This is a genomic window from Tardiphaga sp. 862_B3_N4_1 (assembly GCF_051811085.1).
GTDB classification, from domain to species: Bacteria; Pseudomonadota; Alphaproteobacteria; order Rhizobiales; family Xanthobacteraceae; genus Tardiphaga; species Tardiphaga robiniae.
In genome coordinates this window covers 943,445-1,056,908 of the sequence record NZ_JBPWQB010000002.1, presented here as the reverse complement: position 1 = coordinate 1,056,908, position 113,464 = coordinate 943,445, and the positions used below count along the sequence as shown (strand labels likewise).

Annotated in this window: 105 protein-coding genes, 1 tRNA gene and 1 pseudogene (2 of these 107 cut by a window edge); 57 read left to right on the top strand and 50 right to left on the bottom strand. The window is 62.1% G+C overall.

Annotation, left to right across the window (positions count from 1 at the left end; all coding sequences use genetic code 11):
• The 6 genes from AB8B02_RS22240 to AB8B02_RS22215 form a co-directional block, all read left to right on the top strand.
• Nucleotides 1-316 carry the 3' portion of a TadE/TadG family type IV pilus assembly protein gene (locus AB8B02_RS22240; protein ID WP_089267729.1) on the top strand. Its footprint begins 119 nt before the window's first position, so only the last 316 of its 435 coding nucleotides appear in the window; the start codon falls outside the window, past its left edge; it ends in the stop codon at nt 314-316.
• 12 nt (nt 317-328) lie between these two features.
• Nucleotides 329-1,987 (top strand): TadG family pilus assembly protein, encoded by a 1,659-nt coding sequence (locus AB8B02_RS22235; RefSeq protein ID WP_439065183.1) that lies wholly within the window; start codon nt 329-331, stop codon nt 1,985-1,987.
• A 52-nt stretch (nt 1,988-2,039) separates the two neighbouring features.
• A complete protein-coding gene (locus AB8B02_RS22230; protein WP_439065182.1) occupies nt 2,040-2,423 on the top strand; it encodes a ribbon-helix-helix domain-containing protein in 384 nt (127 codons plus the stop codon).
• Between the two features lie 114 nt (nt 2,424-2,537).
• A complete protein-coding gene (locus AB8B02_RS22225; protein ID WP_439059976.1) occupies nt 2,538-4,205 on the top strand; it encodes a methyl-accepting chemotaxis protein in 1,668 nt (555 codons plus the stop codon).
• 55 nt (nt 4,206-4,260) lie between these two features.
• Nucleotides 4,261-4,890, top strand: a complete 630-nt coding sequence (locus AB8B02_RS22220) for an NUDIX hydrolase (protein WP_175368070.1) — start codon at nt 4,261-4,263, stop codon at nt 4,888-4,890.
• A 185-nt stretch (nt 4,891-5,075) separates the two neighbouring features.
• A complete protein-coding gene (locus AB8B02_RS22215) occupies nt 5,076-6,269 on the top strand; it encodes a hypothetical protein (RefSeq protein ID WP_439065916.1) in 1,194 nt (397 codons plus the stop codon).
• Nucleotides 6,270-6,325: 56 nt separating this feature from the next.
• Here the strand turns inward: AB8B02_RS22215 and AB8B02_RS22210 are convergent, their stop codons facing one another.
• The 5 genes from AB8B02_RS22210 to AB8B02_RS22190 form a co-directional block, all read right to left on the bottom strand.
• A complete protein-coding gene (locus AB8B02_RS22210; protein WP_309942441.1) occupies nt 6,326-7,114 on the bottom strand; it encodes a DUF4167 domain-containing protein in 789 nt (262 codons plus the stop codon).
• A gap of 478 nt (nt 7,115-7,592) precedes the next feature.
• The gene (gene prmC / locus AB8B02_RS22205; protein WP_439065915.1) at nt 7,593-8,468 is read right to left on the bottom strand and encodes a peptide chain release factor N(5)-glutamine methyltransferase; all 876 of its coding nucleotides are present in this window, start codon (nt 8,466-8,468) and stop codon (nt 7,593-7,595) included.
• A gap of 11 nt (nt 8,469-8,479) precedes the next feature.
• Complete coding sequence (gene prfA, locus AB8B02_RS22200; RefSeq protein ID WP_089267722.1) at nt 8,480-9,565, bottom strand: peptide chain release factor 1; 1,086 nt, start codon at nt 9,563-9,565, stop codon at nt 8,480-8,482.
• 55 nt (nt 9,566-9,620) lie between these two features.
• Nucleotides 9,621-11,888 carry a phosphoenolpyruvate--protein phosphotransferase gene (ptsP, locus tag AB8B02_RS22195; protein ID WP_089267721.1) on the bottom strand — a complete coding sequence of 756 codons (2,268 nt, stop codon included), beginning with the start codon at nt 11,886-11,888 and terminating at the stop codon, nt 9,621-9,623.
• A gap of 266 nt (nt 11,889-12,154) precedes the next feature.
• Complete coding sequence (locus AB8B02_RS22190) at nt 12,155-13,408, bottom strand: aspartate kinase (RefSeq protein WP_089267720.1); 1,254 nt, start codon at nt 13,406-13,408, stop codon at nt 12,155-12,157.
• Nucleotides 13,409-13,563: 155 nt separating this feature from the next.
• Here AB8B02_RS22190 and AB8B02_RS22185 point away from each other — a divergent pair, with 155 nt between their 5' ends.
• Together AB8B02_RS22185 and ubiG are read left to right on the top strand one after the other, a co-directional pair.
• Nucleotides 13,564-14,031: a PH domain-containing protein gene (locus AB8B02_RS22185; protein WP_120287359.1), complete on the top strand. Its 468-nt coding sequence runs from the start codon at nt 13,564-13,566 to the stop codon at nt 14,029-14,031.
• Nucleotides 14,032-14,046: 15 nt separating this feature from the next.
• Nucleotides 14,047-14,805, top strand: a complete 759-nt coding sequence (gene ubiG / locus AB8B02_RS22180; RefSeq protein WP_439065181.1) for a bifunctional 2-polyprenyl-6-hydroxyphenol methylase/3-demethylubiquinol 3-O-methyltransferase UbiG — start codon at nt 14,047-14,049, stop codon at nt 14,803-14,805.
• A 37-nt stretch (nt 14,806-14,842) separates the two neighbouring features.
• Here ubiG and AB8B02_RS22175 read toward each other — a convergent pair whose 3' ends face one another.
• On the bottom strand, nt 14,843-15,676 hold the full coding sequence (locus AB8B02_RS22175; protein ID WP_439065180.1) for an MBL fold metallo-hydrolase: 834 nt from the start codon (nt 15,674-15,676) through the stop codon (nt 14,843-14,845).
• 219 nt (nt 15,677-15,895) lie between these two features.
• On the opposite strand from AB8B02_RS22175, the gene AB8B02_RS22170 reads away from it, so the two are divergent.
• Nucleotides 15,896-16,819 carry a GAF domain-containing DNA-binding protein gene (locus AB8B02_RS22170; protein WP_320445733.1) on the top strand — a complete coding sequence of 308 codons (924 nt, stop codon included), beginning with the start codon at nt 15,896-15,898 and terminating at the stop codon, nt 16,817-16,819.
• Nucleotides 16,820-17,036: 217 nt separating this feature from the next.
• Here AB8B02_RS22170 and AB8B02_RS22165 read toward each other — a convergent pair whose 3' ends face one another.
• The gene (locus AB8B02_RS22165) at nt 17,037-17,207 is read right to left on the bottom strand and encodes a hypothetical protein (RefSeq protein ID WP_320445732.1); all 171 of its coding nucleotides are present in this window, start codon (nt 17,205-17,207) and stop codon (nt 17,037-17,039) included.
• Here AB8B02_RS22165 and AB8B02_RS22160 point away from each other — a divergent pair.
• From AB8B02_RS22160 to AB8B02_RS22140, 5 genes are all read left to right on the top strand, one after another.
• Nucleotides 17,191-23,247 (top strand): autotransporter-associated beta strand repeat-containing protein, encoded by a 6,057-nt coding sequence (locus tag AB8B02_RS22160; RefSeq protein ID WP_439065179.1) that lies wholly within the window; start codon nt 17,191-17,193, stop codon nt 23,245-23,247. The two genes, AB8B02_RS22165 and AB8B02_RS22160, sit on opposite strands and share 17 nt — an antisense overlap.
• 111 nt (nt 23,248-23,358) lie before the next feature.
• Nucleotides 23,359-24,258: an EamA family transporter gene (locus AB8B02_RS22155; protein WP_175368062.1), complete on the top strand. Its 900-nt coding sequence runs from the start codon at nt 23,359-23,361 to the stop codon at nt 24,256-24,258.
• A 92-nt stretch (nt 24,259-24,350) separates the two neighbouring features.
• Nucleotides 24,351-25,112 (top strand): thermonuclease family protein, encoded by a 762-nt coding sequence (locus AB8B02_RS22150; RefSeq protein WP_175368061.1) that lies wholly within the window; start codon nt 24,351-24,353, stop codon nt 25,110-25,112.
• A 133-nt stretch (nt 25,113-25,245) separates the two neighbouring features.
• A complete protein-coding gene (locus tag AB8B02_RS22145; protein WP_439065178.1) occupies nt 25,246-26,196 on the top strand; it encodes an AAA family ATPase in 951 nt (316 codons plus the stop codon).
• Nucleotides 26,197-26,199: 3 nt separating this feature from the next.
• On the top strand, nt 26,200-27,573 hold the full coding sequence (locus AB8B02_RS22140) for a VWA domain-containing protein (RefSeq protein WP_439065177.1): 1,374 nt from the start codon (nt 26,200-26,202) through the stop codon (nt 27,571-27,573).
• Nucleotides 27,574-27,582: 9 nt separating this feature from the next.
• Here the strand turns inward: AB8B02_RS22140 and AB8B02_RS22135 are convergent, their stop codons facing one another.
• Together AB8B02_RS22135 and AB8B02_RS22130 are read right to left on the bottom strand one after the other, a co-directional pair.
• Entirely contained in the window at nt 27,583-29,325 is a 1,743-nt protein-coding gene (locus AB8B02_RS22135; RefSeq protein ID WP_439065176.1) for a cytochrome c biogenesis protein DipZ, read from the bottom strand.
• A 95-nt stretch (nt 29,326-29,420) separates the two neighbouring features.
• Complete coding sequence (locus tag AB8B02_RS22130) at nt 29,421-29,843, bottom strand: organic hydroperoxide resistance protein (RefSeq protein WP_439065175.1); 423 nt, start codon at nt 29,841-29,843, stop codon at nt 29,421-29,423.
• Between the two features lie 149 nt (nt 29,844-29,992).
• Here AB8B02_RS22130 and AB8B02_RS22125 point away from each other — a divergent pair, with 149 nt between their 5' ends.
• The 3 genes from AB8B02_RS22125 to AB8B02_RS22115 all read left to right on the top strand — a co-directional run bounded on the left by AB8B02_RS22125 (nt 29,993) and on the right by AB8B02_RS22115 (nt 33,441).
• On the top strand, nt 29,993-30,478 hold the full coding sequence (locus AB8B02_RS22125; protein ID WP_439065174.1) for a MarR family winged helix-turn-helix transcriptional regulator: 486 nt from the start codon (nt 29,993-29,995) through the stop codon (nt 30,476-30,478).
• A gap of 93 nt (nt 30,479-30,571) precedes the next feature.
• Nucleotides 30,572-31,783, top strand: coding sequence for an amidohydrolase family protein (locus tag AB8B02_RS22120; RefSeq protein WP_439065173.1), 1,212 nt, complete (start codon nt 30,572-30,574; stop codon nt 31,781-31,783).
• Between the two features lie 68 nt (nt 31,784-31,851).
• Nucleotides 31,852-33,441 (top strand): gamma-glutamyltransferase family protein, encoded by a 1,590-nt coding sequence (locus tag AB8B02_RS22115; protein WP_439065172.1) that lies wholly within the window; start codon nt 31,852-31,854, stop codon nt 33,439-33,441.
• On the opposite strand, the gene AB8B02_RS22110 is transcribed toward AB8B02_RS22115, so the two are convergent.
• The 10 genes from AB8B02_RS22110 to AB8B02_RS22065 all read right to left on the bottom strand — a co-directional run bounded on the left by AB8B02_RS22110 (nt 33,442) and on the right by AB8B02_RS22065 (nt 44,063).
• On the bottom strand, nt 33,442-35,034 hold the full coding sequence (locus tag AB8B02_RS22110; RefSeq protein ID WP_439065171.1) for a class I adenylate-forming enzyme family protein: 1,593 nt from the start codon (nt 35,032-35,034) through the stop codon (nt 33,442-33,444).
• Nucleotides 35,035-35,178: 144 nt separating this feature from the next.
• Complete coding sequence (dmeF, locus tag AB8B02_RS22105) at nt 35,179-36,087, bottom strand: CDF family Co(II)/Ni(II) efflux transporter DmeF (protein ID WP_439065170.1); 909 nt, start codon at nt 36,085-36,087, stop codon at nt 35,179-35,181.
• A gap of 11 nt (nt 36,088-36,098) precedes the next feature.
• Nucleotides 36,099-36,374: a metal/formaldehyde-sensitive transcriptional repressor gene (locus tag AB8B02_RS22100; RefSeq protein WP_231078968.1), complete on the bottom strand. Its 276-nt coding sequence runs from the start codon at nt 36,372-36,374 to the stop codon at nt 36,099-36,101.
• Between the two features lie 97 nt (nt 36,375-36,471).
• Nucleotides 36,472-38,007: a SpoVR family protein gene (locus AB8B02_RS22095; protein WP_439065169.1), complete on the bottom strand. Its 1,536-nt coding sequence runs from the start codon at nt 38,005-38,007 to the stop codon at nt 36,472-36,474.
• Entirely contained in the window at nt 38,004-39,275 is a 1,272-nt protein-coding gene (locus AB8B02_RS22090) for a YeaH/YhbH family protein (RefSeq protein WP_439065914.1), read from the bottom strand. Before AB8B02_RS22090 ends, AB8B02_RS22095 begins: the two co-directional genes overlap by 4 nt.
• 25 nt (nt 39,276-39,300) lie before the next feature.
• On the bottom strand, nt 39,301-41,244 hold the full coding sequence (locus tag AB8B02_RS22085) for a PrkA family serine protein kinase (RefSeq protein WP_089267701.1): 1,944 nt from the start codon (nt 41,242-41,244) through the stop codon (nt 39,301-39,303).
• Between the two features lie 352 nt (nt 41,245-41,596).
• Complete coding sequence (locus tag AB8B02_RS22080) at nt 41,597-42,055, bottom strand: DUF1178 family protein (RefSeq protein WP_116660084.1); 459 nt, start codon at nt 42,053-42,055, stop codon at nt 41,597-41,599.
• Nucleotides 42,052-42,951, bottom strand: a complete 900-nt coding sequence (locus tag AB8B02_RS22075) for a carbon-nitrogen hydrolase family protein (RefSeq protein WP_320445719.1) — start codon at nt 42,949-42,951, stop codon at nt 42,052-42,054. The genes AB8B02_RS22080 and AB8B02_RS22075 overlap by 4 nt, the downstream gene beginning before the upstream one ends.
• Nucleotides 42,948-43,223 carry a glutaredoxin 3 gene (gene grxC, locus AB8B02_RS22070; protein ID WP_439065168.1) on the bottom strand — a complete coding sequence of 92 codons (276 nt, stop codon included), beginning with the start codon at nt 43,221-43,223 and terminating at the stop codon, nt 42,948-42,950. Before grxC ends, AB8B02_RS22075 begins: the two co-directional genes overlap by 4 nt.
• 30 nt (nt 43,224-43,253) lie before the next feature.
• Nucleotides 43,254-44,063, bottom strand: coding sequence for a ComF family protein (locus tag AB8B02_RS22065; protein ID WP_439065167.1), 810 nt, complete (start codon nt 44,061-44,063; stop codon nt 43,254-43,256).
• A gap of 77 nt (nt 44,064-44,140) precedes the next feature.
• Between AB8B02_RS22065 and AB8B02_RS22060 the strand changes: the two genes are divergently transcribed.
• Entirely contained in the window at nt 44,141-44,989 is an 849-nt protein-coding gene (locus tag AB8B02_RS22060) for a methyltransferase domain-containing protein (RefSeq protein ID WP_439065166.1), read from the top strand.
• Here AB8B02_RS22060 and AB8B02_RS22055 read toward each other — a convergent pair.
• From AB8B02_RS22055 to AB8B02_RS22040, 4 genes are all read right to left on the bottom strand, one after another.
• A complete protein-coding gene (locus AB8B02_RS22055; protein ID WP_439065165.1) occupies nt 44,986-45,384 on the bottom strand; it encodes a (deoxy)nucleoside triphosphate pyrophosphohydrolase in 399 nt (132 codons plus the stop codon). The two genes, AB8B02_RS22060 and AB8B02_RS22055, sit on opposite strands and share 4 nt — an antisense overlap.
• On the bottom strand, nt 45,381-45,923 hold the full coding sequence (locus tag AB8B02_RS22050; protein ID WP_439065164.1) for a hypothetical protein: 543 nt from the start codon (nt 45,921-45,923) through the stop codon (nt 45,381-45,383). The genes AB8B02_RS22055 and AB8B02_RS22050 overlap by 4 nt, the downstream gene beginning before the upstream one ends.
• A gap of 44 nt (nt 45,924-45,967) precedes the next feature.
• The gene (argJ, locus tag AB8B02_RS22045) at nt 45,968-47,215 is read right to left on the bottom strand and encodes a bifunctional glutamate N-acetyltransferase/amino-acid acetyltransferase ArgJ (protein ID WP_439065163.1); all 1,248 of its coding nucleotides are present in this window, start codon (nt 47,213-47,215) and stop codon (nt 45,968-45,970) included.
• A gap of 149 nt (nt 47,216-47,364) precedes the next feature.
• Nucleotides 47,365-47,667 carry a hypothetical protein gene (locus AB8B02_RS22040; protein WP_176454733.1) on the bottom strand — a complete coding sequence of 101 codons (303 nt, stop codon included), beginning with the start codon at nt 47,665-47,667 and terminating at the stop codon, nt 47,365-47,367.
• A gap of 199 nt (nt 47,668-47,866) precedes the next feature.
• On the opposite strand from AB8B02_RS22040, the gene AB8B02_RS22035 reads away from it, so the two are divergent.
• Nucleotides 47,867-48,343, top strand: a complete 477-nt coding sequence (locus tag AB8B02_RS22035; protein ID WP_439065162.1) for a hypothetical protein — start codon at nt 47,867-47,869, stop codon at nt 48,341-48,343.
• A 1,109-nt stretch (nt 48,344-49,452) separates the two neighbouring features.
• Here AB8B02_RS22035 and AB8B02_RS22030 read toward each other — a convergent pair.
• The 5 genes from AB8B02_RS22030 to AB8B02_RS22010 all read right to left on the bottom strand — a co-directional run bounded on the left by AB8B02_RS22030 (nt 49,453) and on the right by AB8B02_RS22010 (nt 56,389).
• On the bottom strand, nt 49,453-50,454 hold the full coding sequence (locus AB8B02_RS22030; RefSeq protein WP_439065161.1) for a Bug family tripartite tricarboxylate transporter substrate binding protein: 1,002 nt from the start codon (nt 50,452-50,454) through the stop codon (nt 49,453-49,455).
• A 277-nt stretch (nt 50,455-50,731) separates the two neighbouring features.
• Nucleotides 50,732-51,979, bottom strand: coding sequence for an MFS transporter (locus tag AB8B02_RS22025; RefSeq protein WP_439065160.1), 1,248 nt, complete (start codon nt 51,977-51,979; stop codon nt 50,732-50,734).
• Between the two features lie 323 nt (nt 51,980-52,302).
• On the bottom strand, nt 52,303-53,274 hold the full coding sequence (locus tag AB8B02_RS22020; protein ID WP_068729346.1) for a TAXI family TRAP transporter solute-binding subunit: 972 nt from the start codon (nt 53,272-53,274) through the stop codon (nt 52,303-52,305).
• Nucleotides 53,275-53,314: 40 nt separating this feature from the next.
• A complete protein-coding gene (locus tag AB8B02_RS22015; RefSeq protein ID WP_439065159.1) occupies nt 53,315-54,286 on the bottom strand; it encodes a TAXI family TRAP transporter solute-binding subunit in 972 nt (323 codons plus the stop codon).
• Between the two features lie 87 nt (nt 54,287-54,373).
• Nucleotides 54,374-56,389 carry a TRAP transporter permease gene (locus AB8B02_RS22010; protein ID WP_093757458.1) on the bottom strand — a complete coding sequence of 672 codons (2,016 nt, stop codon included), beginning with the start codon at nt 56,387-56,389 and terminating at the stop codon, nt 54,374-54,376.
• A 206-nt stretch (nt 56,390-56,595) separates the two neighbouring features.
• Between AB8B02_RS22010 and AB8B02_RS22005 the strand changes: the two genes are divergently transcribed.
• The 7 genes from AB8B02_RS22005 to AB8B02_RS21975 all read left to right on the top strand — a co-directional run bounded on the left by AB8B02_RS22005 (nt 56,596) and on the right by AB8B02_RS21975 (nt 62,727).
• The gene (locus tag AB8B02_RS22005) at nt 56,596-57,537 is read left to right on the top strand and encodes a TAXI family TRAP transporter solute-binding subunit (RefSeq protein ID WP_439065158.1); all 942 of its coding nucleotides are present in this window, start codon (nt 56,596-56,598) and stop codon (nt 57,535-57,537) included.
• 29 nt (nt 57,538-57,566) lie between these two features.
• Nucleotides 57,567-58,568 carry a tetratricopeptide repeat protein gene (locus AB8B02_RS22000; protein ID WP_439065157.1) on the top strand — a complete coding sequence of 334 codons (1,002 nt, stop codon included), beginning with the start codon at nt 57,567-57,569 and terminating at the stop codon, nt 58,566-58,568.
• A gap of 3 nt (nt 58,569-58,571) precedes the next feature.
• Entirely contained in the window at nt 58,572-59,105 is a 534-nt protein-coding gene (locus AB8B02_RS21995; protein WP_439065156.1) for a tetratricopeptide repeat protein, read from the top strand.
• A gap of 66 nt (nt 59,106-59,171) precedes the next feature.
• Nucleotides 59,172-61,082, top strand: a complete 1,911-nt coding sequence (locus AB8B02_RS21990) for a propionyl-CoA synthetase (protein ID WP_439065155.1) — start codon at nt 59,172-59,174, stop codon at nt 61,080-61,082.
• Nucleotides 61,083-61,146: 64 nt separating this feature from the next.
• Nucleotides 61,147-61,413, top strand: coding sequence for a hypothetical protein (locus AB8B02_RS21985; protein WP_439065154.1), 267 nt, complete (start codon nt 61,147-61,149; stop codon nt 61,411-61,413).
• Between the two features lie 180 nt (nt 61,414-61,593).
• Nucleotides 61,594-62,286, top strand: a complete 693-nt coding sequence (locus tag AB8B02_RS21980; RefSeq protein ID WP_439065153.1) for an OmpW/AlkL family protein — start codon at nt 61,594-61,596, stop codon at nt 62,284-62,286.
• Between the two features lie 222 nt (nt 62,287-62,508).
• A complete protein-coding gene (locus AB8B02_RS21975; protein WP_011665834.1) occupies nt 62,509-62,727 on the top strand; it encodes an alkylphosphonate utilization protein in 219 nt (72 codons plus the stop codon).
• A 3-nt stretch (nt 62,728-62,730) separates the two neighbouring features.
• On the opposite strand, the gene AB8B02_RS21970 is transcribed toward AB8B02_RS21975, so the two are convergent.
• A complete protein-coding gene (locus AB8B02_RS21970) occupies nt 62,731-63,069 on the bottom strand; it encodes a potassium channel family protein (RefSeq protein ID WP_184512154.1) in 339 nt (112 codons plus the stop codon).
• A gap of 166 nt (nt 63,070-63,235) precedes the next feature.
• Here AB8B02_RS21970 and AB8B02_RS21965 point away from each other — a divergent pair, with 166 nt between their 5' ends.
• Nucleotides 63,236-63,826 (top strand): SMI1/KNR4 family protein, encoded by a 591-nt coding sequence (locus AB8B02_RS21965; protein ID WP_439065152.1) that lies wholly within the window; start codon nt 63,236-63,238, stop codon nt 63,824-63,826.
• A gap of 101 nt (nt 63,827-63,927) precedes the next feature.
• Here AB8B02_RS21965 and AB8B02_RS21960 read toward each other — a convergent pair whose 3' ends face one another.
• On the bottom strand, nt 63,928-64,623 hold the full coding sequence (locus AB8B02_RS21960) for a DUF1013 domain-containing protein (RefSeq protein ID WP_089267677.1): 696 nt from the start codon (nt 64,621-64,623) through the stop codon (nt 63,928-63,930).
• A gap of 245 nt (nt 64,624-64,868) precedes the next feature.
• On the opposite strand from AB8B02_RS21960, the gene ispH reads away from it, so the two are divergent.
• From ispH to rnhA, 3 genes are read left to right on the top strand one after another with little or no spacing between them, the layout of a single operon-like run.
• On the top strand, nt 64,869-65,834 hold the full coding sequence (gene ispH, locus AB8B02_RS21955; protein WP_089267676.1) for a 4-hydroxy-3-methylbut-2-enyl diphosphate reductase: 966 nt from the start codon (nt 64,869-64,871) through the stop codon (nt 65,832-65,834).
• A gap of 5 nt (nt 65,835-65,839) precedes the next feature.
• Nucleotides 65,840-66,820, top strand: a complete 981-nt coding sequence (locus tag AB8B02_RS21950) for a homoserine kinase (RefSeq protein ID WP_439065151.1) — start codon at nt 65,840-65,842, stop codon at nt 66,818-66,820.
• The gene (rnhA, locus tag AB8B02_RS21945) at nt 66,817-67,266 is read left to right on the top strand and encodes a ribonuclease HI (RefSeq protein WP_089267674.1); all 450 of its coding nucleotides are present in this window, start codon (nt 66,817-66,819) and stop codon (nt 67,264-67,266) included. The genes AB8B02_RS21950 and rnhA overlap by 4 nt, the downstream gene beginning before the upstream one ends.
• Nucleotides 67,267-67,457: 191 nt before the next feature.
• Here rnhA and AB8B02_RS21940 read toward each other — a convergent pair whose 3' ends face one another.
• The 6 genes from AB8B02_RS21940 to AB8B02_RS21915 all read right to left on the bottom strand — a co-directional run bounded on the left by AB8B02_RS21940 (nt 67,458) and on the right by AB8B02_RS21915 (nt 75,252).
• Nucleotides 67,458-67,943, bottom strand: coding sequence for a peroxiredoxin (locus AB8B02_RS21940; protein ID WP_439065150.1), 486 nt, complete (start codon nt 67,941-67,943; stop codon nt 67,458-67,460).
• Between the two features lie 205 nt (nt 67,944-68,148).
• The gene (locus tag AB8B02_RS21935) at nt 68,149-68,694 is read right to left on the bottom strand and encodes a DUF924 family protein (RefSeq protein WP_439065149.1); all 546 of its coding nucleotides are present in this window, start codon (nt 68,692-68,694) and stop codon (nt 68,149-68,151) included.
• 54 nt (nt 68,695-68,748) lie between these two features.
• Nucleotides 68,749-70,437 carry a long-chain fatty acid--CoA ligase gene (locus AB8B02_RS21930; RefSeq protein ID WP_315844052.1) on the bottom strand — a complete coding sequence of 563 codons (1,689 nt, stop codon included), beginning with the start codon at nt 70,435-70,437 and terminating at the stop codon, nt 68,749-68,751.
• A gap of 135 nt (nt 70,438-70,572) precedes the next feature.
• Nucleotides 70,573-72,069 carry a D-alanyl-D-alanine carboxypeptidase family protein gene (locus tag AB8B02_RS21925; RefSeq protein WP_439065148.1) on the bottom strand — a complete coding sequence of 499 codons (1,497 nt, stop codon included), beginning with the start codon at nt 72,067-72,069 and terminating at the stop codon, nt 70,573-70,575.
• A gap of 207 nt (nt 72,070-72,276) precedes the next feature.
• Nucleotides 72,277-74,073 (bottom strand): glucan ABC transporter ATP-binding protein/ permease, encoded by a 1,797-nt coding sequence (locus AB8B02_RS21920; protein ID WP_093757446.1) that lies wholly within the window; start codon nt 74,071-74,073, stop codon nt 72,277-72,279.
• Between the two features lie 105 nt (nt 74,074-74,178).
• The gene (locus AB8B02_RS21915) at nt 74,179-75,252 is read right to left on the bottom strand and encodes an ABC transporter substrate-binding protein (RefSeq protein WP_439065147.1); all 1,074 of its coding nucleotides are present in this window, start codon (nt 75,250-75,252) and stop codon (nt 74,179-74,181) included.
• Between the two features lie 253 nt (nt 75,253-75,505).
• On the opposite strand from AB8B02_RS21915, the gene AB8B02_RS21910 reads away from it, so the two are divergent.
• The 4 genes from AB8B02_RS21910 to AB8B02_RS21895 all read left to right on the top strand — a co-directional run bounded on the left by AB8B02_RS21910 (nt 75,506) and on the right by AB8B02_RS21895 (nt 77,751).
• Complete coding sequence (locus tag AB8B02_RS21910) at nt 75,506-75,919, top strand: hypothetical protein (RefSeq protein ID WP_439065146.1); 414 nt, start codon at nt 75,506-75,508, stop codon at nt 75,917-75,919.
• 150 nt (nt 75,920-76,069) lie between these two features.
• The gene (gene hisE, locus AB8B02_RS21905; protein ID WP_089267666.1) at nt 76,070-76,468 is read left to right on the top strand and encodes a phosphoribosyl-ATP diphosphatase; all 399 of its coding nucleotides are present in this window, start codon (nt 76,070-76,072) and stop codon (nt 76,466-76,468) included.
• Nucleotides 76,469-76,535: 67 nt separating this feature from the next.
• Complete coding sequence (locus tag AB8B02_RS21900; RefSeq protein ID WP_089267665.1) at nt 76,536-77,117, top strand: YqaA family protein; 582 nt, start codon at nt 76,536-76,538, stop codon at nt 77,115-77,117.
• A 46-nt stretch (nt 77,118-77,163) separates the two neighbouring features.
• Nucleotides 77,164-77,751, top strand: coding sequence for a hypothetical protein (locus tag AB8B02_RS21895; RefSeq protein ID WP_244558551.1), 588 nt, complete (start codon nt 77,164-77,166; stop codon nt 77,749-77,751).
• A 2-nt stretch (nt 77,752-77,753) separates the two neighbouring features.
• Here AB8B02_RS21895 and AB8B02_RS21890 read toward each other — a convergent pair whose 3' ends face one another.
• On the bottom strand, nt 77,754-78,317 hold the full coding sequence (locus AB8B02_RS21890) for a TetR/AcrR family transcriptional regulator (protein ID WP_439065145.1): 564 nt from the start codon (nt 78,315-78,317) through the stop codon (nt 77,754-77,756).
• Nucleotides 78,318-78,472: 155 nt separating this feature from the next.
• Here AB8B02_RS21890 and AB8B02_RS21885 point away from each other — a divergent pair, with 155 nt between their 5' ends.
• Nucleotides 78,473-79,117 carry a glutathione S-transferase gene (locus tag AB8B02_RS21885; protein WP_439065913.1) on the top strand — a complete coding sequence of 215 codons (645 nt, stop codon included), beginning with the start codon at nt 78,473-78,475 and terminating at the stop codon, nt 79,115-79,117.
• Nucleotides 79,118-79,139: 22 nt separating this feature from the next.
• On the opposite strand, the gene AB8B02_RS21880 is transcribed toward AB8B02_RS21885, so the two are convergent.
• Entirely contained in the window at nt 79,140-79,373 is a 234-nt protein-coding gene (locus tag AB8B02_RS21880) for a hypothetical protein (protein WP_184512146.1), read from the bottom strand.
• Between AB8B02_RS21880 and AB8B02_RS21875 the strand changes: the two genes are divergently transcribed.
• The 7 genes and pseudogenes from AB8B02_RS21875 to AB8B02_RS21845 all read left to right on the top strand — a co-directional run bounded on the left by AB8B02_RS21875 (nt 79,351) and on the right by AB8B02_RS21845 (nt 87,657).
• A complete protein-coding gene (locus AB8B02_RS21875) occupies nt 79,351-80,319 on the top strand; it encodes an NAD(P)H-dependent flavin oxidoreductase (RefSeq protein WP_068729293.1) in 969 nt (322 codons plus the stop codon). The genes AB8B02_RS21880 and AB8B02_RS21875 overlap by 23 nt on opposite strands.
• A 24-nt stretch (nt 80,320-80,343) precedes the next feature.
• A pseudogene (locus tag AB8B02_RS21870) lies at nt 80,344-81,116 on the top strand (thioesterase family protein).
• A 79-nt stretch (nt 81,117-81,195) separates the two neighbouring features.
• Nucleotides 81,196-82,692 carry an ATPase domain-containing protein gene (locus tag AB8B02_RS21865; RefSeq protein WP_089267662.1) on the top strand — a complete coding sequence of 499 codons (1,497 nt, stop codon included), beginning with the start codon at nt 81,196-81,198 and terminating at the stop codon, nt 82,690-82,692.
• Nucleotides 82,693-82,751: 59 nt separating this feature from the next.
• Entirely contained in the window at nt 82,752-84,746 is a 1,995-nt protein-coding gene (locus tag AB8B02_RS21860) for an ATP-binding protein (protein WP_439065144.1), read from the top strand.
• A 116-nt stretch (nt 84,747-84,862) separates the two neighbouring features.
• Entirely contained in the window at nt 84,863-85,111 is a 249-nt protein-coding gene (locus tag AB8B02_RS21855) for a hypothetical protein (RefSeq protein ID WP_068729285.1), read from the top strand.
• A gap of 103 nt (nt 85,112-85,214) precedes the next feature.
• On the top strand, nt 85,215-85,892 hold the full coding sequence (locus AB8B02_RS21850) for a hypothetical protein (protein ID WP_439065143.1): 678 nt from the start codon (nt 85,215-85,217) through the stop codon (nt 85,890-85,892).
• A 136-nt stretch (nt 85,893-86,028) separates the two neighbouring features.
• A complete protein-coding gene (locus tag AB8B02_RS21845) occupies nt 86,029-87,657 on the top strand; it encodes an inorganic phosphate transporter (protein ID WP_439065142.1) in 1,629 nt (542 codons plus the stop codon).
• A 238-nt stretch (nt 87,658-87,895) separates the two neighbouring features.
• On the opposite strand, the gene AB8B02_RS21840 is transcribed toward AB8B02_RS21845, so the two are convergent.
• On the bottom strand, nt 87,896-89,056 hold the full coding sequence (locus tag AB8B02_RS21840) for a patatin-like phospholipase family protein (protein WP_439065141.1): 1,161 nt from the start codon (nt 89,054-89,056) through the stop codon (nt 87,896-87,898).
• A 205-nt stretch (nt 89,057-89,261) separates the two neighbouring features.
• Between AB8B02_RS21840 and AB8B02_RS21835 the strand changes: the two genes are divergently transcribed.
• The 4 genes from AB8B02_RS21835 to AB8B02_RS21820 all read left to right on the top strand — a co-directional run bounded on the left by AB8B02_RS21835 (nt 89,262) and on the right by AB8B02_RS21820 (nt 93,493).
• Nucleotides 89,262-90,044 carry a 3-hydroxybutyrate dehydrogenase gene (locus AB8B02_RS21835; RefSeq protein WP_439065140.1) on the top strand — a complete coding sequence of 261 codons (783 nt, stop codon included), beginning with the start codon at nt 89,262-89,264 and terminating at the stop codon, nt 90,042-90,044.
• Between the two features lie 36 nt (nt 90,045-90,080).
• The gene (locus tag AB8B02_RS21830; RefSeq protein WP_439065139.1) at nt 90,081-90,854 is read left to right on the top strand and encodes an acetoacetate decarboxylase; all 774 of its coding nucleotides are present in this window, start codon (nt 90,081-90,083) and stop codon (nt 90,852-90,854) included.
• Between the two features lie 240 nt (nt 90,855-91,094).
• Nucleotides 91,095-92,126 (top strand): transporter, encoded by a 1,032-nt coding sequence (locus tag AB8B02_RS21825; protein WP_439065138.1) that lies wholly within the window; start codon nt 91,095-91,097, stop codon nt 92,124-92,126.
• 5 nt (nt 92,127-92,131) lie between these two features.
• Nucleotides 92,132-93,493 carry a carbohydrate porin gene (locus AB8B02_RS21820; RefSeq protein ID WP_439065137.1) on the top strand — a complete coding sequence of 454 codons (1,362 nt, stop codon included), beginning with the start codon at nt 92,132-92,134 and terminating at the stop codon, nt 93,491-93,493.
• Between the two features lie 141 nt (nt 93,494-93,634).
• On the opposite strand, the gene AB8B02_RS21815 is transcribed toward AB8B02_RS21820, so the two are convergent.
• From AB8B02_RS21815 to AB8B02_RS21805, 3 genes are all read right to left on the bottom strand, one after another.
• Complete coding sequence (locus tag AB8B02_RS21815; RefSeq protein WP_439065136.1) at nt 93,635-94,651, bottom strand: LLM class flavin-dependent oxidoreductase; 1,017 nt, start codon at nt 94,649-94,651, stop codon at nt 93,635-93,637.
• A 98-nt stretch (nt 94,652-94,749) separates the two neighbouring features.
• A complete protein-coding gene (locus AB8B02_RS21810; RefSeq protein WP_439065135.1) occupies nt 94,750-95,664 on the bottom strand; it encodes an alpha/beta fold hydrolase in 915 nt (304 codons plus the stop codon).
• 175 nt (nt 95,665-95,839) lie between these two features.
• A complete protein-coding gene (locus AB8B02_RS21805) occupies nt 95,840-97,066 on the bottom strand; it encodes a hypothetical protein (RefSeq protein WP_439065134.1) in 1,227 nt (408 codons plus the stop codon).
• 307 nt (nt 97,067-97,373) lie between these two features.
• On the opposite strand from AB8B02_RS21805, the gene AB8B02_RS21800 reads away from it, so the two are divergent.
• The gene (locus AB8B02_RS21800) at nt 97,374-98,591 is read left to right on the top strand and encodes an MFS transporter (protein WP_175366019.1); all 1,218 of its coding nucleotides are present in this window, start codon (nt 97,374-97,376) and stop codon (nt 98,589-98,591) included.
• Nucleotides 98,592-98,676: 85 nt separating this feature from the next.
• Here AB8B02_RS21800 and AB8B02_RS21795 read toward each other — a convergent pair.
• Nucleotides 98,677-98,761 (bottom strand) — tRNA-Leu (locus AB8B02_RS21795).
• Nucleotides 98,762-98,938: 177 nt separating this feature from the next.
• On the opposite strand from AB8B02_RS21795, the gene AB8B02_RS21790 reads away from it, so the two are divergent.
• On the top strand, nt 98,939-99,472 hold the full coding sequence (locus AB8B02_RS21790) for a disulfide bond formation protein B (protein WP_439065133.1): 534 nt from the start codon (nt 98,939-98,941) through the stop codon (nt 99,470-99,472).
• 31 nt (nt 99,473-99,503) lie between these two features.
• Here AB8B02_RS21790 and AB8B02_RS21785 read toward each other — a convergent pair whose 3' ends face one another.
• The 3 genes from AB8B02_RS21785 to AB8B02_RS21775 all read right to left on the bottom strand — a co-directional run bounded on the left by AB8B02_RS21785 (nt 99,504) and on the right by AB8B02_RS21775 (nt 103,418).
• Nucleotides 99,504-101,774 (bottom strand): TonB-dependent siderophore receptor, encoded by a 2,271-nt coding sequence (locus AB8B02_RS21785; RefSeq protein WP_439065132.1) that lies wholly within the window; start codon nt 101,772-101,774, stop codon nt 99,504-99,506.
• A gap of 188 nt (nt 101,775-101,962) precedes the next feature.
• Complete coding sequence (locus AB8B02_RS21780; protein WP_093757429.1) at nt 101,963-103,027, bottom strand: AbrB family transcriptional regulator; 1,065 nt, start codon at nt 103,025-103,027, stop codon at nt 101,963-101,965.
• Between the two features lie 115 nt (nt 103,028-103,142).
• Nucleotides 103,143-103,418, bottom strand: coding sequence for a PsiF family protein (locus tag AB8B02_RS21775; RefSeq protein WP_439065131.1), 276 nt, complete (start codon nt 103,416-103,418; stop codon nt 103,143-103,145).
• Nucleotides 103,419-103,613: 195 nt separating this feature from the next.
• Here AB8B02_RS21775 and AB8B02_RS21770 point away from each other — a divergent pair, with 195 nt between their 5' ends.
• The 5 genes from AB8B02_RS21770 (at nt 103,614) to AB8B02_RS21750 (ending at nt 106,975) form a co-directional block, all read left to right on the top strand.
• Nucleotides 103,614-104,135 carry a hypothetical protein gene (locus AB8B02_RS21770; RefSeq protein ID WP_231079026.1) on the top strand — a complete coding sequence of 174 codons (522 nt, stop codon included), beginning with the start codon at nt 103,614-103,616 and terminating at the stop codon, nt 104,133-104,135.
• A 78-nt stretch (nt 104,136-104,213) separates the two neighbouring features.
• On the top strand, nt 104,214-104,597 hold the full coding sequence (locus AB8B02_RS21765) for a CidA/LrgA family protein (protein WP_231079028.1): 384 nt from the start codon (nt 104,214-104,216) through the stop codon (nt 104,595-104,597).
• Nucleotides 104,597-105,319 carry an LrgB family protein gene (locus tag AB8B02_RS21760; protein WP_231079029.1) on the top strand — a complete coding sequence of 241 codons (723 nt, stop codon included), beginning with the start codon at nt 104,597-104,599 and terminating at the stop codon, nt 105,317-105,319. Before AB8B02_RS21765 ends, AB8B02_RS21760 begins: the two co-directional genes overlap by 1 nt.
• Nucleotides 105,320-105,484: 165 nt before the next feature.
• A complete protein-coding gene (locus tag AB8B02_RS21755; protein ID WP_068729255.1) occupies nt 105,485-106,264 on the top strand; it encodes a sulfite exporter TauE/SafE family protein in 780 nt (259 codons plus the stop codon).
• Between the two features lie 33 nt (nt 106,265-106,297).
• Nucleotides 106,298-106,975 (top strand): DsbA family protein, encoded by a 678-nt coding sequence (locus AB8B02_RS21750; RefSeq protein ID WP_093757425.1) that lies wholly within the window; start codon nt 106,298-106,300, stop codon nt 106,973-106,975.
• A gap of 89 nt (nt 106,976-107,064) precedes the next feature.
• Here the strand turns inward: AB8B02_RS21750 and AB8B02_RS21745 are convergent, their stop codons facing one another.
• Entirely contained in the window at nt 107,065-107,280 is a 216-nt protein-coding gene (locus tag AB8B02_RS21745; protein ID WP_068730379.1) for a hypothetical protein, read from the bottom strand.
• 134 nt (nt 107,281-107,414) lie between these two features.
• Between AB8B02_RS21745 and AB8B02_RS21740 the strand changes: the two genes are divergently transcribed.
• A complete protein-coding gene (locus AB8B02_RS21740; RefSeq protein ID WP_231079030.1) occupies nt 107,415-108,071 on the top strand; it encodes a DNA-3-methyladenine glycosylase family protein in 657 nt (218 codons plus the stop codon).
• Nucleotides 108,072-108,109: 38 nt separating this feature from the next.
• On the opposite strand, the gene AB8B02_RS21735 is transcribed toward AB8B02_RS21740, so the two are convergent.
• Nucleotides 108,110-108,529: a winged helix-turn-helix transcriptional regulator gene (locus AB8B02_RS21735; protein ID WP_231079031.1), complete on the bottom strand. Its 420-nt coding sequence runs from the start codon at nt 108,527-108,529 to the stop codon at nt 108,110-108,112.
• 74 nt (nt 108,530-108,603) lie between these two features.
• Between AB8B02_RS21735 and AB8B02_RS21730 the strand changes: the two genes are divergently transcribed.
• Complete coding sequence (locus AB8B02_RS21730; RefSeq protein WP_231079032.1) at nt 108,604-109,395, top strand: SDR family oxidoreductase; 792 nt, start codon at nt 108,604-108,606, stop codon at nt 109,393-109,395.
• 109 nt (nt 109,396-109,504) lie between these two features.
• Nucleotides 109,505-110,599, top strand: coding sequence for a DUF2855 family protein (locus AB8B02_RS21725; RefSeq protein WP_439065130.1), 1,095 nt, complete (start codon nt 109,505-109,507; stop codon nt 110,597-110,599).
• A 10-nt stretch (nt 110,600-110,609) separates the two neighbouring features.
• Here the strand turns inward: AB8B02_RS21725 and AB8B02_RS21720 are convergent, their stop codons facing one another.
• Nucleotides 110,610-112,364 (bottom strand): chloride channel protein, encoded by a 1,755-nt coding sequence (locus AB8B02_RS21720; RefSeq protein WP_439065129.1) that lies wholly within the window; start codon nt 112,362-112,364, stop codon nt 110,610-110,612.
• Nucleotides 112,365-112,585: 221 nt separating this feature from the next.
• Here AB8B02_RS21720 and AB8B02_RS21715 point away from each other — a divergent pair, with 221 nt between their 5' ends.
• Complete coding sequence (locus tag AB8B02_RS21715; protein WP_089267641.1) at nt 112,586-113,143, top strand: HNH endonuclease; 558 nt, start codon at nt 112,586-112,588, stop codon at nt 113,141-113,143.
• 26 nt (nt 113,144-113,169) lie between these two features.
• Here the strand turns inward: AB8B02_RS21715 and AB8B02_RS21710 are convergent, their stop codons facing one another.
• Nucleotides 113,170-113,464, bottom strand: the 3' end of a protein-coding gene (locus AB8B02_RS21710; RefSeq protein ID WP_439065128.1) for a tripartite tricarboxylate transporter substrate-binding protein. 683 nt of this gene lie beyond the right edge of the window; 295 of the gene's 978 nt are visible here — the last part of the coding sequence; the start codon falls outside the window, past its right edge; its stop codon occupies nt 113,170-113,172.

Genomic DNA, 113,464 nt, shown 5'->3' with positions numbered 1-113,464 from the left:
CGGGTCATATTTTGCAGTCGTTCACGGTGTTCAGCAGCTTGCTGCCGAGGCAGCACGTTCCTCTGTCGCCGGGCTGACCGAGACCGAACGTGGCTCGATCGCATCGACCTATGTCACGTCGAATGCCGCGACTTATCCGCTGATCAATGCGTCAAAGCTGAGCGTCAATGCGGCGACATCGTCGTCGAACGCAAACGTCTTCGTAGTCACGGTCAACTACGACGCGTCGACCATGTTCATCTATTCACTTCCTTTCGTGCCGATGCCTCCATCGCAAGTCTCGCGATCTGCCGCCATTCCCTACGGAGGGTTTTGAGCGATGGAATCGATGCGCGCACTTCTCAAGAGGTTTCGCAACGACCAGCGCGGAAATATTGCCATCATGTCTGCGGGCGGCATGATCCTGGCCGTTTGTTGTGCTGCACTGGGTGTCGATATCGGGACCATTGCCGCCGATCGTCGCAAGACGCAGGCTGCCACGGATCTCGCCGCGATCGTTGCGGCCAGCAACTTAAGCAATGCGACAAACGCAGCAAAGGCGGCGGTCACCAGCAATAACTATCCAGCCAGCGCTCTGGTCGGTGTAGAACTCGGAACTTACACAACCAATTCCGCCGTCGCTGCGCAAAGCCGCTTTGTCACGCCAGCGACTGGAACAGCCAATGCGGCGCGGGTCAGTCTTCAGACGGCGACGCCCCTCTACTTCAGCCATTTCTTTACCGGCAGCAACAATTTCACCATCAAGACAACGGCGACCGCAACAACGACGGCCATCGCGTCGTTCTCGATCGGTTCGCGATTGGCATCGTTAAATGGCGGCTTGTTGAATAGTGTTCTCGGATCAATGCTGGGCACGACCCTGTCGCTGTCAGTCATGGACTACAATGCGCTTCTTGGCGCGCGCATCGATGCTTTCACCTTCCTCTCGGCGCTGGCGACGCGCGTCGGTCTGACCGGTGTCACTTATGACACGCTGCTGAATTCGAACATCAAGATCGGGGACGTTCTTGCCGCAGCGCTGAGCGCGCAGCAGGCTACCAATGGTAGCGGCACCGCGACCACCGCACTCTCGACGATATCGCAGGCTTCGGCACCCGTGACGACCAAGATTGCGCCTGGCAAGCTGATCGATGCGGGCCCCTACGCGAACCTGATCGTGGGCGTCAAGCCGAAAGACGGTGTGAGCATCTCGCTTTACGATTTGCTACAGGCAACAGCTGGAATCGCTAACGGCACCAACCAGATCGCCACATCCGTCAATTTAGGCCTGCCGGGCATTGCCAGCGCGTCGCTGACGGCGACCATTGGCGCACGGCCACAGGGATCCGGCTGGATTGCCGTGGGCACGCAGGGCGTCAGTGTTCATACAGCTCAGACACGTGTGCTGCTATCCATCCAGTTGATCGGAAGTGGTTCGGCGTCATTGGTCAATCTACCGGTTTATGTAGAGGTCGCGTCGGGCACAGCGACGCTGAACAAGGTCAGTTGCGGCTATCCCAACGTCAATACATCGAGCGTCACGCTTGGCGTTACGCCGGGCATTGTCGATGCATGGATAGGTAACGTCACTGTAGCCGACCTCAACAATGTTGCGACCAAGCCGAATCCAGGGCCGGCACCGCTTGTGAATCTCCTGGGTATTCCAATTGTGACGGCAAAGGCCCATGCGGGCATGGGCAACACCACGCCGGTCAGCGTCAATTTCAGCTATTCGGATATCACGTTGCAGACGAAGAAGACCGTAAACACGACAAACTTCACGTCGTCCCTGACGGGCAGTCTGCTTGGCGACCTCAACATCAGTGTTCTTGGACTGGGTTTGGCGATCCCGGGTCTTGGTGGACTCGTCACCAGCATCATCAGCGGGGCAACCAGTTCAATCGATCAATTGCTGGCGGCAACGTTGGCAAGTCTCGGCGTCGGAATTGGACAGGCCGATGTGTGGGTATCCGGCATTCGCTGTGACGGCGCAGTGTTGGTGAACTGAATCAGTAACGCGTGAACTTCAATGCCAGCTTTAACAGAAGAGGACTGATAAAATGGGATACGAAGCCGCAATGAACCGCCCCAACGTTAACCGCAAGCGCTCGGTTGTCGTCTCGAAAAAACGCACTAGCGTCAGCCTGGAAGACAGCTTCTGGGCCAGCCTGCAAGCGATCGTTCGCATGGAGAATACCACTATCGAGCACTATATCGAGAAGATTGAGCGCAAGCGCGAAACACCAAATTTATCATCCAACCTGCGTATCGCTGTGCTCGAGTATTTTCAGCAGATTGCTGCACGCAGCTTGACGGCCGGTACGGCCGATCAACCGGCTGCGAGCAGCAATGCCAAGCTGCATGACAACCACAACCAGCTGGCTGAAAAGGTAGCGGCCTATTGGGGGCGTGAGGGATCACACAATCAGCAGCTGGTCGACTAGGTCAGCTGCTCGAACCTTCCAGTTTATTTGATTTGAGGAAACGACGCGCCGCGCCGCGCGACGTCGTTCGTCGACTATTTTACGACAACGGCCGTTTTGGCCACGGAGCGACAGATGTTTAACCGACAGAGCAAGACCGATTTGCAGAATGCGTTGGCGCAAGCGACCGCCATCAGTCGCTCCCAGGCCATCATAGAATTCAATCTCGATGGCACGATCATCAAAGCGAATGAGAATTTTCTCAAGGCGCTCGGCTACACGCTCGATGAGATCAAGGGCAAGCACCACAGTATATTTGTGGAGCCTGCCGTACACGAGAGTGTCGCTTATCGGGAGTTCTGGGGTAACCTTAACAGGGGTGAATTTCAGGCAGGGCAGTTCAAGCGGGTCGCCAAAGGCGGCAGGGAGATCTGGATCGAGGCCTCCTATAACCCGATCATGGACAAGAGTGGTAAGCCGTTCAAAGTCATCAAATTCGCTACAGATATCACGGCGCAGAAACTCGAAAGCCTCGAAGCCTCCGGAAAAGTGATCGCGATCAGCCGTGCGCAGGCGGTCATCGAATTCAATCTTGACGGAACTATCATTACCGCAAACGAGAATTTCCTGAACACGCTTGGTTACGCGCTGTCCGAAATACAGGGGCGGCATCACAGCATGTTCGTGGAAGCCGGTGAACGCGATGGCGCAGCCTACCGGGACTTCTGGGCGCGGCTCGGCCGGGGTGAGTATCAGGCGGCCGAATACAAGCGCGTCGGCAAGGGTGGCAAGGAAATCTGGATTCTCGCGACCTATAATCCGATTCTCAATGATGCCGGCAAGCCGTTCAAGGTTGTGAAATTCGCGACCGACGTGACCCAACAAAAGTTGCTGGCCGCTGATAGCAACGGCCAGATGGCGGCTATTCGCAAGTCGCAGGCGGTCATCGAGTTTCGCATGGATGGCACCATCCTGACGGCAAACCAGAATTTCCTCGATACGGTCGGTTACACGATCGACGAAATCCGGGACCGGCATCACAGCATGTTTGTCGATCCGATAGAGCGATCTGGCGCGGCCTATGTGGAATTCTGGGCGAGCCTCAATCGCGGGACCTATCAGGCCGCGGAATACAGACGCATCGGAAAGGGGGGCCGGGAGATCTGGATCCAGGCATCCTACAATCCGATTTTCGATCTCAACGGCAGGCCGTTCAAAGTGGTCAAATACGCTGCCGATATTACGGCGCAGGCCATGGCCCGCCTGAAAGCTGAGCGCGCTCGTTCCTTGATCGAGTCGGTCGCTGCCGGCAGCGAAGAGATGAATGCATCGATCCGCGAAATCTCCGAGACGATGGTGAAGTCCCGGCAGACGGCAGAATCCGCGGTGCAACAGGTGGAGACGGCGGACATCCAGGCGCAGCGGCTCACCTCGGCTGCACATGCCATGGGAGGCATCGTTGGGCTCATCGGCGACATCACCGGCCAGATCAATCTGCTCGCCCTCAATGCGACCATCGAATCGGCTCGCGCCGGTGAGGCGGGGCGGGGCTTTGCGGTGGTGGCCGCGGAGGTCAAGAATTTGGCCAACCAGGCCAAGCAGGCGACCGACAAGATAAGCAGCGAAATCGAGGCCCTGAACGGTATCTCCGGTGACGTGGTTGGCGCACTGGTCTCGATCAAGCAGGCGATCGAACATGTTAACGAGTTCGTGACCTCGACGGCAGCGGCCGTCGAAGAGCAGAGCACTGTGACCAGTGATATGTCTGACAACATGCAGCGCGCGGCATCTGAACTGGCCTGATGCGCTGAATTTACCGGCTTTGTTGGATCGTCCGTGACTGTGCTATCAATCGCGGATGATCCTGCCGTTCAATGCCGCCACCCGAACAATGATCGAGAATCGCCTAGCCGCATTCACGCGGATCGACGAGGGCCAGTACGCTTCGGGGCTGAAGCGTGCGGCGGTGGCCCTGGTGATGGTTGAAGCGGCGACCGAATTGGAGACCTCGCTGTTGCTGACGTTACGCGCGTCCGGTCTGCGCGCTCACAGTAATCAATGGGCACCTCCTGGCGGTCGCTGCGATCCCGGCGAGACGCCCGTGCAGGCGGCAATCCGCGAGTTGCATGAGGAGCTCGGTCTGCAGCTTACGCCGGACGATGTCGTCGGTGTCCTCGACGATTACCCGACCCGCTCCGGCTATCTGATCACGCCTGTCGTCATGTGGGCGCACGACAGCGTTCAATTGATGCCGAACCCCGATGAGGTCGCCTCGGTTCATCGCATTGCGCTGTCGCAGATCGCGCGGCCGCAGGCGTTCGATTTCGTTGCCATTCCCGAGAGCGACCGGCGCCTGATCCGCTACAGCCATTTCGGCCACTTTATTCACGCGCCGACCGCCGCGCTGATCTATCAGTTCAGCGAAGTTCTTGCGGGTCGCATCACCCGTGTGGCTGAGCTGGAGCAGCCGGTCTTCGCCTGGAAGTGATTCTGCTCCCCGGCGCGACGTGTCAGCGCAGGCAGCGTCCGGCCTTGGAAAGACATTGTTCACCAAACTCATCCAACGTCATTTTAAGCGGGGTATGTTTGACCCGCCTGGGACGGGCGCGGGGCGGCGTCCCGCCTCATTCCTCTGCATGGCCGGCTATGCCGGCTGACATCTCGACAGGTCCCATGTCTCATTTGATTCGCACCTTTACTGCCACTGTCCCGCTCGCGTTATTTTTGTTCATGCCGGTCGGTTATGCGCTGGATTCCGCCCAATTACCGGCAGGCGTTGCCAATGCGATGGCGCAGGGCGCCTCGCCGCAGGCCGTCGCAGAATACCGACGCAAGCTTGCGGAATATCAGGAAGCGCGCGCGGCCTTCGATCAGGAGGCCGGTGCCTATTGGGATGCAATCTCTGAGAAGCGAAAAATCCGCAACGCCAAGCGCCGCGACCGCCAGCAGATCACGCTTAATGACTATGTGCTGGAACAGGCGCCGCTTTATGAAGGACCAAAACGTCCGGTGAATCCGGAGCCCGAGGATAGCGATCCGCGCGTCCGCAAGGATCTTCCGGTGGTGGCGGATTTCCTCGCGGCGGCGAGGGAGCAATTTCAGTTCGTGCCGCAGCGGCCTGCCAATGAGATGGAGTTCAAGCGCGCTTATGCTCGTGCCGCCCTGCAGGCCGGGCTGACACGCGACATTGCGGTACGCGTCTATTCCTTCGAGACCGGTGGCAATGGCGGCCATGACATGCAGTCGGGCCTGAACCCGTCACGTCCGGGGTCTCGCGCGATCTCCACCGCTATCGGCTACAATCAGCTGCTCACAGCCAATACGACGACGCTCGTTGCCGAACAGGGGCCTCAGATTTTGAAAGTTCTGACCGAGAAGGCATCGACGCTCTCGGGCCCGCAGCGTAAGGCGATGGATCACAAGATTGCGGTCTTCAAGCGCATGCAGGCGACTGTGCGCACTGTTCCGCAAAACTGGAGCGCTCTTGAGAAGCTTGGCACGACCCCGCAGGGCTGGGCCATGCACGCGCTGGTGCTAGACATGGATATCGGCCCGCAATTGCAGGTCCACAAACTACTGACGTCAGTGAATTTTGCCCGCGCCCGTGGGTTTGATCGCCCGCTCAGCGCAGCCGAGCTTGAGATGATGAATCTCACTGGCGATGGCAACGGCTTCGATATGGTGACCATGCCGCTGGCGATGCGCGAACAGGTGCCGACGGCGAACTTCTTCCAGCGTGGCGGGTATGAGCGCAATCCGGTGGCGATCCGCCACAACACTGTGGCCAAGCTACTTGCAGTCACCAACGCGCGAATGGACAGCAATAGCAATCTGCCAGGCGCAAAAGAATTGGCCGCGGCTTTTTGAGCCACGGCCAATCTAAGCCTCGTGATGTGCGCTCTCTCGCCGGAGAGCGGCTGGGCTTATGAGTTGCCCGGATTGAAATCGTCGCTTGGTGCTTCTGCCGGCGCGCCAGCTGCAGCAACGTCGGGGCGAGGACCGTGCGGACGGCGGCGACGACGCGGCGGGAAGCGCTCTCCACCAGCATTCTGTTCGAAGCCGCCTGGAGCAGCACCCGGCTGAGGCTGCGCACCACCCGTGATGAAAGAAGGCAGACGATCGACACCATCGCCGACCGGCATCATCGGCTGCGGTTGCGGCTGATATTGCGGCTGGCCCTGCGGCTGATTCTGCTGACGGTGTTCGCGATTATTGTTCTCGCGGGGCTGATAGGGCTGTTCGCCACGCTGCTGATAGGGCTGACCACCCTCACGCTGCGGAGGCTGCTCGCGCTGCGCAAAGGGCTGCTGTTGTACCGGCACGAAACCGGGCTCGGCACCGAAGTTCGAGTAGCTCTCGCTCTCGTCATCGTTGTCCTCAGGCGGCATCTCGTTTTCGGTGCGCGGTTGCGGCTGATTCTGCCGGAACTGCTCCTGCGCGGCGGCGATCAGGCGGAAATAGTGCTCGGCGTGCTGATAGTAGTTCTCGGCAGCAACGGGATCGCCGGAGCTGCGTGCATCGCGGGCGAGCTGGACGTATTTCTCTGCGACGTGGGAGGCGGTACCGCGGATCTTGATGTCGGGGCCATTCGATTCGAAGACCCGGGTCATCGGGTTCTGGCCGCGCCGATTGTTATTGTTGTTATTATTATTGTTGTTGCGGTTGTTGTTGTTCCGCATCCGCTTGTTGTTGTTGTTCTGACCGTTTCGCATGTGTCGCCTTCAGTTATCGATCCAGAGTGTCACAGAGCTATGTTTCAAAGAGATGATTGCCGCAGTACATTGCGGGATGCGGACGCGTGAAGCCCCCGAATCGTCGTGCAGACCTTTGCTGCATCGATCTTGCCGTCATTCGCGTTCAACAAAGACGCGTTCCCCAACCGCCCGCTGACCATGCCAGCCGGACCAAATCACCCACCTGCCGAAACAAGGTCAGGCTTCTGTGCGTGAAGTTTAAAGCGCAATATCAGGCTTTCGTTCGCTTTGCGGTCGCGAGCAGCGCAGCTCTCTCAGCCATCGCGCTCAACCAAACCTGCCTGTTGGAACCTTTCACCCGGACGGGCTCTCTAGCGAGAATTCTGGCTTCCTGCCGTAAATCTACGGGGCGAGCCAACCCTGAACCGATGTTGTGACAGGAAGGTAGTCGCTCCCCGGGGATATTCCAAGTGGTTTTTTCTGTCGTAAGAAGGCTTTATCGGGGCTTTTTTTGTCCCGATACCGCCCTGCGAATGCCGCCCAGATCGGCTTTGGCCGGCCCCGGCAGGGTCAACCCGGACACCGTCATCAGACCGGCGACATCGTCGCTTTGGTCGTGGCCCACCTCGACCACCAGGAGGCCGCCGGGCACCAGCAACCGGGCGGCTTCGGGGGCGATGGTTCGATAGGCATTTAGTCCGTCTTTTCCACCATCCAAGGCGCGGAGCGGGTCGTGGTCGCGCACCTCGATGTCGAGGTCGGCAATGTCGGCCGAGGGAATATAGGGCGGATTGGAGACGATCAGGTCGAAGCCGCCGGCCAGGGCTGAGGCATAGTCGCAGACAGCGAAATGGGCGCGCTCGATCAAGCCGAGTTGCGCAGCGTTGGAGCGAGCCGTTTGCAGGGCGTCGAGATTGATGTCGGTCGCAATGCCGGTGGCGTTGGTTAACTCCGAAAGCAGCGCCAGCAGGATTGCGCCGGAGCCTGTGCCGAGATCGGCGATCACAAGCGGACGGTCGCGCGGACCAGCCGCATCGAGAAGTTCGAGCGCCGCCTCGACGAGGGTTTCCGTATCGGGACGGGGCACCAGCGTGTCGGGCGATAGCTGCAGCGGCAGGCCCCAGAATTCTTTCGTGCCTAGGACACGGGCCACGGGTTCGCCATCGATGCGGCGCTGTGCGAAGCGGGCAAGTTGGGCCGCTTCATTGGACGTCAAGATGCGATTCGCAGCCGAGATCAACCCGGTCAGATCGAGTCCGAGCGCGTCGCCTGTCAGCAAGCGCGCGTCGAGTTCAGCGGAATCGATGCTGTGGGTGCGGAGCAGATTGGTCAATGAGCGTCGTGCGTTCTCGACGCTCTGTCCGGCGAACATGTCGCCGGCGCTCACGCCGCGTCGCCCTGGGCGGCGAGTTGTGCAGCCTGATGCTCTGTCGTCAGCGCATCGACCAGTTCGCCCAATGCTTCGCCGGCAATCACCTGCGGCAGCTTGTAGAGCGTGAGATTGATGCGGTGGTCGGTGACGCGGCCCTGCGGGAAATTATAGGTGCGGATGCGCTCCGAGCGGTCACCGGAGCCGACCTTCTCCTTGCGCTCGGCCGAGCGGGCGGAATCGATACGCTGCTGCTCGGCGTCATAGATACGCGAGCGCAGGATGTTCATCGCCGAAGCGCGGTTCTTATGTTGCGAGCGGCTGTCCTGCATCATCACCACGATGCCGGTCGGGATATGCGTGATGCGGATCGCTGATTCGGTCTTGTTGACGTGCTGGCCGCCGGCGCCCTGGGCGCGCATCGTGTCGATGCGCAGGTCGTCCTGCTTGATGTCGATATCTACTTCTTCGACTTCGGGCATGACAGCGACCGTTGCCGCCGACGTGTGAATGCGCCCCTGAGTTTCCGTATCGGGCACGCGCTGCACGCGGTGTACACCGGATTCGAATTTCAACTTGGCGAAAGCACCGCGGCCCTTCACCTCGGCGATGATTTCCTTGTAGCCACCCATGGTGCCTTCGGACGCCGAAATCACCTCGACCTTCCAGCCGGCCAGTGCCGCAAAACGCTCATACATCCGGTACAGGTCGCCGGCGAAGAGTGAAGCCTCGTCGCCGCCGGTGCCGGCACGGATTTCCAGCACCACGTTGCGCTCGTCCATCGCATCCTTCGGCAACAGCGCCACGCGGATTTCCTGCGCCAGCGCCTCGATGCGTTCTTCCAGCGCCGGGCGCTCGGCCTGCGCCATCTCGCGCATCTCCGCATCGGTCGAAGTATCGGCGATCATCGCATCGATATCTTTGAGCTCTGCAAGCGCACCGCGATAGGTCTTCACCGCGTCGATCAGCGGATTGAGCTCGGACAGCTCGCGCGTCATCTTCACATAATTCTCGGCGCTGACCTGACCCATCAGTTGTGCCTCGAGCGAGGCGTGATGTGCGAGGAGTACGTCGAGTTTGGTTTCGGGCAGCAGGGACATCGTGGAATCTCGGAGATCGCGGAAAGGGGAAGCGCGTCGTACGGGCAGAGCCTCGCTACAACGACAGTCCCTCGGCCTCAGCGAATTCGGTGAGCTTTTGCCGAATCGAGACGCTGCCCGAGGGGGCGTCGAGCAGTTGTGTCATCAGCGCCTCGGCCTTTTTGGCATCGAGGTCGAGAATCATTGCCTTCACGGGACCGTGTGCGGTGGCCGACAGCGACAGCGAGCGATAGCCCATGCCAATCAGCGCCAGAGCGCCGATCGGTTGCGAGGCCATCTCGCCGCACAGCGAGACGTGACGTTTGGCGGCGTCGCCCTTTTGCACGATCTCGCGCAGTACGCGCAGGATCGGCGCCGACAGCGTATCGAAGCGTTCCGACACCTTGGCATTGCCGCGGTCGACAGCGAACAGGAACTGGAACAGGTCGTTGGAGCCGACCGAGACGAAGTCGACCTTCTTCAGGAGTTCGTCGAGCTGATAGACCAGCGCAGGCACCTCGATCATGGTGCCGACATCGATTCGCTCGGGTAGGGCATGACCGTGCTGGCGCAAATAAGTCAGCTCGCGTTCGATGATCGCCTTGGCCTGATCGAATTCGGCCACTTCCGAAATCATCGGGAACATGATGCGCAGCGCGCGGCCGCCGCCGGCGCGCAGCAATGCGCGGATCTGGCCGCGCAGCAGGCCAGGCCGATCGAGGCCAAGACGGATCGCGCGCCAGCCCAGCGCCGGGTTCTCCTCGACGATGGTCTCCATGTAAGGGAGCGCCTTGTCGCCGCCGATATCGAGGGTACGGAACGTCACCGGCTTGGGGCCGGCAGCATCGAGCACCGCACGATACAGCGCCAGCTGATCGCTGGAGCGGGGCAGGCTTTCCCCGACCATGAATTGCAGTTCGGTGCGGAACAGGCCGATGCCCGCCGAGCCGGTATCGTCGATATGCGGCAGGTCGATGATCAGGCCGGCATTGATCAGCAGGTCGACCTTCTGGCCGTCCTTGGTGACGCAGGGAAGGTCGCGCAACGCTGAATACTGCGCCTGTCTCCGCGCGCGGAAACGCACGCGTTCGGCATAAGCGGATTCGATCTCGGCGGAGGGCCGAATATAGATCGAGCCCGAGGTGCCATCGACGATGACGGCGTCGCCTGGATCAGCAATGCCCGGCGCATTTGCGACTTCGCCGATCGCGGGAATGCCGAGCGCGCGCGCCACGATCGAGACATGCGAATTGGCCGTACCTTCCTCCAGCACCAGGCCACGCAGCTTCTTGCGATCGTAGTCGAGGAGGGCGGCTGGGCCCATCGCGCGTGCGATCAGGATCGCATTGTCCGGCATCTGTTCGCGCGACGGCGCGTGATCCTGGCCGACCAGCTGCCGCATCAGGCGGTGGCCGAGATCTTCAAGATCGTGCAACCGGTCGCGCAGATAGGGATCGGTGGAACGCAGCATGCGCGCACGTGTATCAGACTGCACGCGTTCGACGGCGGCTTCCGCAGTGAGGCCGGTGGCGACCGCTTCGTGCAGCTTGTGCGACCAGCCGTGGTCATTGGCGAACATGCGATAGGCTTCAAGCACATCGCGGTGCTCGCCGCCGTCGGCGACGTCGCCGCGTTCCAGCATGCGGTCGAGGTCCGACCGCAGCTTGGTCAGCGCGGTGTCCAGCCGTTTGATTTCCTTCGGCAGGTCTTCGGCGATGTAATTGGTGATGACGACGCGCGGCTCGTGCAGCACTACATGTCCGAGCGCGATACCATCGGAAAGGATAGCGCCGGTCTTGTGCAGGGAATGCCGCGCAGCGGGCTCGGCGCCCGGCTGCGCCAGCGCCGAAAGTTCGCCGGAGGCGATCATCTCGGCGAGCACCATCGCCGTTGTCTGCAGCGCCTCGACTTCTTCCTCGACATAAGTGCGCTTGGCGCGGTTCTGCACTACCAGCACGCCGAGCGTATTGCCGGCGCGCAGGATCGGCACGCCGAGGAACGAGTGATAGATTTCTTCGCCGGTCTCCGGGCGGAACGAGAACGCCGGATGGCTCTGCGCGTCGTTGAGATTGAGCGGTGTGGCTTCGGAGGCGACCAGACCGACCAGGCCCTCATGGGAGCTCAGCACGGTCTGGTGGACGGCGTCGCGGTTGAGGCCTTCGGTGGCGTAGAGCTCGAGTGTATTGTCGACGCGCAGCACGTATGTCGAGCAGACTTCCGCCACCATATTGGCGGCGATCAGCACCACGATCTTGTCGAGGCGTTCCTGAGCGCTGACCTGCTCCGCCATCACTTCGCGGAGCCGTCTCAGCAAGACTCGGGGGCCACCCGACGCGCTCCGCATGTGCCGACACCCTCCCCACGAGGCCGACACCTGACAAAAGCCGTGCGCCGACGCTAAGCCTCAGAAAACAATAGAATTTGCACCGCCGCGCAACAAGAGGCGCAGCGACAGAACCGTATCAGATTGTCCGAAACGGCGCCCTCAGCCGCAACGGCTGCCCATGCAGGCCGTATAGCGAATTGAGGCTTGTTTTGCCAAGCAAAACACCTGCCAGACAAGAAACACACCGTTCACATCAAAATAACGGATGTTTCAGGAAAAATTTTCTACGCTTTGTCGAGACCATACAGCGTGTGCAGGGTGCGAACCGCCAGTTCCGTATAGGCTGTATCGATCAGGACCGAGAACTTGATCTCGGACGTGGTGATTGCCCGAATATTGATCTGGCGCTCGGAAAGGGCGGCAAAGGCTTGCGCGGCGACGCCGGCATGGCTGCGCATGCCAGATCCAATAACCGAGACCTTGGCGACATCGGTCGCGCTGTCGATGCGGGCATAGCCGATTTTGGCCTTGGCCGCCGTGATGGTCTCTTTGGCACGGGCATAGTCGGTGGCCGGGACGGTGAAGGTCAGGTCCGTGGTCTTGCCGTCTTCGGAGACGTTCTGGACGATCATGTCCACATTGATGTTGGCTTCGGCCAATGGCACGAAGATCGAGGCGGCGACGCCCGGCTTGTCCTCGATCTGGCGGACGGAAATCTGGGCCTCGTCCTTGGAAAAGGCGATTCCGGTAACGACGTGGCTTTCCATGATTTCCTCCTCGCTGCAGATCAGCGTGCCCGGCGGGGTGCCGTGCGGGTCGATGTCTTCGGGTTTGTCGAAACTTGAGCGCACGAAAATCGGCATATTGTGGGTCATGCCGAGTTCCACGGAGCGGACCTGCAGGACCTTGGCGCCCTGCGACGCTAGTTCCAGCATTTCCTCAAACGCCACCTTGTTCATGCGTTGTGCCTTTGGCACGACGCGCGGATCGGTGGTGTAGACGCCGTCCACGTCGGTATAGATGTCGCAGCGGTCAGCCTTGACGGCGGCGGCAATTGCCACTGCCGAGGTATCGGACCCGCCGCGGCCGAGTGTGGTGACGCGGCCGGTTTCGGCATGGATGCCCTGGAATCCGGCGATGACGGCCACTTCCTTGCGCTCCTTGAAGCGCTTGATGAGCTTGTCGCCGTCGATCTCGTCGATTCGGGCCGAGGCATGGGCGTCCGACGTCTTGATCGGGATCTGCCAGCCCTGCCAGGAGCGCGCCTGGATGCCGATGGTCTGCAGCGCGATCGCCAGCAGGCCGGCGGTCACGAGCTCACCGGACGCGACGATGGCGTCGTATTCTCGGGCGTCATGCATCGGCGACACTTCGGTGCACCAGGCCACCAGTTCGTTGGTTTTGCCCGACATCGCCGACACCACGACTGCGACCTCATGACCGGCATCGACCTCGCGTTTGACATGCTGCGCGACGTTGCGGATGCGGTCGATGTTGGCGACGGACGTACCGCCGAATTTCATTACGAGCCGGCCCATGACGAGTGGTGCATTCCCTGACGACAGTGGGTAAAGATACCGCGCACTACGCACGCGGGCGAAAACGCGCGTATACATAGCGGCGAGGGTGGGGGCAAGCAACCCGGGCTTCTGGTCCCTTAGAACGCACCGAGACAGGGCATTTTGGACGGTTTATGGGGCGCTATATCGACGATATCCTGCAGCCGGGCGAGAAGGTGCTGTATTCCAGCAACTTGCACTGGGTGGTCTATGTCCCGGCCATCGCGGCCTGGATTGTCTCCGCGGCTTTGCTGGTCCTGACGCGTTACGCGATCAACGAAACCCTTGTTCTGCTCTGCCTGGCATCTTCGGCCGTAGTGGCCTTCGCGGCGCTGTACTGGTCGATGAAGGGCTGGTTCCAGCGCTGGACGACCGAGACGGATGTCACCACGCTGCGGGTCGTGCACAAGGAAGGCTTCATCACGCGCAAGACTTTCGAGATCAGTATCGACAAGGTTGCGAGCGTCAGCGTCAATCAGAGCATTCTGGGACGCATCTTGAATTATGGTGACATCGCCATCGAGAACATGGGTGACGATGAAGAGGTCATCAAGATGATCGCGTCACCACTCGCATTTCGCAGCCACATCACAGCGCGATAGGACAACGGCTCCACAATGGCCATCCAAGCAAACTTCTCCGACGCTTCCGCATCCTCCGTCGATGCCAGCGAAGTCGCGAAATTCTCGAAGCTGTCGGAGGAGTGGTGGGATCCGCGCGGCAAGATGGCGCCGCTGCACAAGATCAACCCGCTGCGCCTGACCTATATTCGCGACGCCGCCTGCCGCAAGTTCGATCGTAATGTTCGTAGTCTCAATTGCCTGAGTGGCTTGCGCATGCTCGATATCGGTTGCGGGGCTGGTTTGCTGTGTGAGCCGTTCACGCGGCTCGGCGCACAGGTGATCGGTATCGATCCCTCCGCCACCAATATCGCCGCCGCTAAGTTGCACGCAGACAAAGGGCATCTGTCGATCGATTATCGTTGCACCACCGTCGAGGAGATGGACGTGCGTGAGCGCTTCGACATCGTGCTGGCGATGGAAGTGATCGAACACGTGGTCGATGTCGGCGCATTCCTCGATCGCTGCGCGTCGATGCTGAAGCCCGGTGGCCTGATGGTGGTCTCGACGCTAAACCGAAACTGGAAGAGCTTTGCACTCGGCATCGTCGCCGCCGAATATGTGCTGCGCTGGCTGCCACGTGGGACCCATCAGTGGGACAAGTTCGTCACGCCGGACGAACTCGCGCATCATCTGTCGCGCAACAAGTTGGAAATCACCGAACAATCTGGCGTGGTCTACAATCCGCTCGGTGACCGCTGGACGCTGTCGTCCGATATGGACGTGAACTATATGGTGGTCGCGGAAGAGGTGTAGCGTTTCAGCTTCTGCCTGCTTCAGCCTCGCCGGCGCGTCAAACCCCGTTGAGAATAATCACCGTCGGTGCCTTGGGCAGCGCATTGAGTGATATTGTCAGCGTTTGGGCGCTGCGCTGGTCGATTTCGAAATCTTTTCCGATCTTTGTCATGAAGTCGCTGAGCGGTGTCATGAAGCGATGCATGGGCAGCACCACCGAGGCGCGCAGCCGCTTGGTGATCTCGGATACGCCGTCGAGGGACATTGTGTAGCTGCCATCGATCGGCACCATCACGATGTCGAGCCGGCCGATCGCGGCGAAGTGGCTCTCGTCGAGCTTGTGATGCAGATGGCCGAGATGGCCGATGCACAGGCCGGCAACCTCGAAGATGAAGATCGAATTGCCGTCCTTCACCATCTCGCCGCCGGCGTCATCGCCATAGTAGCGGCGGATGTCCGTCGTGACGTTGCGGATCAGCACGTCGCCGATGCGCTCATGGATCTGCGCCGGCTGTCCACTCTCGCCCCACCCATGCAATACCGTCTTGATGCGCGGGTCGGGATACAGCGTGTAATGGGTGCTGTGGGCCCGGTTCATCGTCACCACATCCGGGATGCGATCGAGCTTGTAGATGCCGTTATAGTCGGTGGCGATGGTCACGCCGCCGGGTGTGTCGATGTAATAGGTGGAGTGCCCGGCATAGGTGATGGAGACTTCATCGGCCTTCGCATCAGTCCGACGCAAACTGACTGGAATTGCGAGTGGTGGCCGTGTGGCCATTGCCAGACACTCACTGCCGCGCGGGGCATTTTGCGCGAGTGCTGGGGTAACAACCCAACTCATTGCCCAACAAGTCAGGGTACCGAGGACAACAGGCAGAAATCGCAGCATGATCCGGCAGTCTCCGAATGCGCTTTGCTTCAATGTATCGCCAAAAGCGGACGCTGCAATGCTGGTTGTGGCGCCGGAGACTGCCCAAGATCGCGGCGCATCGCACAGTGTGGATGCCCGGGTGCCGCGATGGAATAGTCGCCATTCTGCAGGGATTGACACGCTGCCGAAGGTAAGATGGTTGGGTAGGTCTTGTGATCACTACCGCGAGCATTGCAGTTGTCATCCGATTCAGCCCAGCCTTGGGAATTCGTTAGCCGCGATGATTGTGTTGCGGCGTCGCAATCCGACTGGGTGTTCGACACGGCGATGTTGCTGCTGACGCGGCCGCTTGATGCGGCGATTGCCGAGTTACTCCAAGTCATAGGCGCGGACGCCGAAGCAGATCGCGCATGGATGTTCGAATACGACGCCGACCATCTGCGCTTTCGCAACACCCATGAGTGGAGTCGCGGTGGGGTCGGATCCTTTGTGCAGGATCTGCAGCATGTGCCGGTCACCATGATCGGCTGGCTGCATCAACGGCTGGTCTTGGGGCAGGCTGTGATGGTCAATGACATCGAGGCACTGCCACGCAGCGCCGGTGCGTTGCGCGCTGAGTTTATCCGGCAGAACAACAAAAGCGTACTCAGCGTGCCGGTATTTCATGACGGTAGGCTCGTCGCCTGCATCGGTTTCGATGCGGTCGCAGCGCCGCGCCGGTGGTCAGATGAAATTGCTGATCTGTTTCGTTGTGCCGACCTCATCGCGGCGGCGCGCTATGGCCGGTCGCCGATCACCTCTGGTGGGGAAGATTCTCAGGCTGCGTATCCCGCACTGATCTACCTACGCCGCGCGCATGGCATTCTCGGCACGCCATTGACCGAAATCGTCGGCCTGCGCTCGTCGAAAGACTATACTGAGGTGTGGCTGGTGGATGGCGCGATGGTGCTCGATCCAAGGCCGCTGACACAGTGGCTGGGCCTGATCCCGCCGGGCTGGTTTGTGCGCATTCATCGTACGGCCGTCGTCAATCATCAGTTCGTGCGCGAGGTCGTGCGCCGGTCGAGCGGGGCATGGCAATTGCGCTTGCATGATTATGAAGACCATTGGCCGGTGTCGCGGGCTGGCCGAGCTGAGTTACGCGCGCATCTTGGCGTTTGAACGACACCAAGCGAGGTGAATGTGAGCACGTTAGCGACTCACATTCCGCGTGCCGATTGCTATCAATCGCGTGCTGATCACGACTTAACAAATCGTTAGCGACGTCAGTGTGTTGAGTATTTTTCGCGTTGTGTGTTGCTACGTTTCAACACGCGAAAAACCTGCAGGGCGTTCGTCGAACCTATAGGTCGATTCGGCGATCTTTGATTGCGACTCGTCATGCGATCGCGTGTCTCATGGAACTTCGCTCGCGTGGATCTGCGAGCTGGAGTTCGATCGTGAAGCTCCCGGTATTTTCAGTCGTCAGCGCTGCGTGCTGCAGCGGCTCGAGTACGAGCAGCGGCACCGGCGCGCGCCGTGCTAACACATTGATGTCGTCGACAGCCATGATGCTGTCGCTGTTGTCGCTTGCGGGTCCGGTGCTGATGGTCGCGGCGATTGCCTCGTCGCAAGCGGTTCATGCGCAGGCTTCGGGCGTCGGCGGAAATGGCGGAGCGCATGCATCCAGCAATCCCAAAGCGGGCGGAATAGGCGGTGTGATCGACCCCGCCAATGGAGGCGGCGGCGGCGGCGGTGGCGGCAGGAATGCCAAGAACGAGTCGCTGAAGAACGCTTATATCGGCAATGGCGGCAAGGGTGGCAGTGGTGCACATGCCAGTGGAGGGGGAGACGGCGGCCAGGGTGGAAACCTGGGCTTCAACGGCTCGCAACTCCTGGGCGGTCAAATCCAGGGAGGCGCGGGATCGCCCGGGAAGCGTCCCCAGCGGCTCAAGGGTGGAGATGGCAGCAACTGGTTTCACGGAATGGGCCATGACGGCGGCAGCGGCGGCGGTGGCGGCGGTGGCGGCACCGGCGCGATATTCAGCGGGTCGTTCGTTCCGGGCAACCAGTTCATTGCGGGCGGCGCAGGTGGCAGTGGCGGAGCCGCCGCCGATGGTGGCGATGGTGTTGTGGCGTATTACGGGACCTTCATGGCCCCCGGCTACGGCGGCGGCGGTGGAGGTGGGGGTGGGGGCGGCGGCGGCGGAATAGGCCTCTACGCATCCGGACAAACCCTGGAAACGCTCGCTCCCGCTATCAAAGGTGGTTCGGGCGGTTGGGGTGGCGCCGGCGGCAATGGAGGCACGGGCGCGCCGGATAGTATCGGTAACTATTGCCCGGGCGGACAGCCGCCCTGCATCACCACCGCGACCGACGGCGGCGTCGGCGGCGATGGCGGCAGTGGGGGCAATGGCGGCAATGGCGGCGCCGGCATTGTCGTCGAGAAGGCGCGCGTGACCGTCATTGGAAGCGGCGCCTCGGTGTTCGGCGGGACCGGCGGGACCGGCGGGGCGGGTGGATCGGGCGGCCAAGGCGTTTCCGGTGGCAATGGTGGCAATGGCGGCACTGGTGGTGCTGGCGGCACCGGCGTCGTGGTGGTGAGCCCGGGGACGGTGCGCGTCGACAATGGTGGACTGGTGCAGGGCGGCGATGCCGGGGCCGCTGGGCCCGCCGGCCCGGGCGGCGGCGGCTGGGAGCTCGGCAGTGGAAGCAGTGGTCACGCCGGTGCGAATGGAGCGGCGGGAGTCGCCATCCTTGGGCAGAGCGCCGGCATAACGGTCGTTGCGGCTGGGACGATCGAGGGCGGGCGAAACGTCGACGGATCGCGCGCTGCGGCGATTCTGTTCTCCGGCGGCGGCAACAGGCTGGAGTTATGGTCCGGCGCGAACATTACAGGCGATGTCGTCGTCGGCTCGGATGCGAGCAATCCCAATATCTTTGCGTTGGGTGGCAATCAGGACGCGACGTTCGATCTCTCCGGATTGGGCACGAAGTATCGGGGCTTTTCGGTGCTGGAAAAAAATGGCGACGCCGTCTGGACGCTTTCGGGGATATCGGCATCCTTCGCCGGCGATTTGCGCGCCAATGCCGGCAGCCTGGCCTTTGCTGGTGGCGCCAGACTGACGACGGCCAATGGCTATGTCGGCTATGACAGCGGCACCGATGCCAATGTCACCATCTCTGGCCCAGGCGCATCGTGGCTCAATACCAATCTGTTCGTCGGCTATCGCGGCACCGGCTCGTTGCTGATTGCTGATGGCATGCATGTGACTGCAGCCACCGCTTCAATTGGCAACGATGCGTCTTATGTCGCGCATGGCACGGTGAAGGTCGATGGCATCCGGTCGACGCTCGATGCCCAGACCCTGAAGATCGGCGCAGCGTCCGTCGGCGCGTTGACGGTGAGCAATGGGGGTGCTGCGAAGGCGCGCACGATTCGGGTGGGCGCCTCTGGTGTCAGCGGTGCGTTGAGTATCGGATCCGAGCCCGGGGCAGCGGCTCTGGCGCCTGGTGTTGTGACAGGCCCGGTTGAACTCGCACAAAGCGGCACGCTCAATTTCAACCATACGAGCGGCGACTATCTCTTCAATAATCTCATCACCGGCAATGGCGCGATCAATGTGCTGTCAGGCACCACGATCCTGTCCGGCCGCAGTGTTGCTTTCACGGGCACCACGGAAATCCTGAGCGCAACGCTTGGCGTGACCGGACAACTCGGCGGCACGGTTAATGTCGATGCGGGCGGACGCCTCACCGGCAATGGCTACGTCGGAGCCACCACGGTGCTCAATGGTGGCACTCTCGCGCCTGATGGCACGGGTCGTCTGACGGTGAACGGCAACCTGTCGATGCTCACCGGCAGCGCCTTTGATTTCAATCTCAGCCATTTTTCGAACGGCGCAGCCTCGACGACGTCAGCGAGCGTCTTTGCAAATGGCGATGTTTCGCTCCACGACGTGACGTTCAATATCAGTGGTACGGGCGAGCCTGCGGTCGGTTACTATCGTATGATCAACTACACCGGCGGTTCGTCAATCTCCGGACTGACCATCGGCACGACGCCCCCGATCTCGGGACTGTTTCCGGTCACCTATTCGATCGACAGCTCGCGGCTCCATGTGGTCGATCTCATTGCTTCGCCCAACGGCACCGATATCCTTCAACGTTGGGATGATGCGTCGAGCGGCACCGCGGGCGGCAGCGGAACCTGGAATGCGCTCAACAACAATTGGTTTGATTTGGCCGGCGTTGCCAATACCCAGTGGGGATCCATTTATGGCGTCTTCAACGGCCCGGGCGGCACGGTCACGATAGATGGATCGCAGAAATTCTATGGGCTGCAATTCGTCGGCGGTCTCTATAACCTTGTTCAAGGCACTGGCGAACTGCGGCCAACCGCGCTGGGCGGTTCGGACGGTATTGGTGAGCTGCGTGTTCTGTCCGGCGAGACGGCGACGATTTCGGCTCCGATTGTAGGCGCCGGTGGTGTGAACAAGACGGGTGGCGGCACGCTCGTACTCGCTGGCGCCAGCACCTATGCTGGCGGCACGACCATCAGCAGCGGCACGCTGCAGATTTCGTCGAATGCAAATCTCGGCGCTGCAACCGGCGGTCTCACCTTCGACAACGGCATCTTGCATACGACTGCAACCATCGCCTCGGCGCGGAACGTCTCGCTGCTCGGGATCGGCGAGATCGATGCCGACGCCGCAACGGCGCTGGTGCTCACCGGTACGGTGTCCGGCACCGGTAGCTTGATCAAGGCCGGCGACGGCACTCTGATGTTGGCCAATACCAACAGCTGGACCGGCGGCATGCTGCTCGAAGCCGGTACGCTGCAGCTTGGCGCTTCCGGTGCACTGCCCAACGGCAGTGATGTGATCGTCTATGGCGGCAAGCTCGATCTCAACGGCTACAATACCTCGACGAATTCGTTGGTCGGCTTCGGCGGCGAGATCGCGCTCGCCAGTGCGCAACTGACGCTCGATCAGGCGAGCGATACGGTCATCGCAAGTACAATCACGGGCGTGGGCGGCAGCCTCGTGAAATCCGGCAACGGCACGTTGCTGCTATCCGGCACGAATACATATACGGGCGGCACGACAGTTTCCGGCGGCGCCGTTGCAGTTCTCGCGGACGCCAATCTCGGCACGGGCACGCTGAGGCTCTCGGGTGGCACGCTGCTGACGCTGGCCGATGTCACGTCCGTGCGAAGTATTGTGCTTTCCGGCAGCGGCACAATCGAGACGCTGTTCGGAACGACATTCTCGGCTATGGGAGATGTCTCGGGCGCCGGCGCATTGACCAAGGATGGCTGGGGCACGCTCGTTCTGGGAGGCACCAACTCTTTTAACGGCGGCACGACGATCAATGCCGGTACGCTGCAGATCGGCAATGGCGGCACCACCGGCACACTGTCCGGCAACGTCACGAACAATGGTATTCTGGCATTCAACCGATCCGATAATTTCTCCTATAATGACGTCATCTCCGGTCCCGGCGCTTTCATCCAGGTCGGGGCGGGCCTTACAGTGTTTAGCAATGATAACACCTACCGCGGTGGCACGTTGATCTCTGCCGGTATGCTGCAGCTCGGCACTGGCAGCACAGCGGGCTCTATCATTGGCGATGTCATCAATAATGGCACGTTCCAGATTTTCCGTTCCGATGTCTACACATTCGGTGGCACGATCACGGGAATCGGCATGTTCCGGCATGTCGGCACCGGCACGACGGTCCTGACGGCAGACAATACTTACAGCGGTGGTACGGAGATCACGCAGGGCATTCTGCAGATCGGTGATGGTGGTTTCACAGGATCGATCATCGGCAATGTCATAAACAATGGCGAACTTGTCGCGAAGCGCGACGGTCTGCTGACATTGGCGGGTGCCATCTCCGGCAGCGGTTCATTCACGCAGAGCGGCTTGGGCATTACGCGCCTCGACGGACTCAATAGCTATACGGGCGCCACCGACGTCAAGGCCGGAACGCTCAGCGTCAACGGCTCGATCGCCGCGTCGTCGATGGTGAGTGTCGAACGCGGCGCGACGCTCGGCGGCAACGGCATCGTCAGCACCACGCAGATCCAGGATGGCGGCATGCTGTCGCCGGGCAATTCGGTCGGGCTGCTGTCAGTACAAGGCAATCTGACATTTGCCGCGGCTTCGAGCTATATGGTCGAAGTATCTGGCTCGGCGGCGGATCGGACCAATGTCACAGGCACCGCGTCGCTCAACAATGCAGGCGTTCGCGTCAGCTTCGATCCCGCGGCCTATGTGCGTGAACGCTATACCATTTTGAACGCCGCAGGCGGCATGACGGGCACGTTCAGCCCGAATATCGTCAGCGACGAACCACCCTCGTTCATCACGACGCTGAGCTACGATGCTCAAAACGTCTATCTCAATGTAGATCTGAAGCTGACTGGTCTCAACATCAATCAGAACAACATCGCCTCGTCGCTGAATGCCTATTTTGGCAGCCATGGCGGCATCCCCTATGCGCTCGGCGCGATGGCGCCGGAAGATCTGACGCAATCGTCGGGCGAACTCTCGACCGGCGTGCAACAGAACACCGTGCAGGCCATGACGCAGTTCGTGGGCGTGCTGACCGATCCCTTCGCTGCCAATCGCGGCCTCGCAACCGTGAACACAGCTTCGAATGCCTTCGCGACGGCCGATCGTTCACCGACGCACTGGCGCGACGCCTACGGTGCGATCACCAAAGCGCCACCTGTGGCGGTGAGCTTCGAAGCGCGCTGGAACGTCTGGGCTGCGGGCTTCGGTGGTGGTCAGGCGACCGACGGCAATACGGTCGTTGGTTCGCACAATAGCAGTAGCCGGATCGGCGGCATTGCCGTCGGTGCCGATACCTGGCTGTCGCCGCAGACGCTTGCCGGCTTCGCCGTGGCTGGCGGCGGCACCAGCTTCGGCTTGTCGGATAATCTCGGTTCAGGTCATTCGGACCTGTTCCAGATCGGTGGCTTCATCCGCCATCACCAAGGCTCCGCTTATATCACAACTGCGCTCGCCTACGGATGGCAGAACATCACTACGGAACGGCTGGTGACCATCGTCGATGCCGACCGGCTGCGCGCGAACTTCACCGCGCACGCTTTCTCGGCGCGCGCCGAAGCTGGCCATCGGAGCGTGCTGCCGTGGCTTGGCGGCGTGGGGTTGACGCCCTATGCCGCGGGGCAGGTCACGAATATCGACCTGCCGGCCTATGCAGAGGCGCTTGTCTCCGGCGGCAATGATTTCGCGCTCAGTTACACTGGACGCAACGTCACTGCCATGCGTAGCGAACTTGGTCTCCGCACCGACAAGTCCTTTGCGCTGGATGGCACGCTGCTCACGCTGCGTGGTCGCGCCGCATGGGCGCGTGACTTCAATCGCGATCGCGTCGCGCAGGCCTCGTTCCAGTCGCTGCCTGGCGCGAGCTTCGTCGTCAACGGCGCGGCGATGGCGCCCGATACGGCACTGACCAGCGCGAGTGCGGAGGTCATGCTCGGCAGCGGGCTGTCGGTCGCAGCGACGTATGAGGGCGAGTTTTCCAACCTCACCCGCAGCCATGCTGGCAAGGGCGTCGTGCGCTTCGTCTGGTAAGCCACGTCCGAGGCGGTCGCGATCGCATCGCAGGCATGGGCGCAGGCCGCTTGACCCTGCGGCGTGACGCAGTCAGGTTCCGCGCCATCGCTCGCGGACCCATCCTGCCTCATGTTCACCATCGCCTCGCTCTGGATCCCCTTCACTATCATCGCCTCGCTGGGGCAGGTGGCGCGCAATGCCATGCAGCGCTCGCTCACCGGGCCGCTCGGGACCTGGGGCGCGACCAACATCCGTTTCCTGTTCGGCTTCCCGTTTTCGATCGTCTTTTTCGTGGTGATCATCCTGGCGACGGGCGACAAGGTGCCGTGGCCATCAGCCGAATTCTGGCCATGGCTGCTACTCGGCGCGCTGAGCCAGATCTTTGCCACAGGGCTCATGCTGGCAGCGATGAATGATCGCTCCTTTGTGGTGACCACGGCCTATCTCAAGACCGAGGCGATCCAGACCGCGATTTTCGGTTTCGTCTTTCTCGGCGATCATCTGACGGTGCTGAAGGTCGCGGCGATCCTGATTGCGACCATCGGAGTCGTCGTCACGGCGCTGCAGCCCGGTGCTACGCGCAACATCGCCAGCATCCGGCCGACCGTCCTCGGGCTGGTCGCGGCGGCGGCTTTTGCGCTGTCGGCCGTCGGCTTTCGCGGCGCCATCATCACGGTGCCCGGTGTCAGTTTCGTCACGGCGGCGTCCTATGCGCTGGTCTGGGCACTATTCGTGCAGACCTTGATCCTGACCATCTATCTGCTGGCCCGTGCACCCAAGGTTCTGAGCGACATCCTCGGCTTGTGGAAGCCATCGATGCTGGCCGGCTTCATGGGTGCGGTAGCCTCGCAATTCTGGTTCCTGGCCTTTGCACTTACAGCCGCCGCCAACGTGCGGACGCTGGCGCTGGTCGAGGTGCTGTTCGCGCAGGCTGTCGCCTATTATTCGTTCAAGCAGCCCCTTTCGGCACGCGAATTGTCGGGGATCGCGCTGATTGTCGTCGGCGTGGCGATGCTGGTTGCGGTGTGACGGCGCATTGCGCGTGATGTCTCTTTCGTGGGCGCGTCTGCTGCGATAGGACTGATCGCAGCCCTCCCCGTGCCGATCCCGAGACCAGATTGATGCGCATCCTGTCCCTGTTCTTCCTGCTGCTTGTCGCCAACCCGGCCTCGGCGGTCGAAGCCATCGTCAAGGACGGCGACACCATCCAGATCGGCAATGTCGCCTACAAGCTTGCCGGCCTGGACGCGCCGGAGGTGGATCAGCCCTGTGTCGACGAACATGCCGACAACTGGGGCTGCGGCGTCGAAGCAAGGGACCAACTGGTGAAGCTGATCGGCAAGCGCGAGGTTCGCTGTGAGGACCTTGGCGAGGACAAGATCTACAAGAACCGTCGCGCCGGTATCTGCAGTGTCGTTGGCGAGACGGGTAGCCTCAATCAGGCGGTGATCCAATCGGGCTATGCGGTGAGTATCGAACCGTCGGACAAGGCAAGCGCCAAGACCAGCTTCAAACCCGATGAGACGGCTGCCAAGGACAAGCGCCGAGGGCTGTGGCGCGGGTGCTTCGTGACGCCCGCGGAGTTCCGCCGCAAGGCGAGCGACAGCCCATTGCTCGGCTCGGCCTGTCGGAGCGACAAGGACAAGGAGCTGCGCGCGGCGCTGTTTCCCACCGATCTCGCGATGCCGGTGGGCTGCAATATCCGGGCGAAACAGGTCCGGCGGGCCAAGTTTACCGGCCATGTTGGCGTCTATCTCATTCCCCAATGCCAGAATTACGCGACCCAGCCGAAGCCGGATCGCTGGTTTTGCAGCGAGGACGACGCCCGCGCCGCGGGGTACCGCAAGGCGCTCAACTGTCAGGCCCCCAGCCGCCGCAACTGAGCGATGAGCCGGAGGCGCTGGACGCCGCCGGCTGAACCACGTAGCAAATCAGGACGCGGGAATGAGCCGGGCGCGCGCGCCCAAAACCTGTTTAAGGGGCTTATTCCAGTATGCGAAATCCGGAGTGAAGCGCGTGGCCGAGAACACCAGTTCGTCAGCATCGATCGAAGCCGTTGAGCGCAGCCTGGCCTCCGCCGGCTATATCGCCAGCCGGCAGATCGCCACCGCCGTCTATCTCGCCGAGAAGATCGAGAAGCCGATCCTCGTCGAAGGTCCGGCCGGCGTCGGCAAGACCGAACTCGCCAAGGCGATCGCTGCGTCGCGCGGCCTCGAGATGATCCGCATGCAGTGCTATGAGGGCCTCGACGAGGCCAAGGCGCTGTACGAGTGGAAATATGCCAAACAGCTACTCTACACCCAGATCCTGAAGGACAAGCTCGGCGAAGTGCTGGGCGGGGCCGATACGCTCGCCAAGGCGCTCGACCAGTTGCACGATTTCGGCGACGTGTTCTTCTCCAAGGAGTTCGTCGAGCCGCGTCCGTTGCTGCGCGCTCTGGAACAGCCGATGGGCTGCGTGCTTCTGATCGACGAGATCGACAAGTCCGACGCCGAATTCGAATCGCTATTGCTCGAAATCCTGTCCGACTTCCAGGTCACGATCCCCGAGCTTGGCACTGTCGTAGCCATCGTACCACCGACCGTGATCCTGACCTCGAACGGCGAGCGCGATCTTGGCGACGCGCTGAAGCGCCGCTGTCTGCATCTGCATATCGGCTTTCCCGAGCCCAAGCTCGAAGAGCGCATCGTCGAAACCCGCGTACCCGGCGTGTCCGCCACTTTGCGCAAGCAACTCGTCGGCTTCGTTAATCAGGTCCGCACGCTAGACCTGAAGAAACTGCCGTCGGTTAGCGAGACGATCGACTGGGCCAAGGTGCTGGTGCTGCTCGGCGCGTCCGAACTCGGCCACGAGATGGTCAAGGATACGCTCAACGTGCTGCTGAAATATGAAGGCGATATCGAAGCGACACTGCCGCAGGTCTCGGGTTTTGTCGCCAAGTCCGGCCGGCAAGGCGTGTTCGGTTAGCCGATGCGTGACACCCTGTATCGTTTCTTTCGGGCGGCGCGCGGCGCCGGGGTGAGAATCTCGCCCGCCGAAAGTATCGATGCGATGCGCGCGGTCGCCGAGGTCGGTCCCTCCGATCGCGGCATCCTGCGCGATGCGCTGCTGCTGACGCTGGCGAAATCCGGCGACGAGAAGGCGGCGCTTGCTGCCTGTTTCGATGCGTTCTTCACCCATCCTGATTTCGACGCACCGTCCGCGGCAAATGACGACGACGAGACTGGCGGGGGGGCAAGCGAGAGCGGAACCGACGCTGTGGCAGGCACCGCGTCGGCACAGGCTTCGACCGAACTCGGTTCGCTCGCGCAGATGCTGTTGGCGCAGGACCGCGCCGCCATTGCCGCAGCGCTTTCAAACGCATCGAATGCCGCCGGCCTGACCGACATCCGTGTCTTCACCCAGCGGGGGCTGTTTGCCAGCCGGGTGCTCGAGCAGCTCGGGATCGCGCAATTGCGCGACGACATCGACGCGCTCACGACCCGCAATCCGGCAGATGCAGAACGGCTTGCAACAGCGCTCGGCAGCCTGCGCGAGACCGTCAGCGAAATGGTCGCGCAGGCGCTGCTGCTCTATGGCCGCGAGGAGAAAGAGGCGTTGCGCAATGAGATCCTGCGCAATGCGCCGATGGCGCGGCTGGAACAGCGACAGATCGCGCAGATGCGCGTTCTGATCCGGCAGATCGCGCGGCGGCTGCGCGAGCGCTTCAGCAAGCCGCGCAAACGGCAGCGCCGTGGCCATCTCGACGTCCGCCGCACCATCCGCCGCAATGCTGCTTGGGGCGGCGTGCCGTTCATGACGGCATGGAAGCGCCGTCATCGTGACAAACCGAAGATCGTCGCTATCTGCGATGTCTCGGGCTCGGTTGCGCAGGTCTCCGACTTCTTCCTGCTGCTGATCCACAGCCTGCATGAAGTGGTGTCCGATGTGCGCTCCTTCGCTTTTTCCGGCAACCTGATCGAAGTCAGTGAAGTCCTGGAGAAGAACAAACCTGAAGAGGCGATGAAGCAGATCATGTCGTCGGTTGGCTACGGCTCGTCCGACTATGGTCGCTCCTTCGTCGATTTCGAGAAGGGGTTCATGAGCGCGATCACGGCGCAGACCACGGTCATAGTGCTCGGCGATGCCCGCAGCAACAATCTCGATCCGCGCGCCGACATCCTGCGCCGCATCGGCGAGCGCTCGAAGCGGTTGGTCTGGCTCAATCCCGAGGGCCGCATGGGCTGGGGCTTCGGCGATTCCGAAATGCCGCGCTATGCGACCTTCTGCAATGTCGTGCGCCAATGCGCGACGGCGCAGCAACTCGAGCGCGCCGTCGCCGATATCGTGGCGACCTATCAATAGTCGTCGCGATCAGCCAAAGGTGAAGGCATAGGCCCGCACGCCCGGATCGAGGAATTCGATTCCGAATGTACGGTCGGTGACGTCGCCAGCCTGTCGCACCAGCTGATACAGCTTCGCATCCGTCACGGTGCCATATCCCTCCGCATCGGTATCGGTGCCATGGCTGGCGCCGGGTGCTGCGCCATTGATGGTGACGCGGAAGCGCACCGACTTGCCGTCCGGCGATGGCCCAAGAACCAGATGCAGGTCGCGGGCGTGGAAACGATAGGCGATACGGCCGGACGCCTCATCGAGCTGCGCATATTCGCGGCCGATGGTCCACGTGCCGCCCAGCGTCCAGCGGTTCAGCGGCAGCATGTCGATGCCGCGATAGAGGTTCGGCACGTCTTCGCGTGCGCCGCCGGGCGAGGTGAAGCCGGTGGCCTGCGCATAGCCGAGATAGGTTTCCGACGACCGGAGTTGGACTTCGTCCGCCGCAACCTGCGTGCCTTCGGCTGTCACGGTTGCGGCGTTGTTGGTTGGCTCGTGGCCGGCCTCGGCGAGCAATTGCTGGATCAGCTTTTCTGACAGCGCATAATTGCCTTCGCCGATCGCCTGATGACGGATACGACCATCGGCGCCGACGAAGTAGAGCGCCGGCCATGCATTGTTGCTGAAGGCACGCCAGATCCGGAAGTCGTTGTCGATCGCGACGGGATAGCCGACGCCAAGCTTCGTTGTTGCAGCGCTGACATTGCCAACGTTCTTCTCGAAGGCGAATTCTGGCGTGTGCACGCCGATCACGACGAGGCCCTGATCGCGATACTTCTCGGCCCAGGCGCGGACATGCGGCAGCACGCGCAGGCAGTTGATGCAGGAATAGGTCCAGAAATTCACCAGCACGACCTTGCCCTGCAGGTCTTCAGCCTTCAGCGGCGACGTGTTGAGCCATTGCCTGCTGCCCACGATCGATGCGAGCGGACCAGACAGTGACGCATGGGGTGTGGCATTGCCGATGGACGTTCCGGCCTGCGCGGATGGTGCGGGCTGGAGCGTGTCGATCAGCTTGCTTTCAAACGCCGTCGTTGACGGCAGTGATAGTTGCGTCAGCAGGCGCGTATCCAGCCCGGCCCAGATCGCGATGGCGCCGAGCACCACTGCGCCACCCAGCGCGCGACGCACGCCGTCGCTCCATGGCATCAGCTCGCGCGCTTTGGCGAGCAAACGTCCGCCCAACAGCATGCCGGCGGCGAATGACGTTGCCGCACCAAGACCATAGGCGAGCAATAGCAACACGGTATCGATTCTCGGCCCGTGCAGTGCCGCGCCGGTGAGGATCAGGCCCAGCACCGGTCCGGCACAGGGTGTCCAGACGAGGCCCGTCGCTATGCCGAGCAGCAGCGAAGCGACCGGTGTGCGGTTTGCGTTTGCATCATTCTGGCCGGCCCAGCCGGACAGCTTCACGCCGAGTAGCACCAGCGGCGCCATCAGTCGCGTGGCGAGAGTCGGCAACAGCAGTGCCAGGCCGAACAGCGTCATCGCGATGAGGGCGATGGTTCTGCCATAACGATTTGCCTCGATCGCCCAGTTGCCGGCGACAGAGGCGAGGCTGGCGGCCACCGCGAAAGTCAGTGTGAGGCCAATCAGCAAGGGCAATCCGCTGCGGCGAAACGGTTCGTCCGCGCGGGCGAGAATGATCGGCAGGATCGGGAAGATGCAGGGCGATGCGATGGTGAGCAGGCCGGCCGCATAAGCGAGGATGAAGAGCGTCACGGTGATCTCCAAAAATACACGAGTGAAGCCGGCGACCATTCGGGGGAGCGCCGCGATCCGCGGACCGGTTGACGGTCCGCGGAAGAAGGTGAGGGTCAGAGCAGGTTGATCGCGACATTGATGTTGCCGCGCGTTGCCTTCGAGTAAGGGCAGATCTGATGCGCGGCATCGACCACCTGGCGCGCGATGTCCGGCGCGAGGCCGGGCAGGCTGACATTGAGGCGAGCCTGCAGGAAGAAGTCGCCGCCGGTGGTGCCAAGGTCGACTTCGGTGTCGACGGCAACGTCGGCCGGCAGCTTGACCTTCAGATTGCCGGCGGCGCGCCCCATGGCGCCGATGAAACAGGCCGACCAGCCGGCCGCGAACATCTGCTCGGGATTGGTGCCGGCACCGGCCGAGCCGGGAGGCGACAGCTTGACGTCGAGCCGGCCGTCGGAGCTTCGCGAGGCGCCATCGCGGCCGCCGGTGGTGTGGGTCTGGGCGGTGTAGAGAACCTTTTCGATGGTGGTCGAGGTCATGATCATTTCTCTTTTTATATCGTATGCGATGTAATCGAGTGCGATATAAATAGCGCCGTGGGTGCTCTTGTCAACTCTTCCGATTTAATCGCATCCGATATATATGGGTCCGATAGGTCACGTTCTCGTGTCCCTGACGGAGTGCAAGCATGCCATCCAGCAAGCCCAAATCGATTGAACAAGCCTCCGCCGATTCCGCGCAGGCGGGCCCGAAACTGTCTGATTTCCTCTGTTTTTCGATCTATTCAGCCAATCTGGCCTATGGCCGGGCCTACAAGCCGATCCTCGAAAAGCTCGGTCTGACTTACACCCAGTACATCGCCATCGTGGCCCTGTGGGAGGAGGACGGGCAGACCGTGGGCAGCCTCGGCGAAAAGCTGTTTCTGGAGTCCAACACGCTGACGCCGATCCTGAAGAAGCTCGAAGTGATGGGCTATCTGCGCCGGCAGCGCGATCCCGGGGACGAGCGGCAGGTGGTGATCAGCCTGACCGACGAAGGCCGGCGGCTGCGCGAGAAGGGGCTGACCATGAATCTCGTGAAGGCATCCGGTCTTGAGCCCGACGAATTCAAGAAAATGCAGCAGGGCGTTGCCACGCTGCGCGATAACCTGATCAAGGCTGCGCGCGAGAGCTGACCCGCGTATCGGCCATGCAGTGGCCGGCGTGCGGGTGCATGCTGTGTCGTCCTCCTGTAACCTCGCGGCAGCAGATCAGTCCGAGAGGTTGGCGTGAGCGACATCGACACGATTTTTACGCAGGCGAAATTCGCCGACGGTAGCTTCAACACGATTGCCGTCAGCGGTGGCCATATCACCTCGGTCACATCCGGTAGTAATCCCGCACCGACAACCGCAGAGACCGTCGATCTCGGCGGCACGCTTGTGATCCCCTCCTTCGTCGAAGGTCACATCCATCTCGACACCAGTTTCTACGGCGATATCTGGCGGCCGCACGTGCGGTATTCGAACGGCTTCAACGTGCAGGAACGTGTCGCCATCCAGGCAGACAACATGGCCAAGGCCGCGCCGATGGCTGAGCGAGCGCGGAGCCAGCTTGAGCTTTGCCTCGGTCACGGCAGCACGCGCATGCGCAGCCATGTGATGGTCGACGGTTCGGTCGGTCTCAAATCGTTGGAGACCATCCTCGCCGTGCGAGAGGCGCATCGCGACCTCATCGACATCCAGCTCGTCGCCTTCCCGCAAAGCGGCATCCTGCGCAGCCCGGGCACGCCGGGTCTGCTCGATGCTGCTTTCGATCTCGGCGCGAACGTGATCGGCGGTCTCGATCCCGGCGGATTCGATCGCGATGTCGAGAAGCATCTCGACGTCGTGTTCGGTATCGCCGAGCGCCGCAGGGTCGATGTCGACATCCATCTGCACGATCCCTCGATGCTCGGCATTTTCGAGATAGAACAGATTTGCGCGCGCACGCAGGCGCTGGGCATGCAGGGCCACGTCGCCGTCAGCCACGCTTATTCGCTCGGCGATGTCGCTCCTGATGTCGTGCAGCGAACAGCCGAGTTGCTGGCAGCGAGCGGCGTCGCCATCATGACCAATGCGCCGGGAGCGCGGCCGTTTCCGCCGGTGAAGCTGTTGCGCGCTGCCGGCGTCACGGTGTTCGGCGGCTGCGACAATATTCGAGACTCGTGGTGGCCCTATGGCGACGGCGACATGCTCGGCCGGGCCATGATGATCGGCTATCGCTCTGGCTTCAACACCGACGAAGATCTGATGCTGGCCTTCGACATCGTCACGGCCGGTGGTGCGAAAGCGCTGCGGCTGGAAGATCACGGCCTCCGCGTCGGCGCCAAGGCTGACTTCGTCGCCATCGATGCACCGCACGTGCCGCAGGCCGTGGTCGATCTGCCAAGGCGCCGCGCGGTCTACAAGAACGGCCGGCTGGTTGCGCGGGACGGCGAGATTGTCGCCCGAAAAGCTTGAATCATCGGCTGGACGCGTTACGACTGCGCCAAACAAAGCTGGCATGCCACGAGTTCTGGAGACGACGAATGCTTGAAACACCGCGCGCGCGACGGGGCATGGTTACCTCGCCGCATCACTTGGCGTCGCAGGCCGGTCTCGATGTGCTCAAGGACGGCGGGACCGCTGTGGAAGCGGCGATCGCCGTAGCGGCGGCGCTCGCAGTGGTCTATCCGCACATGACCGGCATCGGCGGCGACGGCTTCTGGCTGATCGCCGAGCCCGGTAAGGCGCCGATCACGGTGGATGCCTGCGGTCGCGCCGGCGCAGCGGTGGACCTTGCTTACTATGCGTCGAAGGGCGCTTCGGCGATTCCGTTCCGCGGACCGCTCGCTGCCAACACCGTCGCCGGCACGGTGTCCGGTTGGCAGAAGGCGTTGGATGTCTCCAAGCATTGGCAGAAGCCGCTGTTGCGCGAACGCCTGCTCGACAGCGCAATCTATTATGCCGAGAACGGCATCGTCGTCACGCGCAGCCAATCCGAACTCACGTCTGAGAAATTCGCGGAGCTGAAGGACCAGCCGAATTTCGCCGGGACTTTCATGCCGAACGGGCAGGCGCCGGCCGAAGGCGATATCATGAAACTGCCGGCGCTCGGCGCGACGCTGAGGCGTCTGGCCGTCGAGGGCTTCGAGAGTTTCTACAACGGCAAGCTGGCCGACACGATCGCCGCTGACCTCGCCAGGGTCGCATCGCCCGTCACCGCGGCCGATCTGCAGAACCATCAAGCCACCGAGCGCCCGCCGCTATCGACCACCGTACGCGGCGCGCAGCTGTTCAACATGGCGCCGCCGACGCAGGGCCTGTCGTCGCTGATGATCCTCGCGATGTTCGATCGCCTTGGTGTCACCCAGGCCGAAGGTTTCGATCACATCCACGGTCTGATCGAGGCCACCAAGCAGGCGTTCATCGTGCGCGACGAGCATGTCGGCGATCCCGATCACATGACGGTGGATCCTGCGGCTTTCCTCGACGACGCCAAGCTGGACGAGTTGGCGCGCCATATCGATCGCAAGATTGCGCTGCCGTGGCCGCATGTGCGCAAGCCCGGCGATACCATCTGGCTCGGCGTCATCGACGAACAGGGCCGTTCGGTGTCGTTCATCCAGTCGGTCTATTTCGAGTTCGGCTCCGGCGTCGTGCTGCCGGAAACCGGCATCTGCTGGCAAAATCGCGGCGCCTCGTTCCGTCTGCAGGAGAGCGGCTGGAATGCGCTGAAGCCGGGCCGCAAGCCATTCCACACGCTCAATCCGGCGATGGCGATCTTCGATGACGGCCGTCGTATGGTCTATGGCAATATGGGCGGTGAGGGGCAGCCGCAGACGCAGTCGGCGGTGTTCTCGCGCTACGGTATGTTCGGCATGCCGCTGCAGCAGGCGGTGACCGCGCCGCGCTGGCTGCTCGGCAAGACCTGGGGCGACGAGAGCATCACGCTGAAGGTCGAGGATCGCTTCGATCCCGCATTGATCCAGCAGCTTCGGGATGCCGGTCACGTGGTCGAGGTGCTCGGCAGCTATACCGGCACCATGGGCCATGCCGGCGCCATCGTGCTGCACGCCAACGGCGTGCTCGAAGGGGCGACGGACCCGCGCTCGGATGGCGCTGTCGCCGCTTGGTGATCAGCTCGTCATCATCTTGCGTAGCTCGGTCTTGAGGATCTTGCCGTTAGCGTTGCGCGGCAGCGGCTCCTTCAGGAAGGTGATGGTGTCCGGCACCTTGTAATCGGACAGCCGCTCCGCACAGTATTTGCGGATGTCGGCCTCGTCACCGCCGTCGGGGCTGTAGGCGAAAGCATGTACGCGTTCGCCGAGCACCGGATCCGGTTTGCCCACCACTGCGCTTTCGACGATGGCGGGATGATGTGACATCACGTTTTCGACCTCGGTACAGTAGATCTTGAAGCCGGCGCGATTGATCATGTCCTTCTTGCGGTCGACAACATAGACATAGCCGTCCGCATCCATGCGGCCGATATCGCCGGAGCGCCAATAGCCACCCACGAAGCCGGTGCGCGTCGCATCCGGGTTGTCCCAATAGCCCGGCACGACCATAGCGCCGGCAATCAGCAATTCGCCGTCCTGACCGACCGGCACCTCGCGGCCGTCGTCATCGGCGACCACGATATGCGCGCCGGTTACGGGGCGCCCGACCGAATTGATCTTGCTGACGGGCGAGCCGGGCGGAAACATCGTCGCGGGTGAGGTGGTTTCGGTCGAGCCATAGGCATTGCAGAGATTAAGCTTAGGCAGCACCTGCGCGAGGCGCGTGATGGTCGCTTCCGGCATCGGCGCCCCGCCGAAGCCGGCGATGCGCCAGGCCGTGAGGTCGTGGGTCTCGAAGTCCGGCTGCAGCAGGCAGAGATTGTACATCGCGGGCACCATTAGTGTGTAGGTCATGCGCTCGCGTGCCGCGACAGCGAGAAACTCCGGTGCCTTGAAGGTCGGCAGGATGACCGTCGTTCCGGCGACATTGATGGTCGCAAGGATCAATGCCACAAGCCCGGTGACATGCGATGCTGGCACCGCCAGCATGGTGACGTCACCGTCGTGCAGGCCATAGCCGTGCTGGAAGTTGAGCAGCGAATGGATGATGCTCGCATGGGTGAGCATCGCGCCTTTCGGGTTGCCTGTGGTGCCTGACGTATAGAGCAGAAAAGCGGTGTCTTCCTGATGGAGTTCGGGAAGCGCAGCGGCAGGCGCATCTTTCGTCAGCTCCGCAAACGATGGCGCACGGCCGCTGCCGACCACCCACTGATTGCGCAAGTCCGCGCGCGGTGCGGGCAGGTTGGCCTCGCAGTCGGCGTCATAGACGAGCGCTGAAGCCCCGCACTGCTGCAGCACATAGTCGATCTCGGGGGCGCGCTGCCGCGTATTGAGCGGGACGATAATCATGCCGGCGCGGACGGCGCCGAGCGCGCAGAAGATGAATTCCAGGCAGTTGCCGAGCAGCATCGCGATGCGTTCGCCCCTTTTGAAGCTGGAGGCGATCAGATTGCGAGCGATATTCTCCGCGACGCGGTCGAGCTCCGCATAGGTGACGCGTTTTTCGCCGAGCACCAGCGCAACGCCATCAGGCTTCCGCGCGACTGCGGCGCGCAGCATGGCGTCGAGGGTCGACGGGCGATCGGAGAAACAGGTGACGACGCGTTCGCCGTAGAGAACTTCATGGCGGGTGGCCGGCGTTGAGGTGTCCGGCGCGATCTGTCCTTGCATGTCCGTCCCAGACGTTTTTTGCGCGCCGCAATTGGCACGCCCCGCCATTTGGCTGGCGATGATGACGTCAGGTTAATCAGCCATGCTGCGAATGCCAACCCGCTTCGCTGCATGGCTCGTAACGCGGGAGATGTGCGTCCGACGCTAGCGCGCTTCCACAGTCACGTGCTGCAATTCATGCACGGCCGCGAGGCGCTGCCGCACCGTCTCTGTGCTGGCTCCGCCGGCAAAGCCGACGATCGCGGCATGCGCACTGGGGCCGACGCGCCACACGTGGAGGTCGAATATGCGGGCGTCGCCGGGGCGCTCGACCTCATCGCGGATTTCCTGTTCCAGATGCGGATCTGACGTGTCGAGCAACACGGCCGCCGTGTCGCGCAGCAGATTCCACGCCCAGGCGGCGATGACGATGCCGCCGACGATGCCCATCACAGGATCGAGCCAAACCCAGTTCAGATAGCGGCCGGCTAGCAGCGCGGCGATGGCGAGCACCGAGGTCAGCGCATCGGCCAGCACATGCATGAAGGCGGAGCGCATGTTGTTGTCGTGATGATGCGCGTCGTGGTGATGGTCGTGGTCATGACCGTCGTGATGATGCCCGCCGCTCAGCAGAAACGCACTGGCGATATTCACGATCAAGCCGATGACGGCGATCACCGTGGCTTCGCCGAAGGCGACTGTGGACGGATTGAATAGCCGCTGCACGGATTCGACGGCGATGCCGATGACGATGATCGCCAGCACCAATGCGGAGGCAAAGCCGGCGAGATCGCCGACCTTGCCTGTGCCGAAAGTAAAGCGGCGGTTATGCGCGTTGCGGCGCGCATAGGCATAAGCGCCCGCAGCAATGGCGAGCGCCACGGCATGTGTCGCCATGTGGAAGCCGTCAGCCAGCAGCGCCATCGAGTTGAAGACAGTGCCGGCAACGATCTCGCCGACCATCATCAGCGCCGTAAGGACGACCACCCACAGCGTGCGGCGGGTGTTCTCGTCGTGATTGTCGCCCAGAAACATGTGCTCGTGGGACAGGTGGTCGATGTCGTGGGGGCGCATACTGCCGGTCCTTATTTCGCGTAACGCCGGATAGCGGCGACGAGTTCTTCGGCGCCGGCCGCCCGGTCGTCGGCGCTGAGACCGGGATGGGCGACATGCTCGCGGACATGGTCCTCGATCAGTTCATCCATCAGCCCGCTCACGGAGCCGCGCACGCCTGCGACCTGATGTAGAATCGTGGCGCAGCCGGCGTCTTCGGTGATGGCCTTCTCGATGGCGGCCATTTGGCCGGCGAGCCGACGGACCCGGGCGAGCAGCTTGGTCTTGTTAGCGGTGAGATGCGACATAGGATAGTCCCCTACCCTATATTTCGTCCGAGCGAAAGTCCCCGCCCGGCGACAAGCCGGGCAGGGGAGTTTGCGGGAGGAAACGGAGAGGGATCGATCAGGCGGCCGCAGCAATCACGCGAGGATGGGCGACATGTTCCTTGAGCACCAGGCCGGAGGCATCGACCTCGGCAAGCGAGACGTCGTAGCTCCAGAGATCGGCGAGATGCTGCAGCACCCGCTTCGCATCGGGCTCATTAAGCAGGGCGCCATTGAGCACCGAATGCTTCAGCATCAACCGGCGATCGCCGGCGAGGTCGACGTCCACCACTTCGATATTCGCATCGATCAGGCCGACGTCGTACTGACGCGCCAGCACACGTCGGACGCGGCGATAGCCACGCTCGTCATGGATGGCGTCGACGCGGATGCCTTCCGACACGGCCGGGTCGTCATGCAGGTGGAACATCCGCATGTGGCGCATCAGTCGTGGGCTCAGGAACTGGCTGACGAAGCTCTCGTCGCGGTAGTTGGCCCAAATATCGCGCAGCACCGCCATTGCATCGCCTTTGCCGGCGATATCGGGAAACCACGCGCGGTCTTCGTCGGTCGGATCGGTGACGATTTTTTCGATGTCCTGCATCATTGCGAAGCCGAGCGCATAGGGGTTGAAGCCCGAGAAGCGCCGGTCGTCGTAATTCGGCTGGAACACGACATTGGTGTGCGATTGCAGGAATTCCAGGAAGTTGCCGTCCGAGATCTGTCCGGTCTGATGCAGCCGGCTCATGATGCGATAGTGCACGTAAGTGGCCGTGCCTTCGTTCATCACCTTGGTCTGACCTTGCGGGTAGAAGTATTGCGAGATGTGCCGAACGATGCGGATGAGTTCGCGCTGCCAAGTCTTCAGGCGCGGTGCGGATTTCTCCAGAAAATATAGCAGGTTCTCCTGCGGCAGGCCGAGCAGTGCACGGCGACGTTCCGCGCTGAGCAGTGAGGCACTCTTTGTCCGCCCCGTCGGCACCGTGCGCCATAGATCGTTGAACGAAGTTTCTTCGTGATTGCGGCGCTCTTTGGCGCGTTTTTCCTCGGCCCGCAAATCCAGCGATTTCTTACCGGGATAGCGATCGACGCCGTGCGACATCAGCGCGTGCGCGGCGTCGAGTGTCTGCTCCACCGCTGCGCGACCATGCTTTTCCTCGCACTGCGCCACATAGCCCTTGGCAAAATCGAGATAGTCGAGAATGCCGTCGGCGTCGGTCCACTGCTTGAACAAATAATTGTTCTTGAAGAAGTGATTATGGCCGAAAGCGGCGTGGGCAATTACCAGCGTCTGCATCGTCGCCGTGTTTTCCTCCATCAGGTAGGAAATGCATGGCGACGAGTTAATAACGATCTCATAGGCCAAACCCATCAGGCCCTTGCGATAGGACGCTTCCTGATGGGCGAATTGTTTGCCGAACGACCAGTGCTTGTAATACAGCGGCATGCCTACGGACGAGTAAGCGTCCAGCATCTGCTCGGCGGTGATGACCTCGATCTGGTTCGGGTAGACGTTGAGGCCGAGCTCCTTTTCGGCAATCTCCTCGCAGGCATCGTGGATGCGCTGCAATGTGGTGAAGTCCCAGTCCGCGCCTTCGTAGAGACGGTCTGTCATGGAGCCACCCTCTCCTTGGCCTGGCGACGTTGAAACAGGTCGTGGAACACCGGAAAGATCTCGCTGCGGTCGTTGACCTTGCGCATCGACAGCGGTGCACCTTCCGCGCGCAGCCGCTGATACAGCGTCCACAGTGAGGATTCCGACATTTCGAATGGGTGGCTGCCGCTCTCGCCCACTTCCAGATAGGCGAAGAACTGCGTCACCGGCAGGATCATGTCCTTGAGCAGGCGACCGGAGAGATCCCCGTCGGCATAGGAGTTGTCGCCGTCCGAGGCCTGTGCGGCATAGATATTCCAGTCGGCGGGGCGATAGCGTGACTGCACGATCTCATGCATGGCCTGCAGTGCGCTGGAAACCAGCGTGCCGCCCGACGCGGGGCCGTGGAAGAAGGTTTGCTCGTCGACTTCCTCGGCACGGTCGGTGTGACGGATGAAGACGATTTCGACCTTGCGATAGCGACGCGTCAGGAAGACATAGAGCAGCATGTAGAACCGCTTGGCGAGATCCTTCATGTGCTCGGACATCGAGCCGGAGACGTCCATCAGGCAGAACATCACCGCCTGCGCCACCGGCTTCGGCACGTTCTCGAAGCGGCGATAGCGGATGTCGATGGGATCGATGAACGGAATCCGCCGCATCTTGGATTTCAGCCGCGTGATCTCTGCCAGCAATTCGGGGCGGCGCTCGTCACTGCAATGCTCCAGTTCAGCTTCCAACTGTGCAATGGCCTCGGGTCGCGGTCGCTGCAGTGCAACCCGTCGTGCCATGGCCAAGCGTACGGTGCGGCTGACCGAGATATTGGCAGGCGAACCGGACGTCGTATATCCGGCGCGGCGCAGGCCTTCGTTTTCGACTTCGGCCAGCTTGCGCTTGGAAAGATCCGGCAGTTCCAGGTCGTCGAGGAACATGTCGACGAACTCCTCCCGGCTGAGCACAAACCGGAATGCATCCTCGCCGTCGCCTTCACCGGCATCGTTCGATCTGCCGCTCTTCGATTGCGGCCGCTGAAGGTAATCACCTTCCACGAATTTCACGTTGCCGGGCAACACCCGGTCGCGAATGCCGCCTTCGCGATAAAAGCGGGGCTCGTTCATCCCGTCGAGCGGGATGGACACTTCGCCACCTTCCAGGACGTCTTTGATGTCGCGGTCCTGGGAGGCTTTCTTGACGGCTCCCTGAACCAGAGCTTTCGCGCGTCGCAAGAACCGCTGGCGGTTCTCAAGACTCTTGCTGCTCGGGTTCAGGCGTCTATCGACGATATGCATGGCCACGTTATGTTGGCTCCTTGCGTCAGCCGGCCTGTTTCACGCGCATATACCATTCGACGAGACGGCGAACCTGGCGCTCGGTGTAACCGCGAACGATCATCCGCGCGACGAAGTCGTCATGCTTTTTCTCGGTCTCGCCGTCCTTCTTCGATCCGAAGGAGATCACCGGAAGCAGATCTTCAACTTGAGAGAAGATGCGCTTTTCGATGACTTCCCTGATCTTCTCATAACTCGTCCAGGTCGGATTCTTTCCACCGTTCTGTGCTCGCGAGCGAAGCGAGAACTTCACGACTTCGTTGCGGAAGTCCTTGGGGTTGGCGATTCCGGCCGGCTTTTCGATCTTGCTCAGCTCCTGATTGAGCAATTCGCGATCGAGCAATTGTCCGGTGTCAGGATCCTTGAAGTCCTGATCCTCGATCCAGGCATCGGCATAGTCGACGTAACGATCGAACAGGTTCTGGCCGTAGTCCGAATAGGATTCCAGATACGCTTTCTGGATTTCGTGACCGATGAACTCCGCATAACGCGGCACCAGCTCGGCCTTGATGAATTCGAGATAGCGTTTTTCGACTTCATCAGGCATCTGCTCCCTGCGGATTGCCTGCTCCAGCGTATACATCAGGTGTACGGGATCCGCCCCAATCTCCGACGTGTCGTGATTGTAGGTTGCGGCCAGAACTTTGAACGCGAAGCGCGTCGAGGCACCGTCCATGCCTTCATCAACACCGGCGGCGTCCTTGTATTCCTGAACGCTGCGGGCCTTCGGATCCGACTCTTTCAGGCTTTCGCCGTCATAGACCCGCATCTTGGCGAAGGTCGTCGAGTTCTCGTGCTTGCGCAGCCGCGACATCACGGAGAAGCGCGCCAGGGTTTCCAATGTCGCCGGTGCGCAAGGTGCGGTGGCGAGTTCGGAGCCCTGAATGAGCTTCTCATAGATCTTCTGTTCTTCGGTGACGCGCAGGCAGTACGGCACCTTGATGACGCAGATACGATCGATGAAGGCTTCGTTGTTCTTGTTTGCCTTGAAGCTCTGCCACTCGGACTCGTTGGAGTGGGCGAGAATCACGCCGGTGAACGGAATTGCGCCGATATTTTCGGTGCCGATATAGTTGCCTTCCTGCGTCGCCGTCAGCAGCGGATGCAGCATCTTGATTGGCGCCTTGAACATTTCGACGAATTCAAGCACACCCTGATTGGCGCGGTTGAGGCCACCGGAATAGCTGTAGGCGTCGGGATCGTTTTGGGCGAAGATTTCGAGTTTGCGGATATCCACCTTGCCGACCAGCGAGGAGATGTCCTGGTTGTTCTCGTCACCGGGTTCGGTCTTGGCGATGGCGATCTGGCGCAATCGCGACGGCTGGATGCGGGCGACACGGAATTGCGAGATGTCGCCGCCGAAAGCTTCGAGCCGCTTGTAGCACCACGGACTCATGAGGCCCGTAAGCCGCCGGCGCGGAATGCCGTATTTCTCTTCGATCATCGGGCCGAGCGTGTCGGGATCGAACAGGCTGAGCGGGCTTTCATAAACCGGAGAGAGTTCGTCGCCAGCTTTTAGCACATAGATGGGATGGACTTCCATCAAGGCCTTGAGGCGCTCGGCAAGCGATGATTTGCCGCCGCCGACCGGGCCGAGCAGATAGAGAATCTGCTTGCGCTCTTCGAGGCCCTGCGCCGCATGGCGGAAGAAGGCGACGATGCGTTCGATCGTATCTTCCATGCCGTGAAAGCCGGCAAAGGCTGGATAGCTACGGATGGTACGATTCAAAAAAATACGGCCAAGGCGTGGATCCTTGGCCGTGTCTATCATTTGAGGCTCGCCGATCGCCGCCAGTAGGCGTTCCGCCGCGTTCGCATATCGCATCGGGTCCCCTCTGCAGGATTCCAGATACTCGGACATCGACATGTCCGTCTCACTTCGGGCTTCGTAACTTCTAGCGAACGCATTGAACAGAGAATCGTTGTACATGATCCCTCTCTCCTTGCTGGTCGGCCGTCCTGTTGGTCGCGATGCTCCTAAGGTGGTAACGGAACGCGTCTTTCCGATCGCGACTCAACATCAGCACTATAGCCTTCAGGACACATCCAGGTCCGAAATCGCGCAATGCGATCTGAGTGCAGCGCGCGACTCATATTCAGGCACTTGCTTATAAGTTAGGCGAGTTTTGCCATGTCTCAAGGGCTAACAAAGCGATTGTGCACGCCTGTGACTCGAACGCCACAAAGTTGCCGTATGTGGGAGGCTTTCGGAATCATGTACCGACGGCGCAGTTTGGATGAGTCGAAACGCGCACAAGATTGCTGGTGAGCGGAGGTTGCGCTCAGTTCCGATCGCCGGGAAGGACGGGCAGCGGAGTCACCTCGATACCTTCATCGATGAGCGACCGTGCTTCATCCGGCGTCGCTTCGCCGTAGATCGGACGATGTTCGATGTCGCCATAATGCATCTTGCGAGCTTCGGTCGGGAAGCTTTCACCGACATTGTCCGCGTTTTTGGTAACGTGATCGCGCAGTTCTTTCAGCTTGGCGCGCAGTTCGGCTTCCTGCGGCGCCATCATCAGCGGGGCTGTGGTTTCGGAACCGGCGTCAGGGGCGGGTGCCGGGCGATTCTTGCTCTTGCCCACGATACGCGGTGCCATAATGGCCTTTTCGACCTTCACCGATCCGCAATTCGGGCAATTCACCAGCTTGCGCTTCACCTGGGAGTCATAGGCGCCGGAACTCTGGAACCAGCTTTCGAAAGCATGGCCCTTCTCGCAGCGCAGGTCGTAACGGATCATGTCGCTTGCCGGACAAGGTGCAGATAGTCTGGGCCCGATTTGGGATCGCTGACGCTGAAACGGCGGCCGTGCTGCAGGGACGGCACGGTCTTGCGCGCTTCCGTCACCTTCGCAGGATCGATTTTGGCCAGAATGAAGCCCGGCTCGATGCCGGTCGCTTCGGCCAGAACCACGCCCCATGGGTCGATAATCAGCGAGTGTCCATATGTCGCACGCTTGTTCTCATGCACGCCGCCCTGCGCGGCCGCAAAGACGAAGCAGCCGGTCTCGATGGCACGGGCGCGTAGCAGCGTATGCCAATGGGCTTCGCCGGTCTTCTGGGTGAAAGCCGAGGGCACGGTGAGGAACGATGCGCCGCTTTCGGCCAATGCGCGATAAAGCGCCGGGAAACGGACGTCGTAGCAAATGGTCAGGCCGATGCGGCCCCATGGGAGATCGGAGATGACGGCGGTCTCGCCCGGCTGATAATTCGCGGATTCGCGATAGCTCTCGCCGTTCGGCAGGTCGATGTCGAACATGTGGATCTTGTCGTAGCTCGCCAGGACATTGCCGTCCGGTCCAATCAGGAAAGAGCGATTGGCGGCGCGTTCCGGGTTGGCCAGCACGGCCAGCGACCCGATATGCAGGTAGATCTTGAGCTCCGCGGCGAGCGCGCGATAGGCCTTCAGGGAGAGGTCGTCTTCTTCCGGGCGCAGATGTTCGAACAGCGCTGTGCGGTTGAGCTGCATCATGTTGCTCACTTCCGGCGTGAGCACATAGTCAGCGCCGGCGAGCACGGCTTCGCGGATCAGATGGCGGCCCTGTTCGAGGCTCGGCTCCGGCAGCAGGCCGGTGCGCATCTGCACCATTGCGGCGGTGAAGGTCTGGGGCTCGGACGTCGGAGATGTCTGGCTCATGAGGTGGCCTTCTCGCCTGTGATCATGGCGTCAAATTTGCCTTCGCGGTCCAATGCATAGAGATCGTCACAGCCGCCGATAAGGGTGCCGTCGATGAAGATCTGCGGGAAGGTGGCGCCGGGATAGGTACGGTCGAACATTTCCTGGCGCAGCTTCGGATCGATCGCGGTGTCGAAATGGGTGAATGCAGTTTTCTTGCGCTGGAGCAGCGAGATCGCGGCGCTGCAATAGCCGCAGCCGGGGCGGGTGTAGATTTCAATAGCGGCGGCCATCGGATGCTCCAGTTGCAGGGAAGTGCCTGATTATATGGGGACCTTGTGGGCCTCCACAACCCGCGCAAAGACCAGCACATCGACCTGGGCCGCCTTGGCGTGCAGCAGCGCCCGTGCGCAGGCGTCCGTCGTGGCACCCGAGGTCAGCACGTCGTCGACCAAAATGACGCGGCGGCCCTGGATTTCAGCCCGGCGTTCAGGTGGGACCTTGAAGGCGCCCTGGACATTGCTGGCGCGCTCGCTGCGCGACAGGCCGATCTGGTGTTCGGTCGGGCGTATTCGCCGTAAGGCGTCGCGGGATATTGCAACGCCGCTCTGCCGGCCGATTTCCCGCGCCAGCGCGCCGGACTGGTTGAAGCGCCGGCTGAAGCCGCGCCGCCAATGCAGCGGCACCAGCACCAGAATATCAGCATCCGCGAGCAAATCCTTCCCCGCACGCGCCATCCAGCGACCCATGATTGGCGCGAGGTCTGTCCGGTCATGATATTTCAACTGATGCACCAGCGTGCGGGCGACATCGTCATAGCGCACGGCGGCGCGGGCGCGGTGATAGGCCGGCGGATCGGCGATCGCCTGCATCGACAGGATGCCCGGGCCGGGATCGTAGACGAAGGGGATGCCGAGCCGGCTGCAAAAGGGCGGTGCAATGAAGGACAGCTTGCCCCAGCAGCCTGCACAGACGCCCTCGCCTGCGACAGGTTCCCGGCAGGCGACGCAGAGCGTCGGCAGCGCGATGTCGAGCGCAAGACGGGCGGTTTGCGTCCATGCAGACCGGCAAAGCTTCAGCGCGCCGCGCAATTGCGCGGGGAGGGACCGTGACACTGTCGCCTCTGCGTCCATAGGTTGAAGGCTAGAGCTCTCCTGAGTTGATCTCAAGCGCGATTGCCAGATCCCCGGTCTTCGGCGTACCAAGCCGCATGGCTCAGACCCCGAATGCCGCACCTATTCTGTTCGATCGCGCTCTGTTGCGGGCGCGGCAGGCGCGTGCGTCGCGGCTGGGCGCCGAGAATTTCCTGCTGGACCGTGTCATCGCCGACATGGATGAGCGATTGCAGGCGGTGCTGCGCCAGTTCGATAATGCGGCTGACGTCGCGACGCCGGGTAACCGTCTGCATGACGTCGTGGCCGGGCGTGTCGGCCATTTCACACATGCCGACGTGCCCGATGTCGAAAGCGATGGTCTCAATCTCGCGCCGGCGTCGCTGGATCTCGTCGTCTCCGCGCTCGGGCTGCACTTCGTTAACGATCTGCCCGGCGTGATGGCGCAGATCCGCCGCGCGCTGAAACCTGATGGTCTGCTGCTGGCCGCAATGCTCGGCGGCGACACGCTGACCGAGCTGCGGCAGTCCTTCGCCGCGGCGGAAGCCGAACGCGAAGGCGGCATCTCGCCGCGCGTCGCGCCGTCAGCCGATCTGCGCGATGTCGGCGCCTTGCTGCAGCGCGCGGGATTTGCGCTGCCGGTGACCGATGTCGATCGCGTCGTGGTGCGCTACGACAGTGCCTTCGGGCTGATGCAGGATCTGCGCAGGATGGGCGCCACCAATGTACTGGTCGAGCGCCGCCGGGCGCCGCTCCGCCGCGCGACGCTGCTGCGCATGGCGCAGATCTACAGCGAGCGTTTCGCCGACCCCGACGGCCGCATCCGCGCGACGTTCGACGTCATCTGGCTCTCCGGCTGGGCGCCGCATGAGAGCCAGCAGAAGCCGCTGAAGCCAGGTTCGGCGAAAGCAAGTCTTGCCGACGCGGTGAAGGGGCTGAAGCCCTAGAGCAGATCGATGAGATGCGGGATCAGCGGGATATCCGCAGCCGGCATCGGATAGTCGCGCAGCTTGTTCGGCCGCACCCAGGCAAGATTCTGGCCTTCCTTCGAGATAGCGAGGCCTTCCCAGCGTCGGCAGATATAGAGCGGCATCAACAGATGGAAGTCCTCATAGGCGTGGCTGGCGAAGGTCAGCGGCGCGAGGCAGGCTTCCTTCACGGAGATCCCGAGTTCTTCATCGAGCTCGCGGATCAGCGCCGCTTCCGGCCGTTCGCCGGGCTCGAGTTTGCCACCGGGAAATTCCCACAGGCCGGCCAGCGCCTTGCCTTCCGGCCGCTGCGCGATCAGCACGCGGCCGTCGGGGTCGATCAGTGCGCAGGCGACGACGAGGACAAGTTTCATAGGGTTATTACGCGGTTGTTGGTTGTCTGGGACATGTGTGGGGCACAGGGAACGATCGCATCGCCAGCTTTTCCGGGCGCGGTCTCATTGTTTGGTATGAGAGTTTTGGTTGCAGCATCGTTCGGGATTACCTGAATGTCGACATGGGTCGTGAGCTGCACGCGCGGCAGTTCGATGATGTAGTCGACCGTGTCCGCTCCGGAATAGTCGCTGCTGGGCATGTAAACCAGTTGCAGTGCGCGCATGCGTTTCCCGACACAGGTCTGGTCGTCCCCGGTCACATTCTTTTGTGGGGTGACCATGATCGTCCGTCCGCACAGACTGCCATGCGACGGAGGTTTGGCGATAGTGAGCTTGGGCAGCACCGGCTCACATTTCGCGTTCCATCGCACCGCGAAGCCAAGGCCGACCTCCTGACCGGCCTTGACGCTGCGGGTGAGCGTGCGTGTCCTGCTCGATGGCTGATCCTGCGCTTCGGCGGTGCCCAGGGGCATTGCGACGGCACAGGCAAGGATCAGGCCCCCTGTCATGCCGGCCATCGCACATATCCTCATCGACATTCGTCCGCAGGCGCAGCAGCAAGCTACGACCGATAATCGCCGTTGATCGCGATATATTCCTTGGTGAGGTCGCAGGTCAGCACGCGGTCGCGCGCTTTGCCGAGGCCGAGCGCCACCTTGATCTGGATTTTCTGCTCTTTCATCGTCTTCGAGACCTCGGCCTCGTTATAGGACGGGTCGCGCGCGCCGGACTTGGCGACGCGGATGCCGTTGAACGAGATCGACAGCTTGTCGCGATTGGCCGGCTGGCCGGCCTTGCCGACGGCCATCACCACGCGTCCCCAATTGGCGTCTTCACCGGCAACGGCAGTCTTCACCAGCGGCGAATTGGCGATCGACATGGCGATCTTGCGGGCCGAGGCCTTGGTGGTTGCGCCTTCAACGATGATCTCGATCAGCTTGCGGGCGCCTTCGCCGTCACGGGCGACCTGTTCGGCGAGGTCGGCGAGCAGCGTCTGCAGCGCCTTCACGAATGGCTTTAGCCTGACGTCGCTGGCCTTGGTGATCTTCGGTGCGCCCTGGGCCGCCGCGGCACCGGTGGCGAACATCATCAGGGTGTCGGAGGTCGAAGTGTCGCCATCGACCGTCACGGCATTGAACGTGTCATCGACGCCCGCCTTGAGCAGCGCCTGCAAGGCCGGCGCGCTGATCGGCGCGTCGGTGAAGACGAAGGACAGCATGGTCGCCATGTCCGGTGCGATCATGCCCGAGCCCTTGGCGATGCCGTTGATGGTGACTTTGGCCTTGCCGAGTTTCACGGTGGCCGTCGCGACCTTCGGGAAGGTGTCGGTGGTCATGATCGCCTTGGCGGCGTCCATCCAGCCCTCGGGCGTCGCGCTATCGGCCAGCGTGGCGAGAACGCCGTTGAACTTGGTGGCGTCGAGCGGTTCGCCGATCACGCCGGTCGAGGCCAGGAAGATCTCGTTCGGCTTGCAACCGACGGCCTTGGACGCGATGTCGCCGGTCAGCTTGGTCGATGCCTTGCCGGTCTTGCCGGTGAAGGCATTGGCATTGCCGGAGTTGACCACCAGCGCCTGGGCTTTGCCGCCCTTCAGCACGGCGCGGCACCATTCCACCGGAGCGGACGGACACTTCGACGTGGTGAAGACGCCGGCGGCTGTCGTGCCCTTGTCCATCACCGCGAGCAGCACATCGGTGCGGCCGGTATAGCGGATGCCGGCAGCGGCCGTAGCGAGGCGCACGCCTGCAATCGCGGGTAGTTCGGGAACAGCGGTCGGGGCGAGGGGGGAGACGGGCAACGACTTGGCCATGAGTGCTTTCAGCTTTCGTAAAAAGATGAAGCGCTCTGTATCACCTCTGCCACCATGGTGGGAGAGGGCTTCATAGAGAAGGGAGCAATGTCATGCCTCCGTCATGCGGCACCCGTCCGGTTGCGCATGATCCTGTCCGAAAACCGGGACTAGCCCGGGCCGAATTTGAACTTGCCGTCGTCTTCGAGGAACGGGCCGCTGCGCATATAGAGCTGGCCGTTCTCGCCGATGAAGAAGAGCGTGTTCTTCGGCACTTTCTTGGCGCCCTTCAGCAGGAACTTGGCATTGTTGGTGCCCATCTTGTACGCGAAGGTCTTGCCTGACGCGTCGTAGCCATAGCCCATGTCGGGCGAGAGCACCCAGGGCGTCGGTGCCTGGGCAAGTGCAGGGCCGGCCAGGGCCGATGTCACCAGCGCCGTGGCGCACAGCATCGTAAAGGCTCGAGCGGTCATCCCAATTCTCCGAAAAGTGTTTTTGAAAGTGCATCGCGGCTGCGCGGTTGTCTTGAACAAATCACGAACGGCAACAGGCCGTCAATACGACATGCGGTCGCGACAGAGTTTGTTATTTCGCAAGTGCGGCCGGGCGACTATCTTTCGCATTCGGGCTAAGCCGGTCCACGACGAATTCGGCGATGGGGATGATTCGACAATGCGAGCGATCGTGAAAAGTGTTTTGGTTGTTGGCGCAGTGGTATTGGCGCCCGGTCTTGCTGCGGCGGATGACTACAAGCTCAGCAACAACCAGCGTATTTCCTGCGGCCGCGGCCTCAGCGCCGGCAAGCTGAGCACGGCGACCTGCCGTTCTTACGCCTACCTGTTCAACACCAGGACCTCCGAATATTTCCGTTGCTCGGTGTCGCTGTCGATGACGCGCGACGCCAAGGAAGTCATCAATGTGCAGAGCGATGGCGCCTGCGTGAAGAAACCGCGCGTGTTCGACACCGACTCCACCTATTCGTTCGATGCCACCGAGACCGAGCCACCGAACACCAATTCGTTCTTCGGCAATGGCGGCTTTGCCATGTGGGTCAGCGACAACACCCAGCAGAGGGTTCGCGGCTGCGTCACGATTCCCTCGGGCCTCGGCTCGGACGTGTCGCGCTGCATCGATATGAAGTTCGAATAGGCGGCTTTCTTATCCCTCCCCCGCGCTTGCGTGGGTCTGGCGGACGGGTTCGTCTGCCATGGGTGGCCGGCCGATAGGCCCGGTCGGGTGGGGGTGGTGCCGCACGCGTCGAGTTTGCGGAGGCACCCCACCCCGGCCTATCGGCCGACCCTCCCACTGCGCATTGCTACGCAATGCTTGAGGGAGGGAGACTTCTGGCGCCTGCGCGTCATTGCTGATGTGAATTTCAAACAGCCACTGCTCTTCAGACATGCGTCATCACCCCTGTTATTTGCGGCGCGGGGGCGCCGTCGTTGCTTGCATTCCCGCCCCTTGTGAGAGGGCGTGCGGAACGCCGGGTGCCCGTTGCACCCTTGGGCCTGATGCGAATGCGGTCTTCCGCAGGTTAGTGTGCATCAGGACTTTCGGAGGCGCCGAGCGATTGCGCGGCGTTCCGCCTGCGGTGTTTTTTCGGTTGCTTGCACTTTGCCTCAGCGAACGATCCGATCACCGAATTAAAGTCCCAAGGCGATGGGAAGGGAGCCTCAAGCGAATAGGCCGGACGCGTTTTGACTTGGTCGTCCGTCACACTGTCCAGGGAGTCTTTCCATCCCAAGGTCGGCCGTCTCCTTGCCAGTGGCAGTGCTGGCGCAGATCCGTCCTGCCCGAAGACAGACGTCACCCATGAACCGCGTAACGCCGCATCTCCGGCGTCCACCGCATCCTGCCCCGCGAACGTGACGATCGCGATCGCCCCTCTCGGTGGGGCAGGACAAAGGGGAATATAAACCTGATTGGGATGGTGTCAACGGGAGATAGGAAAAAATGTTCACGGCGCTGTCTTGCCGCCCCAAACTGTCATTCCGGGGCGCGGGCGCGCCTTCGCGCACGCGAACCTCAGCCACTCCGCTTGGAGTGGCGGGGAATCCCGACATGTTTTGCGCTGAACACTCCGGGATACCGGGTTCGCCTTTCAGCGGCTTCGCCGCTTTCATGCGCCCCGGAATGACAGCGATGAGCAATCGCCAGCCCCAAATGCCGAAGGGCACGCGTATTGACGCGTGCCCTTCGATTAACTTGCTATAGACAGCGCGGCGTGAACTGCCTGTGCCGACCCGTTGCGTTCCTGCTTACTCCGGCTTAATGCCGGCGAACTGGGCGACCTTGCCCCACTTCTCGATTTCGGACTGCACATAGGCATCCATGTCGGCCGGCGAACCGCCGGTCGGATCGGCGCCGAGCTTGATCAGGCGGGCAGTGCCATCGGCCGACTTGATGAACTTGTCGGTCGAGGCATTGAGCTTGGCGATGATCTCCTTCGGCGTCTTCGCCGGGGCTGCGATGGTGAACCAGGAGGCGGCGTCGTAGCCGTCCACGCCGGATTCGGCGATGGTCGGAATGTCCTTCATCGGCTCCCAGCGCTTGCTGGTGGAGACGGCGAGTGCACGGATCTGGTTGCTCTCCGCGAAAGGCTGCGCCGCCGGCAGGTTGTCGATCATCACATGGACGCGGCCGCCGATCAGGTCGGTGAGCGCAGGGGCGCTGCCCTTGTAGGGCACATGGGTCAGCTTCACGCCGGTCATCGACTTGAACAGTTCGGTCGACAGATGCGCGGTCGAACCGAGGCCCGGCGTGCCGTAGAAATATTCGTCCGGCTTGGCCTTGGCGAGTTCGATGAATTCCTTGACGCTCTTGGCCGGCAGCGAGTTGGTCACCGAGAACAGGTTCGGCACCTTGGCGATCACGATCACCGACGCCAGATCCTTGACCGGATCATAGGTCATGTTCTTGAACACGAACTTGTTGATGGCGTGGGTGCCGGGCGTGCCGACCAGGAAGGTGTAGCCGTCGCCTTCGGCCTTGGAGACGAAATCAGCGGCGATGTTGCCGCCGGCGCCGGCCTTGTTCTCGACGATGAACTGCTGGCCCATCTCTTCGGACATCTTCTGCGCGACGACGCGGGCCAGAATGTCGGTGGTGCCGCCGGCCGCGAACGGAACGATGAACTTCACCGGCTTGGTGGGCCACTCGGCTGCGCTGGCGCGGCGCGACAGGATCGGCAGGGTGCCGAGGGCAGCCGCGCCGCCGAGGATCACGGAGCGGCGGGACGGGAAGCGGATCGATGATGACATCTCGAAGGGTCCTTTTGCATGTCGGACAGGCCGCGCGGCTGCGACGCGCGATCTGATTGAGGGTGTTTAAGACAATGACGGGAGGCCGGGATCAAGTGGGAACCGGCACGGCTGGGGCAACGAACCCGACGGTCCGCTCCTGCGACTCATCTGCGCAACCGGCAGGTCCTTTCAGCTTCTCCCGATCAGGCGTTTCCATGGACAACATGCATGGGAACGTACTGGGTGGATGGTACTATGCTGCACTGCGGGTTGCTACCGCAATGCAATACCATCCTTAAGCATTTGGTACTAACGGCTGATGACGTGCGTCGGAAGGTCGCGTCTCCGGCATGGCCACGATGAACAGGATGAGGCCGATCCCCGCCAAAGCGGCAAGCGCCAGGAATGCTGCGCTGTAGCCGGCCTTGACCACGATCACGCCGGCAATCGCGGTACTGAGCGCGCCCCCCAGCCCCGCCGCCGTCGCGATCGCGCCCTGGCTGATATTGAAGTGGCCGGTGCCGTAAGTGAGGTCCGCGACCACCAGCGGGAAGATCGCGCCGAAGATTCCGGCGCCGATGCCATCGAGGGTCTGCACACCAACCAGCCAATAGGGATTGTCCGACAATGGATACAGCGCGCCGCGCAGCGCCAGCACTGCGAGCGCGCAGGCGAAGATCGGTTTGCGGCCCCAGACATCGGCCTTGCGGCCGACCAGCATGGCGACCGGCACCATCACCACTTGCGCGGCGACGATGCAGACCGACATCAGCGTGGTGCCGAGTTCGTTGTTCACCAGTGCGAGTTTCTGGCCGACCAGCGGCAGCATGGCGGCGTTGGCGAAATGAAACAGCACGGTGGCGGCGGCGAATATCAATAGCGGCTTGCAGGTCAGCAGCACCTGAAAGCCGGAAGGCCGGTCGGCGGCATCATGATCGTGCGTTTCGTCGAGATCGCCGAGGCCGCGGGCCATCTGATGATCTATGGCGTCAGCGGGGATCGCCAGCGTCGCGAGGATGCTCGCCACAGCCATCGCGGCCATCAGCCAGAACACGACGATCGGCCCGAAGGCATAGGCGAAGATGCCGGCCAACGTCGCCGCCGTCGCGTTGCCGGCATGGTTGAACGCCTCGTTACGGCCGATCCGGCGCGCAAAGGCCTTGGGGCCGACGATGCCGAGCGTGATCGCGGCCAGTGCCGGCGCGAAGACGGCGGCAGCGATGCCGGTCAGCGCCTGCGTCGTGGCGACGAACAGGAAGCCGGGATAGAGCGGCAGCACGATCGAGCCGAGTGTGACGATGACGGCGGCAAGAATGACGATGGCGCGCTTGGCCGCGGTCTTGTCGATCAGGGCGCCGGCGGGGGTCTGCGCGACAATGCCGGCGAGGGCGGCGACCGACATCACGATGCCGATGGAGGCCTCGTCCCATTTCTGGACCGTCAGCAGATAGATCGCGAGATAGGGCCCGAGCCCGTCGCGGACATCGGCGAGAAAGAAGTTCAGTGCGTCGAGCGGATGTTTGATCCTGTTGGCGTCGTGCACGCGTGGTCCTCACGGCACGGCGGTGCCCGGCAGGCAACGGCGGTTGAGTGATCCGGTTCCGCGGTATTCGGCGTGGTCGCCGTCCCATCAGTCGTCGTCCCCGCCTAGTGCGCCGAAGGCGCACGCGGGGCGGGGACCCATAACCACCGAGGTAGAAGTCAAAGCGGCGGCAGTGCCACGGCGACCTCACTCTCATCATGCTTCCCGCGTGCATGGATCCCCGCCTACGCGGGGATGACAGGAGAGTGGGGTGTTACTCCCTCAAACAGAAGCCGCGACACTTGCGTGCCGCGGCTCAAAGTCTGGTCGCGTGATGGCCGGCCTTATTTCCCGATGCCCTTTTCCTTGAAGTATTTCAGCGCGCCGGGATGGAACGGCACCGGCGAGCGCTCCTGCACCTGGTTGTCGAGCGAGAAGCTCTCGGCCTCCTTGTGCACGGCGACGATGTCGGCCTTCTTCTCCACCAGCGTCTTGACGATGTTGTAGGCGTCGTCATCGCTCATCTTGTTGCCGGTGACGATGATGTTCCAGACTTCGGTATTGGCGTTGTCCTTGTCCATGCCGGGATAGATGCTCTTGCTGATGGTCGAGGGCGAATACAGCTTACCGTATTTCTCGTTCATCTTGGCGGCGAGGTCGGCGTGGTCGACGAACTTGATCTTCATGCCGGGTGTGGCGGCGAGATCGGTGACGGCGGCGGTGGGAACGCCGCCGACCCAGAAGAACGCATCGATCTTGCGGTCCTTGATGGCGTTAACGCTTTCGGCGACGCCGAGACGCTCGCGCTTCATGTCCTTGTCCTTGTCGAGACCGGCGGCCTCGATGACGCGGAACGCCATCACTTCGGTGGCGCCCCCCGGCGAGCCTGTGGAGACGCGCTTGCCCTTGAGATCCGACATCTTCTCGATGCCGGCGCCTTCGATGGTCACGATATGCATGCGGTTCGGATAGACCACGAGCAAGGTCTGCAGCGGGACCTTGCCGCTCTTGAATTTGTCCTGGCCGTTCAGTGCGTCGAGCGCGGCGTCGGCCATGCTGAAGCCGAGTTCACTCTGGCCCGAGGCGATTAGCTTGAGGTTATCGACCGACCCGCCGGTGACTTCCGCTGTGGCCTGGGTGTTCGGCAGCGCCTTCGACAGCACATTGGCGATGGCGCCGCCGAGCGGATAGTACACGCCGCCAGTGCCGCCGGTGCCGATCGCCATGGTCTTTTGCTGCGCGATGGCCGCGCCTGCAAGGCCGGCAGTGGCGACCAGCGCCACGGCAATCGATGTCTTTCTGAAACGCTTGAACATGGTTGTCCTCTCCTCCGGTTTTCCTGTGATGTCGCGGTGACTATTTCACCGCGCCGACTTCCTTGAGATATTTCAGCGTGCCGGGGTGGTAGGGCGCCGGCGATTGCGCGGGTGTCTGCGTGGCGAGATTGATGTTCTCGGCCTCCTTATGGACGGCGACGAGATCGGCCTTGTTCTCGAAGATCGTCTTCGTGATCGCATAGGCCGTGTCGTCCGACATTTTGTCGGTGGCCATGATCTGGTTCCAGGCGGCGAAGCCACGGCTGTCGGTGGTCTGGCCCGGATAGCTGCCGGCCTTGATCACGCTGGGTGCGAAGATCTGGCCATATTTCTTCACGATCGGCTCTAACAGGTAGTCGATATCGATCAGCTTGATGGTGACGCCGGGCGTTGCGGCAAGGTCGACGACGGCGGCGGTCGGCACGCCGCCGCCCCAGAAGAAGGCGTCAATCTTGCGATCCTTGAGCGCAGACGCGGATTCCGCCACCGACAGACGTTCGCGCTTGACGTCCTTGTCCTTGTCGAGGCCCGCGGCTTCGAGCAGGCGGAAGGTCTGCGCCTCGGTGGCGCTGCCCGGCGCGCCGCCGGAAATGCGCTTGCCTTTAAGATCGGCGAATTTCTCGATGCCGGTGCCGGCGATGGTCACCACATGCACCGGGCTGGAATAGACGGCGACGATGGTGCGCAGCGGAACGGGCTTCTTGAACTTGTTCTCGCCCTTCACGGCATCGGACGCGACGTCGCCGGTCATGAAACCGAGATCGGCCTGACCGGTTTCCAGCAGCTTGATATTGTCGACGCTGCCGCCGGTGACTTCGCCGGTGGCCTGGGTATGCGGCAGTTTCTTCGACAGCAGGTTCGCGAGACCGCCGCCGAGCGGATAGAAGATGCCGCCGGTCCCACCGGTCGCAATGGCGATGGTCTTGTCTTCCGCAGAAGCGCCGGTCGCCGCGCAGGCGATGCCGAGCAGTGCAAGGCTGAACGCCCTGTGTCTGAAAGCTGTCCATCTCATCGCGTCACTCCCTGAAGTCGGCGGCGCCGCTTATCTGCGGCGTCCGCTGTCATGCGATAACTTGACGTTATTCGTTTCTGTCGTTGGTCATGCCGGCGCCGGTTGCGTCCTCGTCCTTGCCTGCCAGAGCAGCACGCCGAGGCCGATGATGAGGCCAGGCACGAATGTGTAGCTGATGTCGCGACCGATGATCGATTCGATGATCGCCTCGATCAGGCTCGGGAACACCAGCAGCAATCCCGATAGCAGAAGCAGGCCGCGCTCGATCGGTGTATTTTGTCGCAGTGCCCAGTTCTGCGCGACGGCGGCGAGTGCCAGCAGTCCCAGCGTGGTCTTGAAGGTGATCTCGACGATGTCCACCCACGAGCCGCCCTTCGGAATGTTCAGCAGCAGGCCGACGCCCTGCGGGTCGCAGACGAAGACGAATGGCACCAGGAAGGCCGGCAGCGTGTATTTCCACGATTGCAGCGTGGTCTTGTAGGGATCGCCGCCGGTGATGGCCGCCGCCGCGAAGGGCGACAGCGCGGTGGGTGGCGAGACTTCCGACAGCACCGCGTAATAGAAGATGAACATGTGGGCGGCGTAATCGGGCACGCCGAGCTTGATCAGCGCAGGTGCTGCGATCACCGCGCAGATGATGTAGGACGCGGTCACGGGCACGGCGAGGCCGATGATCCAGACGATCAGCGCCGTATAGATCGCCGTCAGCAGCAGGCTGCCGCCCGCATAGGAAATCACGATCGACGAGAATTTCAGGCCGAGGCCGGTGAGCGTGACGACGCCGACCACGATGCCGGCGCAGGCGCAGGTCGTCGCAGCATTGAGCGCGCCGATCGAGCCATCGGCCAGCGCCTTCACCAGTTTCTTCGGCACCAGCGCGGTATCCTTGCGCAGGAAACTGAGCACGAAGGTGACGAGCGTGGCGTAGAACACCGACAGTGACGGCGAGTAGCCGATGATCATGAAGACGACGACGGCGAGCAGAGAGATGAAGTGGAACCCGTAACGCTTCATCATCACGCCGAGGCTGAGCTCAGGCCTGACATTGACATTGTGGGCGCCGAACCGCTTCGCGTCGATCTCCACCATGATCAGCAGCGACAGGTAGTAGAGACAGGTCGGGATGGTCGCCATCCAGATCACGTCGAGATAGCTGATCTTGAGGAATTCGGCGATCAGGAACGCGGCGGCGCCGAGCACCGGCGGCGACAGGATCGCGCCGAGCCCACCCGCGGCCAGCAAGCCGCCGGCAGCGTTCTTCTCGAAACCGGCCTTGGCCAGCATCGGGGCGGCGACGGTGCCGATCATCACCGTGGTAGCGACGCCGGAGCCGGAAGGCCCGCCGAGCAGGAACGAGGACAGCACCACGGTGCGGCCAGCGGCGTTCGACTTGTTCCCCATCAATGATAGCGAGAAATCGATGAAGAATTTGCCGGCGCCGGACATCGACAGGAAGGCGCCATAGATCGTGAACAATATGATCAGCGTGGCTGACACGTCCACCGCGACGCCGAAGATGCCCTCCAGGGTGATGAAGAGATGGCCGACGAGACGCGGCAGGTCATAGCCGCGATGGGTCCATGGCGCCGGCAGATGCGGACCGAGCATCGCATAGGCAATGAAGAAAACGGACACGACCGGCATGATCAGGCCCGTGGTACGGCGCGTCGCTTCCAGCAGCAGCACGATGAAGACGATACCGACGATGACGTCCATATGATCCGGCAGTGTGGCGCGGTCGGTGAAATCGTCGCCGCCCCACAGTGCATAGGCAATGGTGCCGATGGCGACGATGCCCGGCACGATGTCCCACCAGCGCACGCGATTGCGGAAGCGCGCTGCGACGGGGAATAGCAGGAAGCTGAGGATCAGCGTGAAGGCGACGTGGACATAGCGCAACTCCTGCGTCGGCACGATCGCGTAGGCGGCATAGAGATGAAACAGGCTCATCACCACGGCGATGCCGGTGGAGATCGTTCCGGCCCAGCCCAACAGGCGATTTGTTGCGCCTTCATCGGCTTCGATGAAGGCTTCAGCCTTTGCCAAAGCCTCGTCGGAGATGGCAACGGTGTCATCGCTCGTGTTTGATTTCTGGTCAGCCATGTTTCATCCCCCGGGATATTTCCCGCAGCCGGCTTTGCCGGCCTTATTATTCTGAGTGCGGCGCATTCATGCCGTTTTACCCGGCTGGCGCAAGGGCTTACCGGTGAAACTTTCGTCGCGGCAACGGCGTTCGCTATTGCGACGCCGTTGACCGCATGAGGGCTGCGGTTCACCTTCGCGGCCTGAACGACAGGAATAAAATGAGTATGAGGAAGCGTCTGATAGCGGCCATGACGACTGTAGTCGTCATGTGCAGCGCAGCGGCACGCGCCGAGCCGTCGATTACGCTGCTGACTGGCAATACGTCCGGCATCTATTTTCCGCTCGGCGTCTCGATTGCGATGATCTATGCGGATATTCCCGGCGCGAAAGTTCAGGTGCAGACAACCGACGGTTCGGTCGAGAATCTCTCGCGGCTGCAGCAAGGCACCGGGCAAGTGGGTTTTGCGCTCGGCGACGCCCTGAAGGACGCCTGGGCCGGCAATGCCACGGCGGGCTTCGACGGCAAGCAGGACCGGTTGCGGGTGATCGGCGCGCTCTATCCGAATTACATCCAGATCGTTGCCACCAAGGAGAGCGGCATCAGGACGCTGAGCGATCTCAAGGGCAGGAGCCTCTCGGTCGGCGAGCGGAGGTCGGGCACCGAGTTGAACGCCCGCGCCATTCTGGGCGCTGCGGGGCTGCGCTACGAGAATCTCGGCGAGATCAGGTATTTCTCCTTTGCTGAATCCACCACCATGATGATCGAGAAGAAGCTCGATGCTACGCTGCAGTCTGCGGGTCTCGGCGTGACATCGATCAAGGAACTCAGCGAGGCCACGGATATCGTCATCGTGCCGGTGCCGCCCGCGATGGTCAGAAAGATCGGCGCGCCGTTCAAGCCGGACACCATTCCGGCCAGGACGTATATCAGCCAGGACAAACCCGTGCGGACCGCATCGGTCATGAATTATCTGGTCACGAGCAGCGCGGTGTCCGACGACCTCGTCTATCAGATGACCAAGCGCCTGTTCGGCGGCCTCGACGAACTCGCCATTGCCCACCGCGCTGGCCACGAGATCCGGCTGGCGACCGCCGTGAGCAAAAGCCCGGTGCCGCTGCATCCCGGCGCGTTGCGCTACTATCGGGAGCGGGGGCTGATCAGGTAGAGTGGTCCGGCTGGCTTGCTGGGGCTTTCATGGGTCATTCGTTTCGGACGTTGGTTCTGTGCGCCGCTCTCGCGGCAGCATCGCTGCCCCATGCGGCCGTCCGGGCGCAGGGCGCGGCCGAGGCCGCTGCCACCTGCGCGAATGACGACACCTTGCCGCCTGAGCAGATGCTTGGCATCTGCGGCCTGGTGATCGGCTCGACGGCGGCATCGCCGGACCGCGTTCATGCCCTGATCGTGCGTGCCGGGCTGCAACTCAGGCTGGAACAGGTCGACCTCGCCGTTGCGGATGGCGATCTGGCGGTTCAGCTCGATCCCCTCTCGGCTGCAGCGCTCGAAGCCCGCGGCAAGGCGCTTGCGGCCGGCAAGAAGTTTGACCGTGCGCTTGATGACTTCGACCGCGCGATTAGGCTGCGGCCGAACGAGGCCCAATTATTTGCGAGCCGCGCCGCGACCTTCGCATCGATGCACGAAAATCGATTGGCCGTTCGCGATTACACCGAGGCAGTCCGCCTCGATCCCAATCGGGTGCAAAGCCTCGTTGAGCGGGCCGCCGCCTATGCCAAGGTCAAGCGCTTCGATCTGGTGATCGACGACCAGAGCGACATCATTCGCCTGGAGCCGAGTGCGGAACATTACGATGCGCGCGGTCAGTCCTATGCGCGCAACAATGCCTATGGCCGCGCGATTGCGGATTTCGACGCGGCGATCCGGCTGGAGCCGAAGGCGAGCTACTTCGTGAATCGCGGAAACTCCTTCAGTCTCAGCGGCGCGTATGACCGTGCTATCACCGACTACACGACGGCGCTGCAGCTTCAGCCGGAGCTGGCGATGGCCTACAACAATCGCGGCGTCGCCTGGCGCGACAAGGGCGACCCTGCGCGCGCTCTGGCTGATTTCGACGCAGCCGTTCAGATCGATTCAACGCTGGATATCGCTTTGCGACATCGCAAGCAGCTTGAGAAATATCGGGTGGCGGCGCGCAGGCCGGCGATCGGATTGCATCCATCCGCCGATGCGAGCACGCGATAGACAATGACTTTTCGCAATTCATATGTTGGCAGCGTGCCGCGCGTCATCGGCGTCCTGCTCGTATTATGTTGCGTGGCTCCCGACAGGGCATGGCCGGCGGTCAACGAACCCGCAGCCACCGCGCCCGTCGATTCCGCGTTGTGCGTGGCAGCTGTTGCGTTAGGTGATGACGAGAAGATTCTCGCAGTTTGCAGCACGCTGATCGACAACGAAAAGACCGAGCGGGCCGACCGGCTGAAAGCGTTGATTGCGCGCGCCGGCGTCTACACCCGCAAGGATGAGACCGATCGTGCCATCGCCGATTACGATGCGGCGCTGCGGCTCGATCCGACGCAGGCCGTTCTGTTCAATGCGCGCGGCGAACTCTGGCGCAAGAAAGGTGATCGGCCGCGCGCCGTCCGCGATTTTGGCGCTGCGATCAAGCTCGATCCGCAATTCGAGGTGGCGCGTGCCAACTACAAGGCGCTGGCGCAGGAGATCGAGCGGATCGGCGTGGAGATGTCGGTCAAGCCACAACCAAAGGCACCCTTGAAATAGCCTGTCATCCCGTGACAATGACGAGACAATGAACTCCGGCGGTAAAGCCGGGGCGGGAGAGACGCCATGACGACCAACGCATCCAGCCGCTATCACGATGTCCACGCGCAGTCGCTGTCTGATCCGGAAGGTTTCTGGAGCGAAGCCGCGAAGGCGATCGACTGGATTGCGCCAGCGAAGAAGGTGTTCGATCCGTCTGTGGGTCTCTACGGCCGCTGGTTTGTCGGCGGCGTGCTCAATACCTGCTACAACGCGCTGGATCGCCATGTCGCCGGTGGCCGCGCCGATCAGGTCGCGCTGATCCACGACTCGCCGCTGACGGGTGAGGTCCGGAAATTCACCTATGCAGAGATGCTGCATGAGGTGCAGGTGCTCGGCGCCATCCTGCAGGATCACGGCGTCGGGAAGGGCGATCGCATCATCCTCTATATGCCGATGGTGCCTGAGGCTGTGGTCGCCATGCTCGCCTGTGCGCGCATCGGCGCGGTACATTCGGTGGTGTTCGGCGGTTTCGCGGCGAAGGAGCTCGCGACACGCATCGACGATGCGCGGCCGAAACTGATCCTGTCGGCGAGCTGCGGCATCGAGCCCGGCCGCATCGTGCAATACAAGCCGCTGCTGGATGAAGCGATCACGCTCGCCAGTGCGAAGCCGGATGGCTGCATCATCCTGCAGCGGCCGCAGCATGGCTGCGATCTGGTGGCCAGCCGCGATCACGACTGGGCCGAATTGCGCAGCAAGGCGATGGCGGCGAAGAAGTCTGCGGAGTGCGTACCGGTGCTGGCGACGGATCCGCTCTATATCCTCTATACGTCCGGCACGACCGGAAAACCGAAGGGCGTGGTGCGCGACAATGGCGGTCATGCCGTCGCGCTCGCATGGTCGATGTGGAATCTCTACGGCGTGAAGCCGGGCGAAGTCTGGTGGTGCGGCTCCGACATCGGCTGGGTGGTCGGCCATAGCTACATCGTTTATGCGCCGCTGTTCCATGGTGCGACCTCAATCATGTATGAGGGCAAGCCGGTCGGCACGCCCGATGCCGGCGCGTTCTGGCGTGTCATCTCCGAACACAAGGCCGTTGCTTTCTTCACGGCGCCGACCGCCTTCCGCGCCATCCGCAAGGACGATCCGGACGGCAGTTTCATTCGCAAATATGATCTCTCGCATTTCCGCACGCTGTTCCTGGCCGGCGAGCGCGCCGATCCACCGACGGTAGACTGGGCCGAGAAACAACTGAAGGTGCCGGTGATCGATCACTGGTGGCAGACCGAGACCGGCTGGTGCATCGCCGGCAATCCGGTGGGCCTTGGCCAGTTGCCGGTGAAGCATGGTTCGCCGACGGTGCCGATGCCCGGCTACAAGATCGAGGTCGTCGATGAAGCATCGAAGCCGCTGCCCGCCGGCACCATGGGCTCCATCGTGATCAAGCTGCCGATGCCGCCGGCCTGTCTGCCGACATTGTGGGAGCAGGACGCGCGCTGCAAGGAAGCCTATTTCAACGAATTCCCCGGCTACTACAAAACGTCCGACGCCGGATACCTGGATGAAGACGGCTATGTCTATGTGATGGGCCGCACCGACGACATCATCAATGTCGCCGGCCACAGGCTCTCGACCGGCGGCATGGAAGAGATTCTGGCCTCGCATCCCGACGTCGCCGAATGCGCCGTGCTGGGCATCAAGGATACCATAAAGGGCGAGGTGCCCTGTGGCTTCCTTGTGCTGAAGGCCGGCGTTGCACGGCCGGTTGCTGACATCGAGAAGGAAGTGGTCGCGCTGGTGCGCGACAAGCTCGGCCCCGTCGCGGCCTTCAAGCTCGCCATCGCTGTCGGTCGCCTGCCGAAGACGCGGTCCGGCAAAATCCTGCGCGGTACCATCAAGAAGATCGCGGACGGTGACAGCTGGACCATGCCCGCGACCATCGAGGATCCGAAGTCACTGGACGAAATCGGTGCGGCGCTGAAGGGCAGGGTCTGAGCAGACCTTACAAATCCCGCATTTCGCGCTAAACACGGCGTCACTCACGTGACAGGAACCATGCATGCGACTGACCTCGACCTCTCTCATCGCGCTGACGCTGACAGCAATGCTGCTCAGCGCCTGCGCGCGCCGCACCGATGTTCCGATGTCGAGCCTTGGCGATGACGATGACGCGATCTGCCGCGCCAATGGTGTCGTTGTCGGCTCGCCGGAATATGCGGCCTGCCGCAAGGACCGCGACGTTCAGCGCAGCAATGCCATCAATCGTGCCGACCGCGCGCAGCGCAATCTCGGCGAATACATGCTGAACAATCCGAACCGGCCGTAACACCGGCGATTGATATTCCGCAAAATTGTGTCTCCCAAAGGCAACGACCGCGCAGCGAGACGCTGTGCGGTCGTTTGCTTTTGATTGAGATCAACGTGTGAGCGCCGCAGCGAGCGTCTTTCGGATTTGATCGGGTGAGATCGTTCACCCCGAACGAATCGAAAGACAGGGCACTTCGCGATGAAGAGAATTCTGACGACCGTGTCGTTGCTGATGGCGGCAACGGCGATGACCAGCATGGCGACAACGGCAGGGGCCGCCGATCTTCCGGCCGCGACGCCGTACACCAAGGCGCCGTTGGTCGAGGCGTGGAATCCCTGGATGATCCGCCTGCGTGTGCTCGGCGTCATTCCGGAGAATGGCGGTACGGTTCACCAGGTGCCGGGCTCCAGCCTGAAGACCTCCGATCAGGTTGTTCCCGAACTCGACATCTCATATTTCTTCACGCCGAACCTCGCAGCCGAACTGATCCTTGGCGTCACCAAGCACCACGTCACCGGCGACGGCGCCATCGCCGGCCTCGATGTCGGCAAGGCGTGGCTGCTGCCGCCGACGCTGACCTTCCAGTATCACTTCACGCAGTTCGGCGCCTTCAAGCCCTATATCGGCGCCGGTGTGAATTACACCTGGTTCTTCAGCCAGAGTGCGAGCGGTGTGGGCGTAACCAGCAGCCGTCTGAAAGACACCGCGGCGCCGGTGCTGCAGTTCGGCTTCGACTACATGATCGACAAGCATTGGGGCTGGAACGTCGACGTGAAGAAGATGTGGATGCGCCCGGATTGGGAAGGCACGCTGGCCAGCGGCGCGGCGATCACCGGTCAGGTCAAGCTCGATCCATGGCTGGTCGGCACCGGCATCACCTACAAGTTCTGATCCCTGGTATTTCTTGCTTCCCCTCTCCCCTTGTGGGAGAGGGTGCCTGAGCGAAGCGAAGGCGGGAGAGGGGGCGTGTTTTGCACCACCCCCTCTCCCGTCTCGAACCCGCTTCGCGTGTTCGATCCACCATGGCGGACGAATTCGTCCGCCAGCTCCCGCCTTGCGCAGCTTCGCTGCGCGGGGAAAGGGGAAGACAGGCACCCCCGCAAAGGACGCATCATGGATATCAAGGTCAGGGATTCGAACGGCGCGCTGCTCGCCGAAGGCGATACCGTCACGCTGATCAAGGACCTCAAGCTGAAAGGCTCGTCCACCGTGCTCAAGCGCGGCACCGTGATCAAGAACATCCATCTCACCGACAACGAAGACGAGATCGAAGGCCGCACCGACAAGGTCAAGGGCCTGGTGCTGCGCACGGAATTTCTGAAGAAGGCGTGAGGATTACTTCTCACGCTTTCTGTCATCATATCGCTCTCGGAACGTCGAGAGCCGTGACAGGAACGCCAGCATCAGTCCGATGCCACAGATCGAGAACAGCATCGTGAAGATCTTGGCGATGGCCGTGGTCGGCGACAGCGTGGCGTCGCCAACCGTGGTCAGGGCCATCACACTGAAATAGGCGGCGTCGATCCATCGCCAGTGCTCGACAATGCGGAAGAAGATCGTGCCGCCGGTCATGGCGATGGCCAGCAGGAACAGGATCGCGCGAAATTCGGGATCGCGCAGGCCGCGGCGGAAGCCGGCCAGCAAGCGCATCAGACCAAGCCAGAGAGATGCCATCGTCGCCACTCCATGCGTTGCCGTCCATGCGCGATGTCGCAGGATTCGATGGCGTTTGGAAAGTGAAGATTATGCGTCGGGCGCGGCCATGAACCTTGCCTTACCTCTGCAGCACCAAGGAAGGCACCGCTCAGGCGGGATCCCTAACGCATAAGCGGAGTACATGATGGCGAACGAGTTCAGGTTCGAAGACTATCCCGATGCGATGACATTCAAGCCGGTGATGGACAAAGCCATAGCGGCCTTTGCCGCGGAGCAGGGCATCGAATTCTCGTCCGATTATACGGCGTTTCTGAAAGCGCATAACGGCTTCTATTTCGATCTCGACACAGCCAGCCCGCTGGCCGATGGCGTCGAGACATTCGATTCGGTGCGCTACCTCCGCGGTCTCGACACCGGCTTCGAATACAACGACCTGCGCGTGTTCCTCGCCGATGCCGATCTCTGGGACAAGGCCTTCCGTGCCTTCTGCTATCCGGTGGCGGAAAGTCACGGCGGCGATCCGATCGTCGAAATCTACAAGGGTAAGGCGAAGGGTAAGATCTACTTCGTCGATCACGAGGTCATCCCGGACGTCAGCGAACTGGCTGATGCAGGCGTGAACCTGGAGAATGCCGACGACGTCCTCGCTTACATGATCGACAGACAGGGCTGCTTCATCGAAGTCGCCACGTCGTTCTCGAATTTCATCGGCAAGCTGGTGGCATATGACGATGACGGCAGCATCAATGTCAGCATCCGTCGCCCGCTGGCGTGAGCGGGCGGCGCATCACCTGAAACAAAAAAAACGCGGCGGGATGAACCGCCGCGTTTTCAATTCTGTCCTTGCCGCCGCGCATCTGCGCGCAGCGCAGGCGCTTATTCGTCGTCGTCCTGCTTCTTGCTGCCGCCGATGCCCTTCAGCTTGGCGAACACGGCGTCGACATTGAGGTCGCCGCTGCCGCTCTCGGCGGTCTCCAGCTCATCCTTGCGGGTGGTTTCCGAGGCCGGCAGTAGGGTCGCGCCGCCGTAAGCCTGGTCGGTCGGCTTTTCCTTGGCCGCGCGCTGCACCTCGAAATCGAGTTCGATCTGCGAGCACAGGCCGAGGGTCACCGGATCCATAGGGGTCAGGGTCGAAGCATTCCAGTGGGTGCGGTCGCGGATCGAGGCGATGGTGGTCTTGGTGGTGCCGACCAGCCGCATGATCTGGCTGTCTTTCAGCTCGGCATGGTTACGCACCAGCCACAGGATCGCGCTCGGGCGCTCATGACGGCGCGACACCGGGGTGTAGCGCGGGCCCTTCTTCTTGGCGGCTGGCGGCAGGATCACCTTGCTCTCTTCGAGCTTGAGCCGATAATTCTTGTCCTTCTCGCCCTTTTCGATCTCATCGCGGGTCAGCTGCCCGTTGGAAATCGGGTCCATGCCCTTGATGCCCTGGGCGGCGTCGCCGTCGGCAATGGCGCGGATCTCGAGCGGGTGCATCTTGGTGAAATCGGCGACCTGATCGAAGGTCAGCGCCGTATTGTCGACCAGCCACACGGCCGTCGCCTTTGGCATCAGCGGGGCATTGCTCATGGCACATCTCCTTTGCGCTTCGCCCACCTCTTTCGGAGGCGAAGCCGTCTGGTCATCGGTGATGACGGGAATTAAGGCTCTATATAATCTGTCAGAGGGCAACCGCGCAATGCCCGGCAGTTCGGCCTTGACAGCGCCGCAAACCGGCCCCAAGTCCTTATTCAGACAAGCTCTTTGGCTGAATTTTGCCAATCTGACCCATCGCACCTGCCATTTTGGTGCCCAGGCCCCTGGATCGCCCCGATATGACGACCAAACCGTCCCTGAAAATCGTTCTTTGTTCGCCGCGTGGCTTCTGCGCAGGCGTCGTCCGGGCGATCGATACGGTCGAACGCGCACTCGCCATCCATGGCGCGCCTGTCTATGTCCGGCATGAGATCGTCCATAACAAGTATGTGGTGGACAGCCTCAAGACCAAGGGCGCGATTTTCGTCGAGGAACTCGCCGAAATCCCGGACAACACCTCCGCGCCGGTAGTATTTTCCGCCCATGGCGTGCCGAAATCGGTTCCCGAGGATGCCCGTCAGCGCAATTTCTTCTCGCTGGACGCGACCTGCCCGCTGGTGACCAAGGTGCACCGCGAGGCGGCGATCCACTTCAAGCGCGGCCGTGAGATCCTGCTGATCGGGCATTCGCATCACCCGGAAGTGGTCGGCACCGTCGGCCAGCTGCCGCCTGGCGCTGTGCAGCTCATCGAGACCGCTGGAGACGCCCAGACCTTCCAGCCGAAGGATCCGAACAATCTCGCTTTCGTGACCCAGACGACGCTGTCGATCGACGACACCGCCGAGATCGTCGAAGTGCTGAAGAGCCGCTTCCCCACGATCAACGGGCCGCACAAGGAAGACATCTGCTACGCCACCACCAACCGCCAGCTTGCCGTGAAGAAGGTGGCGCCGGTGGTCGATGCGCTGATCGTTGTCGGTGCGCCGAACTCGTCGAACTCGCAGCGTCTGCGCGAAGTGGCCGAGCGCGAGGGATGTCGCGTCTCGGTGCTGGCACAGCGCGCGAGCGATCTCGACTGGAGCATGTTCGAGGGCATCACCAGCCTCGGCATCACCGCGGGCGCCTCGGCGCCGGAAGTGATCGTCGAAGAAATCATGGATGCCTTCGCGCAGCGTTATGAGCTGCATGTGGAGACGGTGTCGGCTGCTGAAGAAAACGAATTCTTCCCGCTGCCGCGTTCGTTGCGTCCCGAGGCCGCGGCGTAACCGCGATGGCGGTCTATACCGATGTTGCCGCCGATGATCTCGCGGATTTCCTGAAGAGCTACGATGTCGGCGAATTGCTCTCCTACAAGGGCATCGCCGAAGGCGTCGAGAATTCCAACTTCCTGATGCACACCTCCAAGGGCGCGTATATCCTCACGCTCTATGAGAAGCGCGTCGAAGCGGATGACCTGCCTTACTTCCTCGGTCTGATGGCGCATCTCTGCGCGCGTGGCGTGAATTGCCCGCAGCCGCAGAAGAATCGCGACGGTGCGGTCTATGCATCGCTCGCCGGCCGGCCCGCCGCGATCATCAACTTCCTCGAAGGCATGTGGCCGCGTCGTCCCAACGCGATGCATTGCGCCGGTGTCGGCGAAGCGCTGGCGAAGATGCATGTCGCCGGGCGCGATTTCCCGTTGGTGCGCAAGAACAATCTGTCGGTCGATGGTTGGCGCGGTTTGCTCGACCTCGCGGCGCCGCGTGCCGATACGGTTCAGCCCGGGCTGCGCGCTTTCCTGCAGACCGAACTCGACTATCTTGCCGCGCATTGGCCAACCGATCTGCCGGAAGGCGTGATCCATGCGGATCTGTTTCCGGACAACGTGTTCTTTCTTGGCGACAAGCTCTCCGGCCTGATCGACTTCCCGTTCGCCTGCAATGACATGCTGGCCTACGACGTGGCGATCTGCCTGAACGCCTGGTGCTTCGAGCCGGATCTGTCGTTCAATGCCACCAAGGCGCGCGCTTTCCTCAATGCCTATGAGGCGGTGCGTCCGTTGACCAGTGCCGAGCGCGCGGCGTTTCCGCTGCTGGCACGCGGCGCGTCGATCCGTTTCTTGCTCACGCGTCTGGTGGATTTCCTCAATGTGCCGGAAGGCGCCTTCGTGAAGCCGAAGGATCCGGTCGAGTATGTCCGCAAGCTGCGCTTCCACCAGTCGGTGACGTCGATGGCCGACTACGGCGTCGAAGTGGCGAGGCAGCCCGCGTGACCACTGCGACGCCTGTGACGATCTATACCGACGGCGCCTGTTCGGGAAATCCCGGTCCCGGCGGCTGGGGCGCGATCCTTCGTTTCGGCGATGCCGAGAAGGAATTGAAGGGCGGCGAGGCGCACACCACCAACAACCGCATGGAGCTGATGGCGGCGATCTCGGCGCTGGAAGCGCTGAAGAAGCCGTGTTCGGTGGATCTGCACACCGACAGCCAGTATCTGCGCAACGGCATCATGAGCTGGATTCACGGCTGGAAGAAAAACGGCTGGAAGACGTCGGACAAGAAGCCGGTGAAGAATGTCGACCTGTGGCAGCGCCTCGACGCCGCGCTGAAGACCCATGATGTGCGCTGGCACTGGGTCAAGGGCCATGCCGGCCACGCGGAGAATGAGCGTGCCGATCAGCTGTCGCGGGATGGGCTGGCGGAGAACCGGGGCCGGTAGAAGCGGGCTCTCTTTTCCCCTCCCCCCTCGTGGGGGAGGGTGCCTTCGCGAAGCGAAGGCGGGAGAGGGGGCTGCATCCCCGCGCTCAAACCCTCTCCCGTCTCGAACCCGCTTCGCGTGTTCGATCCACCCTCTCCCGCGGCGCGCAGCTTCGCTGCGCTGGGGGAGAGGGGAAGTAAGAGGGCTTTAGCTCACAGCTGGCCGAGCAGGGTGTCGCCGCCGGAGACTTCGACCTTGCCCGGTGCCGGCTCGAGGTTGAGCTTGGTCACGTTGCCGTCTTCCACCAGCATCGAATAGCGATGCGAGCGGATGCCGAGGCCGTTGCCCGATGCGTCGAGCTCCATACCGATCGCCTTGGTGAAGTCGGCATTGCCGTCGGCGAGGAACACCGCTTCGTCGCGCAGATCGGTATCTTTCTTCCAGGCGTTCATCACGAACACATCGTTGACGGAGATGATCGCGATGGTGTCGACGCCCTTGTCCTTGATGGCATAGGCGTTGAGGAAGATGCTCGGCAGATGCATTTTGTGGCAGGTGCCGGTATAGGCGCCGGGCACCGCGAACAGCGCCACTTTCTTGCCCTTGAAGATGTCGTCGGTGGTCTTCACGGCCGGACCTTCGGAGGTCATGACACGGAGCTTGGACTCGGGCAGCTTGTCGCCAACTTGAATGGTCATCGTCGATCTCTCCTGAAAGTAAGGGTGAGTGTGTTTAGACCGGCTGCATGACGCGGGCAATATTGAGGGGCGCTCAAAGGCAAGGCAGGGGCTTCTCATCTTCGTCATTGCGAGCGTAGCGAAGCAATCCAGAAAGCAACAAGGGAAGACAGGATTGCCGCGTCGCTTCGCTCCTCGCAATGACGAAGAGGGTCGGAGGCCAATTCTACCCGCCGAAGCCGCCGGCATCCAGAAACGCCTGTTCCTCCGCAGTGGTGTTGCGCCCCAGCACCCGGTTACGGTGGGGGAAACGGCCGAAGCGCCGGATGATGTCGGCGTGCTCGTCGGCGAATTTCAGATTGTCGGTCTCGCCGGTGGCGCGAAACAGTGCGCAGCAGCGCTCCTGATCGACGAGGTCTTCCGAATGCATCAGCGGCATATAGACGAACTGCTGCATCTGCTGGTCGACGCGCTGATCGACGCCGCGCGCGACGGCCCTGATCGTGAGCTCGCAAGCGAGGCGATCGCTGGAAAAGGCCCGCGCATCGTTGCGGAACATGTTGCGGGGAAACTGGTCAAGCACGAGGATCAAAGCGAGCGTGCCCTCGTCACTGGCCTCCCATGACGCAAGGTTGCCTGCGACGGCCTCATCCCACAGCGCGCGAAAGCGGCGGGTGATCTCGGCATCGAAATCGTCGTTCTTGGCGTACCAGCGGTCCCAGCCGGCGTCTGTCCAGAAGGCGATGATGTCGGCGGGAGTCGTTGCAGTCATGCTGAAATCCATAGGGTGGGCCATGCGAAAGCGGGCCCACCCTATAGCAGTGTGTCAGGCCGCTGAGGCCTGCTTCTTCTCGTCGCGGAGTTCGCGGCGCAGGATCTTGCCGACATTGGTCTTCGGCAAAGCGGTGCGGAATTCGATCTGTTTCGGCACCTTGTAATTGGTGAGCTGGGTGCCGCAGAATTTGATGATGTCCTCGGCGGTGACGTTCGGGTCCTTCTTGACGACGAAGGCCTTCACCGCCTCGGTGGTCTTCGGATCGGGCACGCCGATCACGGCGCATTCCAGCACGCCGGGATGGCTGGCGATGACGTCCTCGACCTCGTTCGGATAGACGTTGAAGCCCGAAACCAGCACCATGTCCTTCTTGCGATCAACGATCTTGGTGAAGCCATCGGGGCTCATGATGCCTATATCGCCGGTGCGGAAGAAACCGTCCGCGGTCATCACCTTGGCGGTCTCGTCGGGCCGGTTCCAGTAGCCCGACATGATCTGCGGACCCTTGGCGCAAATCTCGCCGGGCTCGCCGAGCGGCACTTCGTTGCCGTCGTCGTCGCGGATCGAGATGTAGGTCGATGGCACCGGCACGCCGATGGAGCCGTTGAACTGATCGACATCGGCCGGGTTGCAGGTCAGCGTCGGCGAGGTTTCCGACAGTCCGTAGCCTTCGGCGACGAAGCAGCCGGTCGTCTTCAGCCAGCGCTCGGCCACCGCCTTCTGCACCGCCATGCCGCCGCCGTTGGAAATCTTCAGCTTGGAGAAATCGACCTGGTCAAAACCGGGCGTATTCAGCAGGCCGTTATAGAGCGTGTTGACGGCCGGGAAGCTGTTGACCTGATACTTCATCAGCTCCTTCACGAAGCCCGGCATGTCGCGCGGGTTCGGGATCAGGAGGTTGACGCCGCCGGCGCGCACGGCCAGCAGGAAGCAAGCCGTCAGTGCGAAGATATGATAGAGCGGCAGCGCACAGACGATGAAAAGCTGGTCCACATGCGGCGGCTTGCGCAGCGCCGGCTGCAGCCAGGCATCGTTCTGCAGCACATTGGCCAGGATGTTGCGATGGCGCAGCGTCGCGCCCTTGGAAACGCCGGTGGTGCCGCCGGTATATTGCAGGAAAGCGACGTCGTCAGGCCCGAGCACCGGCTTCTTCATCTTCATGCTGCGGCCGGCGGAGACTGCATCGTTGAACCAGACGGCGCCCGGCAATTCATAAGCCGGCACCATTTTCTTTACCCGCCGGACCACGAGATTGACGATCACGCCCTTGAAGCCGAGCATGTCGCCCATGCTGCCAAGGATGACGTGCTTCACATTGGTCTTGGCGATCACCTGCTGCACGGTAGAGGCGAAGTTCTCCAGCACGATGATGGCTTCGGCGCCGGAATCCTTGAGCTGATGCTCGAGCTCGCGCGGCGTGTAGAGCGGGTTGACGTTGACCACGGCATAGCCGGCGCGCAGCACCGCGGAGGTGGCGATCGGATATTGCAGCACGTTCGGCATCATCAGCGCGACACGGGCGCCCTTGGCGAGGCCCTTGCTCTGCAGATAGGCGCCGAGCGCCAGGGACATTTCGTCGAGCTCACGATAGGTGATCGACTTATCCATGCAGATGAAGGCTTTGCGATCGCGGAATTTGGCAAAGCTCTCTTCGAGCAGATCGACCAGCGACGGATACAGGCTGACGTCGATGTCGGCTGGCACGCCTGCCGGATATTGTTTGAGCCAGATGCGCTCCATGACACTTCCCCCTCGATTTGATTATTTCGTCGAAGTATTGAGCAAAGCTGCCCTTGATAGCAAGGCGCGGCGCAACATGACGCAGCCGGAAACCGGCCGCGTTAACGATGATAGTTGAGCCTTGTCGACGAAGGTCTAAGTGCGCGGAGCTGCCGCAGCCGGCTTGGCTTCGCCGGTGGTAGCTTTCGGTGCGGGTTTGGCCGCTGCCTTCGGCTTGGCCGGCGTTGTGGCCGGAGCGCCGGTGGCCGCCGTGGCAGGCTTGGCAGCCGCGGGCTTGGCGGCGGCTGGCTTAGCTGCAGCGGCCGGTTTCGGCGCGGCTGCATCCGGTTTCACTGCTGCCTGTTTTGCAGCCGGTTTGGCCGCAGGCTTGGCGGCTGGTTTCGCCTCGGCCGATGCTGCGGTTTTGGCGTCCTTGCTGTCGGCTGCCGCGTCCGGCTTCTTGGCGGCGGTCTTGGTGCCCTTCTTGCCCTTGGGCTTCGGCGTCTGCCGGGCTTCTTCCACCGCATTGGCGGCGATCAGGTCAGCGCCGGTCTTCTTAGGCCCAATATAAACGATCACCGGCTCGACCGGTGCGGCGGCTGCGGCGATCATGTCGACCGGGCGCAGCGTTGGCGGCTGCAGACCGGCGGTGAAGAACGACATGGCCTGGCTGCTGGCTTCGTTGCTGGCGACGACTTCATCATCGGCGTCGCTGGCCGGGCGCTTGCGTTTCGGTCCGCACATCTCGTCGCGCAGGTTGGGCGGTGCGGCGTCGATCGGTGCGAGGGCATCCACGGTGCCGAGCGCCGGCTGCAGCCAGGTCAGGCCGCCTGTGCCGGTGTTGAAGCCGCGCTCCAGCAGCTGCGCTGCCTTGACGGCGCGCGCCTGGCCGGACGAGGCGCCGAGCACCACCGCGATCAGCCGCTTGTTGCCACGGGTGGCGGTGGCGACGAGATTGTAGCCGGAGGCGCAGATGAAACCGGTCTTCATGCCGTCGGCGCCGGGATAGCGGCCGATCAGCTTGTTGAAGTTCGGCGTGATGCGGCGGCCGAATTTGATCGCGGGAATATGGACGAAATATTCGTATTCCGGCAGGTCGCGAATGATCGCACGCGCAAGGATCGCGAGGTCGCGCGCCGAGGTCACCTGTTCGTCCGCGGGCAGGCCGTTCGGATTGACATAGTGGGTTTGCGTCATGCCGAGCTTCTGCGCCGTGGCATTCATCATCGCGGAAAATCCGTCGACGGAGCCGCCGACGCCTTCGGCGAGCACGACGGCCATGTCGTTGGCCGACTTCACCATCATCATCTTCAACGCGTTATCGATGGTGACCTGCGTGCCGGCCTTGAAGCCCATCTTCGATGGCGACTGCGCGGAGGCGATCGGCGACACTGTCACCACCGTGTCGAGGTTGATGCGTCCCTGCTTCACCGCCTGCAACGTGACATAGGTCGTCATCAGCTTCGTGACGGAGGCGGGGTGCCACGGATAGGTCGCGTTCTCGGCCTGCAGGACCTTGCCGGTATCGGCTTCGACGAGCAGAAGCGCTTCAGCACTGGCCGTGCGCGGCGCAGTCACGCCGAGCGCAAGTGCCGCGGTGAGAATGAACCAGTTGAGTGATAGCAGGCGGCGCGATGCGAAGTGAAACTGCACTATCCGATTCCGGTCCTTTGCGGCCCGCCTGCAGTGCTCCAGCACCGCGCGCAGCAATTCTTGGATTTGAGGTTCGGGGCTCTCATGTCGGTCTGCCGTCACGCGGTGACGGCTGCAAACCTATACCGGCCGAGAGCATCAGAACAGTGGCGAGCCGGTTAAATCGGTGATGAAAGGGGCCAAATTTCGACCGGTTCTCCAAAGACATCAAAGGGGTTCGGCAACATCGGGCAGCGCCATGCTGGCGCGTGCGTCCTCCTGAACCATGAACTGGGCGGCGGCCAGACTGGCGAAATAGCCGCCCTGCATCACGAGTTCATCGAAAGTTCCCGCTTCGATCACGCGGCCGTTCTCAAATACGAGGATGCGCGTGGCGTTGCGGATGGTGGACAGCCTGTGCGCGATCACGAAGGTGGTGCGGCCCTTCATCACTTCATCGAGAGCGACGTTGAGCTTGGCCTCGGTCACGGCATCGAGCGCGCTGGTGGCCTCGTCGAGGATCAGGATCGGCGGGTCCTTCAGCAAAGCGCGCGCGATCGACAGCCGCTGCCGCTCGCCGCCGGACAGCATGCGGCCGCGCTCGCCGGCATTTGTGTTGAAACCGTTATCGCTGCGCTCGATGAAATCGAGCGCCTGGGCGCGTGCGGCGGCAATGCGCAGCTCTTCATCGGTCGCGTCCGGTTTGCCGACGCGCAGGTTGTCGGCGATGGAGCGATTGAACAGCAGCGCCTCCTGGAACACGACGCCGATGTTCCGGCGCAGGCCCGACAGGGTGAGTGCACGGACATCCATACCGTCGATCGAGATGATGCCGGATTGCGGGTCGAAGGCCCGGTGCAGCAGTGCGATGGCGGTGGATTTGCCCGCGCCGGTGGCGCCGACGAGCGCGATGGTCTCGCCGGGCAGCGCCGTGAAGGACAGATCCGCGATGGCCGGCCGCTTGCCGTCATAGGAGAACGACACGTCGTTGAATTCGACCATGCCCTGCAGCCGGCCGGGGTCCATGGCGTCGATACGGTCGCGCACGGCAGGCACGGCATCGAGGACGTTCATGAAATCGCGCAGCCGCGGCGCCTCCATGAAGATGGTGTTGATGAAGGAGACCACCTGTTCGAGCTTCTGGATCAGCATCGTCGCAAAACTGACGAACATCACGATCTCGCCGACGGTGGTGAGACCCTGCTGATGCAGCGCGATGCCGACGGTGAAGATCGCCAGCACCGTGATGGTGGTGGAGGCGCGCGTCATCACCGAGACCAGTGCCCACCACGACAGCACCGGCATTTGCTTTTCGAGCAACTGGCTGGAGACGCCGCGCAGGCCCTGCACCTCGGCATCGATGCGCGTGAAGCTCTGCACCAGCGCGACGTTGCCCAGCGCATCGGAAGCACGCGCGGAAAGGTCGCCGTAATGCTCCTCGACGTCGCTCTGCATGCCCGATGTCTTGCGCACGACCATCGTGGTCAGCACCGTGAATACGACGCACAGGATCACGAGCAGGATGGCCAGTCGCCAGTTCAGATAGATCGACAGCGGCAGCAGCACGAACAACGAGACGATGGAGGCGAAATGTTCGCGGAAGAAGCCGAGCCAGACACGCCACAGCGCATCGGTGCCGGCCAGCATCACTTTCATCAGGCGCCCTGAATGCGTACCGGTGTGGAAGGTCAGCGGCAATTGCATGATGTGTTCGAAATAATCGGTCAGCACCGCCTGGCGCTGGCGATGTGCGAGGCGATCCGCATGAAGTGCCACCACCGCGCCGCAGACGATGGTGAACAGGCCGAACGCAACCCAGGCCGCCAATAGCGGCCAGGGCGATGCGCTGTCCGTCTGCATCGCTGCCGTCGAGAGATTGCCGGAGAGCACGTCGATGATCCGGCCGAACAGCACCGGTTCGGCGAATTGCGCGCCGGCGAGCAGCAGATTGGCGCCCGCAAGGATCCAGCCGAGGCGCTTCTCCTTGCCGAGCAGCTCCAGCACACGGGTGTAAAGACGGATCATGGGAGGTCACTCAGCGCAGCGCGAACGGGATAACCGATTGCGCATAGTCTAGGCGGGGATGGCAGCCGAATACAGCTTCGGGAAAAGTTGTTCAGTTGAACTTCTTCAGTTCATCTTGCGGCCGACCGAGCCCGGCAGGAAGCTGTCATCGAAGATGTCCGCGGCTGAGGGGCGCTTCTTGAAGGTAAAATCTTCGGCGATCTCGTTGAGTGACGTCTCAAAGCGCGCGGCGTCGATGCCACCCAGCCCGTCGCGGCGGACGTCGTCGGTCAGGATATTGTCGGTAATGGCAATGTGGAGCCGCGTCAGTTCAAGGTCGCGCGAACCGTTCTCCATCTGGGTCATGACGTCGGTGATCGCCTTGGCCGGATCCTGGATCGCCAACTGCGTCCCGGCGGTGACGGCGCGAATGAATGCTTTCACGGCCTCGGGTCTGGCGGTAGCGAATTTCGGATTGACGATCAGCGCGAGGCCATAGGCGGCAGACCCGAACTCGGCGAAACGAAACACCGCCAGGTCATCGGCGGGGACGCCGCGGTCGCGCAGGTTGACCGCCGAGAGATAGGAGAAGCCGGTGACCGCATCGACCTGACCGGCCGAGAGCATCGGTTCGCGCACCGCGGCGCTGATCCTCTCCAGCTTCACGGCTGCAAGCTTGATGTTGTTTCGCTTGGCCAGTGCCGGCCATAGCCGGATCGCGAGATCGCGATCAGCGACCCCAAGCACTTTTCCTTCAAGGCTGCCGAGCGAGATCACGCCGCGGCTCTTGCGGGCGACGATGGCATAGGGTGCTACGTTGAGTAGTACGAAGACGGCTTTCACCGTCGCGGCATCGGAATCGCCGCGATAGCGGATCAACGCATTGAGATCGGCCAGCGCCATGTCGCAGGCACCGGAGGCGACCCGCGCGATGGTCTCCTTCGATCCTGCGGCGACGGTGGTGGTTACATTCAGGTTCTCGGCCCGGTACAGGCCGCGGGCATCGGCCAGCACGAAGGGGGCGGCAATCGCATCGACCGCGCGATCGAGCGCAAACTGCATATTGGTCGGTGTCTTGTCGTCAGCCGCCCTGGTGTCGTCGGCGGCCTGTCCCGATGATGCGCAAAAAGCGACGGAGCCCAGCGCACTCAGCGAGAGGAGGACATGCCGCCGGGAAATGTTGGTCGCGTTTCTGGGCATCAAGATACTTAACGACTGACGGACCGGCAGTTACCCCGCCGGGCATGTCTGATTGATGGCGGTATGGTGCGACATCTTGCGCGTCGTTTCTAACCGTAAAAGGCTGAACGGGAGATGACTGCCCCGATTTGGACACCGATCGTTCAGCTGCCGTTGGGGTTGGGGAACCCATAGTGGCCGAAGTGGTTGGCTATACAGAGGCCCATAGGGCCAGACGACCACGGAGGACATTGAGATGTTCGTACGAAATAGATTGTTTAATAAGACCGGCCACGCCGCCATCGTGGCGACCGTCGCGGCCATGACGATCTCGGCAATTGCGCCGACCGGAGCATTTGCGGCACCTGTCGCCAAGAGCACAAGCCAGGCTGTTGCAACTCACGGCACCAGCGATGCGACCGATTTCAGCAGCGCGCGCCGTCGCCACTATCGCGGTGGCGGCAATGCTGCCGGCCTTGCGGCCTTTGGCGCCATCGTCGGTACCATTGGCGCAATCGCTGCCACGCAGAGCCGTCGCGACTATTACTACGATAATGGCCCGGGCTACGGCTACTACGGTGGTGGCCCAGCCTATTATGATGGCGGTCCTGCCTATTACGGTGGCGTGCCGTATCGCGGCTATGGCGGTGGCCATGGTTATGATAATTCGCGTCGTATGACCTGGTAGTTCGCGATCGGTCACAACTTATTCCGTCATGCAACTGTCACTTAACTATCAAACGCCGGTCGCGCTTGCGGCCGGCGTTTTGACGTCGTTGCAGACACTTGAAGGCCAGGCGTTAACGCGCTGGCCACGGCTTTGGGATAGTGTAGTTGTATGAGTGATTCGCTCGACCGACTTTATCAGGCGGTGATCGCGGCCAAGGATCTCGATCCCTCGGTCTCGCGAACGGCCCGGCTTTATCAGCAGGGGCCGGAAAAGATGGCGAAGAAGCTCGCCGAAGAAGCCATCGAGGTCGTCATCGATGCGATCAACCGCAAACCGGACGCCGTGATCCGCGAAAGCGCCGATCTTCTCTACAATTTGACTGTGTTGTGGGCGGCCGCGGGCGTGCGTCCTGAGCAGGTCTGGGCCGAGATGAGCCGGCGTGAAGACATGCTCGGTATCGCCGAAAAGCTCCCGAAACCGCCGAAACGGCCCAAATCCATCGAGCAAAGCGCTGCGCGGCGGCCAATTGTCGCGCTCGAAGGTCGTCGCCTTCGCAAGTTGAGTTAAGCTTTTCGTCTCGCGCGTGTCAGCCCAGCCATAGACAAATCGGCGTCAGGATGGTTCATCGCGAACCATGCTCAGACGAATGTATGACTGGTGTATCGACGCCGCCCACAAGCCCTATGCCCTCTGGATTTTGGGCATCGTGTCCTTCGCGGAAAGTTCGTTCTTTCCGGTGCCGCCGGATGTGATGCTGATTCCGATGGCGCTGGCCCGGCCACAGAAGGCCTGGCTCTATGCGGGCATTTGCACCATTACCTCAGTGCTCGGCGGCGTGGTGGGATATCTCATCGGCGCGGTGCTGTATGACTCCGTTGGCCAATGGGTCATTCATTTCTATGGCTACGGCGACAAGGTCGAGGCATTCCGCGCCGGCTATGCCGAATATGGCGCATGGATCATCCTGCTGAAGGGGTTGACGCCGATCCCCTACAAGCTTGTCACCATCACGTCAGGCTTCGCCAACTATAATATCTGGATGTTCATCGCGCTGTCGGTGGTTGCCCGCGGCGTGCGCTTCTATGTCGTCGCCATCCTGCTCAACCGCTACGGCGTCTGGATTCGCGAGACCATCGAGAAGCGTCTGGGTCTGTGGGTTGCGCTGGGCGTCGGCGTTCTGGTGCTCGGCTTCATCATCGCATTCCGGCTGTTCTAGATCTGGATGCTTCCCCCGGCGCAGGTGCCGGGATACGTTCCGCATCATGTTCGATTTGACCCGTCTGTTGGCTCCGGTAACCCGCAACTGCGTCGTCGCTGCGATCGCGGTGCTGACCGTGGGCGCAGCTACGATGTGCGCCTGGTCGCAGGCGATGCAGCAGCAGCCGGCTCCGCAGAAGTCGATCACGATTCAGGTTGTCCCGGCTCCCTCGGCCGCACCCCCGCCTGCCGCGGCTTTCGCGCCGGCTCCGATGGCTGAACAGGCGCCGCCGCCGTCACCGCCCCCGGCGCCCGAGAATCCCGGCCTGTTCAACGAGATCGGCAAGCTGTTCAAGAATTCCACCTCGCTGCTGCCGTCGCTGCCCACCATGCCGTCGCTCGGCACCGACAGCCTGACCAAGCTGAACACGGTGGTGAAGGGACGGGTGGCTTGTCCGGTCGCTGCCAATGGCGCACCCGACTGCAAGGCGGCCTCAGACAAACTGTGTCAGAGCAAGGGCTTCAAGGACGGCAAGAGTCTCGACACCGACGCAGCGCAAAGCTGCTCGCCCAGGGCCATGATCCCCGGCCGCGCGCCGGAGCCGGGCGACTGCAAGACGGAAAATTACGTCACCCAGGCGCTCTGCCAGTAGGTCTATGCCGGCAACAGACCCGCTGCGCGATAGCTCTCGATGAGCGCGTCATAGAGTGAGACATCCGCGCGGCTTCTTGCCATCAGCTGAGCGCCGGTGATGGCGGCGAAGATGGCGCGCGCACGCGGTTCGCTCTCATCAAGACTCAGCGCGGTCACAGCGGCGAGAACCTTGCTCAGCCATGCCACGTTGATATCGGTGAAGGTCCGGATCTCTTTCTTCACCGGCTCCGGCAGGTCGTCATACTCGGCGGCCATGAAGCTGCACAGGCACATGCGGTTGCTGCTCTCCAGCGCCTTGCGGAACGTGCCGGGATATTGGCGGAGGCAGGCGGCCGGATCCTTGGATTCGGCCAGCAGCGTCTCCAGATAGGCGGCCGAGTCCTCCCAATAGCGCCTGGCAACGGCGGCGCCGAGATCGGCTTTGCTCGGGAAGTGGTGGTAGATGCTCGCAGCCTTGATGCCGACCTCTGCCGCAAGATCACGGAAATTCAGGCCGCTATAGCCATGGGCCTGCGCGGTCAGTTTCGCAGCCACCAGGATGGCTTCTCTGGAATTCGAACTCATATCCCGGTCTCACAACCCCGTGTTTACGGCCTACCAAGTGATAGATAGGCGTTGACGCCTGTAAATCAAAGCCGTAAATCACCCTACCAACTGATAGGTAGGATAAACTAATGAATACTCAGATCTACAATGGCGACGCGACAAAGCTCCCGATGATGACGATTCACGATTGGAGCACAGGGCCTTACCCGGCGCGCGTCCGGATCGCTGTGGCCGAGAAGAACCTCCGATCGCGTATCAATTTTGTGTCGGTCGATCTCACGAAGGGCGAGCACAAGAAGCCCGAATTCCTCGCCAAGAACTATTCAGGCACGCTGCCGGTGCTCGAACTCGACGACGGCACTTTCATTGCCGAGTGCACGGCCATTACCGAATATCTCGACGGACTTGAGGGCGCTCCCGTGCTCACCGGGAGTACGCCGCGCGAGAAGGGCTTGATCCACATGATGAGCAAGCGTGCCGAGCTGGAGTTGCTCGACGCCATTAGTGTCTATTTCCATCACGCGACACCGGGGCTCGGACCCCACGTCGAGATCTATCAAAATGCCGAGTGGGGTTTCCGCCAGCGCGACAAGGCGCTCAGGGGGATGGCGTACTTTGACGGGGTGCTGAAAAAGCAGCCGTTCATTGCCGGCGAGTTTTTCTCGATGGCCGATATCACGGTAATTGGCGGTTTGATCTTCGCCGGTCTCGTGCAGCTCGAGGTGCCTGCGGAGTACGAGGCTCTCCACGCCTGGTACGCAAGGATGAACGAGCGTCCCAGCGTCAAGAACCGTGTGACGATGTCAGAACCCGCTTGATGGGGCGCTTGCCGACAATCGATCAGTCATCCCGATAATGGGGCGCCACCTGGATAATGTGGTGCCCCATTATTCCGCGTACCGGACGAACGCCGTTCAGCCCGGCTTTTTTCTCCCGCAGCGCAATTGCCATCCGCCCCACGCTTCTGGCATCGTCCGCCCGCACCCGGATCGACCGGGGGCAGGCGCGCAGGATCGCGCACAAATCAAGAAAAGAAGTCGAGGAATTTCCCATGTCGATGCCGGCTTTGTTCAAGAACCGCCTTTCGCTGCCCGTGATCGGTTCGCCGCTATTCATCATTTCGGTGCCGGATCTCGTCATCGCGCAGTGCAAGGCCGGTATCGTCGGCGCGTTTCCCGCGCTGAATGCGCGTCCGGCGGCGCTACTCGACGAATGGCTGCACCGGATCAAGGAAGAACTTGCTGCGCATGACAAGGCGCATCCGGATCGGCTCTCCGCACCCTTCGCGGTCAACCAGATCGTGCACAAGTCCAACAACCGGCTCGAGCAGGACATGGCGCTTTGCGAAAAGCATAAGGTGCCGATGATGATCACCTCGCTTGGTGCGCGTGAAGAACTCAATCAGGCGGCCCATGCCTGGGGTGGCATCGTGTTTCATGACGTCATCAATCAGCGTTTCGCGCACAAGGCGATCGAGAAGGGGGCTGACGGCCTGATCCTCGTTGCGGCAGGCGCCGGCGGTCATGCTGGCGAGATTTCGCCGCTCGCGTTCGTCGCCGAGACCCGGCAGTGGTTCGATGGTCCGATCGCACTGTCGGGCGCCATCGCCAATGGTCGCGCCATTCGCGCCGCGCGTATCCTCGGTGCCGACTTCGCCTATATCGGTTCGGCTTTCATCGCCACCACCGAAGCCAACGCGGTGCCGGGCTACAAGGACATGATCGCGGCCTCCGGCTCGGAAGACATCGTCTATTCGAATCTCTTCACCGGCGTTCATGGCAACTACCTGAAGCCGTCCATCGTCGCCGCCGGCATGGATCCGGACAATCTGCCGGAGTCCGATCCGACCAAGATGAATTTTGGCACCGACGCCAGTGGCGAGCGTGCCAAGCCAAAGGCCTGGAAGGAGATCTGGGGCAGCGGCCAGGGCATCGGCAGCGTGTCGAAGGTCGTGCCGGTGGCCGAGCTCGTTGCGCGCTTCAAGAAGGAATATGACGAAGCGATCGATCCGCCGCTCTGATCCTGCATTGAGAAGGCCGATCTGATGGACGCCATCTATCGCGTCGACGGCAATCATGTCGTCACCAGCCCGCATGCTGCGGGTCCGTGGAACGAGACCATGCAGCACGGGTCGGCGCCGTCGGCGCTGGTGACATGGCTTGCCGAGCAGATGCCCACCGCAAGCCCGATGCATGTGACGCGTGTCACCATCGACTTGTTGCGGCCGGTGCCGGTGGCGCCGCTCACTTTCGAGACCGAGGTGCTGCGGGAAGGCCGCAAGATCCAGCTGTGTGGCATTCGTCTCATGGCGAACGGCACCGTCGTGGTGCGTGCGACGGTGCTGAAGATCAGGGCGGAGGCGCAGGCGCTTCCGTCGGAGATCGCCGATCCGCCGGTCACGGTGCCGCCGCCGGATCAGGGTGGATTGCTGGAGCCACGTTACGCCAGCAGTCCCTTCGTCACCGGCATGACCATTCGCGCCGTGCGCGGCGGCTTCTGTCGCTGGGGCCGGGCGCGATCTGGTACCGGGCCAACCGGCCGATCGTCGAAGGCGCCGGCCTCTCGCAGGTGATGCGTGCGGTGATCGCGGCCGACTTCAGCAACGGCTCGTCGCCGGTGCTGAGTTTCGACGACTGGACCTTCCTGAATGCCGACCTCACCGTGAGCCTGTCGCGTCCGCCGGTGGGCGACTGGATCCTGCTGGACGGGGAGAGCTGGATCGGGCCGGATGGCGCCGGTCTTGCTGCATCGAAGCTCGCCGATATCGATGGTTATTTCGGCCGGGCAGTGCAGAGCCTGGTCATTGAGAAACGTTGACGACCGCGCTTTTTAGAATTTTTGTCCTGGACAGGGAACCGATTGATATTGCCCCGGTTATCGCGCGTCAGGGGGCAGTATGAGTTCGACGCACGTGCAGGACGACAAAGCCAGGACCGGCATCTGGGGATTGGATAATATCCTCTCCGGCGGATTCTCCCGAGGTCACATTTTTCTGGTCGAAGGCGCGCCGGGGACAGGCAAGACCACGGTCGCGTTGCAGTTCTTGCTGGAGGGCGCGCGGATCGGAGAGAAGGGTCTCTACATCACGCTATCCGAGACGGATAGTGAGTTGCGCGATGGCGCAGCGTCCCATGGCTGGACCCTCGACAAGAGCATTGAAGTTTTCGAGCTCCTGCCGCCGGAAAGTCTGCTTGACGAGGATCAGCAACAGAGCCTGCTTTATTCGTCCGACCTCGAACTCGGCGAAACCACCAAGCAGATATTCGAGGCCGTGGAACGCACCCAGCCGAGCAGGGTCGTCTTGGACAGCCTGTCGGAAATCCGGCTGCTGGCGCAGAGCTCGTTGCGTTATCGCCGCCAGATACTGGCCATCAAGCATTACTTCGCAAAATTCGGCACGACGGTGATGTTGCTCGACGACCTCACAGCGGAAGTGGCCGACAAGACAGTGCACAGCGTCGCACATGGCGTGCTGCGGCTCGAAGAGCTGGCGCCCTCCTATGGCGCGGAGCGTCGGCGTGCGCGGGTGATCAAATATCGCGGTGTCAAGTTTCGCGGCGGCTACCACGATGCCACCATCACCACAGGCGGCCTTAACGTTTTTCCTCGGCTGGTCGCATCCGAATTCCGCAACAGCATGGATCGCAAGACCAAGTCGAGCGGCATTGCGCAACTCGACCAATTGCTGGGCGGCGGCATCGAAACAGGCTCGAGCACATTGATTCTCGGGCCCGCGGGCACGGGCAAATCACTCACTGCGATCGTCAATGTAGTCGCAGCGGTGAAGCGCGGCGAGAAGGCTGCAATGTTTATCTTCGACGAGGAGCTTGGACTGCTGTTCGATCGCATGAAGGGGATCGGAATCGATCTGCCTGCCATGCAGGAAAGCGGACATCTGTTTGTCGAACAGGTCGATGCCGCCGAATTGTCGCCCGGTGAATTCGCGCATCGCGTCCGTCGTCAGATTGACGAGCACAACATCAAGACCGTCGTGATCGACAGTCTCAATGGCTATCAGGCCTCGATGCCGGAAGAGAACTCGCTGATCCTGCACATGCATGAGCTGCTGCAATATCTCAACCGCAGGGGCGCAGCGACCTTCATGACGGTGGCGCAGCACGGCCTCGTCGGCGATATGAAGGCGCCGGTGGACGTCACCTATCTCGCCGATACCGTGATCCTGCTCCGTTACTTCGAAGCAAGCGGCAGCGTTCGCCGTGCGATGTCCGTGATCAAGAAGCGAACCGGTGCGCATGAGTCGACCATTCGCGAGTACCGGATCGACGGGCGAGGCCTCACGATCGGCGCGCCGCTCAGCGAATTCCAGGGCGTGTTGCGTGGCGTACCCATTTACAACGGTCAAAATTCTCTGCTTGAGGGATCCTCGGCGTGAAACCGGGGCGTTCCTCCGAGCGCGCTGTCATCCTTGCTCCCACAGGGCGCGATTCTGCAGTGGCTGCGGCATTAATCCGCGAGGCCGGTTTTTACGCGCAACCCTGCGCGGATTTTCCGACGCTGCTCGACGAGATCAAGGGCGGCGCCGGCGTGGCTGTCATTGCTGACGAGGCGATCAAGACCGTTGATCTGCGCGGCCTCGGCAACTGGCTGCATGATCAGCCGTCGTGGTCCGATTTCCCGATCATCCTGCTGACGCGTCAGGGCGGCGGACCGGAGCGCAACCCGGATGCCGCGCGGCTCGGACAGTTGCTCGGCAATGTGACGTTCATCGAGCGCCCGTTTCACCCGACCACATTGATTTCGATCGTCGGTTCGGCCGTCCGCGCGCGCCGGCGTCAATATCAGACGCGTGCCATTCTCGAAGATCTCGGCGACAGTCAGGGGCTGCTGCAGACGGCGCTCGATGCGGGACGGCTCGGCACGCTCGAACTGCATCTGCCCGAACTTCGGCTTGAGGTCTCGGATACGACCAAGGCATGCTTCGGCCGCCGGCCGGATCAGTCATTCACGTTCAGCGAGTTGCAGGCCGCGGTTCATCCCGATGATCGCGAGCAACGCCAGCAGGCGCTCGATGCGACGCTAATGGCCGGCGCGGACTACAATGTCGAATACCGCAATATCTGGCCGGACGGCTCGGTGCATTGGGTCGAGACGCGTGCGCGCATGGTCCGTGGGTCCGACGGCAAGCCGAAAACGCTCGTCGGCGTCTCCGTCGATATCACGGCGCGAAAGTCCGCCGATATCGATCGCGACAACTTGCTGGAGCAGTTGACGGCGGAGCGGTCTGCGCTTGCCGAGCTTACGGCGACGCTCGAACAGCGCGTCGAGGAACGCAGCAACGACCTGATGAAGGAAGTCGCGGCGCGCGAGAAGGCGCAGGACCAACTGCGCCAGGCGCAGAAGATGGAGACCATCGGCCAGCTCACCGGCGGCGTGGCGCATGACTTCAACAATCTGCTGATGGCGGTGATGGGTAATCTCGATCTACTGCGCAAGCGCATGCCGGATGATCCGCGCCTGAAACGACTGGTCGATGGTGCCATGCAGGGCGCCGAACGCGGCGCCTCACTGACGCAGCGACTACTGGCCTTCGCGCGGCAGCAGGATCTGAAAGCCGTGGCCGTCGATCTCGGTGCGCTGGTCCGCGGCATGAGCGATCTGCTCGAGCGCTCGCTAGGGCCGCGCGTGGCGCTGCGTCTCGATATTCCCGACAATCTGCCGCGGGCGCAGATCGATCCCAATCAGCTCGAACTCGCCATCCTCAATCTCGCGATCAATGCGCGCGACGCCATGCAGGACGGCGGCTCCATCGATATCAAGGTGAAGAAGCATAAGGTCGGCAAGGGCGACCCGATTCTGAAGCCCGGCGACTATCTCAAGGTGTCGATCATCGACAACGGCGCCGGCATGTCGCCGGAGACGTTGAAGAAGGCGATCGAGCCGTTCTTCTCGACCAAGCCTGTTGGCAAGGGGACTGGTCTCGGTCTGTCCATGGTGCACGGTCTGGCTGTACAGCTCGGCGGCACGCTCGATCTCTCGAGCGTCGTCGGCAAGGGAACGACGGCGACCCTCGTGCTGCCGGTCACCGACAGGAAGCCGGAGGCCGCCGATACGGCCCATGTCATGCGCCACGCCGCGCGCTCTGCCGTGATCCTGTTTGTCGATGACGATCCTCTCATCGCGATGTCGACGACGGAGATGCTGGAGGATCTCGGCCATCGCGTGATCCCCGCGACTTCGGGGCGGCATGCGCTGGAGATTCTGAAAAGCGACGAGCCGCTCGATCTGATGATGACCGATCACATGATGCCCGGCATGACGGGCATCGAGCTTGCGGCTTATTCCCGCGAAATGCGGCCGTCGCTGCCGGTCCTGCTCGCTACCGGCTATGCGGATTTGCCCGAAGGCGCTCAGCTCGATCTGCCGCGGCTTGCCAAGCCGTACCATCAGGATCAGCTCCGGGACCGGCTCGATCAACTGCTGGGCTAAGCCCACTCCGGCCGGGGTGGTATCAATCTGCCAGCGGCGCAGCAAAATTAACCATTCATTAAATCCTGTGGAACCAACAATGCCCCGATCGGGAATCAACCGATTCAGGGGCCATCATGGATATCGAAGCCTATTTCGCGAAGACGCCGGCCACGATCGAGGAGATCAAGGCACGCGTGGCCGCAGCTTTCGGCCGTCATCCGCTGTGCCGCGAGGTGCAGTTCGACATCGTCAGCACGCCCCGCGCCGGAAAGGGCGCAAACTGGACCATCAGTATGCAATCGGTCGCTCCGGATGCGCTGTGGGAAGCTTCCGATATCGTGAGCGATATCCAGGAAGCCTATGTTCTCGCCAACGCCGCCTGAACGTCTCTGAGTATTATCGCACCGTTCTGGTATGGTTAGGCCTTAATTAATCTCCATTTGTGAGGACAGGTACCTCTGGTAGTCCTGAATTTCGGAGACTGGCTTGACGCGTGCGCTGACCCTTCTTGTGCTGGGCTGCCTGTTGCTGACCGGCGTGGCTGTTGCGAGCATCCTCGGTCGCGATAGCATCCCATCGCTGTCGCTGTCATATGACGACAGTGCCGCGCAAAATTCGGTCGCGGTGTCGCGCGGACCGGTTTCCAATACGCAAGGCAAGAAAGACAAGTTGCCATTGGCCGGCGCCATGATGGCGTCGCTCGATCCGCAGCAGGTCCCGAGCGTTGACGGCAGTCCGTTGCGCCAGGCCTTTGCATCCGACAGTCCAATCGAAGTGCCCGGTTCGACGGTGCTTGCCCCGATCGTGGTGCCGCAGCCGACCGCCAAGCCCAAGGCCGCTGCCAAGCCGGTGCAGAAGACCTATACGCTGCTCAGCGATGCGCAGATTTCGGCGATCAAGACCCGGCTAAATCTGACGGCGTCGCAGGAATCGTACTGGCCCGGCGTCGAAGCGGCGCTGCGCAACGTGGCGCGCAGGATCCACGAGACCAAACAGGCCAGTCCGTCAGCCGGCGCGCCGCCGATCGATCCCGATAGCGACGAGGTGCAGCGGCTCAAGTCCGCTGCGATGCCGTTGTTGTTCCAGTTGCGTGAGGATCAGAAGCGCGAAGTCCGTGCACTGGCGCGCATGATCGGACTCGAAAAGGTCGCGTCGGCGATCTGACCCCTGTCATATACCGGCCGCATCGGTGACGCGGGACTGTCACAACCCGTAACAGACAAATTGTCGCGCCTGTCATCCGGGCTTCGCATCCGTGGTGCAGAGATTAACGCCTCTTAACCTGTAACGGGGGCGTTTCATGACCGATTTCACTGCCAATCAATCCATTTCCGGAGGCGCGGCTGTTGAGCCGGCGTCGCGGCCAAATCTCGACAAGGGTTTTAACCCGCTGACGATGATCCTGTTTTTCGGGATCCTGGCCGCCGGCCTCCTGTTCGTCGCCTACAGCATCTATGTCGACGTCAATGCCACCGGGACCCGCGTCACCAGCTATCTGCCCTACCTCCTGCTGTTCGTGGCGCTGCTGATCGCGCTTGGCTTCGAATTCGTCAACGGCTTCCATGACACCGCCAATGCGGTCGCCACCGTCATCTATACCCATTCGCTGCCGGCGGAATTCGCCGTGATGTGGTCGGGCTTCTTCAACTTCCTCGGCGTGCTGTTCTCCACGGGCGCGGTGGCTTTTGGCATCGTTTCGCTGCTGCCGGTGGAATTGATCCTGCAGGTCTCCAGCGGTGCCGGCTTTGCCATGGTGTTCGCGCTGCTGATCGCGGCGATCATCTGGAATCTCGGCACCTGGTATCTCGGCCTGCCGGCCTCCAGCTCGCACACGCTGATCGGTTCGATCATCGGCGTCGGTATCGCCAATGCGCTGATGCGCGGCCGTGACGGTACCTCGGGCGTGGATTGGGGCAAGGCCACCGAAATCGGCTACGCGCTGCTGCTGTCGCCGTTGTTCGGCTTTGCCTGCGCCGCCATCCTGCTGCTGGTGCTGAAATTCCTCGTGCGTAACCCGGCTTTGTACGCAGCACCGGACGGCAACAAGGCGCCGCCGTTGTGGATCCGCGGCATCCTGATCGCGACCTGCACCGGCGTGTCCTTCGCACATGGTTCGAATGACGGACAGAAGGGCATGGGCCTGATTATGCTGGTGCTGATCGGCACCGTGCCGACCGCCTATGCGCTCAACCGCGCATTGCCGGAATCCCGCGTCGCGCAGTTCCAGGTCAACTCCATCGCGGCCGCCAAGGTGATCGCAGCCAAGGGGGCCGGCCACAGCATCATCGGCGATCCCCGTCCGGCGGTGACCACCTATGTTTCGCAGCGCAAGATCAGCGAAGGCACCTATCCGTCGCTCGCCGTTCTCGTGCAGCAGGTCGGCGATCAGGTTCGCAGCTACGGCACGCTCGACAAGATGCCCGCGGAATCCGTCGGCAACACCCGCAACGACATGTATCTCGCATCGGAAGCCATCCGCTTCCTGATGAAGGACAAGGAAAACGACCTCAACAAGGAAGATGTCGCGACCCTCAATGCCTATAAAGGCTCGCTCGATGCCGCGACCAAGTTCATCCCGGATTGGGTGAAGATCGCTGTGGCCATCGCGCTCGGCCTCGGCACCATGGTCGGCTGGAAGCGCATCGTCGTCACCGTCGGCGAGAAGATCGGCAAGACGCATCTGACCTATGCGCAGGGCGCTTCGGCCGAACTCGTGGCTGCGGCCACCATCGGCGCGGCCGACGTGTTCGGTCTGCCGGTTTCGACCACCCACGTGCTGTCGTCCGGCGTCGCCGGCACCATGGCGGCGAACGGTTCGGGCCTGCAGATGGCCACGATCCGCAACCTGCTGATGGCCTGGGTGCTGACGCTGCCCTGCGCCATCATGCTCTCGGCCTCGCTCTACGTGCTGTTCAGCCAGTTGTTCTGAGGATAGACGAGGCCGCTGCGGAAACGTAGCGGCCTCGCTTTTTTGCACGGTCGAAAGAGAGGCCCGCGCCGTTAATGCGCGGGCTTTTTCTTGTGGGGTAAGTACCCTTCGCCGTCATTGCGAGCGCAGCGAAGCAATCCAGAAGCAAAAAGCGAGGATTGGATTGCTTCGTCGCAAGAGCTCCTCGCAATGACGGGGAGGGGCCGGCGCTGAGCTTTTGTGAGAAGCGCTGCTGCCTCTACGAACTGCTCTCGCGATGCACGTCGTGCACCACGATGCCCTTGCCTTGCTCCGGCAGCGCCAGCCAGTCGCGGCGCTTCAATGTGCGGCGGGTATCGTCGAGGCCGCTCTGCCAGTGCTCGCGCATCGAGGTCGCCGAGAACTCGTGGTCCTTGGAATCGCCCTCATAGGCCTTCTGCTGATAGATCATCTGCAGGATGGTGATCTCCGGCAGATCCGACAGGCTGTCACGCCGCGCGCGCTCCTCGTCGCTGAGCTGGTCGTCGGGAATGCGCTGCAAGATCTTGTAGAGCTCCGACTTCAGATTGTTCATGCGCCGATAGATGTCCGTGTTGTGGCGGGTGCGGGACGAGTAGACGATGTCCTTGTGCCGGGCCAGAACCTCCTGGATATCCCGGGGCAGCACGCCACGGGCGCTGAACAGGTCGACCTGGAACACCAGCGAGTTCATCCTGTCTTCCTGGTCGAGCAGGTGCTGCAGCGGCGTGTTGGAGACGATGCCGCCATCCCAGAAATGATCGGTGCCGATCTTCACCATCGGCAAAGCTGGCGGCAGTGCGCCTGATGCCATCACGTGTTCGGGCGCGATGACTTCCTTCTTGTTGTCGAAATACAGGAAGTTGCCGGTGATGACGTTCACTGCGCCGACGGCGAAGTGGGTCTTGCGCGAGTTGATGAGATCGAAGTCGACCAGTTCGAGCAGCGTGTCGCGCAGCGGCGAGGTGTCGTAATAGCTTGTCGCCGTCTTTGCACCGGCCGGGCTGAACCACGGATTGACCTCGTGCGGCTTGAAGAAGCCCGGCTGGCCGAGGGTCGTGGTCATGAAGGAGCTCGCGAGATTGCGGGCCTTGCGGTAGACGTCGCCGTCCGGTGTGTAGTGCCAGACCTTGCGGGCGGTGATGCGGTCCCAGAAGATCTGCAGCTTCTCCAGCCGGTCTTCCGGCGGATTGCCGGCGATGATCGCCGAATTGATAGCGCCGATCGATACGCCGCACACCCAGTCCGGCTCCATGCCTTGCTCATGTAGCGCCTGATACACGCCGGCCTGATAGGCGCCGAGGGCGCCGCCGCCCTGCAGCACCAGTGCTACACGATCGCAGCGGTCAGGGCGCCAGCCGGTCTCGGCCGTCATGTCTGAATCGGGTGTCCGCGCATCCATCTGGGTCTTCTCCTCAACGATCACATGATGTTGGCGGCAGAATTTAGATGAGCAGTGACGGCGTTGTGACAAATAGCAAATTCGATCATTGCGCATCAGTCCATGAAGCGCGTCACGCGGCTGAAGGAAATTCCTCATACCGCCGTCAAACAGGATCGCTAGCAAAGAAGCAGATATTAACGTTTTCTTACGAAGGGTTGCGCGCATGCTGTCTGGAAAGTCCGCCATTATCACCGGCTCCACCAGCGGCATCGGCCTTGGCATCGCGCGCGGCCTCGCGGCCAGCGGCGTCAATATCGTGCTCAACGGCTTTGGCGATGCCAATGAGATCGAGGCGATCCGCAGCGAGCTTGCCGACAGCCATCAGGTCCGGGTGCTCTATAGCGGCGCCAACATGGCCGACGGCAATGACATCGCGGCGATGATGGCACAGGCGGAGCAGGAATTCGGCGGCGTCGATATCCTGGTCAATAATGCCGGCATTCAATATGTCGCGCCGCTCGAGGAATTCCCGGTCGAGAAATGGGATGCGATCGTGGCGATCAACCTGTCGAGTGCGTTTCACACCACGCGTCTCGCCATCCCCCACATGAAGGCGAAGTCCTGGGGCCGTATTGTCAACATTGCCTCGGCCCATGCGCTGGTCGCCTCGTCGTTCAAGTCGGCCTATGTCGCGGCCAAGCATGGCATTGCCGGCTTGACCAAGACGGCGGCGCTGGAAGTCGCCGAACACGGCATCACCGTGAATGCGGTATGCCCGGGTTACGTGATGACACCGCTGGTCGAAAAGCAGATCCCGGAACAGGCCAAGGCGCGCGGCATCACCGAGCAGCAGGTGATCTCGGACGTGCTGCTCGCCGCCCAACCCACCAAACGTTTCGTGACCGTCGAGGAACTGTCCTCGGTCGTCAATTTCCTCTGCACCGACCACGCCCGTTCGATCACCGGCATCACGCTGCCGGTCGATGGCGGGTGGACCGCGCACTGAGTTTAAACCAGCGATTTCACACCCAAGGAGTTTCCGATGCGCCAGGAAGACATCCTCCGTTTGCCGTCGATGCCGATGGCCGGCCCGAGCTATCCCGCCGGTCCCTATCGCTTCATCAATCGCGAATTCCTCGTCATCACCTATGAGACCGATCCGGACCTGATCCGGATGGGTCTTCCCGAGCCACTGGAGCCGATCGAACAGCCGATCGTGCATTATGAGTGGATCAAGATGCCGGATAGTTCAGGCTTCGGCAGCTACACCGAGACCGGCCTCGTGATCCCCGCACGCTTCAAGGGCGAGGACGTCAACTTCGTCTCGCAGATGTATCTGGACGATGATCCGCCGATCGCTGCCGGGCGCGAGATCTGGGGCTTCCCGAAGAAATACGCCCATCCGAAACTCGAAGTGGTCAAGGACACGCTGACCGGTACGCTGGAATATGCCGGGCAGCAGGTTGCCATGGGCACGATGGCCTACAAGCACGGCGCCATGGCCGGCAACGGCGAGGCCACCCTTGCCACGCTGTCCAAGACCCAGATCAATCTGAAGCTGATCCCGGGCGTCGATGGCAGCGCGGAAGTCTGTCAGCTGGTGGCGATCAACCTGACTGATATCACCGTGAAGGGCTCATGGTTCGGCCCGGGCCGTCTGCATCTGATCCCGCATGTCAACGCGCCGGTCGCCGACTTTCCGGTGCGCCGCGTGATCGGTGCGCATCATTTCCTGGCCGATCTGACATTGCCCTATGGCCGCGTCGTCTATGACTACAACAAGCAGAGCGATACACTCGCCGAAGCCGCTGAATAGAGCATGATCCGGAAAAGTGGAAACCGGTTTTCCGAAAGATCATGCTCAAAACAAAGAGATGAGATGATGGTCCGATTTTTTCTAATCGGATCATCATCTCATCTCGGCTGACATATCCCTGTAACAAGGGTGTCATTAAGTGCCTGCGGCGGACTGACACAGTCGGAGAGCCGCAGGCAGATATTTTATTTTTTTGGTGGCGCATGCGTATTGCGTGGCGTGAAAAACGGTGGGTGTCCGATGCAGCTTGAAGTGCCGGTCACATCTGCAGAGGTGACGTCCACACTTGGCTTGACCGATCCGATCCCGGGTCTGGTCTGGGCCTTCCGGATCCATTCCGACGGCAAGCCAGAGCCGTTGCCGGTCGATGCCGGCATCGATCTCGTCCACGGCGGGTTGCTCTGGCTGCATTTCAACCTGACTGACGCGCGCGCGCTGCAATGGCTAGCGCAGATCTCATTGCATGCGCCGGAGCAGGCCCGTGCCTTGTTGCTGTCCAAGGACACATATCAGCAACTCCATGCCACCGATGACAGTATCTATGGTGTGATCTCGGACCTGTTGCGCGATATCGACGAGGCGACCGAAGACACTGGTTATCTGCGCTTCGTGATGACCGAGCGCTTGCTGATCAGCGGCCGGCATCACGCGCTGTGTGCCGTCGATGCGACGCGCCGTTCGCTTGAGCAGGGCCAGCGGGTCGACAGCATGGCCGCGCTGCTTGAGACGATCGTGGAGAATGTTGCCGACACCATGGACGGCGTCGCCGACAGTCTGGCGATATCGCTCGACGAGATCGAGGAGCAGGTGGTCTCCGGCGACTCCCGTGACATGTTGCAGAAGCTCGGCCGTCTGCGCCGGACCTGCGTGCGGCTGCATCGGCAGCTGTCCGGGCTGCGCATCGTATTCCAGCGGCTTGAGGCCAAAGGTCAGCGTGAGTTGAAACCGTCGCTGCAACTGCGTGCCGGCAAGCTGGCGCAGCGGCTCGATGGACTGGATCACAATGTGGTCGAGATGCGCGAACGCAGCCGGCTGTTGCAGGAAGAGCTGCATCTGCAGATCGAGGAACGCGGCAATGAAAGCCTTCGCGTTCTTTCAGTGCTAACCGCGCTTCTGCTGCCGCCGACGCTGGTCACCGGCATTTTCGGTATGAACACCAAGGGCCTGCCGCTGACCGATGTCGAAACCGGATTTCTCTGGGCCGGCGCGCTGATATTGATTTCGTCAGCATCGGCCTATGCCGTGATGAAGCGCCTCAAGATCATCAGGTAGCTATCATGGTTGGTGTGTTTTCGTGCTGGATGGTCCGTGCGATGATGGCGCTCGCCGGCCTTGTCGCCTGTGGCACGGTCTCGCTGTCATCGGCGCATGCCGGCGACTGGCGCGATAGCGGCCTGAAGCCGATCAATGACCGGCTCGCCGAATGGGGCGTTGCACTGTCGGCGACCTATATAGGCGAGGCGCTCGGCAATGCGTCCGGCGGCATCCGGCGCGGCGCGGTCTATGAGGGACGGTTCGATTTTGGCGTGGATGTCGATCTCGACAAGGCGGTTGGCTGGAGCGGCGCGACCTTTCACGCCAATGTCTATCAGATCCACGGACCTGGCCTGTCGCGCGACTATATCGGCAATCTGATGCTGGTGAGCGGCATCGAAGCGCTGCCGGCGACGCGGCTCTATGAATTCTGGATCGAACAGTCGCTGTTCGGCGGCAGACTGCTGGTGAAGGTCGGTCAGCAGCCATCCGATATCGAGTTCATCGACAGCAAGTATGACGATATCTTCGTCAATTCGGCGCTGGGCTGGCCCGGCATTACCGGCGTGATCCTGCCGGCGGGCGGACCCTCGCCGCCACTCGCCGTGCCGGGCGTTCGTTTCAAGGCCAGTCTGTCGGATGCGTTCACGGCCTATCTGGCGGTGTTCAATGGCAGTGCGGCTGCGCCCGGCCCGAATGATCCGCAGATCGCCAACGCGCATGGTCTCGCATTTCGCGTCAACGATCCGCCGTGGATCATCGGGCAACTGAAATATGCCTACAAGCTCGGCCCGTCGGAGTTGCCTGGATCGATCACCGGCGGCGGCTGGGTGCATCTGGCCGAATTCGATGACGAGCGCTGGACCGCACAGGGCCGGTCGCAGGCCGATCCGGCCGGCACCGGCGAGCCGCTGATGCGGCGCGGCAATCGCGGCGTTTTCGCCGTTTACGAACAGCGGCTCGCTTTCAGTGCACTCGGCCCGGACAAGGGCATCGGCTTCTTTGCGCGCACATCGATCAGCCCGTCCGATCGCAATCTGATCAGCTTCTATCTCGATGGCGGCATTCAGGTGTCGGGTTTCTCGGCAGAGCGGCCGGATGACAGGTTCGGAATCGCGATGACTTATGCGCGTATCTCGGATGGCGCGCGCGGGCTTGATCGTGATGTGCAGCTTTTCACCGGAATTCAATCGCCCATCCGCGATTTCGAAGCCGTGCTGGAAGTAACCTATCTCGCTGCGGTCGCGCCGGGTGTCGCGGTGCAGCCGGTGTTTCAATATGTGATGCATCCCGCCGGCGGCGCCGTCGATCCCAACGATGCCACGCAGACAAAGCGCATCAAGGACGCCGCGGTGTTCGGCGTCCGCACCACCATCAATTTCTAGAGTTTCTCGTCATTCCGGGATTTGCTAGAGCCGGCTTGCCGGCGGCGGCAAAGACCCGGAATCCCGTCATGTTCAACATTCTGAGATTCCAGGTTCGCGCGCGCGAAGATGCGCACGCGCCCCGGAATGACGAGTTTTTGGCTATTCAGCAGCTACGGCTTTCGGTGTCTTGGTGAGGCCCGCAGCCGCCTCGGCGATCATCTCATAGGACTTGAGCCGCGTGGCGTGGTCGTAGACGTCCGAGACGATCATCAACTCATCCGCGCCGGTCTCCTCGACCAGCGCGGCGATGCCGGCGCGAACCGTCTCCTTCGAGCCGATGATCGAACGCCGCAGCATGCCCATGGCCTGCATCTTCTCGGCCGGCGCCCAGTAGGTCTCGATATCCTCGATCGGCGGCGCGCTTAGCCCGCGGGTGCCGCGGAACATGTTGGTGAACGACATCTGCTGCGTGGTCCACAACCGCTTGGCCTCGGCATCGGTGTCGGCGGCGATGATGTTGACGCCGACCATCGCATGCGGCTTCGTCGACTGTTCGGAGGCTTCGAAGTGCTGGTGATAGATCTGCAGGGCCTGCAGCAACTGGTCGGGCGCGAAATGCGAGGCGAAAGCGTAGGGCAGGCCGAGCGCCGCGGCGAGCTGCGCGCCATAGGTCGAGGAGCCGAGAATCCATAGCGGCACGTTGGTGCCCGCGGCAGGCACCGCCTGCAGGCGCTGGTTTGGGCCGGCCGGGGCGAAATAGGCCTGCAGCTCCTGGATGTCCTGCGGGAAATTATCGGAATTCTGCAGCGAGCGGCGCAGCGCCCGCATGGTCATCTGGTCGGTGCCGGGTGCGCGGCCGAGGCCGAGATCGATGCGGCCGGGAAACAGCCGCGCCAATGTGCCGAACTGTTCGGCGATGACGATGGGGGCATGGTTCGGGAGCATGATCCCGCCGGCACCGACGCGAATGGTTTTGGTCCCCGCCGCGATATGGCCGATCACCACCGATGTGGCGGCGCTGGCGATGCCGATCATGTTGTGATGTTCGGCGACCCAGAAGCGCTGATAGCCCCAGCGCTCTGCATGACCGGCGAGATCCCGGGAATTGTCGAGCGCACCGCGCGCATCGGTGTCCTGGGTAACGCGGACGAGGTCGAGGATCGAAAGTGCGGTCATGACGGGGCTCCCATTGCCCTTGCCATGTGGGCATGGCTGGGGCGGATTGCCAGCCGGCTGCGCGCCCGGCATGGCAGCCCGGCGTTACTCCCGAGCTGTCAGGCCAGGCTCGCGTGGAAGGCGCGGACGATTGCGGCGCATTCGGCCGGCTTTTCCATCTGCATGAAATGCGAAGCGTCAGGCACGGTGGTGAAGGTGAAGCCGCCATCGCGCGCGAAGGCACGCTCCATGTCGACGAACGGGCTAGTTCTCGCCTTTGGTTCACCGGCGACGAGCTGCACCGGCAGCCTGACACTGCACATCCGCTCCCAGGCACCTGGGAGATCCTGCATGGTGAAGATGCTGGCCTCGAATTCCCTGGCGCAGGCGAGTTCATAGAGCTGCCTGTCGTCGTTCCAGCGCAGCGTGGATGCGGCGAGTGCCTGCAGTCCGGCATCGTCGACGCCGGCAAATGCCGAGCTGCGGCGATAGGACTCGAATAGCTCCTGCACATTCGGAAAGGTGGTGCGACGCTGCGCAGCGCGTCCGGCGAGTCTGTCATTTTCCGTGCGGAAACTCTGGAACTCGGGATAACTCGCTGGCGGCGTCGCCGGCGGCTCGAAGCCGACGAAGCCGATCCACGGCGTCTCGTATTCGGCGGCATGCAGCAGGGTCGTCAGTGCGCTCATCGAATGAAATGCGCCGAGGCTCGGCGCCGGGCCGAGTTCGCGCGTGATCCCTTGCATGATCGCCTCATAGTCGCGGATGAGCTGCGGCCAGACATGCGGGATGGGCTGGCGATACGGACTGCTCCGGCCGTGATGACGGAAGTCGAACACCACGGTCTCATAGTCATCCGTGAAGAGGCGCCAGAAGCTTTGAAAAGCATCGATGGCGAGGCCATTGCCATGGCTGCAGATGATCCGTGGACCTTTTCCATAAACGCGTATGCTGGCTGTGGCGCCATCTTCGAGCAGAACCTGAAAAGCGTGCGTCTCGGCCGCAAGGGCCGGAGCGGAAGGCGCATAGTCCATATGGGGGAGAATCCGTTATATTTTGGAGCAAAAGGCGAAGCTGTCGTATGCTTGGCCGGACCGCAGAGTCTAAAAGACCTTGTCTGAAAGACTTTGCTGCTCACCGTCAGTTCGTACGCAGTTTCAGGATACAAAGCGCGGCGGGGTGGTTCAAGCCACAGCAACTCATACCAGCTCAGCTGGAACGCCGGATGATCGCCACGCGCCCGTCCAGCGGGATCGTCGTGTGCCCGTCGGTCACCGGCACGCGGCGCCACTCGGCATCGTCATTCGGACGGTTGAAGGAGAGCGAAGCGGCAGGGCCATCGACGGCGATGTCGAGCGGCTCCGTGGGCACCGGGATGTCTTCAGCCTTCTCCACATTCCAGCAGCGCACCGCGCGCCATACCGCAAGCAGCGGTTGTCCCTGCGCATCCTGAAACGCGATATGCCGCAGGTCCGGTGCCGTGGATGCCACGCGTAGCGGCGGATCGTTGTTGGCGCGGCGTGCGCCTTTCAGTGCGGACAGGAGATTCCGGATCGCATGGTAGCCAGGCTTCGGCGAGCCGTCATTGCGGACGAGGCCCCAATGATGTTCTCCGTCATTGGGATCGGTACCGCCATCGAAGAATTCGTAGAGGAATGTCCGGAGAATGCCGAGGCGGAAGTTGTTGAGCAGCAGCCGTGGCAGATAGAGCGCCGCCGCCGTTTCCGAGACGCCGGAGGTACCGGGCTTCACGACATTGCAATAGCCGCATTCGGTTGCCAGTGCGGGTGCGCCGGGTTTGAACGCGTCGCGCATATTGTGCAGATACCAGGACACGGCGGCGTAGTCGTTGGTTGTTTCCGGCTCTTGCGCCTTCTGTACATAGGAATGGATCGCGACGGCATCGCTGAACTGCGCGGCCGGGCGCAGCAGCGCGACGTCGGCGGGCTTCCAGTTGATGACGCTTGGCGACAGCAGCGGCAACTCCGTCGCCGCATATCGCGCGCGCAGCGCATGGTGCACCTCGCGCTGATAGTTCACGACGACATTGCTCCAGCCCGGCTTCGCCAGCGGCAGCGACAGAAACCAGTCGCTGTTGCCCTCGTTCTGGCCCTCCATCGCCGAGACGCGCTCGATGCCCAATGCGGCGAGATAGGTCATCATCTCCGGCACGGTGTTGGTCGCCGGCGACACCACAACATTGAACAGGATGTTCGAGCGTTTGTTCAGCGCGCGCCAGCGATCGAGATCGTTGCTAGGTCGCAACTCGTCGCGCAGATGGCGAATGCCTGATGCCGCAAGCAGATCGTGAAACCGGTCGAAATGACTCGCATATGGCTCGCTGCTGATATGCACATTGACGCCGACGCTGTCGGTGAAGGTATCGGACGGGCCGGGAAGCGACAGCGCGACCAATGGACCGGAGCGCAGCATCATCGACGCCGCGCCTCCCCTCAGGATGGCTCGTCTGCTCAGGCCGGGCATTTCGATCTCGCACGCATGAAGCCCCAGTGACGCCTCGGGGCAGTCTGAGCCTGTTAGACTTAATAAACCGCCGATCGACAAGAGATGTTCTCGTCAGCGATCAACCGAATCGGTCCACTGGCCCGCAAGATCACTGTCATCGCGGCAACGAACAACTGTATGCGCTCGCAAAAACGTGAGCTGCGTTGGCCGTCGGCCTGTCGGCTCCGGCCCGTCCCGTGCGTCTTCCACTCTAAGACCGCTGAAGTGGAGACCAGGAATGACCAATTCTCACTATCGCTGGGTAATCGTCGCCGCGGGCGGCCTTCTGGGCTGCGTCGCGATCGGCGGCATGTTTTCGTTGCCGGTGTTCCTGCAGCCGATCGCGCGGGATACCGGCTGGTCGGTCACCGGTATATCCAGCGCCATGACAATTGGCTTCCTCGCGATGGCTGTCACCAGCATGATCTGGGGCACCTTGTCCGACCGATTGGGGCCACTCCCGGTGGTGTTGACCGGGTCGGTCGTCCTCGCGTCAAGCCTGGTGCTGGCGAGCCTCGCGACATCTCTGGTCGCATTTCAATTTGTCTTCGGGTTGATGGTCGGCGGCGCCACCGCCGCGATCTTTGCGCCGATGATGGCGACGGTCACCGGCTGGTTCGATACGCATCGCAGCCTGGCCGTCTCGCTGGTTTCGGCGGGGATGGGCATGGCGCCCATGACCATGTCGCCGCTGGCGGCCTGGCTCGTTTCGAACCACGATTGGCGCACCTCGATGCAGATCGTGGCCCTCGTCGTGGCCGCGATCATGATTCCAGTCTCGCTGCTGGTGCGCCGCGCGCCGGCGCTGGAGTGCGCGCCTTCCGCTCCATCCGCCGAGCCGGCGCGGGCAGAGATGTCGCGCGCGCAGGCGCTACGCTCGCCACAGTTCATCATCCTGCTGCTGACGAATTTCTTCTGCTGTGCCACGCATTCTGGGCCGATCATCCATACTGTGAGCTACGCGATCAGCTGCGGCATACCGCTTGTCGCTGCGGTCACGATTTATAGCGTCGAGGGTCTGGCAGGGATGGGCGGCCGTATCGCCTTCGGCCTGCTCGGCGACCGTTTTGGCGCCAAGCGTGTACTGGTCCTTGGCTTGCTCGCCCAGGCGTTCGGGGCGCTCGGTTTTGTCTTCGTGCGTGAGCTCGGCGGGTTCTACACCGTGGCGGCGGTCTTTGGCTTCATCTACGCCGGCACCATGCCGCTCTACGCCGTTCTCGCACGCGAAAACTTTCCGCTGCGGATGATGGGCACGGTGATCGGCGGAACGGCCATGGCCGGCAGCCTTGGCATGGCGACTGGACCTCTCGCCGGAGGTTTGATCTACGACGCGTTCGCCAGCTACGCTTGGCTCTATATCGGCTCCTGGATCATGGGGCTCGGCGCTTTCCTGATTGCAATGACATTCAGGCCGATGCCGGTGGCGAAAGCGGAGCCCGCACCTCTGCCGGCGTGAGGACAAATCCTCCAGTCGTCATTTGCGGGTAACGCGCTTTTCGGAAATATAGCCCGTCGTCAACGGATTATTGCTGATGAGCTGTTGGTGCCCCTGGCCGGAATCGAACCAGCACTCCTTGCGGAACTCGATTTTGAGTCGAGCGCGTCTACCAATTCCGCCACAGGGGCCTTCGGACGCCGGCCGGAGACCGGGGGCGCGAAGCGGGCGGAATATAGCGGGCGCTCCGGGCGGGTCAACCTGCGGTTTGGCCAGATTGGCCGCCGCGCACACTCCAGTGTGATCGGGGCTGCCTCGACAGGCTGGTGAGCCCGGGATAGGACGCAGCAGCCACTCCGGAGAGCACCGTGACTGCCCAGACCGCACACACCTCCACGCCTGCGTCGTCGAACCCGGCGCTGGTCGCTGCATTGGCGGTCGGTCTGATTGCATTGGCGACGCTGGCGGGGGCCTGGTTCTTCCAGCTGGTGCTGGATATCCGGCCGTGCCCGCTCTGCCTCGAACAGCGCTATGCCTATTATCTCGCGATTCCGCTGGCGGTGCTGGTGGCGATTGCTGCCGCTAGGGACGCGCCGCGCGGCCTGGTTGTGACCGGCCTCGTTGTGCTGGCGCTGGCGGCGCTCGCCAATGCGGTGCTCGGCGGTTATCACGCCGGCGTCGAATGGACATTCTGGCAGGGTCCAACGGACTGTTCGGGTCCGGTGGTCGATCTCGGCAAGGCCGGCAGCCTGCTGGAGCGCCTCGACACCGTGAAGGTGATTCGCTGCGACGAGGTGCAGTGGCGTTTCCTAGGCCTGTCGCTGGCCGGCTACAATGTGCTGATCTCGCTGGCGATGGCGGCGATCGCACTGTGGGGCGCCGGCAAGACCGCACGGCGCTGATCCGCCGCCGGTCGTGCCCGCTGGCGCAGCGCTACCAGCGATAGCGCAGCGTGCCGATCACCGTGCGTCCCTGGCTCAAATAGCAGTAGCCGGAATTGCAGACCGCAACCTGCTCGTCGGCGACGTTGTTGGCGTTGATCGAGGCCTGATAGCCCGCAAACTTCGGTCCAAGCCTGGCGAAATCGTAACGCGCGGCCAGATCGAACAGCGTATAGCCGTTGTTGCGTGAGGTGTTGTCGTTCGACGTCCAGGTCGCGTCGATATAGCGGACACCGGCACCGAGACCGAGGCCTTCAAGCGAACCGTTCAGGAAGGTGTAGTTCATCCAGCTTGACGCGGTGTGCTTCGGCGTCACCGCAGGGGTCTTGCCGAGCTCGGTCGCGATCGAGCTCTTGGTGATCTCTGCATCGGAATAGGTATAGGCCGTCACCGTTTCGAGCTCCGGTGTGAGTCGCGCGCGCGCCTCGAGTTCGAAGCCCTGCACGCGGATCTCGCCGACCGAGGCGTAATAGGCGATGCTGTTGACGAAGCCGGCGAGCTTGGCAGCGTTCTTCTCCTTGAGGTCGTAGATCGACGCCGTGAGCAGCACGTCGGGCCGTGGCTGATACTTCACGCCGCCCTCGATCTGTTCGCCTTCGGAGGGTGCCAGCACGGTGCCGTCGATGCTGAGCGACGTGACCGGCTGGAACGAGGTCGCGTAGCTCACATAGGGTGCGATGCCGTTCTCGAAGTGATAGAGCAGGCCGGCGCTGTAGGAGAACGCGTTGTCGTTGCGCGCACCTGTGACGGCGCCCGTATAGGAATTGATTTGCGTGCGATCCGCCCAGTCCTGACGACCGCTGAGCGACAGGTGCCAGTTGCCGAGTCGCATCTGGTCCTGCAGATAGACGCCGACCTGTTCCTGCGTCGAACGCGAACCGGACGTATAGCCCGGGGTTGGGCCGGCAATGCCGTAGACGGGATTGAGGATGTTGAGCGCATAGCCGGGATTCACGGCGCCCAGGCCGAGCTTGAAGTCCCAGGTATTGTGATCGTAATTCACGCCGAACAGTGCGCGGTGGGCGATCGGGCCGGTGGCAAAGTCGGCCTGCAGCGCATTGTCGGTTTGCCAGCTCGTCTGGTCGTCGCCGACGGCCACGGCACCGCGGTCATAGACGGTTGACGTTGCCGTCGCGAAGCTGCCGCTGAGATAGCGCGATTCCGCATGCAGCGTGCCGAACCGGGTGTGCTGGCGGAACGTGAAGACATCATCAAAGCGATGTTCGAGCTTGTAGCCGACCTGCGCCTGCTGCAGCCGCAGATAGTCGTATTTCGGATCGCTCGATCGCAGCTTGATGGTCGCGCCGTTGACGTTCACCAGCTGGCCGTCGCGATTGAGCATGGCGACGCTGGCGTCAGTTTCGTCCTTCTGCAGGATGGCATAGGCCGTCAGCGTGGTGTCAATGGTCGGTCGCCAGGTGATCGATGGCGCCAGCATCAGCCGTTCGTCGGCGATGTCGTAATTGGTCTCGCCGGCGCGGCCGAGGCCCACCAGGCGATACAGCAGCGACTTGTCGGAATTGGCGCCGCCGATGTCGAACGCCGTTTGCATGCGGCCATAGGTGCCGCCCTGCAGTGAAATCTCGTTGACCTGATTCTCGACCGGGAATTTGGATCGGCGATCGACGAGGCCGCCGGGGACGGACTGCCCATAGAGCACGGCAGCCGGGCCCTTGATCACCTCGATGCTGTTGAGCTGATAGGGTTCGGTCCGGAATGTGGTAAAGCCGGCGGCGAACTGCTTCAGCCCGTCGCGGAAGTCGCCGAGCGTCGTCGTCGAGAAGCCGCGGACATAGATCTGATCGAAACGCGGATCGTAGCCGAAGCCGCCGGTGGTGACGCCGGCTGTATAACGAACCGCCTCCGGAATGCTGGTGACGCCGCGATCATCGAGTTCCTTGCGGTCGATGACGCTCACCGAGCGCGGCGTGTCGATCAGCGGCGTATTCGTCTTCGATGCCGAGCTGGCCTGACCTGCGACATAGCTGTTGTTGTCGGCGCTATAGATGCGCTCATTAACCGATGGCGCGGGTGAAATCTGCGGTGTCGTCGTGCGTGTGCGTCGTGTTGCGCGTGCCGATGTCTGAGATCTCGCTGCTGTCGTGCTGCGTGCGCGCTGCTGTGGCTGCGGAGCATCCACCGTGACTGGCGGCAGGCTGGCCTGCGCGAATGCGTCACGCGGAAGTTCGATTGCCAATGCCATCACACTGACGGTGCAAAGCAGTGCAGTCTGCTTCGTCGATTTTCTTGTTCTCAATTTCATTTCAACGCCTCGATGATACTGGTCACGCCAGCTTGATCGAGCGTCTAACTTGATTGGTTCTGCGACGCACTACGGTGCGCGGTAGAATATATCTAGACCTTGCAACGCAGGCATCTGCGTCGCTGCAAGGCACTCATACTTGTTAGATCAATTCCATTGTTTCGATCGATGTCCGCGACGACTGAAGATCAATCGTCGATATCGTCCTGCGCCTTGCCGAACAGATGCACGATTCCGGGCGTGACGATCGAGACATAGATGAAGCGCGACAGATGATGCGCGCCGACGAATACCGGATCGATATGCAGTGTCAGCGCCAGTGCGAGCATGGCGTCCATGGCGCCGGGCGCGAAGGCGACGACGACATCGCTCAGCTTCACAGTCGTGGTGAGCGCGATGATCGTCACGAACACGGCCGAGATGGCGATGGCCACCGTGAATGAGCCGAGCGCCGCCCAGACATGGCTGAGAATGGTGCGCGGCGAGATCTTGCCGAAACGTGAGCCGATCAGGCTGCCGATGCCGACGAGAGCCGTGATATAGGCCCATTGCGGCAGCGTGCCGTGGACCCAGCCGGTGCCGTGCAGGACCGACGAGGCCATCATCGCGCCGAACATCCAGCTCGCCGGAAACTTGATCCAGCGCATGAACAGCGCGACGGCAACGGCCGCGGCAGCCAGTTCGGCGAGTGCGAGCGGCGAGGCTTCCGGTCCGCGCGACGGCAGCGGACCGTGGCCCATCAGGCCGGTGGCGGCGAGCAGCAAGGGGACCATGGCGGTGAGGATGATGACGCGAAAAATCTGCACCACGGCGATGCCCGGCACGTCGGCATTGCGCTCGGTGGCCAGCATGATGATCTGCGACAGCGCGCCGGGGCTGCCGGCCAGCAGCGCGGAGGTGCGGTCCCAGCCATGGACGCGCTGCAGATAGATGCTGCTGCCGAAGGTGGCGCAGAACGTGGCCAGCGCCAGTAGAGCGATGGTCACCGGATAGGCGCTGAGATTGTGCACCATCTCCGGCGACACCATCGAGCCGAGCGACAGGCCCAGTGTCATCAGGATGACATGGGCCATCGGCTGCGGCAGGCCGACCGGGCGGCCGAAGATGCCGTAAGCGGCGACCGCGATCATCGCGCCGGAGATCAGGCCGCCCGGCAATTCCGCCCAATAGAATAGCGCGCCGCCGGTCGTGCCGATGACGAGGGTCTCAAGGGTGGTGCGGATCTGAAGGGAGCTGGGAAGAGCGATGGCCATTTGCACGGAAAGCTGAAGGAGCCCGCTTTATGGCAAAGTCCGCACCTGTCGACAAATGCAGTGTGGTCTACCTGTCCCTCGCTTTCCGGGCGAGGGACAGGCGCATGACGAGAGTTTAGTTCGGTTTGGCGGTCTTCTTGCAATCCGAGCGGAATTTGCGGCGCTCGGTGCCATGCAGGCCCTTGGCATCGGCCTGTTTCGAACATTCGAGTGACGCTGCGGTGCGGGGTTTCTCGGCTGTCTTGTCCGCAGGCGCCATCTTCTCGGCGGGGGCCGCCTTGGCGGGCGCAGTCTTGGTGGCCGCCGGCGCAGGTGTCTGAGCGGTGGCCGCGCCGACCAGGAGGAAGGAGGCGACGGCAGCGGTAGCTAGGCTGGAAGCGAATCGGATCATGGCAGCACCTCGAATTGAACAGGGAGGACAGGGTGGGCGCGCCGGGCTGAACGGCAGGTGAATGAGTTGAAATATATCTGATGGTGCGATCACGATAATTTTTCGCGGGGAGCTGCGATGTCGTTGCCACATGCAGCGGTAGCGATAGGATGCCTTCGTCTACTTTTACTTTGTGTAGCAAAGGGAGAGAATGCCATGACAATGCCTGTCAAATTCGCCTGCGCGATTGCAGTATCCAGTTTTGCTTTGCTTGCCTTCAGTCCGGCCCATGCACTCACCGCAACTGAATGCAGTGCAAAATATCAGGCGGCCAAGACCGCCGGCACGCTGAACGGCCAGAAATGGAATGACTTCCGCAAAGCCGAATGCGGGACCGATGCCGCTGCGACGACGCCCGCCGCTGCGCCTGCTGCAACAGCGGCGCCGAAGGCTGCCGAAGCCAAACCTGCCGAAGCCAAGCCCGCAGCGGCTCCCAAACCTGCTGCAGCCCCCAAGCCGGCAGCCACGACAGCTGCGGCTCCGGCAGGCCCTGCCACCTTCCCGTCGGTGGTCGATCCGAAATACGCCAAGGAGACGGCTGGCAAAGCGCGGATGCACACCTGCGTGGATCAGTACAATGCCAACAAGGCCGCCAATGCCAATGGCGGCATGAAGTGGATCGAAAAAGGCGGCGGCTACTACAGCGAATGCACCAAGAAGCTGAAGGGTGCCGCCTGATCGGATCAGCCGCGCGCTGGGGTTGATCGACATCACTTGCTTCGCGGGCGATAACGATCCGTCACCCGCGGAGTCCCTATGATTGCCAGTCTGTCCCTGATCCTGCTGTGCCAGCTCGCTGGCGAGATCGCTGTGCGCGCTTTTGCATGGCCGGTGCCCGGCCCGGTGCTCGGCATGTTGCTGCTGCTCGTTCTGCTGTTGCTGCGTGACCGCGCCATGCTGTTCGCGCAGGGGCCGCTGCAGGGCGGCGGCGTGGAGAATGCCGCGAAGGGCCTGCTCGCGCATCTGTCGTTGATGTTCATTCCCGCCGGTGTCGGCGTGGTGCAGAAGCTCGATCTGCTGGCCGAGCATGGCACCGCCATCGTCGGCGTTCTGGCGGTCTCGGTCGTGATCACGCTGCTGGTGACGGTGGCGACGTTTCTCATCATCAGCCGGGTCATGACACGCGGGCGAAGCGCGTGATGACCGCCAATCCGTTCTCACTCTGGGTCTATCTTTCGCAGCAGCCGCTGCTGTGGTTGACCGTGACGCTGCTGGTCTATGCGACGGCGGATGCGCTGTCGCTGGCGACCGGCCGGCATCCGTTTGCCAATCCGGTATTCCACTCGATGTGGATCATCGCCGTGTTCCTGCTGCTGACCGGGACGTCCTACACGACCTATTTCAGCGGTGCGCAATTCGTGCACTTCCTGCTCGGTCCGGCGACCGTGGCGCTCGCGGTGCCACTCTATGAGAATCGCAAGGTCGTGGCGGCAGCGATCGTGCCGATGCTCGCCGCGCTGGTGGTCGGCTGTGCCACGGCGATCGTCTCGGTTGTGTTGCTGGCAAAGGCCTTCGGCCTGCCGCAAAATGTGGTGCTGTCGCTGGCGCCGAAATCGGTCACCGCCGGCGTCGCCATGGGTATCAGCGAGTCGCTCGGCGCTGACGCATCGCTGACCGCGGTGGCGGTGGTGCTGACCGGCATCATGGGCGCGATCATCGTCACCCCGATGATGAACCGCATGGGCATCACCGATTATCGCGCCCGTGGCTTTGCCGTCGGATTGGCGTCGCATGGGATCGGCACAGCGCGGGCCTTTCAGGTCGATGCGGTGGCCGGGGTCTTCGCCGGCATTGCGATGAGCCTGAATGCGCTGGTGACCTCTCTACTGGTGCCGCTCGCCGTCACCCTGCTGGTGCGCTGATGGTCACGACAGCGTTTTCCCGGCAGGCGGATTTGTGATGCCGGCTGCATGGAGCCGGGCCGGAAAGGTCATTATGGTCACACCGTTGCGCGCATGATCCGAACAAGTGGACACTGATTTTTTCGAAAGATCATGCTCAGATGAGAAGATGAGAATCAGCCGTTCATGATGACTGTGATGCAAGGGGCGCTCGGCCTGGCTTCGGGCGCACTGGTCGGCTTCTCGCTCGGCCTGGTCGGTGGCGGCGGCTCGATCCTCGCTGTGCCGCTGATGGTCTATGTTGTCGGCGTGCCTGAGCCGCATGTCGCGATCGGCACCAGCGCCATTGCGGTTGCGGCCAATGCGGCGGTCAATCTCGGCAATCATGCGCGTGGCGGCAATGTGCACTGGTCCTGCGCGCTGGTGTTTGCTGCTGCAGGAATCGCCGGTGCGCTCGGAGGCTCGATTCTCGGCAAGCAGGTGGACGGGCAGAATTTGCTGGCGCTGTTCGCGGTCCTGATGCTGGTGATCGCCGTGCTGATGCTGAAGACGCGCGCCCAAGTCGGCGAGCACCGCGTCGAGATCAGCATGTCGAACACGCCTTCGCTGCTTGCGCTGGGTCTTGTCACCGGCGCGCTGTCCGGCTTCTTCGGAATCGGTGGCGGCTTTCTGATCGTGCCGGCGCTGATGGCGGCCACGGGCATGTCGATCATGAGTGCGATCTCGTCATCGCTGGTGGCGGTCACCGCATTCGGTCTCACCACGGCATCGAGCTATGCCTGGTCCGGGCTGATCTCCTGGAAACTTGCGCTGGTGTTCATTCTGGGTGGTCTGCTCGGCGGACTGTTGGGAACCAGCCTGGCGCGGCATCTGTCGCTGCGGCGGGGCGCGTTGAATACCGTTTTTGCGTCTATCATTATCGTCGTGGCGCTCTATATGTTGGCCCGCAACATCTACATCACCTGAGCGCTGGCGCATGATGCGTCTTCGGAGAACATCATGACCGCCGCAATCCGCGAGACCTCGAAGACCGCCACGACACGGCGCGCTGCGCTCGGGCTTTTCGGTGGCGCCATGCTGCTCGGCGCGTCCGGCAAGGTCCTCGCGGCATCTGGTGCCGCCAAGGACGAAGACGTCCTTAACGAAGCCGCGGTACTCCGCGATCCGGACATCCCGGCCGCAGGTAACCCGAAGGGCGACATCACCATCGTCGAATATTTCGACTACCAATGCCCCTATTGCCGGAAGATCGCCCCCGACCTGCGCGCCCTGGTGAAGGAAGACGGCAAGGTTCGCCTGGTGTCGAAGGACTGGCCGATCCTCGGGCCGGTGTCCGTCTATGCGGCCCGTCTCGTGCTCGCTGCCAGATACCAGAACAAGTTCATCGAGGCGCAAGACGCCCTGATCAGCCTCGATACCAAACTGACCGAGGCGATCGCGCGTGATCGGCTCGCCAAGGCCGGTATCGATGTCGATCGCGCCGTCGCCGATCTGCAGAAAAATCAGGATGCGATCGTTGCCAAGCTGAAGCAGATCGATGAGCAGGCGACGGCTTTCGGCTTTAACGGCACGCCGTCCTTCATCGTCGGCAAGTTCCGGATTCCCGGCCCGATCACCAAAGAACAGTTCGTTCTTGCGATCGCCGATGCGCGTAAAGCCGCGGCTGCGAAGAAGTAAGCTTCAGCGGGTTCAGGCAGAAAAATGCCCCCGCTCATCGGCGAGGGCATCTTTGATCGGCTGAACCAGTCTTCTCGTTGCTGATGTGCTTACGACTTCACTTGCGAGGTCAGCTTGGCCCAATCCTGCTTGGTGCGCGTCTTCAGTGCTTCCCACTCATTGGCAGCAACATCCCAGTTGACGATCGTCCGGCGCTCCTGCGCCGTCTGGCCGTTCGCCACTGACGAGGTCGACATCGAATCGTAGATGTAAACGCCGATGCCCAGGATCAGCGCACCCAGGATCATTCCAAAAAACGTCCGCATGGCGGTAGCCTCCATTGAACGCAAACAACGCGACGTCCGGGGCTTTGGTTCCCGGTTGCATGGTGCGCTATTGCCGCAGCGCATTCATTGGCAGGATTGATCTTGCGGTCACGCCGTGGTGATCCTTGGGGATCATGACCGTCCATCTTACCGATCAATCCGTGCTCGACGACGCCGTTATGGAGCTGGTGAAGCTCGACCCGCGTCTGAAACCGATCCTGGCCATGGCCGGGATGCCGGCACTTCGGCAACGTGCGCCGGGCTTCGAAGGGCTTGCGCAGATCGTCTGCGGGCAGCAGGTCTCGGTGGCGTCGGCTTCAGCGATCTGGGGCCGCGTCTCGGGCGCCTTCTCGCCATTCGATCATCACGCCATCCGCAAGGCGCGTACCGATCGCCTGGGCCGGCTTGGCCTGTCGGCGGCGAAGATCAAGACGTTGAAGGCGCTGGCGCGCGAACTCGTCGAGGAGCGGTTGAATCTCGATGTGCTCGCCGAGGAAGACGCCGACGCTGCGCATAACACGCTGGTCGCATTGCACGGCATCGGACCATGGACGGCCGACGTCTATCTGCTGTTTTGTCTCGGCCATGGCGATGCATGGCCGGCGGGCGATGTCGCCATTCAGGAATCAATCAAGGTCGGGCTCGGTCTCAAGGAGCGGCCGACCGTGAAGCAGATGGCGCCGCTGGCAGAACCATGGCGTCCGCTGCGCGGTGCGGCGGCGCATCTGTGGTGGGCTTACTATCACGCCATCAAGAAGCGCGAAGGCGTGATCGGCAAACCGGCGAAGTGAACACGTTGCGGGCCGCAGCATCGACTGTGCGGGCCAGACTACTCCTCGGCAGGAGGCGAGGTGGATGTCCCTATGGCAGATACTGCGGCGTCGGATGCTGGCTTCCATGCGAACCATGTGAGCAGTGCGTCGAGCGAAGGGCAAAGAGATTCGCCCCAATCCGTTAGCGCATATTCAACCTTCGGAGGCACCTGCGCATGCACGACGCGTCGAACAATACCGTCGGCCTCGAGCTGCCGCAATTGCTGCGCGAGCATCTTCTGCGAGGCCGCAGGGATTGCGCGTTCGAGTTCAGAGAAGCGCAAAATTCGGCCGCCGAACAGACGAAACAGGATTTCCAGCTTCCAGCGTCCGCCGATCATCTTCAGCGACTGCTCGATCCCGTCCGATGCGGTCGTCGCAGTCCACGGTTCCTTACCTGGAGGTAAGCCCCCCACTTTCTCGTGCGTTCTTGTCATTCGGCAAACATATCCGCATTTCCCTCGCAGACAATGCGCCGCGCTGTGCGGATGTGAAAATGAGGAACTGGACGATGACAAATCATCAGGCGGGCGGCGAACTCGCTGGCAAGCGGGCGCTCGTGACCGGTGGGACCAAAGGTATTGGTGCAGCCGTCGTCGCGTGCCTGCTGGCACAGGGTGCAGTGGTGCTCACGACAGCGCGCAACAGGCCGGACGGCATGCCGGACCATGCCGGCTTCGTCGTTGCTGACGTTGCCACCGCCGACGGGTGCACGGCGCTCGCCGACGCGGTCCTGAAGCGCCTCGGCGGCATCGATATCATTGTCCACGTCGTTGGCGGGTCGTCCGCGTCGGCGGGCGGTTTCGCAAAGCTCGATGACGCCGCTTGGCAGCGCGCAATGGACCTGAATCTCTATGCTGCCGTCCGACTGGATCGCGCTCTGTTGCCGTCGATGCTGGAGCAGAAATCCGGCGTGATCATTCATGTCACTTCGATCCAGCGTGTGCTGCCGTTGCACGATGCCACGATGGCTTACGCGGCAGCGAAAGCGGCACTCGGAAACTACAGCAAGGCGCTATCAAAGGAAGTTAGCCCGAAAGGCATCCGCGTGGTGCGCGTCTCGCCGGGCTGGGTGGAAACCGAGGCCGCCGTCGGGCTGGTGCAGACGATCGCCGACGAGAACAGCACCGATTATGAGGGCGCGCAGAGAATGCTAATGGATTCGCTCGGCGGTATTCCGCTCGGACGCCCGGCCAGGCCGCACGAAGTCGGGGACCTCGTGGCATTTCTGGCATCGCCGCGCGCGGCATCAATCACCGGTGCAGAATTCGTGATCGACGGCGGCACGGTTCCCACGGTGTAAGTAGTCGAACAGCGTTTGAAACGGACGTTGTTTTAAACAACTCCGCTGTCGCAAAACAGACATTGGCGGCGGGAATGATCGCAGCAGCAAAACGCCGCGGAGTTCGAACATGAGCACATGCACGCAATTCAATATCGCGAAGAATGATTTTCACGGCACGGCACTGGCGCAGATGTCGCTGCCACGACTGGACGAACTGTCCGATGATTGCCTTCTAGTCGAGGTCGAACGCTTCGCCTTCACCGCGAACAACATCACTTATGCGATGCTGGGTGACCGGATGAAATACTGGCAGTTGTTCAAGGCGCCTGACGGCTTCGGCAACATTCCGGTCTGGGGTTTCGGCAGGGTGATCGCCTCGATGCATCCGCAGATCGTCGAAGGCGAGCGGCTGTTCGGCTATTTCCCGATGGCCTCGCATCTGGTGATCGAGGCCGCGGATGTCAGCAAGCGCGGCCTGCGCGACGGCGCGGCGCACCGGCAGGGCGTGGCGCCGGTCTACAATGCATATGCGCGGGTGACCGGTGATCCGGCCTTTGCTGGACGCAATGGCGACTATCAAGCGCTGCTGCGGCCGCTCTTCATGCTCTCGTTCCTGGTCGATGATTTTCTCGCCGAGGAGGAATTCTTCGGTGCACGCACTGTCATTCTCTCCAGTGCCTCGAGCAAGACCGCCTTCGGTCTCGCGCATCTGCTGCACAGCAAGCGCAAGCTGATCCGCGTGATTGGCCTGACCTCGGCGGGGAATGCCGATTTCGTGCGGTCGCTCGGCTGCTACGACGATGTCGTGCTCTACGATCATATCGATACGCTGCCCGCGGATCAGCCGGTGGCCTTCGTCGATATGGCCGGGAATGCCGACCTGCGCGGCCGGCTGCATCGGCACCTCAAGCACAAACTCGTCTATAGCGGGCGCGTCGGGCTCACCCATCAGGATGCAGCGGTGGATGAAGAGCTTCCCGGCGCCAAGCCCGCATGGTTCTTCGCGCCGGACCAGATCCGCAAGCGTGCCAAAGAATGGGGACCGGGCGGCATCGATACCCGGTTCACCGCGGCGTGGTCAGGATTCCTGCCGCTGCTGGAACAGTCGCTGACGGTTGCCGAGAGCCGTGGCCCCGTCGCCGTCGAGAATATCTATCGCGCTACACTGGCCGGCCGGGTGCCGCCTGATCAGGGGCATATGCTGTCGCTCGCGGACGGCTAACGGCGGACCATCACATCTCGCCGAGGGCTTCGCGGCGGCGCTGCTCGGACTCTTCGGCGTAGCGCCGCGTCGCGTGGGCTTCCGAGAGCGTGCCGAGCACGCGGTGGCTTTCGGCCTCGACCACCGCCAGCGATTCCGCTTCGGCGCCCTCGAATACCACCATGGCGTCGCGGATGTTCATGTCCGGATGCAGGACGACGTCGCGACAATGCAGCAGGCTGTCGAGCCGAAAGGCTGTCACGTCAGGCGAATGCGCTTCAGCGACGATGGCGAGGCCGACATAGCGGCCCTCGGGATCGACGGCGACGACTTGGGTCTTCGAGCCGAGCGGAAACTTCTCGCGGAATTCGTCGAGCGGCATGGTGGAGTCGACGGTCGGCACGTCCGGGCGCAGCAGGCGCTTGACGGTGAGATCGCGGATCCAGCCCACGTCAGCAGCGCTGCGGATGGTCTCGCCGCGCAGATGCAGGCGCCATGTGGCGAAGGAGTAGCCGAACAGCTCGCGCGTCATCTGGGTGGAGATGATGACGGCGACCAGCACCGCGGTGGTGAGCCAGAGATTGCCGGTGGATTCGAGCGCGATGAAGGACATGGTGAGCGGTCCGCCGATCACCGAGGCCGACAGCGCGCTCATGCCGATGATGGTGTAGACGGCGGGGTCGATGGTGAAGCCTGCGCCGATCGCATTGAAGCCGACCGCGAACAGATGGCCGCCGAGCGCGCCGAGAAACAGTGTGGCAAAAAACAGACCGCCACGAAAACCGGTGCCGAGCGAGACGATCGAGGCGAGCGTTTTCAGCGCCATCACGAAGGCCACCAATGCGACCGGATAGGCCGTCATGCCGCCGAAATGCAGCGCGCCGTGTCCGGATGCCATGACTTGCGGCGTCAGCAGCGCCATCAAGCCGACCAGCAGCCCGCCCAGCGCCGGACGCAGCGGCGGCCACAATTTGATTTTGGTGAGCAGCGCTTCGGTCCAAGCGACAACACGCATGATGCCGATGCCGAAGGTCGCGGCGAAGACGCCGAGCAGCGCCGCCACTGCGAGATCATGACCGAGCACGTCGCCGAACCGGCCGGCAACGACGCCAAGCGACAACGGATCGAAGGCATGGGCTACGAAATAGCCAATCACCGCGGCGATGCCGACCGGCATCAGACTCGCCGATGTATAGCCGCCGATCACCAGTTCGAAGGCATAGAACGCGCCGGCCAGCGGCGCACCGAATGCGCCGGCGATCGCGGCCGCCGCACCGCAGCCGACCATCACGCGCTGGTCGCCGCGGCGCAGGTGGAAGGCGCGCCCGATGGAGGCTCCGAGCCCGCTGGCGAGCTGGGTGTAGCCGGCCTCGAGACCGACCGAGGCCCCGACGCCGCTGGACCACACGGTTTGCAGCGCGACGATGATGCTGCCGCGGAACGACATCCGCCCGCCATGGAGCGCATTGGCCTCGATCGGGTCGACCTCGCGGGCCGGTCGCCAGCGCAAAAGCCACAGGAAGGCGACGCCCAGCAGCAGCCCGCCAAAGGTGGGAACCAGAATCGCGCGCACCGGATCAATCCAGAACTGGCTGGAGAGCCGCTGGCCCCATTCCAGATTGAACAACACCGCGTGAAGGACACTGACCGCAGCGCTCATGCCGGCCACTACGAGACCCCCGATCACGCCGATCAGCGCTGCCAGAATCGCTAGGCTGGTTTCATGCGCACGGACAAAGGCGCGCAGCCGTTGCGGGGCCTCGAGATAGCGGGAGGAAGGGACCATCGGGCAGCGTCCGGTATTTGCGGCCGCGAACCGGGCGCGCGCCACGGGGTTTAGCGGCAGGCGCTGCGACAGACCACCCGCAGTTCCCAGAAAAGCGACCCAACGCGGCGCTTTTGTGAGGGGATAAGGTCTGCCCTATGCCCTTCACAACCCTGTCACGCTGCCTGTAGTATGTGGAGACAGGTTGCTTCGCAGCCATATGTGGGGGTCAGGAGCGTTACTTGAACGCACATGTCTCGCAAGGCGGTTGGCCGGTTCTGGTCCTCAATGCGGACTTCCGGCCGCTGAGTTACTACCCACTGTCGCTGTGGTCGTGGCAAGACGCGATCAAGGCAGTGTTTCTCGACCGTGTGAATATCGTAGAGCACTACGATCACGCGGTGCGGAGTCCTTCGTTCGAATTTCAGCTGCCCAGCGTGGTGTCGCTGAAGTCGTTCGTGAAGCCGACGACGCATCCCGCCTTCACCCGGTTCAACGTTTTCCTGCGCGATCGCTTCTCCTGCCAGTATTGCGGCTCGCATGACGATCTGACTTTCGATCATATCATCCCACGCTCCAAGGGTGGCCAGACCACTTGGGAGAATGTCGTCGCGGCGTGCTCTCCTTGCAATCTGCGCAAGGGCAACATGACCACGCAGCAGGCACGCATGTTCCCGCGTCAGACGGCGTTCGCACCGACGGTGCACCAGCTGCATCGCAACGGCCGGCTGTTTCCGCCGAACTATCTGCACGGTAGCTGGCTGGACTATCTCTATTGGGATACGGAACTGGATCCGTAGGGGCGTCGGGCGCTACGCCTAGCTCGCTATTCCTGCTTCAGCTCGAGCTTGCGGATGATATCGCCCCATTTGGTGATCTCTCCGCGCACATAGTTCTGGGAGTCGGTCACCGAGCCGCCAACGGCCGCGAAGCCGATGCGGTCGAATTGTTCGCGAACACTTGCATCTGCAAGCGTCTTGTTCACGTCGGCGTTGAGCTTGTCGATGACGGCCTGCGGCGTCCTGGCCGGCACCAGGAATGCCACCCAGGTTGCATCCTCGTCGTCACTCAGTCCGAGCTCGCGCGCGGTCGGGACATCCGGAAGCGATGGCATGCGCTCG

Excerpts from the sequence above, each read along its gene's own strand:
- AB8B02_RS21825 (WP_439065138.1), top strand. The coding sequence starts at position 91,095 with ATGCAGCTTGAAGTGCCGGTCACATCTGCAGAGGTGACGTCCACACTT.
- AB8B02_RS21940 (WP_439065150.1), bottom strand. The coding sequence starts at position 67,943 with ATGACCATTCAAGTTGGCGACAAGCTGCCCGAGTCCAAGCTCCGTGTC.
- AB8B02_RS21810 (WP_439065135.1), bottom strand. The coding sequence starts at position 95,664 with ATGGACTATGCGCCTTCCGCTCCGGCCCTTGCGGCCGAGACGCACGCT.
- AB8B02_RS22015 (WP_439065159.1), bottom strand. The coding sequence starts at position 54,286 with ATGAGATGGACAGCTTTCAGACACAGGGCGTTCAGCCTTGCACTGCTC.
- AB8B02_RS21720 (WP_439065129.1), bottom strand. The coding sequence starts at position 112,364 with ATGGTCCCTTCCTCCCGCTATCTCGAGGCCCCGCAACGGCTGCGCGCC.
- AB8B02_RS22230 (WP_439065182.1), top strand. The coding sequence starts at position 2,040 with ATGGGATACGAAGCCGCAATGAACCGCCCCAACGTTAACCGCAAGCGC.
- AB8B02_RS21965 (WP_439065152.1), top strand. The coding sequence starts at position 63,236 with ATGGCGAACGAGTTCAGGTTCGAAGACTATCCCGATGCGATGACATTC.
- AB8B02_RS22110 (WP_439065171.1), bottom strand. The coding sequence starts at position 35,034 with ATGCAAGGACAGATCGCGCCGGACACCTCAACGCCGGCCACCCGCCAT.
- AB8B02_RS21865 (WP_089267662.1), top strand. The coding sequence starts at position 81,196 with ATGAGTTCGACGCACGTGCAGGACGACAAAGCCAGGACCGGCATCTGG.
- AB8B02_RS21960 (WP_089267677.1), bottom strand. The coding sequence starts at position 64,623 with ATGAGCAATGCCCCGCTGATGCCAAAGGCGACGGCCGTGTGGCTGGTC.
- prmC (WP_439065915.1), bottom strand. The coding sequence starts at position 8,468 with ATGTTCGCCGGACAGAGCGTCGAGAACGCACGACGCTCATTGACCAAT.
- AB8B02_RS22080 (WP_116660084.1), bottom strand. The coding sequence starts at position 42,055 with ATGATCCGTTACGACCTGCGCTGCGAGAAGGGCCATGCTTTCGAAAGC.
- AB8B02_RS22215 (WP_439065916.1), top strand. The coding sequence starts at position 5,076 with ATGTCTCATTTGATTCGCACCTTTACTGCCACTGTCCCGCTCGCGTTA.
- AB8B02_RS21935 (WP_439065149.1), bottom strand. The coding sequence starts at position 68,694 with ATGACTGCAACGACTCCCGCCGACATCATCGCCTTCTGGACAGACGCC.
- grxC (WP_439065168.1), bottom strand. The coding sequence starts at position 43,223 with ATGGCCGCCGCTATTGAAATCTACACCCGCCCCGGCTGCGGCTATTGC.
- AB8B02_RS22115 (WP_439065172.1), top strand. The coding sequence starts at position 31,852 with ATGCTTGAAACACCGCGCGCGCGACGGGGCATGGTTACCTCGCCGCAT.
- AB8B02_RS21845 (WP_439065142.1), top strand. The coding sequence starts at position 86,029 with ATGACCGATTTCACTGCCAATCAATCCATTTCCGGAGGCGCGGCTGTT.
- AB8B02_RS21885 (WP_439065913.1), top strand. The coding sequence starts at position 78,473 with ATGACGATTCACGATTGGAGCACAGGGCCTTACCCGGCGCGCGTCCGG.
- AB8B02_RS21765 (WP_231079028.1), top strand. The coding sequence starts at position 104,214 with ATGATTGCCAGTCTGTCCCTGATCCTGCTGTGCCAGCTCGCTGGCGAG.
- argJ (WP_439065163.1), bottom strand. The coding sequence starts at position 47,215 with ATGGCCAAGTCGTTGCCCGTCTCCCCCCTCGCCCCGACCGCTGTTCCC.
- ptsP (WP_089267721.1), bottom strand. The coding sequence starts at position 11,888 with ATGCGGAGCGCGTCGGGTGGCCCCCGAGTCTTGCTGAGACGGCTCCGC.
- AB8B02_RS22100 (WP_231078968.1), bottom strand. The coding sequence starts at position 36,374 with ATGTCGCATCTCACCGCTAACAAGACCAAGCTGCTCGCCCGGGTCCGT.
- AB8B02_RS22050 (WP_439065164.1), bottom strand. The coding sequence starts at position 45,923 with ATGGCCGGCATGACAGGGGGCCTGATCCTTGCCTGTGCCGTCGCAATG.
- AB8B02_RS22040 (WP_176454733.1), bottom strand. The coding sequence starts at position 47,667 with ATGACCGCTCGAGCCTTTACGATGCTGTGCGCCACGGCGCTGGTGACA.
- AB8B02_RS22165 (WP_320445732.1), bottom strand. The coding sequence starts at position 17,207 with ATGGCTGTCGACGACATCAATGTGTTAGCACGGCGCGCGCCGGTGCCG.
- AB8B02_RS22155 (WP_175368062.1), top strand. The coding sequence starts at position 23,359 with ATGTTCACCATCGCCTCGCTCTGGATCCCCTTCACTATCATCGCCTCG.
- AB8B02_RS21875 (WP_068729293.1), top strand. The coding sequence starts at position 79,351 with ATGTCGATGCCGGCTTTGTTCAAGAACCGCCTTTCGCTGCCCGTGATC.
- AB8B02_RS21780 (WP_093757429.1), bottom strand. The coding sequence starts at position 103,027 with ATGGCCATCGCTCTTCCCAGCTCCCTTCAGATCCGCACCACCCTTGAG.
- AB8B02_RS21725 (WP_439065130.1), top strand. The coding sequence starts at position 109,505 with ATGAGCACATGCACGCAATTCAATATCGCGAAGAATGATTTTCACGGC.
- AB8B02_RS21975 (WP_011665834.1), top strand. The coding sequence starts at position 62,509 with ATGGATATCAAGGTCAGGGATTCGAACGGCGCGCTGCTCGCCGAAGGC.
- AB8B02_RS21990 (WP_439065155.1), top strand. The coding sequence starts at position 59,172 with ATGACGACCAACGCATCCAGCCGCTATCACGATGTCCACGCGCAGTCG.
- AB8B02_RS21895 (WP_244558551.1), top strand. The coding sequence starts at position 77,164 with ATGTTCGATTTGACCCGTCTGTTGGCTCCGGTAACCCGCAACTGCGTC.
- AB8B02_RS21920 (WP_093757446.1), bottom strand. The coding sequence starts at position 74,073 with ATGATCCGTCTTTACACCCGTGTGCTGGAGCTGCTCGGCAAGGAGAAG.
- AB8B02_RS22000 (WP_439065157.1), top strand. The coding sequence starts at position 57,567 with ATGGGTCATTCGTTTCGGACGTTGGTTCTGTGCGCCGCTCTCGCGGCA.
- AB8B02_RS22190 (WP_089267720.1), bottom strand. The coding sequence starts at position 13,408 with ATGGGCCGGCTCGTAATGAAATTCGGCGGTACGTCCGTCGCCAACATC.
- AB8B02_RS22185 (WP_120287359.1), top strand. The coding sequence starts at position 13,564 with ATGGGGCGCTATATCGACGATATCCTGCAGCCGGGCGAGAAGGTGCTG.
- AB8B02_RS22130 (WP_439065175.1), bottom strand. The coding sequence starts at position 29,843 with ATGACCTCGACCACCATCGAAAAGGTTCTCTACACCGCCCAGACCCAC.
- AB8B02_RS22150 (WP_175368061.1), top strand. The coding sequence starts at position 24,351 with ATGCGCATCCTGTCCCTGTTCTTCCTGCTGCTTGTCGCCAACCCGGCC.
- AB8B02_RS22090 (WP_439065914.1), bottom strand. The coding sequence starts at position 39,275 with ATGCATATCGTCGATAGACGCCTGAACCCGAGCAGCAAGAGTCTTGAG.
- AB8B02_RS21915 (WP_439065147.1), bottom strand. The coding sequence starts at position 75,252 with ATGCCCAGAAACGCGACCAACATTTCCCGGCGGCATGTCCTCCTCTCG.
- AB8B02_RS22235 (WP_439065183.1), top strand. The coding sequence starts at position 329 with ATGCGCGCACTTCTCAAGAGGTTTCGCAACGACCAGCGCGGAAATATT.
- AB8B02_RS22125 (WP_439065174.1), top strand. The coding sequence starts at position 29,993 with ATGCCATCCAGCAAGCCCAAATCGATTGAACAAGCCTCCGCCGATTCC.
- AB8B02_RS22030 (WP_439065161.1), bottom strand. The coding sequence starts at position 50,454 with ATGTCATCATCGATCCGCTTCCCGTCCCGCCGCTCCGTGATCCTCGGC.
- AB8B02_RS21930 (WP_315844052.1), bottom strand. The coding sequence starts at position 70,437 with ATGGAGCGCATCTGGCTCAAACAATATCCGGCAGGCGTGCCAGCCGAC.
- AB8B02_RS21815 (WP_439065136.1), bottom strand. The coding sequence starts at position 94,651 with ATGACCGCACTTTCGATCCTCGACCTCGTCCGCGTTACCCAGGACACC.
- AB8B02_RS22095 (WP_439065169.1), bottom strand. The coding sequence starts at position 38,007 with ATGACAGACCGTCTCTACGAAGGCGCGGACTGGGACTTCACCACATTG.
- AB8B02_RS21735 (WP_231079031.1), bottom strand. The coding sequence starts at position 108,529 with ATGACAAGAACGCACGAGAAAGTGGGGGGCTTACCTCCAGGTAAGGAA.
- ispH (WP_089267676.1), top strand. The coding sequence starts at position 64,869 with ATGACGACCAAACCGTCCCTGAAAATCGTTCTTTGTTCGCCGCGTGGC.
- AB8B02_RS21970 (WP_184512154.1), bottom strand. The coding sequence starts at position 63,069 with ATGGCATCTCTCTGGCTTGGTCTGATGCGCTTGCTGGCCGGCTTCCGC.
- AB8B02_RS22065 (WP_439065167.1), bottom strand. The coding sequence starts at position 44,063 with ATGGACGCAGAGGCGACAGTGTCACGGTCCCTCCCCGCGCAATTGCGC.
- AB8B02_RS22055 (WP_439065165.1), bottom strand. The coding sequence starts at position 45,384 with ATGAAACTTGTCCTCGTCGTCGCCTGCGCACTGATCGACCCCGACGGC.
- AB8B02_RS21995 (WP_439065156.1), top strand. The coding sequence starts at position 58,572 with ATGACTTTTCGCAATTCATATGTTGGCAGCGTGCCGCGCGTCATCGGC.
- AB8B02_RS22160 (WP_439065179.1), top strand. The coding sequence starts at position 17,191 with ATGTCGTCGACAGCCATGATGCTGTCGCTGTTGTCGCTTGCGGGTCCG.
- AB8B02_RS22010 (WP_093757458.1), bottom strand. The coding sequence starts at position 56,389 with ATGGCTGACCAGAAATCAAACACGAGCGATGACACCGTTGCCATCTCC.
- dmeF (WP_439065170.1), bottom strand. The coding sequence starts at position 36,087 with ATGCGCCCCCACGACATCGACCACCTGTCCCACGAGCACATGTTTCTG.
- AB8B02_RS21770 (WP_231079026.1), top strand. The coding sequence starts at position 103,614 with ATGACAATGCCTGTCAAATTCGCCTGCGCGATTGCAGTATCCAGTTTT.
- AB8B02_RS21835 (WP_439065140.1), top strand. The coding sequence starts at position 89,262 with ATGCTGTCTGGAAAGTCCGCCATTATCACCGGCTCCACCAGCGGCATC.
- AB8B02_RS21980 (WP_439065153.1), top strand. The coding sequence starts at position 61,594 with ATGAAGAGAATTCTGACGACCGTGTCGTTGCTGATGGCGGCAACGGCG.
- AB8B02_RS22020 (WP_068729346.1), bottom strand. The coding sequence starts at position 53,274 with ATGTTCAAGCGTTTCAGAAAGACATCGATTGCCGTGGCGCTGGTCGCC.
- AB8B02_RS22035 (WP_439065162.1), top strand. The coding sequence starts at position 47,867 with ATGCGAGCGATCGTGAAAAGTGTTTTGGTTGTTGGCGCAGTGGTATTG.
- AB8B02_RS21855 (WP_068729285.1), top strand. The coding sequence starts at position 84,863 with ATGGATATCGAAGCCTATTTCGCGAAGACGCCGGCCACGATCGAGGAG.
- AB8B02_RS22175 (WP_439065180.1), bottom strand. The coding sequence starts at position 15,676 with ATGCTGCGATTTCTGCCTGTTGTCCTCGGTACCCTGACTTGTTGGGCA.
- AB8B02_RS22225 (WP_439059976.1), top strand. The coding sequence starts at position 2,538 with ATGTTTAACCGACAGAGCAAGACCGATTTGCAGAATGCGTTGGCGCAA.
- AB8B02_RS22060 (WP_439065166.1), top strand. The coding sequence starts at position 44,141 with ATGGCTCAGACCCCGAATGCCGCACCTATTCTGTTCGATCGCGCTCTG.
- AB8B02_RS21760 (WP_231079029.1), top strand. The coding sequence starts at position 104,597 with ATGACCGCCAATCCGTTCTCACTCTGGGTCTATCTTTCGCAGCAGCCG.
- AB8B02_RS21985 (WP_439065154.1), top strand. The coding sequence starts at position 61,147 with ATGCGACTGACCTCGACCTCTCTCATCGCGCTGACGCTGACAGCAATG.
- AB8B02_RS21775 (WP_439065131.1), bottom strand. The coding sequence starts at position 103,418 with ATGATCCGATTCGCTTCCAGCCTAGCTACCGCTGCCGTCGCCTCCTTC.
- AB8B02_RS22075 (WP_320445719.1), bottom strand. The coding sequence starts at position 42,951 with ATGAGCCAGACATCTCCGACGTCCGAGCCCCAGACCTTCACCGCCGCA.
- AB8B02_RS21740 (WP_231079030.1), top strand. The coding sequence starts at position 107,415 with ATGACCGTCCATCTTACCGATCAATCCGTGCTCGACGACGCCGTTATG.
- AB8B02_RS22220 (WP_175368070.1), top strand. The coding sequence starts at position 4,261 with ATGATCCTGCCGTTCAATGCCGCCACCCGAACAATGATCGAGAATCGC.
- AB8B02_RS22140 (WP_439065177.1), top strand. The coding sequence starts at position 26,200 with ATGCGTGACACCCTGTATCGTTTCTTTCGGGCGGCGCGCGGCGCCGGG.
- AB8B02_RS21785 (WP_439065132.1), bottom strand. The coding sequence starts at position 101,774 with ATGAAATTGAGAACAAGAAAATCGACGAAGCAGACTGCACTGCTTTGC.
- AB8B02_RS21805 (WP_439065134.1), bottom strand. The coding sequence starts at position 97,066 with ATGATGCTGCGCTCCGGTCCATTGGTCGCGCTGTCGCTTCCCGGCCCG.
- AB8B02_RS21890 (WP_439065145.1), bottom strand. The coding sequence starts at position 78,317 with ATGAGTTCGAATTCCAGAGAAGCCATCCTGGTGGCTGCGAAACTGACC.
- AB8B02_RS21730 (WP_231079032.1), top strand. The coding sequence starts at position 108,604 with ATGACAAATCATCAGGCGGGCGGCGAACTCGCTGGCAAGCGGGCGCTC.
- AB8B02_RS21950 (WP_439065151.1), top strand. The coding sequence starts at position 65,840 with ATGGCGGTCTATACCGATGTTGCCGCCGATGATCTCGCGGATTTCCTG.
- AB8B02_RS21840 (WP_439065141.1), bottom strand. The coding sequence starts at position 89,056 with ATGGATGCGCGGACACCCGATTCAGACATGACGGCCGAGACCGGCTGG.
- AB8B02_RS21750 (WP_093757425.1), top strand. The coding sequence starts at position 106,298 with ATGACCGCCGCAATCCGCGAGACCTCGAAGACCGCCACGACACGGCGC.
- prfA (WP_089267722.1), bottom strand. The coding sequence starts at position 9,565 with ATGTCCCTGCTGCCCGAAACCAAACTCGACGTACTCCTCGCACATCAC.
- AB8B02_RS21830 (WP_439065139.1), top strand. The coding sequence starts at position 90,081 with ATGCGCCAGGAAGACATCCTCCGTTTGCCGTCGATGCCGATGGCCGGC.
- AB8B02_RS21745 (WP_068730379.1), bottom strand. The coding sequence starts at position 107,280 with ATGCGGACGTTTTTTGGAATGATCCTGGGTGCGCTGATCCTGGGCATC.
- AB8B02_RS22085 (WP_089267701.1), bottom strand. The coding sequence starts at position 41,244 with ATGTACAACGATTCTCTGTTCAATGCGTTCGCTAGAAGTTACGAAGCC.
- AB8B02_RS21800 (WP_175366019.1), top strand. The coding sequence starts at position 97,374 with ATGACCAATTCTCACTATCGCTGGGTAATCGTCGCCGCGGGCGGCCTT.
- hisE (WP_089267666.1), top strand. The coding sequence starts at position 76,070 with ATGAGTGATTCGCTCGACCGACTTTATCAGGCGGTGATCGCGGCCAAG.
- AB8B02_RS22210 (WP_309942441.1), bottom strand. The coding sequence starts at position 7,114 with ATGCGAAACGGTCAGAACAACAACAACAAGCGGATGCGGAACAACAAC.
- AB8B02_RS21900 (WP_089267665.1), top strand. The coding sequence starts at position 76,536 with ATGCTCAGACGAATGTATGACTGGTGTATCGACGCCGCCCACAAGCCC.
- AB8B02_RS22005 (WP_439065158.1), top strand. The coding sequence starts at position 56,596 with ATGAGGAAGCGTCTGATAGCGGCCATGACGACTGTAGTCGTCATGTGC.
- ubiG (WP_439065181.1), top strand. The coding sequence starts at position 14,047 with ATGGCCATCCAAGCAAACTTCTCCGACGCTTCCGCATCCTCCGTCGAT.
- AB8B02_RS21820 (WP_439065137.1), top strand. The coding sequence starts at position 92,132 with ATGGTTGGTGTGTTTTCGTGCTGGATGGTCCGTGCGATGATGGCGCTC.
- AB8B02_RS21755 (WP_068729255.1), top strand. The coding sequence starts at position 105,485 with ATGATGACTGTGATGCAAGGGGCGCTCGGCCTGGCTTCGGGCGCACTG.